The organism is Chryseobacterium carnipullorum (genome assembly GCF_900142785.1).
In the GTDB taxonomy this organism is placed as follows: domain Bacteria; phylum Bacteroidota; class Bacteroidia; order Flavobacteriales; family Weeksellaceae; genus Chryseobacterium; species Chryseobacterium carnipullorum.
In genome coordinates, this window is record NZ_FRCD01000005.1 from 1 (window position 1) to 115,343 (window position 115,343).

95 protein-coding genes, 5 tRNA genes and 2 pseudogenes (1 of these 102 running past the window's edge) are annotated in these 115,343 nt (G+C 37.2%); 33 read left to right on the top strand and 69 right to left on the bottom strand.

The annotated features are described in order from the left end of the window. Positions 1-177 precede the first annotated feature (177 nt). The 14 genes and pseudogenes from BUC06_RS06745 to BUC06_RS06810 form a co-directional block, all read right to left on the bottom strand. A complete protein-coding gene (locus tag BUC06_RS06745) occupies positions 178-660 on the bottom strand; it encodes a hypothetical protein (protein ID WP_073331582.1) in 483 nt (160 codons plus the stop codon). A 629-nt stretch (positions 661-1,289) separates the two neighbouring features. After that, a pseudogene (locus BUC06_RS24075) lies at positions 1,290-1,763 on the bottom strand (RHS repeat domain-containing protein); the annotation flags it as partial. Between the two features lie 113 nt (positions 1,764-1,876). Then, positions 1,877-2,320 carry a hypothetical protein gene (locus tag BUC06_RS06755; protein WP_073331588.1) on the bottom strand — a complete coding sequence of 148 codons (444 nt, stop codon included), beginning with the start codon at positions 2,318-2,320 and terminating at the stop codon, positions 1,877-1,879. 2 nt (positions 2,321-2,322) lie between these two features. Next, positions 2,323-2,511, bottom strand: a complete 189-nt coding sequence (locus BUC06_RS24425; RefSeq protein ID WP_083564012.1) for an EndoU domain-containing protein — start codon at positions 2,509-2,511, stop codon at positions 2,323-2,325. A gap of 468 nt (positions 2,512-2,979) precedes the next feature. Continuing rightward, positions 2,980-3,435: pseudogene (locus BUC06_RS24080) on the bottom strand (RHS repeat domain-containing protein); the annotation flags it as partial. A 134-nt stretch (positions 3,436-3,569) separates the two neighbouring features. Further along, positions 3,570-4,031 (bottom strand): hypothetical protein, encoded by a 462-nt coding sequence (locus BUC06_RS06770; protein ID WP_139263326.1) that lies wholly within the window; start codon positions 4,029-4,031, stop codon positions 3,570-3,572. Between the two features lie 34 nt (positions 4,032-4,065). Continuing rightward, positions 4,066-7,641 (bottom strand): DUF6443 domain-containing protein, encoded by a 3,576-nt coding sequence (locus BUC06_RS06775; RefSeq protein ID WP_083564015.1) that lies wholly within the window; start codon positions 7,639-7,641, stop codon positions 4,066-4,068. A 9-nt stretch (positions 7,642-7,650) separates the two neighbouring features. Continuing rightward, positions 7,651-8,772: a hypothetical protein gene (locus BUC06_RS24085; protein WP_228423639.1), complete on the bottom strand. Its 1,122-nt coding sequence runs from the start codon at positions 8,770-8,772 to the stop codon at positions 7,651-7,653. A gap of 10 nt (positions 8,773-8,782) precedes the next feature. After that, positions 8,783-12,184, bottom strand: a complete 3,402-nt coding sequence (locus tag BUC06_RS06785; protein ID WP_073331600.1) for a hypothetical protein — start codon at positions 12,182-12,184, stop codon at positions 8,783-8,785. 3 nt (positions 12,185-12,187) lie between these two features. After that, positions 12,188-13,750, bottom strand: coding sequence for a T9SS type A sorting domain-containing protein (locus BUC06_RS06790; protein WP_073331604.1), 1,563 nt, complete (start codon positions 13,748-13,750; stop codon positions 12,188-12,190). A 260-nt stretch (positions 13,751-14,010) separates the two neighbouring features. Then, positions 14,011-15,453 carry a TolC family protein gene (locus BUC06_RS06795; protein WP_073332110.1) on the bottom strand — a complete coding sequence of 481 codons (1,443 nt, stop codon included), beginning with the start codon at positions 15,451-15,453 and terminating at the stop codon, positions 14,011-14,013. After that, positions 15,440-18,634, bottom strand: coding sequence for an efflux RND transporter permease subunit (locus BUC06_RS06800; RefSeq protein WP_073331608.1), 3,195 nt, complete (start codon positions 18,632-18,634; stop codon positions 15,440-15,442). Before BUC06_RS06800 ends, BUC06_RS06795 begins: the two co-directional genes overlap by 14 nt. A gap of 22 nt (positions 18,635-18,656) precedes the next feature. Then, positions 18,657-19,742: an efflux RND transporter periplasmic adaptor subunit gene (locus tag BUC06_RS06805; protein WP_181876104.1), complete on the bottom strand. Its 1,086-nt coding sequence runs from the start codon at positions 19,740-19,742 to the stop codon at positions 18,657-18,659. 147 nt (positions 19,743-19,889) lie between these two features. Then, on the bottom strand, positions 19,890-20,279 hold the full coding sequence (locus tag BUC06_RS06810; protein ID WP_073331611.1) for a hypothetical protein: 390 nt from the start codon (positions 20,277-20,279) through the stop codon (positions 19,890-19,892). A gap of 716 nt (positions 20,280-20,995) precedes the next feature. On the opposite strand from BUC06_RS06810, the gene BUC06_RS06815 reads away from it, so the two are divergent. Then, entirely contained in the window at positions 20,996-21,388 is a 393-nt protein-coding gene (locus tag BUC06_RS06815; RefSeq protein WP_073331614.1) for a hypothetical protein, read from the top strand. A 43-nt stretch (positions 21,389-21,431) separates the two neighbouring features. Next, positions 21,432-21,863 carry an META domain-containing protein gene (locus BUC06_RS06820; protein WP_073331617.1) on the top strand — a complete coding sequence of 144 codons (432 nt, stop codon included), beginning with the start codon at positions 21,432-21,434 and terminating at the stop codon, positions 21,861-21,863. Positions 21,864-21,944: 81 nt separating this feature from the next. Here BUC06_RS06820 and BUC06_RS06825 read toward each other — a convergent pair whose 3' ends face one another. The 9 genes from BUC06_RS06825 to BUC06_RS06865 form a co-directional block, all read right to left on the bottom strand. Next, positions 21,945-22,199, bottom strand: coding sequence for a SemiSWEET transporter (locus BUC06_RS06825; RefSeq protein ID WP_073331621.1), 255 nt, complete (start codon positions 22,197-22,199; stop codon positions 21,945-21,947). Between the two features lie 43 nt (positions 22,200-22,242). Next, entirely contained in the window at positions 22,243-23,292 is a 1,050-nt protein-coding gene (locus tag BUC06_RS06830; RefSeq protein ID WP_073331624.1) for an NAD(P)/FAD-dependent oxidoreductase, read from the bottom strand. 56 nt (positions 23,293-23,348) lie between these two features. Then, positions 23,349-24,287 carry a type IX secretion system ring subunit PorN/GldN gene (gene porN / locus BUC06_RS06835; RefSeq protein WP_073331627.1) on the bottom strand — a complete coding sequence of 313 codons (939 nt, stop codon included), beginning with the start codon at positions 24,285-24,287 and terminating at the stop codon, positions 23,349-23,351. Between the two features lie 20 nt (positions 24,288-24,307). Further along, positions 24,308-25,900, bottom strand: coding sequence for a type IX secretion system motor protein PorM/GldM (gene porM / locus BUC06_RS06840; RefSeq protein WP_073331632.1), 1,593 nt, complete (start codon positions 25,898-25,900; stop codon positions 24,308-24,310). Positions 25,901-25,954: 54 nt separating this feature from the next. Continuing rightward, on the bottom strand, positions 25,955-26,647 hold the full coding sequence (gene porL, locus BUC06_RS06845; protein ID WP_073331635.1) for a type IX secretion system motor protein PorL/GldL: 693 nt from the start codon (positions 26,645-26,647) through the stop codon (positions 25,955-25,957). Between the two features lie 59 nt (positions 26,648-26,706). Then, entirely contained in the window at positions 26,707-28,128 is a 1,422-nt protein-coding gene (gene porK / locus BUC06_RS06850; protein WP_073331638.1) for a T9SS ring complex lipoprotein PorK/GldK, read from the bottom strand. Between the two features lie 108 nt (positions 28,129-28,236). Further along, positions 28,237-30,090, bottom strand: coding sequence for a glutamine--fructose-6-phosphate transaminase (isomerizing) (glmS, locus tag BUC06_RS06855; protein ID WP_073331641.1), 1,854 nt, complete (start codon positions 30,088-30,090; stop codon positions 28,237-28,239). Positions 30,091-30,111: 21 nt separating this feature from the next. Then, a complete protein-coding gene (locus BUC06_RS06860) occupies positions 30,112-31,722 on the bottom strand; it encodes a DUF4270 family protein (RefSeq protein WP_073331644.1) in 1,611 nt (536 codons plus the stop codon). Positions 31,723-31,733: 11 nt separating this feature from the next. Continuing rightward, the gene (locus BUC06_RS06865; RefSeq protein WP_073331647.1) at positions 31,734-32,504 is read right to left on the bottom strand and encodes a glycogen/starch synthase; all 771 of its coding nucleotides are present in this window, start codon (positions 32,502-32,504) and stop codon (positions 31,734-31,736) included. A 171-nt stretch (positions 32,505-32,675) separates the two neighbouring features. On the opposite strand from BUC06_RS06865, the gene panC reads away from it, so the two are divergent. Next, positions 32,676-33,524 (top strand): pantoate--beta-alanine ligase, encoded by an 849-nt coding sequence (panC, locus tag BUC06_RS06870; protein ID WP_073331650.1) that lies wholly within the window; start codon positions 32,676-32,678, stop codon positions 33,522-33,524. Between the two features lie 194 nt (positions 33,525-33,718). Here the strand turns inward: panC and BUC06_RS06875 are convergent. The 4 genes from BUC06_RS06875 to BUC06_RS06890 form a co-directional block, all read right to left on the bottom strand. After that, a tRNA-Lys gene (locus BUC06_RS06875) sits at positions 33,719-33,791 on the bottom strand. Positions 33,792-33,998: 207 nt separating this feature from the next. Further along, positions 33,999-34,071: transfer RNA gene (locus tag BUC06_RS06880), tRNA-Lys, on the bottom strand. Positions 34,072-34,126: 55 nt separating this feature from the next. After that, a tRNA-Leu gene (locus BUC06_RS06885) sits at positions 34,127-34,209 on the bottom strand. Between the two features lie 37 nt (positions 34,210-34,246). After that, positions 34,247-34,319: transfer RNA gene (locus BUC06_RS06890), tRNA-Lys, on the bottom strand. Positions 34,320-34,433: 114 nt separating this feature from the next. Here BUC06_RS06890 and BUC06_RS06895 point away from each other — a divergent pair. Beyond that, positions 34,434-34,949 (top strand): shikimate kinase, encoded by a 516-nt coding sequence (locus BUC06_RS06895; RefSeq protein ID WP_073331653.1) that lies wholly within the window; start codon positions 34,434-34,436, stop codon positions 34,947-34,949. 14 nt (positions 34,950-34,963) lie between these two features. Here BUC06_RS06895 and BUC06_RS06900 read toward each other — a convergent pair whose 3' ends face one another. Further along, on the bottom strand, positions 34,964-35,401 hold the full coding sequence (locus tag BUC06_RS06900; protein WP_073331656.1) for an RNA-binding S4 domain-containing protein: 438 nt from the start codon (positions 35,399-35,401) through the stop codon (positions 34,964-34,966). Positions 35,402-35,456: 55 nt separating this feature from the next. On the opposite strand from BUC06_RS06900, the gene BUC06_RS06905 reads away from it, so the two are divergent. After that, positions 35,457-36,203 carry a hypothetical protein gene (locus BUC06_RS06905; protein WP_073331660.1) on the top strand — a complete coding sequence of 249 codons (747 nt, stop codon included), beginning with the start codon at positions 35,457-35,459 and terminating at the stop codon, positions 36,201-36,203. A 68-nt stretch (positions 36,204-36,271) separates the two neighbouring features. Here BUC06_RS06905 and BUC06_RS06910 read toward each other — a convergent pair whose 3' ends face one another. The 3 genes from BUC06_RS06910 to BUC06_RS06920 form a co-directional block, all read right to left on the bottom strand. Next, entirely contained in the window at positions 36,272-37,789 is a 1,518-nt protein-coding gene (locus BUC06_RS06910) for an FMN-binding glutamate synthase family protein (RefSeq protein ID WP_073331664.1), read from the bottom strand. Positions 37,790-37,841: 52 nt separating this feature from the next. Further along, positions 37,842-39,188, bottom strand: a complete 1,347-nt coding sequence (gene mtaB, locus BUC06_RS06915) for a tRNA (N(6)-L-threonylcarbamoyladenosine(37)-C(2))-methylthiotransferase MtaB (RefSeq protein WP_073331666.1) — start codon at positions 39,186-39,188, stop codon at positions 37,842-37,844. A gap of 70 nt (positions 39,189-39,258) precedes the next feature. After that, positions 39,259-39,846, bottom strand: a complete 588-nt coding sequence (locus BUC06_RS06920) for a DUF1572 family protein (protein ID WP_073331669.1) — start codon at positions 39,844-39,846, stop codon at positions 39,259-39,261. An 82-nt stretch (positions 39,847-39,928) separates the two neighbouring features. Between BUC06_RS06920 and BUC06_RS06925 the strand changes: the two genes are divergently transcribed. Then, entirely contained in the window at positions 39,929-40,264 is a 336-nt protein-coding gene (locus BUC06_RS06925; RefSeq protein ID WP_164466296.1) for a nuclear transport factor 2 family protein, read from the top strand. Between the two features lie 81 nt (positions 40,265-40,345). On the opposite strand, the gene BUC06_RS06930 is transcribed toward BUC06_RS06925, so the two are convergent. Together BUC06_RS06930 and BUC06_RS06935 are read right to left on the bottom strand one after the other, a co-directional pair. Further along, the gene (locus tag BUC06_RS06930; protein WP_073331676.1) at positions 40,346-42,454 is read right to left on the bottom strand and encodes a T9SS type B sorting domain-containing protein; all 2,109 of its coding nucleotides are present in this window, start codon (positions 42,452-42,454) and stop codon (positions 40,346-40,348) included. Positions 42,455-42,625: 171 nt separating this feature from the next. Then, complete coding sequence (locus BUC06_RS06935) at positions 42,626-43,423, bottom strand: hypothetical protein (RefSeq protein ID WP_073331679.1); 798 nt, start codon at positions 43,421-43,423, stop codon at positions 42,626-42,628. Between the two features lie 202 nt (positions 43,424-43,625). Here BUC06_RS06935 and glgP point away from each other — a divergent pair, with 202 nt between their 5' ends. Further along, positions 43,626-45,281: an alpha-glucan family phosphorylase gene (gene glgP, locus BUC06_RS06940; RefSeq protein ID WP_073331682.1), complete on the top strand. Its 1,656-nt coding sequence runs from the start codon at positions 43,626-43,628 to the stop codon at positions 45,279-45,281. 71 nt (positions 45,282-45,352) lie between these two features. Here glgP and BUC06_RS06945 read toward each other — a convergent pair whose 3' ends face one another. Beyond that, positions 45,353-45,538: a DUF6496 domain-containing protein gene (locus BUC06_RS06945; RefSeq protein WP_073331685.1), complete on the bottom strand. Its 186-nt coding sequence runs from the start codon at positions 45,536-45,538 to the stop codon at positions 45,353-45,355. Positions 45,539-45,549: 11 nt separating this feature from the next. Beyond that, entirely contained in the window at positions 45,550-46,023 is a 474-nt protein-coding gene (locus BUC06_RS06950) for a hypothetical protein (protein ID WP_073331688.1), read from the bottom strand. 120 nt (positions 46,024-46,143) lie between these two features. On the opposite strand from BUC06_RS06950, the gene BUC06_RS06955 reads away from it, so the two are divergent. From BUC06_RS06955 to recG, 8 genes are all read left to right on the top strand, one after another. Beyond that, positions 46,144-48,273 carry a S9 family peptidase gene (locus BUC06_RS06955; RefSeq protein ID WP_073331690.1) on the top strand — a complete coding sequence of 710 codons (2,130 nt, stop codon included), beginning with the start codon at positions 46,144-46,146 and terminating at the stop codon, positions 48,271-48,273. Between the two features lies 1 nt (position 48,274). Further along, positions 48,275-49,060, top strand: a complete 786-nt coding sequence (locus BUC06_RS06960) for a hypothetical protein (RefSeq protein ID WP_139263327.1) — start codon at positions 48,275-48,277, stop codon at positions 49,058-49,060. A gap of 129 nt (positions 49,061-49,189) precedes the next feature. Beyond that, a complete protein-coding gene (locus tag BUC06_RS06965) occupies positions 49,190-50,845 on the top strand; it encodes a peptide MFS transporter (RefSeq protein WP_073331696.1) in 1,656 nt (551 codons plus the stop codon). A gap of 132 nt (positions 50,846-50,977) precedes the next feature. Then, positions 50,978-52,732 carry a peptide MFS transporter gene (locus BUC06_RS06970; RefSeq protein WP_073331698.1) on the top strand — a complete coding sequence of 585 codons (1,755 nt, stop codon included), beginning with the start codon at positions 50,978-50,980 and terminating at the stop codon, positions 52,730-52,732. A 59-nt stretch (positions 52,733-52,791) separates the two neighbouring features. Further along, positions 52,792-53,241 carry a DUF1016 N-terminal domain-containing protein gene (locus BUC06_RS06975; protein WP_228423641.1) on the top strand — a complete coding sequence of 150 codons (450 nt, stop codon included), beginning with the start codon at positions 52,792-52,794 and terminating at the stop codon, positions 53,239-53,241. A gap of 73 nt (positions 53,242-53,314) precedes the next feature. Beyond that, a complete protein-coding gene (locus BUC06_RS06980; RefSeq protein WP_073331703.1) occupies positions 53,315-54,826 on the top strand; it encodes a peptide MFS transporter in 1,512 nt (503 codons plus the stop codon). A 40-nt stretch (positions 54,827-54,866) separates the two neighbouring features. After that, positions 54,867-55,400, top strand: a complete 534-nt coding sequence (locus tag BUC06_RS06985) for a thioredoxin family protein (protein ID WP_073331705.1) — start codon at positions 54,867-54,869, stop codon at positions 55,398-55,400. A 118-nt stretch (positions 55,401-55,518) separates the two neighbouring features. Next, positions 55,519-57,603: an ATP-dependent DNA helicase RecG gene (gene recG / locus BUC06_RS06990; RefSeq protein ID WP_073331708.1), complete on the top strand. Its 2,085-nt coding sequence runs from the start codon at positions 55,519-55,521 to the stop codon at positions 57,601-57,603. Between the two features lie 600 nt (positions 57,604-58,203). Here recG and BUC06_RS06995 read toward each other — a convergent pair. The 4 genes from BUC06_RS06995 to dapA form a co-directional block, all read right to left on the bottom strand. After that, positions 58,204-58,650 carry a response regulator gene (locus BUC06_RS06995; protein WP_073331710.1) on the bottom strand — a complete coding sequence of 149 codons (447 nt, stop codon included), beginning with the start codon at positions 58,648-58,650 and terminating at the stop codon, positions 58,204-58,206. After that, on the bottom strand, positions 58,643-59,224 hold the full coding sequence (locus tag BUC06_RS07000; protein WP_073331713.1) for a helix-turn-helix domain-containing protein: 582 nt from the start codon (positions 59,222-59,224) through the stop codon (positions 58,643-58,645). The genes BUC06_RS06995 and BUC06_RS07000 overlap by 8 nt, the downstream gene beginning before the upstream one ends. 294 nt (positions 59,225-59,518) lie before the next feature. Further along, positions 59,519-60,022, bottom strand: a complete 504-nt coding sequence (locus BUC06_RS07005; protein WP_073331715.1) for a GNAT family N-acetyltransferase — start codon at positions 60,020-60,022, stop codon at positions 59,519-59,521. 136 nt (positions 60,023-60,158) lie between these two features. Continuing rightward, a complete protein-coding gene (gene dapA, locus BUC06_RS07010) occupies positions 60,159-61,031 on the bottom strand; it encodes a 4-hydroxy-tetrahydrodipicolinate synthase (protein WP_073331718.1) in 873 nt (290 codons plus the stop codon). A 107-nt stretch (positions 61,032-61,138) separates the two neighbouring features. Between dapA and BUC06_RS07015 the strand changes: the two genes are divergently transcribed. The 4 genes from BUC06_RS07015 to recO are packed head-to-tail and all read left to right on the top strand — an operon-like array spanning position 61,139 to position 65,796. Continuing rightward, positions 61,139-61,897: a 5'-nucleotidase C-terminal domain-containing protein gene (locus BUC06_RS07015; protein WP_073331721.1), complete on the top strand. Its 759-nt coding sequence runs from the start codon at positions 61,139-61,141 to the stop codon at positions 61,895-61,897. Further along, a complete protein-coding gene (locus BUC06_RS07020) occupies positions 61,897-62,847 on the top strand; it encodes a bifunctional metallophosphatase/5'-nucleotidase (protein WP_073331723.1) in 951 nt (316 codons plus the stop codon). Before BUC06_RS07015 ends, BUC06_RS07020 begins: the two co-directional genes overlap by 1 nt. Position 62,848: 1 nt before the next feature. Next, positions 62,849-65,110: a type IX secretion system anionic LPS delivery protein PorZ gene (gene porZ, locus BUC06_RS07025; RefSeq protein ID WP_073331726.1), complete on the top strand. Its 2,262-nt coding sequence runs from the start codon at positions 62,849-62,851 to the stop codon at positions 65,108-65,110. Next, complete coding sequence (gene recO, locus BUC06_RS07030) at positions 65,110-65,796, top strand: DNA repair protein RecO (protein WP_073331728.1); 687 nt, start codon at positions 65,110-65,112, stop codon at positions 65,794-65,796. The genes porZ and recO overlap by 1 nt, the downstream gene beginning before the upstream one ends. A gap of 81 nt (positions 65,797-65,877) precedes the next feature. On the opposite strand, the gene BUC06_RS07035 is transcribed toward recO, so the two are convergent. Further along, positions 65,878-68,535 (bottom strand): MGH1-like glycoside hydrolase domain-containing protein, encoded by a 2,658-nt coding sequence (locus BUC06_RS07035; RefSeq protein ID WP_073331731.1) that lies wholly within the window; start codon positions 68,533-68,535, stop codon positions 65,878-65,880. Between the two features lie 150 nt (positions 68,536-68,685). Beyond that, positions 68,686-69,495 (bottom strand): glucose 1-dehydrogenase, encoded by an 810-nt coding sequence (locus tag BUC06_RS07040; protein ID WP_073331734.1) that lies wholly within the window; start codon positions 69,493-69,495, stop codon positions 68,686-68,688. 192 nt (positions 69,496-69,687) lie between these two features. On the opposite strand from BUC06_RS07040, the gene BUC06_RS07045 reads away from it, so the two are divergent. From BUC06_RS07045 to BUC06_RS07060, 4 genes are all read left to right on the top strand, one after another. Next, positions 69,688-70,629, top strand: a complete 942-nt coding sequence (locus tag BUC06_RS07045) for a heme-binding domain-containing protein (protein WP_073331737.1) — start codon at positions 69,688-69,690, stop codon at positions 70,627-70,629. A gap of 1 nt (position 70,630) precedes the next feature. Further along, positions 70,631-71,107 carry a hypothetical protein gene (locus tag BUC06_RS07050; RefSeq protein ID WP_073331740.1) on the top strand — a complete coding sequence of 159 codons (477 nt, stop codon included), beginning with the start codon at positions 70,631-70,633 and terminating at the stop codon, positions 71,105-71,107. A gap of 108 nt (positions 71,108-71,215) precedes the next feature. Next, a complete protein-coding gene (locus BUC06_RS07055; RefSeq protein ID WP_073331743.1) occupies positions 71,216-72,241 on the top strand; it encodes a sensor histidine kinase in 1,026 nt (341 codons plus the stop codon). Next, complete coding sequence (locus BUC06_RS07060; protein ID WP_073331747.1) at positions 72,222-72,989, top strand: LytR/AlgR family response regulator transcription factor; 768 nt, start codon at positions 72,222-72,224, stop codon at positions 72,987-72,989. The genes BUC06_RS07055 and BUC06_RS07060 overlap by 20 nt, the downstream gene beginning before the upstream one ends. 30 nt (positions 72,990-73,019) lie before the next feature. Here the strand turns inward: BUC06_RS07060 and BUC06_RS07065 are convergent, their stop codons facing one another. Beyond that, entirely contained in the window at positions 73,020-73,493 is a 474-nt protein-coding gene (locus BUC06_RS07065) for a GNAT family N-acetyltransferase (protein ID WP_083564017.1), read from the bottom strand. Positions 73,494-73,497: 4 nt separating this feature from the next. Further along, positions 73,498-74,115, bottom strand: a complete 618-nt coding sequence (locus BUC06_RS07070) for a DUF1684 domain-containing protein (protein ID WP_073331750.1) — start codon at positions 74,113-74,115, stop codon at positions 73,498-73,500. Positions 74,116-74,249: 134 nt separating this feature from the next. Here BUC06_RS07070 and BUC06_RS07075 point away from each other — a divergent pair, with 134 nt between their 5' ends. Then, positions 74,250-75,833: a GMC family oxidoreductase N-terminal domain-containing protein gene (locus BUC06_RS07075; RefSeq protein WP_073331753.1), complete on the top strand. Its 1,584-nt coding sequence runs from the start codon at positions 74,250-74,252 to the stop codon at positions 75,831-75,833. 13 nt (positions 75,834-75,846) lie between these two features. Here the strand turns inward: BUC06_RS07075 and BUC06_RS07080 are convergent, their stop codons facing one another. The 3 genes from BUC06_RS07080 to mqo form a co-directional block, all read right to left on the bottom strand. Further along, positions 75,847-76,710, bottom strand: a complete 864-nt coding sequence (locus tag BUC06_RS07080) for an AadS family aminoglycoside 6-adenylyltransferase (protein WP_073331757.1) — start codon at positions 76,708-76,710, stop codon at positions 75,847-75,849. Between the two features lie 2 nt (positions 76,711-76,712). Continuing rightward, positions 76,713-77,114, bottom strand: a complete 402-nt coding sequence (locus BUC06_RS07085) for a hypothetical protein (protein ID WP_073331759.1) — start codon at positions 77,112-77,114, stop codon at positions 76,713-76,715. Positions 77,115-77,197: 83 nt separating this feature from the next. Then, positions 77,198-78,703, bottom strand: a complete 1,506-nt coding sequence (gene mqo, locus BUC06_RS07090; protein WP_073331761.1) for a malate dehydrogenase (quinone) — start codon at positions 78,701-78,703, stop codon at positions 77,198-77,200. Between the two features lie 536 nt (positions 78,704-79,239). On the opposite strand from mqo, the gene BUC06_RS07095 reads away from it, so the two are divergent. From BUC06_RS07095 to BUC06_RS07105, 3 genes are read left to right on the top strand one after another with little or no spacing between them, the layout of a single operon-like run. Beyond that, positions 79,240-80,346 carry a hypothetical protein gene (locus tag BUC06_RS07095; protein ID WP_073331763.1) on the top strand — a complete coding sequence of 369 codons (1,107 nt, stop codon included), beginning with the start codon at positions 79,240-79,242 and terminating at the stop codon, positions 80,344-80,346. Between the two features lie 9 nt (positions 80,347-80,355). Further along, a complete protein-coding gene (locus BUC06_RS07100; RefSeq protein ID WP_073331766.1) occupies positions 80,356-81,177 on the top strand; it encodes a hypothetical protein in 822 nt (273 codons plus the stop codon). 10 nt (positions 81,178-81,187) lie between these two features. Beyond that, positions 81,188-81,964, top strand: a complete 777-nt coding sequence (locus BUC06_RS07105) for a hypothetical protein (protein ID WP_073331769.1) — start codon at positions 81,188-81,190, stop codon at positions 81,962-81,964. 79 nt (positions 81,965-82,043) lie between these two features. Here the strand turns inward: BUC06_RS07105 and BUC06_RS07110 are convergent, their stop codons facing one another. Next, complete coding sequence (locus tag BUC06_RS07110; protein ID WP_073331771.1) at positions 82,044-83,084, bottom strand: NAD(P)H-dependent glycerol-3-phosphate dehydrogenase; 1,041 nt, start codon at positions 83,082-83,084, stop codon at positions 82,044-82,046. Positions 83,085-83,311: 227 nt separating this feature from the next. On the opposite strand from BUC06_RS07110, the gene BUC06_RS07115 reads away from it, so the two are divergent. Continuing rightward, positions 83,312-84,343 carry a M23 family metallopeptidase gene (locus BUC06_RS07115; RefSeq protein WP_083564018.1) on the top strand — a complete coding sequence of 344 codons (1,032 nt, stop codon included), beginning with the start codon at positions 83,312-83,314 and terminating at the stop codon, positions 84,341-84,343. A gap of 425 nt (positions 84,344-84,768) precedes the next feature. Here the strand turns inward: BUC06_RS07115 and BUC06_RS07120 are convergent, their stop codons facing one another. The 5 genes from BUC06_RS07120 to BUC06_RS07140 all read right to left on the bottom strand — a co-directional run bounded on the left by BUC06_RS07120 (position 84,769) and on the right by BUC06_RS07140 (position 88,795). Next, positions 84,769-85,944, bottom strand: coding sequence for an MBL fold metallo-hydrolase (locus BUC06_RS07120; protein WP_073331774.1), 1,176 nt, complete (start codon positions 85,942-85,944; stop codon positions 84,769-84,771). A gap of 18 nt (positions 85,945-85,962) precedes the next feature. Beyond that, positions 85,963-86,616: an NAD(P)-dependent oxidoreductase gene (locus BUC06_RS07125; protein ID WP_073331776.1), complete on the bottom strand. Its 654-nt coding sequence runs from the start codon at positions 86,614-86,616 to the stop codon at positions 85,963-85,965. 59 nt (positions 86,617-86,675) lie between these two features. Continuing rightward, on the bottom strand, positions 86,676-87,086 hold the full coding sequence (locus BUC06_RS07130; protein ID WP_073331779.1) for an Rrf2 family transcriptional regulator: 411 nt from the start codon (positions 87,084-87,086) through the stop codon (positions 86,676-86,678). A 65-nt stretch (positions 87,087-87,151) separates the two neighbouring features. After that, positions 87,152-88,102 carry a hypothetical protein gene (locus BUC06_RS07135; protein ID WP_073331781.1) on the bottom strand — a complete coding sequence of 317 codons (951 nt, stop codon included), beginning with the start codon at positions 88,100-88,102 and terminating at the stop codon, positions 87,152-87,154. A gap of 258 nt (positions 88,103-88,360) precedes the next feature. After that, positions 88,361-88,795, bottom strand: a complete 435-nt coding sequence (locus BUC06_RS07140) for an FKBP-type peptidyl-prolyl cis-trans isomerase (RefSeq protein ID WP_073331784.1) — start codon at positions 88,793-88,795, stop codon at positions 88,361-88,363. A 331-nt stretch (positions 88,796-89,126) separates the two neighbouring features. Between BUC06_RS07140 and BUC06_RS07145 the strand changes: the two genes are divergently transcribed. Next, complete coding sequence (locus tag BUC06_RS07145) at positions 89,127-90,131, top strand: catalase family protein (RefSeq protein ID WP_073331787.1); 1,005 nt, start codon at positions 89,127-89,129, stop codon at positions 90,129-90,131. A gap of 120 nt (positions 90,132-90,251) precedes the next feature. Here BUC06_RS07145 and BUC06_RS07150 read toward each other — a convergent pair whose 3' ends face one another. The 7 genes from BUC06_RS07150 to BUC06_RS07180 all read right to left on the bottom strand — a co-directional run bounded on the left by BUC06_RS07150 (position 90,252) and on the right by BUC06_RS07180 (position 96,331). Further along, positions 90,252-91,292, bottom strand: a complete 1,041-nt coding sequence (locus tag BUC06_RS07150; RefSeq protein WP_073331789.1) for a TerC/Alx family metal homeostasis membrane protein — start codon at positions 91,290-91,292, stop codon at positions 90,252-90,254. A 175-nt stretch (positions 91,293-91,467) separates the two neighbouring features. Beyond that, the gene (locus BUC06_RS07155) at positions 91,468-92,076 is read right to left on the bottom strand and encodes a TerD family protein (RefSeq protein ID WP_073331792.1); all 609 of its coding nucleotides are present in this window, start codon (positions 92,074-92,076) and stop codon (positions 91,468-91,470) included. A gap of 73 nt (positions 92,077-92,149) precedes the next feature. After that, positions 92,150-93,097, bottom strand: coding sequence for a hypothetical protein (locus BUC06_RS07160; protein WP_083564019.1), 948 nt, complete (start codon positions 93,095-93,097; stop codon positions 92,150-92,152). Between the two features lie 16 nt (positions 93,098-93,113). Next, complete coding sequence (locus BUC06_RS07165; RefSeq protein ID WP_181876105.1) at positions 93,114-94,283, bottom strand: toxic anion resistance protein; 1,170 nt, start codon at positions 94,281-94,283, stop codon at positions 93,114-93,116. A gap of 2 nt (positions 94,284-94,285) precedes the next feature. Continuing rightward, a complete protein-coding gene (locus BUC06_RS07170) occupies positions 94,286-94,843 on the bottom strand; it encodes a TerD family protein (RefSeq protein ID WP_073331796.1) in 558 nt (185 codons plus the stop codon). Continuing rightward, complete coding sequence (locus BUC06_RS07175; RefSeq protein ID WP_073331799.1) at positions 94,833-95,657, bottom strand: phosphoribosyltransferase family protein; 825 nt, start codon at positions 95,655-95,657, stop codon at positions 94,833-94,835. Before BUC06_RS07175 ends, BUC06_RS07170 begins: the two co-directional genes overlap by 11 nt. A 5-nt stretch (positions 95,658-95,662) precedes the next feature. Further along, on the bottom strand, positions 95,663-96,331 hold the full coding sequence (locus tag BUC06_RS07180) for an HAD family hydrolase (protein ID WP_073331802.1): 669 nt from the start codon (positions 96,329-96,331) through the stop codon (positions 95,663-95,665). A 511-nt stretch (positions 96,332-96,842) separates the two neighbouring features. On the opposite strand from BUC06_RS07180, the gene fusA reads away from it, so the two are divergent. Continuing rightward, the gene (gene fusA / locus BUC06_RS07185; protein ID WP_073332131.1) at positions 96,843-98,909 is read left to right on the top strand and encodes an elongation factor G; all 2,067 of its coding nucleotides are present in this window, start codon (positions 96,843-96,845) and stop codon (positions 98,907-98,909) included. Positions 98,910-99,066: 157 nt separating this feature from the next. Here fusA and BUC06_RS07190 read toward each other — a convergent pair whose 3' ends face one another. Beyond that, complete coding sequence (locus tag BUC06_RS07190) at positions 99,067-100,605, bottom strand: SulP family inorganic anion transporter (RefSeq protein WP_073331806.1); 1,539 nt, start codon at positions 100,603-100,605, stop codon at positions 99,067-99,069. A 627-nt stretch (positions 100,606-101,232) separates the two neighbouring features. On the opposite strand from BUC06_RS07190, the gene BUC06_RS07195 reads away from it, so the two are divergent. Together BUC06_RS07195 and BUC06_RS07200 are read left to right on the top strand one after the other, a co-directional pair. Then, positions 101,233-101,664 carry a transposase gene (locus BUC06_RS07195; RefSeq protein ID WP_073331809.1) on the top strand — a complete coding sequence of 144 codons (432 nt, stop codon included), beginning with the start codon at positions 101,233-101,235 and terminating at the stop codon, positions 101,662-101,664. A gap of 12 nt (positions 101,665-101,676) precedes the next feature. Next, positions 101,677-102,027: a hypothetical protein gene (locus BUC06_RS07200; protein WP_073331812.1), complete on the top strand. Its 351-nt coding sequence runs from the start codon at positions 101,677-101,679 to the stop codon at positions 102,025-102,027. A gap of 737 nt (positions 102,028-102,764) precedes the next feature. On the opposite strand, the gene BUC06_RS23750 is transcribed toward BUC06_RS07200, so the two are convergent. The 4 genes from BUC06_RS23750 to BUC06_RS07220 form a co-directional block, all read right to left on the bottom strand. Next, positions 102,765-102,908: transfer RNA gene (locus BUC06_RS23750), tRNA-OTHER, on the bottom strand. Between the two features lie 236 nt (positions 102,909-103,144). Continuing rightward, entirely contained in the window at positions 103,145-103,594 is a 450-nt protein-coding gene (locus tag BUC06_RS07210; RefSeq protein WP_073331819.1) for a hypothetical protein, read from the bottom strand. A gap of 256 nt (positions 103,595-103,850) precedes the next feature. Further along, entirely contained in the window at positions 103,851-104,513 is a 663-nt protein-coding gene (locus tag BUC06_RS07215; RefSeq protein WP_083564021.1) for a hypothetical protein, read from the bottom strand. 95 nt (positions 104,514-104,608) lie between these two features. Beyond that, the gene (locus tag BUC06_RS07220) at positions 104,609-106,057 is read right to left on the bottom strand and encodes a TROVE domain-containing protein (protein WP_228423643.1); all 1,449 of its coding nucleotides are present in this window, start codon (positions 106,055-106,057) and stop codon (positions 104,609-104,611) included. 477 nt (positions 106,058-106,534) lie between these two features. Here BUC06_RS07220 and BUC06_RS07225 point away from each other — a divergent pair, with 477 nt between their 5' ends. Beyond that, complete coding sequence (locus tag BUC06_RS07225) at positions 106,535-106,981, top strand: VOC family protein (protein ID WP_073331822.1); 447 nt, start codon at positions 106,535-106,537, stop codon at positions 106,979-106,981. Between the two features lie 40 nt (positions 106,982-107,021). On the opposite strand, the gene BUC06_RS07230 is transcribed toward BUC06_RS07225, so the two are convergent. The 5 genes from BUC06_RS07230 to BUC06_RS07250 all read right to left on the bottom strand — a co-directional run. Further along, positions 107,022-108,365, bottom strand: a complete 1,344-nt coding sequence (locus tag BUC06_RS07230; RefSeq protein ID WP_073331825.1) for an SWIM zinc finger family protein — start codon at positions 108,363-108,365, stop codon at positions 107,022-107,024. Positions 108,366-108,367: 2 nt separating this feature from the next. Further along, on the bottom strand, positions 108,368-111,064 hold the full coding sequence (locus BUC06_RS07235; RefSeq protein ID WP_073331828.1) for a DUF6493 family protein: 2,697 nt from the start codon (positions 111,062-111,064) through the stop codon (positions 108,368-108,370). Continuing rightward, positions 111,045-113,594 (bottom strand): DUF6493 family protein, encoded by a 2,550-nt coding sequence (locus tag BUC06_RS07240; RefSeq protein WP_073331831.1) that lies wholly within the window; start codon positions 113,592-113,594, stop codon positions 111,045-111,047. The genes BUC06_RS07235 and BUC06_RS07240 overlap by 20 nt, the downstream gene beginning before the upstream one ends. An 84-nt stretch (positions 113,595-113,678) precedes the next feature. Continuing rightward, positions 113,679-114,122: a hypothetical protein gene (locus BUC06_RS07245; protein ID WP_073331833.1), complete on the bottom strand. Its 444-nt coding sequence runs from the start codon at positions 114,120-114,122 to the stop codon at positions 113,679-113,681. Between the two features lie 305 nt (positions 114,123-114,427). Beyond that, a protein-coding gene (locus BUC06_RS07250; protein WP_228423645.1) for a slipin family protein crosses the window boundary here: on the bottom strand, positions 114,428-115,343 show its 3' portion. The gene runs 596 nt beyond the window's last position; the window shows 916 of its 1,512 coding nt (coding positions 597-1,512); its start codon lies beyond the right edge, outside the window; the stop codon is at positions 114,428-114,430.

Consider the following 115,343-nt stretch of genomic DNA (forward strand, 5'->3'; position numbering starts at 1 on the left):
ATTGTAATCTCGCTGCGTACGCTTGACGTACTGGGTTTCTAAATGTTCTTCCATAACGATGCTTTTTTTGTGTATCGATATTTCAGGACTAGACAGTTATAACAAAAAAAAACCTCGCAATTTTGCGAGGTTTTTTTGTTAAGTCACGGATTATAAATAATATATGACATCAAATATTTAGTATTTGTTAACCAATTGTATACCGTCTCCGTATTCTTGTGGATCAAATTGAAGATATTCTATCTTTTTATAATTAGATTTATCGTACTCCTTTACATCCATCAAACCTAATAATTTATCAAAAGGTTTATTATCAACACCAATTATCCAATTTGTCTTTTGATTTGGATTAAGCATTTTATTGGATAATTTATCAAAAACAATATTGTCTTCTTTACATCGGAATAAAACTTTATAATCTTCCTTTTTAAAAAATTCGGGAATTTCAAGGATATTATTTGTATGTTTTATTTTAATTGTGTCCGAATTTTCAATGATTAAAAAGTCAAAATCATCATCTAATTTCACCATTTTGCCATCTATTACATACTTAATAGGAATAAAAAAGTTATGGTTACTATTTATCTTATTAATTTTTGTTTTGTTACAAGATGTACTGCTAAAAAATATAATCGAAATAAGTGCTAAAAAAAATTTCATTATTTGACATTTATAAATTTATTTAAAGGAAATGTTGCCAAAACAGCACCGTTCTTATAAACAGTAACGGAGTTATTTCCAGCACCAAGTATATAATTATTGCCTTTTATACCATTGTTAAATCTAGTGCCACTATTCCTTAAATCTGCACCAGATGGAGACTGAACAAATTTTACTGTATTATCACCTACAGGATGCACGTGAAAAGTTCCTTCTATTTTATCTTGCTTGCGCCAATCAGATTTACTAGAATAAGAATCCGCTGGTTTTAGTGGGTTAACTCCTGCGCCAGCTTCTCCTTTTTCATACCCTTTACCTGGTGCTGAATCAATAACAACTTCATTTCCGTTAGCATTTTTTCCATAATACCCTCCTTCTTCGTGCAATCCTCCTTTATCATCACCAACAGATTCATTTGGACTATTTGACCTTTCTACAGCATCGCCCATTCTTTCTCTTACGCGTGCAGAAGGTAATTCTACTTCAGATTTAACATCGGACTTACTAAACAAAAGACCATTAGAAGTTGCTTTTTTTGCAGCACTAACTTCACTACTATTAGTCAAAACATATATTTTGCCATCTTTCTTTCCATCGCTTCCAACATTATTACCTTGTTGATCGTAGAAATCTCCTGGAGGTGTTGCGAGCCTTCCATCTGGATCTATAAACATTATTGGGTTGTTATATGCATAGTTGTAAGTAGACCAACGACGCGATTTCTCCGCCAGCGGATCCACCACACCCCATCTTCCAATATCCGGCATATAAATTCTTGCTCCATAATCATACATACCTGTCTCCTGAAGTTCCTTTCCGTTGTACTTATATTTATACGCAGGATTTCCAGACAACACATTATATCCTTCATGCTTCAATCCAAATGGATAATAATTACTCTCTTCGATGATTTCTGCTCCTGAACCATTTTTAAAGTAGCTCAAACGGGTATTTCCAAGATGGTCGGTGTAATTATAGACATACTTCCCGGTTTCAAAATTAAAATAGCCTTCTGCGGTAGGGAAGAATTTCAATGTGCCGTTTTCATACTGGAAACCGTCTAAATAATCTCTGGTGTCTTTACCAAAAATCTTTCTTACTTTAATTGAGGCTAAAATAATAAAACCACTACAAAAAACAGTGGTTTATTTTATTGATTGATACTACCGGAATTCTAAACAACGAGGGAGCTAAATACCAAGTAAATTCAGACTAATTAAAATATAGTAGAAAATTTAGTATTCAAATATTGAAGCTTCCTAATCTCATCGGTTTCCCAATCTTGCTCCGTGCAGTACTTACTCAATAAATTAACATTTCTTAAAATCTCTTCAAAGAAATCTCTTGCACTAATTCTGTAACTCAACAATATATTAGTATGATTTTCAACAAGTTCAATCACACAAACTTCTGAATCAATCTTTCTCACTTTCATAAGGAATGGTCCATCCATAAAGTAAAATTCTTCGTACTTGGTATATCCACTTAGAATATTATAAGAAGAATTTATCCAATTATTTATAATAATAATAATAATAAAGTCATTCCAGTTTCTTTCCGGGAAAAAAGAACCATCAAAATTAATATATATATTTCCGGTAATATTATTTTTATGTTTAAAGATAGAATTTTTATCAATATAGATTATAAATTTATTCATAACTACTCTCTTATTATTGGATATGCCGTTTCAATTGTTTTAGTCTTAGTATTTACCCACATTTCTATATCATTTCCTCTTAACAATACTCTATCTCCCTGTTTTTTAACTTTTTTACTATTCTTATACGCACTTCTAACTAAATTTTCAACTTGTCCTTCTGATAGATTATCTGGAAAAACAGTCTTTATAGAACTAACACGTTAACCTCCTTTCATATATCCAGAGGCAATATGCTCAATATCTACGGCAATAGTCTTCCAAGCCGGAAGATTAGCTGGTTTAATGGTCTTTAGAGTTTTTAATAAACTTTTTGCAGAACCCTTTCTACCCATATCAGGCATTTCAAGCAATATCATGTTATCACTATCGCTCGTAGGCATTCTACGTTTGTCTGGTCCTGAATCTAATAAAGAAGCAAAGCTAAATCCATCACCATATCTTGTACTGTAATAAAAATCTATATAACCCTGATTTACTTCATAATTGATATTCTTATCATTTAAACCAGCAGTATCAGAATTATAATATTTAGCATATGTTTTTGCTTTTACAAAGTCATATCCATTGACCAAAACAGTTTCATTGACTCCGTCGTTAACATTTACCTCTTCTCCTGTTCTTTTATTCTTATAAATTGTTGCAATAGCTTCGGGTTGTTGCGCAATCATACCTGTCGGGTCCTTATAAAAAATAGAATTATTATCTGCATAACTATATGGTTGTAACGTCGTTTCAGACAGAGGATCATGCACCCCCCATCTTCCAATATCCGGCATATAAAATCTTGCTCCGTAATCATACATTCCCGTCTCTTGTAATTCTTTTCCGTTGTACTTGTATTTATACGCAGGATTTCCCGACAAAACATTATACCCTTCATGCTTTAACCCAAGAGGATAATAATTACTCTCTTCTATGATCTCTGCTCCTGAGCCATTTTTAAAGTAGCTCAAACGTGTATTTCCAAGATGATCCGTATAGTTGCATACATACTTCCCGGTTTCAAAATTAAAATAACCTTCTGCCGTAGGGAAGAATTTCAAAGCGCCGTTTTCATACTGAAAACCGTCTAAATAATCTGTGGTGTCTGTACCAAAGAGCTTTCTTATTTTATTTCAAGCTAAAATAAGAAAACCACTGTAAAAAACAATGGCTTATTTTTATTGAGGGAGCACGAGCGATTTTTTTCTGCTCAAAGTCGGGAAACTTTGAGCAGCAGAGAGCAAAAGGTTTAAGAGTTTTTAGTTTATTTGGGTGCCTTTGGCATTGATTCATATAATAAATCCTTAGAAAACCTATAATAAGGAATTTCTATAAATCTTTTATCTTTTAATAAAATCAAGTCTTCAATAATTTCCTCTTGTCTATTTGATAACTCATGTGAATAAAATCTAAATTTAAGATTCTTCCCATTTAAATAATAATTTATTTGTCTTGGCTGAGCATCGGGAGTACTTTTAAATTGAATTGAATCATAAAAAGATGTCAATATTCTTTCTTTATAATAAACGAAATTAATCTTTTGAGTTGATTTAAAATATTTATATTTTACTCCTTTATCAGTTGATGTTAAATTTTCCTTACATACATACAAAGAATCTTTGTCATTTATAAGGACTGCAATCCTTGGTTCATTGGGATTCATGCTAAACCCCAATGATACTTCAATATATTCTTGCTTCTCTTTATGACACGAAAGCAATAACATACTAATCATTATAATCCTAATTAACTTCATACAATTATTGATCTTTATGTTTTAGGTTCCCACTTTTATCTACCTTTATCATAGATCCTCTAAAATTCCACATTTCAGTTTTTATCTGAGTATTACCTAACTTTAATTTTAGAGCTTCATTAGCTTGCTTGAGAATTTGCAATCCTTCCTTAGTGTATGTATTTACTTTACTGTTTGTAGGATCTTTTAAATACTCATTCTGGATATAATAATGTTGTCCATGTTGAGATTCCCTAGTGTCATATTTTCTGTATTCTTTTGAGATACTGCTTGAATTAAGGTAACCATCATCTTGAAGATCATTAGCTTCCAAATCAGCGTGAACAAAAGATTCGTGAACTATTTGTCTCAAGGTATTAAAAAACTGACTACCAGAATCACCATATGCTTTACTCGAAATCAAGATTGAGACATTCTTTTCATCTCCCTTAATTTTACCTGTCGTTGAACCTCCTACAGATGAATCTGTTTTAACTCCATATGATAAATCTACGCCTTTATTGTGATACTCACCATTTGATTTTGCTTCAAAAATAGTTTTCCCACCATAAGTAATGGTCTGTCCTTTCTCCATGTATTTTGATAAGAAAGCTTGACCTTCTTTTGTTTTAGCAAAAAAAACAAATGCTTTGTACTGCTCTTCATTGCCTTTCTTCATAATATCACTTAAATCCAGTTGCATTCCATCAGGATCTATATAAAGAATAGGGTTATTAGCTGTATAATTGAGGGGAGATATATTGAAATATTTCTCTGCCAATGGGTCTACGACACCCCATCTTCCAATCTCAGGCATATAGAACCTCGCTCCATAATCATACATCCCACTCTCCTGAAGCTCCTTTCCATTGTACTTATATTTATACGCAGGATTTCCCGATAAAACATTATATCCTTCATGCTTCAATCCAAACGGATAATAATTACTCTCCTCAATGATCTCTGCTCCTGAGCCATTTTTAAAGTAGCTCAATCTTGTATTTCCAAGATGATCGGTATAGTTATACACATACTTCCCGGTTTCAAAATTAAAATAACCTTCTGCGGTAGGGAAGAATTTCAATGTGCCATTTTCATACTGGAAACCGTCTAGATAATCTGTAGTGTCCGTACCAAAGAGCTTTCTTACTTTTACTCCATCTGCTCTATACGTGTAATCTGTTACTTTGGCATTCTGGGTAACCTTTCCCGGTAAATTTAAATAATTATATTGAATAGAGATCCCTTTATCCTGCTGAACTGTCATATTTCCGTTCAGGTCATAGCTGATCGTACTTCCGGTACTTCCTGATGAAAGCGGATAACCACTTAAGGCATTACCCGTTCCCATCTCTTTAAGGTAGGCTAACTTATTACTCTGTTCACCATTTTCATAGTGGTATACCAGATCATCCATCACTTCAGGAGCGGTATAGCCGGGAAGCTGTCTTCCTCTTCTGAGCAGGGATTTAATATTTCCGTTCAGGTCGTAGGTAAGCTTCTCATGGTATTCTCCTCTGTCTAAATTCATGGCATCCCAGAAACGTCCTTCTTTAAGACGGTTAAGACCATCATATTCATAAGAGTAATTTCTCAGAACCGCATCACTTTGGGTAATCCAAGACATCTGCGAAATGTTTCCGTTGTACCTTGCAGAACCTGAAAACTGGCTGTCCGGTTTGCTGTACCTCAGCTCGTAAGCAAAGAGTTTATTCTGCAGATTGGAAGGTTCATTAAGTTTTGTAAGCCATCCTCTGATATTGTAGGCATATTTGACGCTCTGCAAAGGACTGCCTGTTGTATTTCCTACATTTTTGGTCTGTACCTGTCCCAGATCATTGTACAGATTCTCAGCAAGAAGTTCCTTCACTCCACCATTGACCTCATTCCAATGTCTTACCAGTCTTTCCTGATGATCATACTCAAAAGTTTCTTTGAGGTTGACTTTAGTGGCATCTGCAGCTCTTTTATGCTCAGTAAACGTATATTCCGGAACCCCTGAAAACTTCAGTAAACTTTCAGTTTTGGTGTATCCTCCAAGATGATTTACAGAATGAGTGGATATTGCCCGTCCTTTCTTATCATAGTAAGTATATGCTTTTGTCCAACTGTCATTGTCAATGTTTTTCACATAAGAAGCTGTGGGCAGACTTTTTGTACTGATATTCGAACCCTGGGTTGGCTGAGGCAATACTTCCTGACCTAATATAGAACCGGTCGCCGCCGGAGCTCCCTGAGGATAGGTATCATAATAGCTGACGGTAAGAATCTTTTCGATACTTGTAGGATATGAAACGTTTCCGTATTCTACATTCATTCCATTCAAGGCAAAACTTCCTCCACGGGTTTCGTAAGAAACATTCGAGGCCTGATTATCAATAGAAGTCTGTATACTTTGTCTTGCAGTTCCGTCTCTTGAAATTCCTGTGTACACAACTCTTCCAAACTGGTCATATTTGGTAAAATTCCATGACTGGTCGGCTGTAAAGTTGGTGATTCCGTTTTTCAGAACGGTATCGCGATACAGAATCAACTGATCTTTTTTATTATAAACCATCTGTTCCCAGCCTTTTCCGGGAAGTTTCTTTTCTACCAGTCTGCTTCTGCCATCATATTTATACTGATAACAAAGATGTTCCAAAGCGGCAGCAGATACTGATGCAGAAGCAGAAGCCAATGGCGGAATTACAAATGCCAGCTGGTCATATTCATTATACACATAATAAGTATCTGCATTTTCGGAGGCACTGATGACTTTTCTGACCAATAGCGTTTGTCCCTTACCGTTCTTGAATTCTATGGTCTTATTGTTGTCTTCATCCGTGACGGTATTTTTATACAGTTGAGCTTCTCCGTATGTTCCGGATAGACTTAATACCGAAGAAGTAGCTCCATCAACCCAACTGGTGGCGGTGGTATATTTTGTCACTTCGCCTGTTGTATTGGCTTCATAGCCGAAAACAACGGGTTTGTTCTGCCAGTCCGCTCCAGGATTTTTCTGGCTTAAAATTCTGTCAAGCGGAGAGTTTTCTAAATTTTTATGGCTGAAAGGAAAAGAATCATTAATCCCGTTAGACTGATAATAGGCATTGACAGCCCCTTCCACTCCGGTTTGAATATTTCCACTCTGTGATGCCATAGGAACCGGAAGCCAGCTGTCTACCTGTCGTCCAAATCCATCATAAGGAATATGCGTTACCAGATCTTTTCCTGTAGGAGTAGATTTGATGCTCACCGACTGCTTAGGTCTTCCGAGACCGTCGAAAAACTGAACACTCTGTATCTGCTGCAAAGATGCATCCGAAACTTCAGTCGGTACTAAATACTGTCTGGTATAAATATAATTTTCAGTATTTGAAATATTAGCTGAATAATCAACGGTAATGGGGGTATAGGTATTTCCGGGATTATTGGGATTGGACCCTCCTATATACGCCCGAAATGTTCCATTGACAGAATTAAATTTGAATCCCGGAAGCATCCGTATACTTTGGGGATCTGCCACTTCGGTATTCGGAGCAGGAGGAGAAGTTAACACCACCTGTCCGTAATGATGCATCCCCCATAGCAATCCAATGCTTATATATAATTTTTTATACATAATTTTTAATTAATGGTTGGTGGATTTCATCTTAACAAGCTCTTCTTTCAGCTGCTTAATCTCTAAAACGGCTTTTCCTAAATCCGTATTTTCTGTTTCTAATTTCTGAATTTTTGCCTGCTGATCTTTTAACTGTCTGTTTTGTTCAATCACATACAAAGTAAGTTCTTCGATCTTTTGCAAAAGTTTAATCTGAAATTCACCAACATTGACCCCTTCTTTTTCCATGACTTTAGCTGAAGCTATTTCCGGTAAATGTTTTTTCTCTTTAATATGTTTGGCCACTTCTTCCAGCTTTGGCAGATCGTAGTTTTCTTCAAATACGAAATCGGCTGTCGGAGTCAGGGTCACTTTAATTTCTTTGGTTTCAAGTTTACCATTTAGCAGAGCATTTCCATTGGAGGAAATCTTTAGTATTTCATTCATTGCCACTGGAGAGTTTAAAGCAATAGTTTGTGATGGAGAACTCAAAAGCCTCATCCCGTCATTATCCATTACCATAGCAACCTTAGAGAAATTCAAGGTTTCGTTGGAAGACAACCATCCGTTTGCTGTATTAGAGTCTGCCTTAACACCAAAACTCATATAGGTAGCTGCCGAACTTCTTAAAGAACCCCAGTTGTTTAATGACCCATTCTCATATCTTATTGCAAGCGCATTAATTCCCTCTGTAGCATGAGTAGATCCTGCTAAAATGTTACCGGAAACATCCAGTTTTTCTTTGGGTTGTGTTTTCCCTATTCCTATATTTCCATTCTCGAGGATTGAAAATCTTTCAACCAAGCTTGGAGTATTTGTATTATCTTGAAGTAAAATAGAAAATTTTGACCCACTCGTATTTCCTGATTCTTCAGTAGCCGTTATTCTTGCTTTAGGATTATTTAAGTATCCTGCGAATTCCAAAGTAGGATATTTTGGATTGGCAGACGAAGCGCTCCATCCACCGGTAGAAATTGTTATCTTACCTCCATTCTGGTCACCAACTTCTAAATTGGAATGAGGATCATGAACCCCGATTCCCACATTACTGGATGTAGTAGATGTTGGATTCACACCACCACCGGAAGTATATAACTGTGCTGAAGTAAATTGAGTAGCTAAAATGCCAATAATGAATATTGCTTTTTTCATAATTTGAGTTTTATTGTTTGTAATTGTATTTGAATTCCTTCAGGATCTTACCCGTCGGGCTGTTTTCCCTTACTTCTTTCAGTCGGTTGGCGGTATCATAAATATAAAACTCTCTAATCCCGGATGGCGGGGTGATACTCTTTACTCCGATTAACGGATCATAGCTGTACGTGCTGATTTGATAAGCTGACAATGCAGCGTTGTTTCTAAATACATCTAAAGCAGATATCAATGATTGTTCTGACGCCTCTGTACTGAGCTGACCATCATTAATAGAGGCATTCACAATGGCATCAATGAGTGCCTGAGGAATGTCTGAAAGCTTGGCTCCTTCTATTTTAGCAATAGGCTGGGTCTGATTATATCCCCAGATGATGGTTGTTGAAATGCCATTTTTAGTGGTGTACTGCTGGATATTACCCTTGGAATCATATTTTTGGTATTCAATTTCTTTATTGATTATATTAAGTAAATCTGTAGACTGTATTTCATAAGGTAGGGCTAATCCTGCAGTTTTAGTATCTGCTTCTGATTGAGATGCCGGATATACGGTTTCAGTTTTTGAAACTCTTTTTCCTGTATCCTGAGTATCCTTTTTATTAATAACAACAGTTTCTAGAGGAACCCCAACAATATTTTTATCAATCAGGTATTGATTTCCTTTTTCCTGAGCATATTTATAGGTGGTTTCCATTATTTTTTTATCCGTATCGGTTGTTATTTGTGAAATCGGTTGATAATGATCATTGCTGTTATATAAAAAGGTATTATCGGAAGTTAAGATCTTATCATTCAGATAATCAAAGCTTGTTGTTTTATATTTTTCTATTTTACCGCTGTTAAAATAGTAGGGCTTATAATATATTCTGAAATTATTGGTATAGTCTGCCACTAAAAAATTAGGGTGTGGCAGAGGTTTGTTAACCACATGAGAAAGATTCATATAGATATGAGCCAGCGGGACAACATAATAATCTCTGTTTTTGGTGTAGTTGCTAATCATTCCATCTGCCGATTCAAATCCCATTCCCGGACTGATCTCATAGGGAGTATCAAAACCACCAAACTTATATTTGTGGGACTCTTCTCTTAAAAGTCTGTAAGAATTATTGCTATTCTCAAAATATTTTTTTGAGACTAATAATCCTCTGGTCCACTGGTTGTCTGTTGACAGCGTAAAAGGATATTTTAAAAAGTTGCTTCCATCAGAAAAATTTGTAAATTCATAGTCCGTACGTCCTTTACTTTCAGCAGCATCACCTACATATTCCTTTACATATCTGTATCCCATACTGTTGGATTCCAGAGAAGAATTGATGGAGCCGGCCACAACTCCTTTTGGATCTAAAATTGGAATATTGTTCGCATTCATCCCGACTATACCCACGTATTCTTTCATCCCGAATAAATCTCCGCTGTTTTCACCGGCAGGGCCTTTATACTCAAATGTTTTTTTTATTTTTAACTGGTCTTTATCCCAATATTTAATCTGTTTGATCCTGTTTCCGGGTCCATAGTATAGGGTTTCATTAGTACCCGTATTGGCTACTTTATAATCCAACATCAATGAGACACTTTCAGAAGGGTTAGAAGCAACATCTTCCAAGGAACAACCAAATGCTGTGATGCCTATTCTGTAAGATGAACCTGCTGTCAGTGCTCTTGTTCTGGACGTCCCCCTTACAATGGTCTTACTAGCTCCTATATTAGGGAAAAGAGTAACCCGTACACCGTTTTTCTCAACCCATCCCGTATAATAACTACATGCTGTAGGTATATTAGGATCTGTAAATGAATGATAATCAAAAGTTATTTCTATTTCGGAATCATACATTTGAGGATCTATCGTAATATCTTTGTAATATGAATTGGTCGCTACATTATAGTTGGGAAGTTGGTCTCCCGCCTTTAAAAGAATCTCTGATTGAGTATGATAAGGTGAGTTTACACTTCCAAGTACTTCGCCCATACTAAAAGTAGGCTTCAGAAGATTATTTTCATAAATAAATTCAGTCTTTAAGCCTGTAGAATAGCTTATTGATTCTAAAATCCCTGCTTTTGATCTCTCATCGCTACTCTCCCGGTTGCTTGATAAATGCCCGTTGTAATCAAAAAAATGCAAATAACTGCCATTAGAAGCATTGTTATAATATCCCCAAATATCCTGAGATGTTGAAAACCTGTTGGGAAGCAAAGTGGAATTGTAAGTGTAAGTGTATTTTTCAATAACGGTATTATACTTTGAATAACGGATTGCTTCATTGAGAAACATCCTTTTATTGGAGGAGGCGTCTAATGAAGCCAATAAAGGATTGGTATTAGGGTTCTGGATAGATTCCTGAATATTATAATTGAGCTGAAAATATTCAATCAAATGATCTTTACTGTCATAAATCTGAATTTTATCCAATGATTTTCCACCTAAAACATCTGACCGACTGGAAGAAGAAGGTATAAATTTAACCTTGCCCTCAGGAAAATCAATAGATTCCAGAATATATTTATTTTCATTGATTTTGGAAAAATAAGTATAGACCCCCGGATTGGAAGGCTGGTCACAAGGTGTTGAAATACAAGGATAAACAATCTTATCGTAATCTTTTTTGTAATAAGCGGATTCATCCAATGTATAATTGTATTTTATAAGATCTCCGCTAACCGTCTCAATCTGAATCAGGTACCAGGTATCAATATGTGAACTATCGGGTGCGTTTCCATTTGCATCATATGCCATAGCCGGTGTACCATTCTGAACGTAACTGACTACCTGAAGTGAACTTTTAAAGGATTTTGAACCTAAATTTCCATAGTAAAATTTATTTCCTTTATCATCTGTTACCACCCAGCTATTGAGTAATGAACTTTGCGTTGCGATTGAAGATATTTTATAATCGCTATAAGGCTGCTGAACAATTTTTTTGTCCAACTGGTCAAAAATAAATTTCCCTGAATACCCGGGAGTAGAAAAATAAAACTGGTCAGGAATCAGATCCCTTGCTGGAGAATATATCGTTTGCTCATACACCGCTGCTCTTTTCTGAATATTAGTAAAAAAGTTAGTATAACTATCTGTAATAAGGTACCCATTTGATAACTCATCTGCCCCGTCTCTGGCCTGCCTGCTAATCATTCCTCCGTAACTCAAACTCCACCCCATTCCAACCGTGGAGGCGATATCTTCAACCCTTACTCCTCTTGAATGGTAATCCAGCTGAATAGGAATTGAAAGATCTTTTGTTTTTATGGTATATATCGGTAAATTGATATTTACCAAGCCGTTATTAAGTGAAACCGGCGTTTCTGTAAATTTAAATACAGACGACGCATCCAGGTTGGGCGATTTTACATTGATTTGGGCAGATATAGTCGTTACAAAATGAACGATCATCAATAAAATAATCTTATTCTTCATCACTTATTTTTTTATCAATTTAGCGTTAGCCGTTTTATTTGTATCCGTTTTTATCGTCACCAGATAAGCCCCCTGAATCAAATTCTGAGTATTAATTTTGGTCACCTTGTTTTTGGTTTTCACCGTCTGAAGCTGTCTTCCACCCATATCATACAATACAATATCAGCTTCTTTAAAGTCAAAACCTATTTCTACATAAGCATAATCTGAAACTGGATTCGGATAGATCTTAATGTTTTGTTTCTCGATTAACTGATCGATTTGTTTGTCGCCAAGCTTCACAATTTTCCAGTTTTCTTTTCCCAATTCTTCTGCACTGGTTCCTGCCAGAATGATGGAACCGTCCCGGTTGAGCTTTAAGTCTGAAAGTCTCTCCTCTCTTTGTCTCTTGTCTCCATTTACATATTTCCTCCACTGCTCATTTCCGTCTTGGTTCAAATACAACATCCAGAAAGTCTCGTCATCCGATTCTATTCTTCCTTCTGCCTGTGTATAACCTCCTAAGAGGATTCCTTTTGAAGATTTGTCATCTGCTGAATGTAGTACACTCATTCCCATGAGGATGTCTCTGTTTTTGAAATTGAAAGACTTCTGCCAGATCTCTTCACCTCTTTCGTTTAAAGAAATAAGCCATAGATCAGTTCCTTCTTCAATTCCTACGGTTTTATTCCCTGATCTTTCAGATCTTGATTCACCACCGATCAAAAATCCCGTTGAAGTCAAAGCCAATGTTCTGATATGATCATCACCCTTTCCTCCAAAGTTCTTTTCCCATTCTACTTTTCCATCTTTTGAAAGTTTTATAACCCAATAATCTCCCTCGCCAAAGTTTTCAGTTTTCTTGGAACCTCCAATGTTACTTCTTGAATAGATTCCCAGCAATGCACCTCCATTTTTCGTAGGAATCATTTTTTCTACTTCATCCAATCCTTTTCCCCCTAAAATAGATTGAGATAACTCTTTTCCATTCTTATCAAGTTTTACAATCAAAACATCCTTTGAACCATAATCGATGGTTCCCTGAGGTTCTCGAAGGGAACTCTGTCTATTTCCAGCCACAAAAAATCCTAAATCTGTAGTCTGAATGACTGATCTTGCTTCTTCATCAGATGTTGACCCCAGTGTTTTTTGCCAAAGTTCGTCTCCGAATTCATTTAATCTGATTAACCAAATGTCTGATCCACCTTTTGATTCTTCTTTTTTATCAAGACCTTTTCCGGAATACGAAGTACCTGAAACTAAAAAACCTCCGTCCTGCGTAGCAACCGATGCTGATAAATAATCATGATTAGCTCCGGAGAAATATTTCTCCCAAACCTGTTCGCCTTGCTGATTGAGTTTAATGAAGTGAAAATCATACCCATTATTTTGTTTATTGCCTCCAGCCTGAAGCTTATCGCTTTGAATACTGCTTCCCGAAATAAGATATTGCTGATCAATAGTTGTGGTAATCTGGCTTAGAAAGTCCTGAGTAGAGGATTTGATATCTTTCTGCCATAATATTTCCTGACCAGAAAGCCCCAGGACAGTGCATAGAATACATGCACCAAAGTAGAATTTCTTCATCCGTTTGTGTGTTTTACTTTAAGATTAGCTTTTATAATTTTGCGGCAAATTTAACAATTTCTTAACACATTTCAAGTCCTTCAATTGAGATTTAATGTAAATTTTAATTAAGTAATATATTATTAGCACTTTGCCATTAATTGATAAACAAAATTAACCCCATGATATGACAAAACGCGTCGCATAAAAATAAAAAGAGCCGACCCCCGAAAGGATCAGCCCAAAACATTAACTGTTTATATTGATAGAATTATGATTTCTTATTTCCAGCCACCGCCTAAACTTTTGTAAATATCTACAACCGTGCTCAGCTGTTTCTGTTTGGCTTCAATCAGCTCCATTTTGGCATCCAGAGCATCTCTTTGGTTCAGAAGGACTTCCAGGTAATCAGCTCTTGAATTTCGGAATAGTTGGTTCGCTATATCAATAGACTGATCCAAGGCTTTTGTTTCCTGAGACTTCATCTGATAGTACTGGTCTATATTTTTGACCCTTGACATGAGATTCGCTACATCCAGATAAGCATGTAAAATCGTTTTGTCATATTCGTACAGCGACTGTATCTGTTTCGCATCAGCAGTCTGGAAGTTGGCTTTAATCGCACTTTTATTGATCAGCGGACCAGCCAGTTCTCCTGCTAAATTATAAGCAATAGATTCCGGCAATTTAACCAGATAAGAAGGTTTGAATGCTTCCAATCCTAAAGTAGCCGAAATTTCCAGGGACGGATAAAATTCTTTTCTCGCCGCCTGTACGTCAAGTTTTGCTGCTTTTAATTCCAATTCCGCCTGTTTGATATCAGGACGGTTGGCCAATAACTGAGAGGGTATTCCGGTATAAACCGTTTGTGGCATCGTAGACATAAAACTTTCTTTCGTTCTTACGATCGGTTGCGGATATCTTCCCAGAAGTGCATTGATCTGATTTTCTTTCTCTGTAATGTCCTGACGGATCGTATATTCCGCAGCTTTGGACTTTGCCAGTTCTGCCTCAAATTTCTTCACAGCCAATTCCGTAGCAGCAGCAGCTTCTTTTTGAATTTTAGAAATCTCCAATGCTCTTTGCTGCAACTTTATGTATTGCTGAATGATGTCCAATTGGTTATCAAGCGCCAGCAATTCATAATAATTATCTGCTACTTCTTCAATAAGATTAGAAAGGACGAAGTTTTTCCCTTCCACTGTAGAAAGGTAGTGAGCAACAGCTGCTTCCTTTTCAGTTCTGAGTTTCTTCCAGATATCAATCTCCCAGTTGGCCATCAGTCCGCCTTCAAAATTACCCAGCGGATCCGGCATTTCTCTTCCCGGTTCTATTTCGGTAGTAGCATCACCCGCTCCCTCACTTGTATATCGGCCTGCTTTTTTCAGGCCTGCTCCTATTCCTGCCGAAACAGTAGGCGTCAGTTTTCCTTTTTTAGCTAAGACACCGCTTTTCGCAATTTCAATTTCCTGCAGGGTAATCAGTAATTCCTGATTGTTTTTTAAAGAAGTTTCAATTAAGCTAACCAAATTGGGATCTGTAAAAAACTGTCTCCATGGCGTTGTTCCACTGTTTGCATTAGCGTCCTGCTGCTCTTCCTGATTGAAATTCTGAGGCAGGTTCTCTTTTACTTCATCTTTTATGACCGTAGCCATGGGAGCTCTACAGCCTGTGAGTACAAGCGATAAAGCAATGGCTGCTATATATTTATTATAAATCTTCATGTTTGTCATCGTGTTGATAAGGTTCAGTTTGTTCTGTTAAAGGATTCTCCTCTTCATATCTTGCCAGTCTCGATTTCTCGGCGATCGTTCCGAAAATATAATACAGTCCCGGAATAATCATCAGCCCGAAAATAGTTCCTATCAGCATTCCTCCTGCTGCTGCAGTACCAATGGTTCTGTTTCCTACTGCACCAGGGCCTGTGGCTATCACCAACGGAATAAGACCGGCAATGAATGCAAATGAAGTCATCAGGATCGGACGGAAACGGATCGCCGCTCCTTCAATAGCTGCCTGCGCTACAGGAATTCCTTCTTCTGCTTTCTTCTGAACGGCAAATTCTACAATCAATACTGCATTTTTACCCAACAGACCAATCAACATGACCATGGCTACCTGAGCATAAATGTTATTTTCCAGTCCTAATAATTTCAGGCATAAGAATGCTCCGAAAATACCTGTAGGAAGAGATAAAATCACCGGCAACGGCAAAATAAAACTTTCATACTGTGCTGCAAGGATCAGGTATACAAATCCCAGACAGACCAAGAAAATAAACACGGCTTCGTTACCTCGGCTTACCTCGTCTTTAGAGATACCCGCCCAGTCGATCCCAAAACCTCTCGGAAGGGTTTTATCCGCAACTTCCTGAATTGCTTTAATCGCCTGTCCACTACTGTATCCCGGTGCAGGAGTACCACTTACCTCCGCGGAGTTATACATATTATGTCTTGTAATCTCTGATAATCCATATACTTTCTGCATTTTCATAAAATCAGAATATGGAACCATCTGTTCTTTATCGTTTTTCACATATAGTTTCAGCAGATCAGTGGGCAGTGCACGGTATTGCGGACCAGCCTGTACAATCACTTTATAGGGTCTGTCGAAACGGATGAAACTGGTCTCATAGTTGGAACCGATCAAGGTAGACAGATTATCCATCGCACTTTGTATTGTTACTCCTTTCTGTTCGGCAAGATCATTGTCTACCTTCAGCATGTACTGAGGGAAACTGGCAGAATAGAAGGTAAATGCAGACCCAAGTTCCGGACGCTTCTTTAATTCTTTCACAAAATCGTTACTTACCTGCTCCATTTTATGGTAATCGCCACTTCCTGCTTTATCCAGCAGACGGAGTTCAAAACCTCCGGCAGCACCGTAGCCCGGAATGGAAGGCGGCTGGAAGAATTCTATATTGGCACCGGGAATATTTTTGGCTTTTTCTTCGAGTTTTTCAATGATCTCGGCGGCAGATTCTGTACGTTCTTCCCAGCTTTTAAGGTTGATCAGACAGGTTCCCGAGTTGGATCCCGTACCTTCTGTCAGGATTTCATAACCTGCCAGTGAAGAAACGGACTGTACTCCATCAATATCTTCAGATTCTCTTAATAATTCTTTAGCGATCTGATTTGTTCTTTCCAGAGTAGATCCCGGAGGAGTCTGGATAATGGCATAGATCATTCCCTGGTCTTCCGCCGGAATAAATCCTGAAGGAAGGGAATTACTTAAGAAGAAGGTACAGGCACAGAATGCCAGCAATAATGGAAGAGTAATAGATTTTTTCTTAACTGTTTTGTTAAGCATTTTTTCATATTTCCCAGCTCCTTTCGTGAATAAATTATTGAATTTATCCAGGAAAATAGTAATTGGCGTTCTCTTTTTAGCTTTTCCGTGATGATTTCTTAAGATCAAAGCACATAAAGCTGGCGTCAGTGTCAAAGCTACCACTCCTGAAAGAATGATCGCAGAAGCCATTGTAATGGAGAACTGACGGTAAAATACTCCAACCGGACCGGACATGAATGCAATCGGAATAAATACGGATGCCATTACCAAAGTGATCGCGATAATGGCCCCACTGATTTCGTGCATTGCTTCTTCCGTCGCTTTTAATGGGGAAAGTCCTTTTTCTTCCATCTTGGCATGAACGGCTTCAATCACGACAATCGCATCATCGACGACGACCCCGATGGCCATTACCAATGCAAAAAGCGAGATCATGTTCAGGGTAATTCCAAAGGCAGACATGACTGCAAATGTACCCACCAGCGAAACCGGAACTGCCAAAGCAGGAATTAAGGTTGAACGCCAGTCACCAAGGAACAAGAATACCACGATAGCCACCAAAACAAAGGCCTCAAACAAAGTATGAATCACCTTTTCCATGGATGCATCCAGGAATCTGGAAACGTCATAACTGATGTCATAGTGCATTCCTTTCGGGAAGTTATTTTTCTCAAGATCTTTCATCAACGCTTTAACATTTTTGATAACGTCACTTGCATTGGAACCGTAAGACTGTTTTACGGTAATTGCTGCCGACGGTTTTCCATTCAATGTAGAATAAATGTCATACATTGAGGAACCGAATTCTATATCAGCAACATCTTTTAATCTTACAAATTCACCTCCCGGCTTAGCTTTTAAGATAATGTTTCCGTAATCTTTTTCAGTGTTGAAACGTCCGGAATATTTCAGAATGTATTCAAATGACTGGGAACGTTTTCCTGAACTTTCCCCTGTTTTCCCGGGAGAAGCTTCTAAACTCTGCTGGTTCAGGGATTCCATTACTTCGTCTGCTGAAATATTATAAGCAGTCAACCTGTCCGGTTTAAGCCAGATACGCATGGCATATTCACGGGTTCCCAGGATGTCTGCGAAACCTACTCCACTTACCCTCCTCAATTCAGACATCACATTGATGTCAGCATAGTTGAAAAGGAATTTCTGGTCAGCTTTAGGATCGTCACTGTACAGGTTAATGTACATCAACATATTGGGTTCTTCACGGGTAATTTTTACCCCTTCACGCACTACCAGAGGTGGCAGCTTGTTCACTACGGAAGATACACGGTTTTGAACGTTTACTGCGGCTACATTGGGATCTGTTCCAAGATCAAATACAATCTGAATGGAAGCTTCCCCGTCGTTACCGGCATCGGAGGTCATATATTTCATACCCGGAACTCCATTCAGACCTCTTTCGAGGGGAATCACTACTGATTTGATCAATAGTTCGTTGTTGGCTCCAGGATATTCTGCGGTGATATTTACTTTAGGGGGTGAAATGGAGGGAAACTGGGTCACTGGAAGTTTTACCAGCGACAGAACCCCCATAAATACGATGATCAGTGAGATCACGATAGACAGAACAGGTCTGCGGATGAATTTCTTAAACATACTGCTTCGTTTTACGAGTAAACTACTCTGCTTTTAGTTTCAATGACTGTAGAACTTTCTTGGGATCCTGAAATTTGGTCTTGATTTTCTGGTCATCTTTTACCTTCTGTACCCCTTCTAAAAGAATCTTATCTCCTGCTGCAAGTCCTGAACCTACAACATAGAGATCGGGAAGTTCGTAAGCCACTTTTATATTTCTGGATTTCGCAGTTCCATTTTTATCGATAATAAATACATATTTCTGGTCCTGAATTTCATAAGTGGCTTTCTGTGGAATAATAAGTGCATTGTGAACAGGCAAAGTCATCTGAACTTTTCCTGTTTCGCCATTTCTAAGCAGTTTATCCGGGTTCGGAAATTTTGCTCTGAAGGCAATATTTCCTGTTTCATTGTCAAATTCCCCTTCTATCGTCTGAATCTCACCTTTTTGAGGAAGCATTTCTCCGTTGGCCATAATTAAAGATACCTGATTACTCCCTCTGTCTGCAGCATGAGTCTGATAAGTAAGATATTCAGGTTCTGACACGTTAAAATAACTGTAAACATTGGTATTGTCTGATAAAGAGGTCAACAGATCTCCTTCATCTACAAGACTTCCCAGTTTTAAAGGAATCCTGTTGATTACGCCTGAGAATGGCGCTTTAATATCCGTAAAGGACAAATGAATCTGCGCCAGTTTCATTTCAGCGTTGGCTGCATCGAGTTTAGCTTTAGCCATTGCTCTCTCATTTTTGGAAACAATGTTGTTACTTGCCAAAGTACTTGCATTCTTCAGTTCTATGGTAGCCTGTTCTACTTCTGCCTTTGCTTTAAGCACTTCTGCCTGATACAGCTGCGGCATAATTCTGAACAAAGTCTGACCGGCATGTACATACTGACCTTCGTCTACATAAATTTTTTCAAGAAATCCTTTTTCCTGTGCACGAAGCTCAATGTTTTTTACAGACTGGATCTGGGCTACATATTCTTTGTTGATCACCGTGTCCATTTTCACAGGGCTGGTGACGGGATATACAGTGGCTTCTTCTTTTTCTTCTTTCTTCTGACTGCAGCCAACAGTCAATAAAAGGGTGCTTATCGCAATGCCTGAGGCAACTCTTTTGATCATAATTCTAGAGTTTAATATAAATCGTTAATGTTTTGAATAGAATAAGACGGTAATAGAATCCTGCGCCGTGATGATTACCGACATAGGCAACGCAGTAGATGTCCTGTCCGGACTCTGGACAGAAAACAAATGAGGAAAAAAAGATTTTTAAATTCTGATAGAACGAATCAGAATGAATGTTTTAACATGAGAATACAGCGAAAGAAGACCATGGAAACCAGGTTTTCTGCTTTTAAAAGAACGAAGTCCAAAAATATAAACAAGACTGAATACAGTAGCGAATACCGCAATAATCTGCAGGGTATCAGATAACTGAAAATTATCTTCTGCAAGCTCCAGAGTCGTATTATCAATATTGTCCGCCATTTGCTGTACCGACAGTTTCTCGAAAGTCTGGTTCAGGCGGTTGGCTTTTTTGGGCATATGATGAGAAACATGACCGGAATAGTCATTTCTAAGTGTTTTGACATCAAGTCTGCTTTCTACTACGAATAGCAGAAAAAGACCGGTCAAAAAATATACTAATAGGTTTCTCATTTTGAAGTGGCAAATGTACACTTAGAAAGGTATACTGTCATAATAGATTAACAAAATTTAACTCTCCTTTAAATTAGCTGAATAAGGAAAGTATACATTGATCCTGCGAATAATAAGCGTTTCAGTATCTGCTGATTTGAAAAGAAAAAGAAAATATACACCAATTGTGACTTCATAATGAATTAAAATCACAGGATAAAAGATAAATCGTATTTAAAAAATCAGCAAAACAATTGCATTGAGTTGGCCTTCGCAATCAATTATCGTCAATTATTGTTTTAATAATTGCTGGCTGCTCGTTAAATCTGAAAAAATTACATTCATTTTCTTTTTGATATGGTAAAATAACGTGCTCAAAATAAAATCTCATCCGTATGATTTAAATCATTTTTCACTGGGTATCAACATTATATAATTTTCAATACTTTTGCACCAAAGTAAAACAACAAATGTAACATGAAAAAAAACTGTACTTTTTTATTCTTAGAACCGGCTGTTTGACACAGCATTTCAACGGTTATCAGCTGAGCAAATCTTCATTGAAACGGAATTACAATTAATTCAGAAGAATCCACTCTAAAGGTGGGATAATGCTTAAAAGATAGAAACATCAGATTAATTTATGTAAAATTAACATATATTTATTAAAAATATTTGTAAATTTATATAGTATTAATATCACTATTTCATGACACCTATTCAAATCACTTATCACTATGAAAAAATTATTCACATCGGTTCTTATGGGGCTGGCAGTCCTTTCCTCAACAGCGTGTAAGCATCCTGGTAAAGAATCCGAAACGCTTACTGAAGTAGCACCCGAAAACAAAGATGAAATCTCTAAAGACGTTTTCACAGACAGTTATGGGGAAAAAATTGAAGTCATCATCAACCACACGAAAAACACAGCTACTGTTCATCTGGAAGGTAAAACCTATGACCTTAAGAAAAGCGACGCTCTTCCTGAATATACAGCAAGTAATGCAGAATATCAATATTCTGATATCAAAGGAAATATTACTTTACTGAAGAAAAATGTTGATATGGTTCTGTTCCATGCCAAGCGTGAAACAAAAGGATCAGGATCTGCAAAAATGGCCTCGTACTAATTTAAGAGTCAAAACACCACATCAATCTGAAAAATCAATAATTATGAAAAACTTATACTACTATTTATCCGCTCTTTTTTTTCTGGTATTTCTTACCGCATGTACAACTCCTCCTGTGCAAAAGACAGCTGATATTATGGGCAAAACATGGAAGCTTACGGAACTTAACGGACAGCCTATCCAACTAAAAAACAAAAAAAACAATCCTTATTTCAAGCTTAATACAGAAGGCATGAGATATGAAGGTAATGCAGGCTGCAACGGGGTTGGAGGTACTTTTGAGATCAAGCCTGATATCATGAGAATCAAGTTCAATCAGGGAATGTCTACCATGATGGCCTGTGAAGATCTTGAAACTGAACAGCTATTTACAAAAGCTCTGCTTGCTGCAGATAATTATTCGGTAAACGGTAATACGCTGACATTAAATAAAGCAAGAATGGCTCCTTTGGCTAAATTTGTTCTTCAGCCTTAATTATTCAATGTAAAATTTCACCATATTAAAAGACGCTTCACCAATGGTAAAAGCGTCTTTTTTACTTATTGAAATTCCATCTTATTTCTTATAGATCATATAGCAGATCAAAAGACTTATATTAACTAAAACGGCAAATGCATTGGACAAAATTATGGGCAGTTCATCTTTCATAAAACCATACCAAACCCAAAGTGAAAGTCCTGATATAAGAACAAGCAGCATAACCAGAGAAATATCATCCACATTCTTATCTTTGATTACCTTGATCAATTGAGGGATCATTGAAACAGAGGTTAAAACACCAGCTATTATACCCAAAATATTTTCATTCATAGTTTAAATTCTCGTCTGAAGATATGAATTTCTGCGTTATTCTTTAATGATCCTGACATAATTTAAATCGGTCGGAGGAAACTTCATCATGCAATGGAGTCTCTTCTTCAATGAACTGGTACAGACTTCTTGAAAAGTAGCATCCATTTAAAATTCCTCTTGCTCCAAGACCATTGAAAACATAAAGGTTTTTGAATGATTCATGTCTTCCAATGATAGGTCTACGGTCTTTTACTGTGGGTCTGAAACCAAAATTGACTTCTTTTACTTCAAAATCATGAGGATAAATTTCGGACAATCCATTGACAAGTTGTGCTACTGCTGATTCATCGATTTGATGATGAAGCTGTTCTCTGTCATACGTTCCGCCATAGAAATGGAGTCCGTTATCTGTAGGAAACAGGAAATGTTTCTTTTTAATGGTAATATCCTTCGGAATGGCTTCAGAAAGCTTTACTTTTATATGGTGTCCTTTATTGGGAATAACCGCAATATCTGAAAAGAAAGGATTTTCTTTCACTCCCATCCCTTCACAGAAAATGATATTTTTAAAACCGATATCTTTATAGGAACCTCCGGGAGCGTCTAATTTTTCGTAATTAAATTTTTCTTTTACTAAAAGTTCTTTTTTTCCTAAAAAATCTAATAGATCACTGAAAAACGCGCTTACTTTCAGCCTGGCAGACTGATTGACCTTTCCGGTGTTAAAGTTGTTTTTTACTACCTCTAAATGATCGAAATTTTCATCGAGGAAGCTGGAAAGCTCTTCAGTTTTGGATTTCTTTACCCATAAATTTTGTTCATTCCCGTCATGAAAAATTCTGTGGATCGGTGAATCGATAAGATAATTTTTTCCGGTGTAGGATTCTATTTCAGATAAGGTGTCTTTAAGGAAGTTGATTTGTTCATGTGCTTTCCAGAAAGTGGTAAATTTTTTAAGGACCACAGGATTGATAATTCCCGCTGAAACCTGGGAAGCACTTTTCTTTCCTTCTGAAAACAGGACAAAAGATTTGTTATGTTTAAGGAGCTGATGTGCGAAAAATAGCGCCGCATATCCATCTCCAACGATGATATAGTCTGTATGTTTCATAATAAAAAAAACCTGAGTAAAAGTACTCAGGTTTTGTATAAATATCAAGTGAAATTTTAGTAATTCCACATATCATTTTCCATGTTAAGGATCTGATTTTTGATTCTTTCGCTTTCAGCTAGTTGATCGTCAGCATCTTTAGGGATATAATCTTTGATTGTACCGTCTCCTAAACCGCCTGATGATTTATAAATAACTGAAGAGAATCTTCTTGCATTGATGATATCATCGAAAGACAAGTCTGCAGAAGAATTTTTCCTGTTGTAAACAAAATTGTTTGCCAACACGTCTCTTGCATTCGGATAGAAAATCCAGAACAAGTCGATAAGCTCGTCATTACTGGCAATCGGCTTACCATCTGGTCCAATAACTCCCTGTACAGCAGGATCTGGTCCCATTGCTGCAATACCCAGAGGTCTGTATTTCATCTGTCCGTCTCTCTTATCGATAAACCACATCCCCATAATTTTAAGAACTTTTACTTTATCAGTAGTGGTCTTGAAAACGTCGGTATATTCTTTTTTCTCCTGATCTGTTAATTGTCTACCAGAGTTAAGGATATCAATCGCAGCATCATTGATAATTACTTTTTCCAATCTCTTTTGGATTCCTTCCGGTGTCAATTTTACCGTAAAGTTTTCGTCATCATATACCTGCTCTATTTTTCCGCTTAACGCAGCATCCAATAATAACTGATACAGAGATCTTGTAGGCGTTGCAAGAAGTCCATCCGGATTGTCATAATAGAAAGGCTGGTTGATCTTGTCATTCATATCGATGATCTCCCAAACAAACATACTCTTAAAGATATCTTTATCTTCTACAAAACCATATTCAAGAGGCTTTACTGTTTTATCAATAATAGTATCACCAACTTTTTGTTTGTTTTCCTCTCTCATCTGTCTGAACTCTTCCGGAGAAGTTGCGTTCAGAATAGTTTGGGATAAAGCAAATCCCGAAACTAATACTAAAAGGGTGCTAATATATTTTTTCATAATAAATTACAATTTTAGTCCTATGGAATATTAATGATTATAGGAGTAATGTTTTTAATTACCTGACCGTCAAGACCCTGAGCAGTAACTTTGATATCAAAGATAGAAACTACATCTCCGGATCTAAGATTTTTCACCAATCCAGCGGCATCATTTAATGAACTTCCATGAACTAGTAGTGCTGCTCTTCCTGGTACTCTTACCATAAACTGAGTTACAGTAAACGAAACCGGGAAGTCAAAATCAGGTATCGCAGCCTGTACTGTCTGATTCTGGATAGATGTTGCCGGCATCGACACCATACTTTGTCCTCTGATCTGACCTTGTGGCGGCGGTACATTCTTAATTCTATATTCAAATACCTGAGATACAGATTTTCCGTAAGGATCTATTCCTGATAATGTAAGTTTAACCGTATTTCCTGAAGTAGGTTTCACGCTCCACTTACCACCACCCAGGCTCTTCACAGAAGCTCCAGGAGCAGATAATGAAAGTTTAGAATTATCAGCACCTAAGATTGATCCTGAAACAGGGTTCTCAAGTCCTCTATACATTACATTCATCTTATCCGCAGAAAGTAACAATCCTTTTTCAAGTTTTACTTCTCTTGGTCCTGCAATGACGTTATAGGTATGCGTCCATGGGAAACTTTGAGGTTTTCCTGAAGCGTCCGTTAACGTAATTGTTCCTCCAAGTTTATGTTCTCCGATACCTGAACCTGAAATAGAGATAATCCCTTTTCCATTTTCTACTCTTCCTACACCAGAAATACCAATTTTGTTGCTTGTAGAATAAGTACCTAACATTACTTTTACTTCAGCCTGTTTTCCTGCCTGGATATCTACCGGACCAGAAACGATAGGCTCGTAACTTGAGAATTTGATATTCGCATCCACTTTCTCCTGAAGTAATAATGCCAATGCATCAGATTGTACGTTTCTCGCATCATTTTGAATGATCTCAAGATTTGAGATCGCCGCGATTAACGGCTGATGGTAGAATTTATTCTGGAACCAAGTCTTGTCGTTCGGAGATTTTCCCTTCGGATATTCCGCGATCAAAGACTTATTAGCTCTGTCTACTAAATCTTTTAACTGAGGATTATTACCAAAAGTGGCATTGATATAATTTCTTACATCGTCAATTTTAGCTTTTAAGTCTAATGCTCCTTTAGAAGGTGTATTTTCTTCTCCTTCTTTAAAGAAATACTCAGTAGTCGCTTCATTATTGTTAAGCGCTGCAAAATTCTCGCTTACATCAATATCTTTCCCAGTTTTAGGATCTTTATCATGAAAATCCGACTGTTTTTTAAGGTTATCTTTGATACCCTGAGCAGAAGCTACCAAAACATCAATTTTACCTTTTAAAACTTTATACTGTCCCCAAGGCTGCGCATAGGTATCTGGAACCTGCTGTGCTTTAGCCTCAAGCGTTTTTTCGAAAATTTTCTCGTTTTTATTCTCTGTTAATGTTCTTGTTTCATTCAATGCTCTGGTAGAGTCGTAGTATGATCTGATGATTTCTGCATCAATGTTTAGGGCCATCATAGCGATGAACACCAGATACATTAGGTTGATCATCTTCTGACGAGGTGTCTGTTTTCCTTGTGCCATTCTCTTTTCTTTTAGTTTTTGATTAAGTAGTTAAATTTAGAAATGGTAAGGAAATTAAGACTTCATAGCAGTAAGCATACCACCATAAACTCTATTTAAGCTGTTAAGATTAGTTGTTAAACCTTGTAACTCTTGATTGAATTTTTCAGACTGCTCTGCAGACTTCTGCATATCTGCTACATATTTGTTAGCAAATTCAGATTGTCTTTTACCGCTTTCAAGCTGCATTGCATATAAAGCATTCATACTTTCCATATGCTGAGCTGCTTTGTTAAGCTGGTCATTATATTTGTGAGTAGAAGCTGATACGTCCACTGTTTGGTTGATCTGATCAACAGAGTTAGAGAACTTGTCGATACCAGTTCTTAGTCTGTCAAACAACTGAACATCCAGTTTTGCATCCTGAAGCATTTTGTCTAATTTATTTGAAAGAGAATTTTCTAATTCTGCAAACTGCTGTGCACTGTTTTTAGATGACACATTAGAATGTAAAGGGTTTGGGTGTGCATGTTTATCTAATAATTCAGGATAAACATTCTCCCATGCATAAGATTCTTCTGATTTTGGAGGGTCAAATGCGAAAATGATAAAGATAATAGCCTCCGTAATAAGTCCCACAGTAAGAGCGATATTACCATTAATAGGTCCCAAGGTAATGTGAGTAATTTTAAGCCAAGCTCCAAGAATTACAATTGCAGCACCGAATGAATAAAAGAAATTCATCCAAGCATCTTTAGTCTTAAACATATTAAGTTAGTTTTTTTAATGTTAAATAAAATTGTTATTGAAAATAATTGTCTGGTTAATTATCTGTTAACTCTTCTTGGTTTAACAGCTGCTTCAGGAATATCCTGTACAGTTCTGAATCCGATATAGCTTCTTGCAGAATCTTTTCTTTCCCAATCTCTAGCACCAGTCATAAGTGCATATCCTATATCTTTCCAAGAACCACCTCTTACTGATCTCTTTGTATCCTTTTTATCTTTAGTAGAAGGATTTAACGTAGATGAGAATCCATAAGAAGAGTTGTTATACGCAGATTCTGTCCATTCAGAAACGTTTCCAGCCATATCAAATAACCCAAATCCATTTTTCTTAAATTTCTTTACTGGAGCTGTATATGTATAAGTACCTTTTTTCTCGTCTTCCATGTAATTACCTCTCTTCGGTTTGAAGTTGGCTAAGTAGCAACCTCTGTCATCCATTAAATATGGACCACCCCAAGGGTAAGTAGCATTTTGCATTCCGCCTTTTGCTGCATATTCCCACTCAATTTCTGTAGGTAAACGGAATATTAATGGTCTTTGTTTTTTTCTTTTTAAGCTTTCGTTGTAGTCTGTTTTCAGTTTAGATCTGAAGTTACAGTAAGCTCTTGCCTGATCCCACGTTACCCCTACTACAGGATAATCTTTGTAGGCTTTGTGCCAGAAATACTGTTCAAACAACGGCTCGTTGTAAGTAAAGTGGAAATCATTTACCCATACCGTAGTATCAGGATAGATGGCAATGCTTGAACTCTTAAGGTAATTAGCACCTCTTTCGTTGTCAGCTAATGCGGCATCCATATCTCCCCACTGATAGTTGTATTTTAATTTACTAACGTCTAAAATTCTTTCGTTTCCGATTCTAGAAGAAGCAGGCAGATACATAGATTCCAGAACTTCCGCATATTCTACATCAGGATACTTTCCAGTACTCCAATGTAAAGGGATTTTCCAGTCTAATTTTTTAGTTGCATCATAGGCTCCGTCTTCTCTTCCTCCCTGGCCTTCCAAATATTCCTGATAAGGTGTTAAGTTTTCTTCTTTTTTAGCAAGGTATGCATAATCACCGATGCTTGCTCCTTTACGTCCACCTTCTTCACCGCCTTCCCCAGCGGCTTCAGCTAATAGAGTTCTCGCAATGGAATCTCTTACATAATTGATAAATACCCTGTACTCAGCGTTGGTAGTTTCAGCTTCATCCATGAAGAAAGAAGAGACCGTAACCGTTTTCAATGATGCTTTTTCAGGAGTATTTGTTGGGTCCTGATCTGCCAGACCAGCAACAAATGAACCCGCTGGAATAGCCACCATTCCGAATGGTCTTTCCGCAACAAATGATTTCGTTTTTTCTCTTGGTATCAATTCTCCTTTCGTTCCAGGCTTCCCTACAGAAGAACTGCCACCACCTGAACAAGATACTGATGCTACCGACGCAGACAATAATAAAAGAAATATCCTTTTCATGTTAATTTTTATAATTAAGCCGTAAATATATAATTTTTTTAAGAAACTTTTAAGATTTTTTTTGAAATAACGGAAGAAATCTAAATTTATTTTATTTACAACTACTTTTTACTCTACAGTTACGGATTTTGCCAGGTTTCTTGGCTGATCTACATTCGCTCCTCGGTATACAGCAATGTAGTAGGCCAATAATTGCAAAGGTACAGAGGCAACAATTGGAGAGAAGCATTCTGAAGTCTCAGGAATTTCAATAACATAATCTGCCATTGCACTTACCTGCTTATCTCCTTTATTAACGACTGCAATAACCTTCCCTTTTCTTGCCTTAATTTCCTGAACATTACTCACAATTTTATCATAGTGTCCTTTCTTAGGAGCAATGATAACGATCGGCATATTTTCATCAATAAGGGCAATAGGTCCGTGCTTCATTTCTGCTGCCGGATATCCTTCTGCGTGAATATAAGAGATCTCCTTTAGTTTTAATGCACCTTCCAAGGCTGCAGGATAATTGTATCCTCTTCCTAAATAAAGGAAATTAGTGGTGTTTATAAAGTCTTTTGCAATATTTTGAGTCAACTCGTGAGTCGTACTTAAGACTTCTTCGATCTTTTTAGGAAGTGCATCCAACTCAGCAATTAAGCTCATGAATTCAGCATTCCCTAAGTTACCGTTATGTTTTCCTAATTTAAATGCAATTAAAGTAAGAATGGTAAGTTGAGCAGTAAATGCCTTGGTAGAAGCTACTCCTATCTCTGGACCAGCGTGTGTATATGAACCTGCATCTGTAATTCTTGCAATAGAGGAATCTACTACATTACATATACCATATATAAATGCTCCTCTTTCTTTTGCTAATTTCAACGCAGCCATAGTATCTGCTGTCTCTCCGGATTGGGAGATGGCAATAACAACGTCTTTATCGGTAATAATTGGATTTCTGTATCTGAATTCTGATGCATATTCTACCTCTACAGGTATTCTTGCATATTCTTCAATAAGGTATTCTCCGATAAGGCCTGCATGCCATGAAGTACCACAGGCAATAATAATGATTCTGTTGGCATTCTTGAATCTTTCTAAATGATCCCAGATCCCTGCCATTTTTATAATCCCCTCATCCAGAAGAAGTCTTCCTCTCATAGTGTCATGTATAGACTTAGGCTGTTCAAAGATTTCTTTAAGCATAAAATGCTCATACCCACCTTTTTCAATCTGTTCTAAGCTTAATTTAAGCTCTTGGATCTCAGGCTCAATCTTAGAATTTTCATTAATAGTTCTGATGTCTACTCCATTTTCTAATGATATAGTAGCCATGTGTCCCTCTTCAAGATAGATTGCCTCTTTTGTAAATTCCACAAAAGGAGAGGCATCAGAAGCAATAAAGTACTCTTTATCACCGATTCCTATAGCCAGCGGAGAACCTAATCTTGCAACAACCAATACTCCAGGATAATCTTCGTGAAGTACTGTAATAGCATAAGCTCCATACACTTCATTCAAAGCATATCTTACTGCTGTAGGGAAATCTGTGTCGGATTTTAAATCCATAAAATACTGAATAAGGTTCACCAGTACTTCTGTATCTGTTTCGGACTTAAATGTAAATCCTTTTTCCGTAAGCATTGTTTTAATAGTATCATAGTTCTCTATAATACCATTATGTACCACTGCTATTTTTCCGTTATTTGATAAATGTGGGTGTGAATTTCGGTCACTTGGAACTCCGTGTGTAGCCCATCTGGTATGCCCCATTCCTATTTTGGCTGTTCCTTTCAATTGTTCTGAAATACTAACCAAATCATCTACCTTGCCTTTTGTTTTTTCTACTTCAAATTTCTTATTTGAGCCTTCCAAAACAATTCCTGCACTGTCATACCCTCTATATTCTAATCTTCTAAGACCGTTGATCACAATATCATACGCATCCTGAAATCCTGTATATCCTACAATTCCGCACATATTTTTTCTAGTGTTTTTTTATTATTTTTTTGTACCGTAAGTAACTTTTAACTGAATTCTGTTGGCATTATTTTTATCCGATCCTACAAAAACCGCTCTTTCTGTTGCGAATGATCTTGAGGTGAATTTATATCCACCATAAGCACCTGCTGTAGTGAGCACAAAATCTCCCATATTAATAAGCAAAATATTATTATCTTTCCCCCCTTCCACAATATCTTTTACTGTTTTTGTAACAATGAAATCATAATAGGATGGATTCTTATCCAGGTCATATGATCTCATCAGACCGAAACCAGCGGTAAGATCTGAAGTAAAACCTGTTGGTTCAAGTAATCCCGTTTTTTCATTTTTTGCCAAAGGAACAAGATTGAAATTATTTGCTTTCCTTTTATAATTATTACTCCATGTTGCAGCATCTGTAAAGATTCTGATACTAGCACTCATGATAGCTGCCTTATCATTATTATATAATGTTTTAAGCTTGTTAATCGTTTCGTCAGGAATTTTCACACGTACAGAAGGTCCTCCCATTCCCTGTAAATAAAGTTTATCATCCCCGTCAGTCGTGTTGATAGACTGCCTGGCCGTTGCCCATGCAGAGTTTGTTCTGTCATATTCATACTGTCCTATACGTGCATTACCGATACCTCCTGTAAGAAGTAATTTGAAGGTAGACTGTGGTCTTGTGATTGTACCATTGTCATTTTTCTCATTGGTATAATACATGATCAGCTCCATTGTTTCTGTAGGAATCTGTAAAAGATAACCATCTGTATCAGTTACAGACAACTTTATCCCTTTGAAATATCTTGTAAAGTTTGCCGCATCCATAAGCTCAGGCTTTCCACTTTTATCAAGAATTTTTGTTTGGAAAAAATCTTTATTCAAACGGATTCTAAGTCCCGCATCTGAAGTAAACAAAGCAGAATTATCCGACTTTTTGGTAATTGTTTTAGAAGTTACATTCCCATCAAATACAGCAGATCCTAATGATTCTCCTGTATTCACAACCACGTTGGAATATTTAAAAGCATCCGTATTACTATCTAAGAATGTGGTGATTTCATCTACATTAATATGCATTAAAGTATGTGAGCCACCCGGACCTAGTTTTGTCTTACCATATTTATTAATGAAATTTGTAGGGTACGACTTTATTTCTGTAGAAACAGGTACCGTTTCAGTTCCTACCAATAAACTTTCGTCTTTAAGAGGACGGGTAACTACTGAATCAGCAACAGAATTGGGTCTTAATACTAAAACTACAGAATCCACTTTTGGAGTCGTTCCGAAGTTAAAATTATCAGTGCTCATTCTTAACTGGGTAAGATAAGATGCTTTCTGCATACCGAACTGTCCCTCAGAAAAAGCTCCAAGAACAGCATAGGACGGAGATATGCCTGAGGTATTAATCATATTAACAAGTCTCCCAGCATCACTTCTGATCGAATCATTATTATTAACATTATAAGCAATAAGAGGATAAGAAGTTACATTACCTTCGGCAGCACCATCTACAAAAAGCTGTTCACCCAGCGAATCCGCTTCCGGTTCGCAATTATAAAGAAGGGAACTCCCAAAAACCGCCACAAAAAGTATGGCTAAAGTTCTTTTAACAGTATGAGTCATTAAAAATGTGTTTAATAAAGTTGGTTTATAGAATCTACGTCAACGTATTCTGACTTCGGAGTAGTTGTTTCATTGAACCCTTTGTCAAGATCCTCATCCAGAAACTCATCTCCTTTTACGACCATGTCAACGTAATTCATACTTTCAATAACAAAATTTTTGATTGTCGGATTATCTAACGCTTTTAATCCTGAAATATTATCGAATGTCAATTTTTCAGCAATATTCTTGTCAAGATCAGCATCTTTCTCATTGTACAGGGAAAGAACGATTTTGGCATCTTTGAAATACGTATCAGATTCGTAATATGTTTTAAGGTAAATTGGAACAAAAGAAGACATCCATCCGTTCAAGTGGATTACATCCGGAACCCAGTTTAGTTTTTTGATGGTTTCGATAACCCCTCTTGCAAAGAAAATAGCTCTTTCGTCATTGTCATCAAAAGGATTTCCTTCATCATCTACATAGTACTGCTTTCTTTTGAAGTATTCTTCGTTGTCGATAAAGTAAACCTGAAGTCTTTCCCCAGGAAGAGATGCTACTTTAATGATTAACGGCTGATCCAGGTCGTTGATAATAATGTTCATTCCCGAAAGACGGATCACCTCATGAAGTTGGAATTTTCTTTCACTTATTTGTCCAAATCTTGGCATAAAAACTCTTACATCATTGCCTTCATTGTGCATCTTAAGTGCCATTTTGTTTACCACTGCAGCCATATTAGTGTCTTCCTGATATGGATACATCTCTGTAGTAATGTACAGTATTTTTTGATTCGGCATAAATTTCTATCTATATTTTTGTAAAAATGCTTTAATGTGCAAAATTACAAAAAAACATCCAACATTATTTTAATTAACATTATTTTACGATAATTCCTATTTCCAAATTACTAAAAACACATATAATTATGTGATATTTTTAGTATTTTTGAATTAGTATTAAAATAAACTATGGAAGTTATAAAGAATAAGAAACCCCTTCAGGATTTCATTGAAAGACAGAAAGAAATGGGTAAAAAGATAGGCTTTGCTCCTACTATGGGAGCCCTTCATCAGGGCCATCTTTCCCTGTATGAAGAAGCCAGAAAAGATAATGACCTGGTCATTTCTTCAATTTTTGTAAATCCTACTCAATTCAACAATCCTGAAGACCTTGAAAAGTATCCCAGAGATATCAACAGAGACATTCTTATCCTGAAAAATTCAGGGCTGGTAGATGCTGTTTACATCCCTGAAGTTGCTGATATTTATCCTGAAAAAACAGAAAGTCAGCATTATGATTTCGATGGACTGGAAAATGAAATGGAAGGAAAATCAAGGCCGGGACATTTTGATGGCGTAGGAACTGTAGTAGAAGAGCTTTTCAGACAAATCCAGCCGGATAGCGCTTATTTTGGTGAAAAAGATTTCCAGCAACTGGCCATTATCAAAAAAATGGTTGAAAAAAAGCACCTTCCTGTAAAAATCACCGGTGTTTCCATTTACAGGGCTGAAAACGGCCTGGCCTTAAGCTCCAGAAACCAAAGACTTCATGAAGACCGAAAAGAGGCATCAAAAGTTATTTATCATACTTTAAACAAAGTAAATGACTGGTTCAGGACGGTTACTATTGCTGAAATAAAAGAAAGAGTGACTGATATTTTTGATCATGAGCAAGGAATGAAATTGGAATATTTCCTGATCGCTGATGAAAACACACTGAAAGAAACCGATTTCTTTTACAAAGACAAAAGCTACAGAGCATTCATCGTAGTGATAGTAGACGGGGTAAGGCTTATCGACAACCTTCATCTGGATTAATTATTAAACAGGCGTTCAACAAAAACACCTCTGTAAACTTCATATAAAAACAAAAAAACTCTGATTACACGATCAGAGTTTCTTTATTTTATGCGTCATTTATATAAAAAAAATCAAAGGTCTCTTGAGGAAACCTTTGATACACCAAATCACAAAATATTAATATGAAAAAAATTTACTTTTCAGTAAACTTGTGACCCGGCTGGGATTCGAACCCAGGACCCATACATTAAAAGTGTATTGCTCTACCAGCTGAGCTACCGAGTCGGTCACTTGTTAACGACTTTTCTTTGTATAATAGATGTCGTTTTTAAGAGGTGCAAAGATATGATTTTTTTTTATCCCTGCAATATTTTTTATTAAAAAATTTAAAGTGTTTATTTTTTTAAAAAATCAAAGGTCTCTTGCGGAGACCTTTGAAACACCAAATCACAAAATATTAATATGAAAAAAATTTACTTTTCAGTAAACTTGTGACCCGGCTGGGATTCGAACCCAGGACCCATACATTAAAAGTGTATTGCTCTACCAGCTGAGCTACCGAGTCGGCCACAATTAAAAATGAAATCAATTCATTAATAATTATTCAATTTTCTTTGCAGTGCCTGCGACTGGACTCGAACCAGCACATCCTTAGGAAACCACCCCCTCAAGATGGCGTGTCTACCAATTCCACCACGCAGGCTATAAAATCACAAAAATCTAGTAATTTTTTTCGCTTGTGACCCGGCTGGGATTCGAACCCAGGACCCATACATTAAAAGTGTATTGCTCTACCAGCTGAGCTACCGAGTCGGTCACTTTGTCAACGATTTGCATTTGAATAATGTCCCTCGTTTTCAGTGGTGCAAAGATATAAGTTTTTTCTTTATCTCAAAACTTTTTTGCAAATTTGTTTAAAAAAAATTCATGGTTATTTCACTGATCGGATACATGGGATCTGGCAAATCTCACATTTCCAAAATATTAAGCGACAAAATAAATTTCAGGCTAATTGACCTCGATAAAGAGATTTCTAGACGAAATAAATTAACCATTCCTGAGATTTTCGAAAAAAAGGGAGAAATCCACTTTAGAAAGCTGGAAAGAGAGGCATTGGAAGAAATACTTGCTTCGGAAGAAAATACGGTTTTAAGCCTTGGTGGAGGCACTCCTGTTTATTACAATAATATGGAGATCATCAATCACGGTTCAAAAAGCATATTTTTAAAAGCTTCTGTAGGCACTTTATACGAAAGAATATCAAAACAGAAAGAAAAAAGACCGTTGATTGCCAATATTTCAGATGAAAATCTTCCTGAGTTTATAGCCAAACATTTATTTGAAAGAAATGCATTTTACAGCAAAGCTCAGTTCAGCGTCAATACCGATGCCAGAGATCCTGAAGATATTGTCAAAGAAATAATAGAAAAGCTCTATCTCTAGAGCTTTTTTTAGTTTTAATCTTCATTTTCAGTAATGTCTGCCGTTTCGCCAAAGAAATCATCCCAGTCTGTAAAGTCTGAGGCAATATCATTTCCTACATATTCATCCATATCTCTTCTGTCTCTTTTGGTAGGTCTGCCTTCTCCTTTAATTCTGTAATAATCCTGTGACATTTTGCGGAGTTTTAATAATTCATATTGCTCCTTATCTGTCACATCCTGTATATAGAGGGGAACCAGCTTCGCTCCCAATCTGCTTTTTGGAATCTGGATCACTTTTATTTTATAGTCGATCTGATTTTTGCGAATCTTGATTACATCCCCTTCTTTAACCTCCTTAGACGACTTTACGGCAGAGGTTCCTATTGACACTCTGTTCTTTTTAATTTCCTCTGTTGCAACACTTCTCGTCTTATAAAAACGAATGCACCATAAAAATTTATCTATTCTCATAATTTTTTATACTTTTGCCGTTATATTATTTGTAAAGTAATTAAAGTTTTTTGAAATGAAAAAAATATTTTTATATATCCTTGCGGGGTCTCTATCTTTTACAGCGTGTAAAAAAGATGATGAAGTTGAAACTTATAAAGAACCGGAAGACATTACCGTTCAAAACAACTATGACGATCAGGCCATTAAGAAGTTTATGGACGAAAATTATCTGGATGCCCAAGGGAATATAAAAGCTTTCAGCACAACGGATGCCAGTGATGATAATGAAAAAAAATTATCAAGCCTTCCGTATGAAACGCTTCCTTCCGGAACCATCTATATTATGAGAGACGGAGCACAGCCTCCTGCAATTGATGAGAAAACCATTAATCCAAAAGATATCCTTACGGTGATGATGAGAGCTACGGCTCATTTAGCAGCTAATACTGACGGCAACGTTTCTTTTATTTCAACTTTAGCAATCAACAACACTATTAATGGTAATGGGCTTCCACTAGTGGATCCTATGTATTATTATGTAAAACAATCTGTATTAGCCGCTGCAACTACAGATGCTGCCAAGCAACCAAGCTATTACGAAATTGAAGGCTTCCAGGAAGCTATAAGAAAATTCAAGGCTTTTAATAATCTTCCAAATGGAAACCCCTATAATCTTCAAGGTGTTATTTTAGTACCATCAAGAGCAGCTTTCGCAAGAGATCCTCATTTCCCTTACAATACATCTTATTCTCTTAGAAATTGTTCTTTTGTATTTAATTTTCAGGTATATGGAAGAGCAGACCGACCTGTCGGACAATAGTTTCATACCATTATAAAAAATATACAACCGCCTTCATCTGAAGGCGGTTGTATATTTTTTACCCTTTACTAATACTTTGCTTTCTGCTTTACATTGCCTAAAATATCCGGAAAATAAAGATCTGCCAGATGATCAAACTCGTCACCTCTCATGAACATAGTCGCATCAACTTCTTCATAAGAGCTTCTTCCCGCGGCGGCAATCAGTTCATTGCAGGTATGGAGAGTATTTTTGTGGAAATGGTATACTCTTTCGCTTTTATCAGTAACATCCAGTCCTTTGACCAGCATTTTGTCCTGAGTAGCAACTCCTGTAGGGCAATTGTTATTGTTGCATCTTAAAGCCTGAATACATCCTAGTGAGAACATAAATCCTCTCGCGTTATTACACATATCCGCTCCCATTGCTATGGCTCTAAGAATATCCAAGCTTGTCAGTACTTTTCCGCTGGCAATAACCCTTAATTTGCTTCTTAAATTATAATTATTAAGCGTTCTGTTCACAAAAATAAGAGCAGGTTCCAAAGGCATTCCTACTCCATCCGAAAATTCAGGTGGTGCTGCTCCAGTCCCTCCTTCTGCTCCGTCTATCGTAATGAAATCCGGATAGATTTTCATCACATTCATCTGTACACAAATATCTTCAAATTCTTTGGTATCGCCTATACAAAGCTTAAAACCTACAGGCTTACCACCTGAAAGTTCTCTAAGTTGCTGTACAAATCTAAGCAATCCTGATGCATCAGAAAATGAACTGTGAGATGGTGGTGAGATTACCGTCATACCTGGAGTGACGTGACGGATTTTTGCGATCTCCGGTGTATTTTTCACCCCTGGAAGAACACCTCCATGTCCTGGCTTTGCTCCCTGAGACAGCTTAATTTCGATCATCTTTACATTTGGAAGCGTCGCGTACTTTTCAAAAAGTTCCGGGTTAAATTTCCCTTCTTCATTACGGCACCCGAAATATCCGGTTCCGATCTGCCAGCACAGATCTCCTCCTTCCATATGATAGGGAGAAATACCTCCTTCTCCTGTATTATGATAGAAATTTCCTTTTTTAGCCCCTCTGTTTAATGAAATCTGTGCCCTGTCGCTCAATGCTCCAAAACTCATTGCTGAAATATTGAATAAAGAAGCATGATAAGGCTGCGTACACTGCTCTCCTCCTACCCATACTCTTGGAAGTTCTTCTACAGGTGATTTTGCATAAATGGAATGCTTAATCCCTTCATATTTTCTATGATTAACTTCTAACTGTGTTCCAAAAGCGACTGTATCACTTAAGTTTTTAGCACGTCTGTATACTGCGGAACGCTGGTTTCTGGGAAATGGTTTCCCATCGGTCTCCCTTTCGATGAAATACTGCTGCATTTCGGGTGAAATACTTTCGAAAAAGTACCTGAAGTATCCCAATACAGGGAAGTTCCTCAAAATAGCGTGTTTCGACTGGTAAGCATTGTAAACACCCAATGCATAGATGGCGGATAACAGGATGGGTATCCAATAATGCGCTCTGATCAGTAATGCGACGATCCATGTAGCAGTTACTAATACAATTCCCCAAGATAAAAACTTATCTCTCATGAATGTAGTTATTTAAAGTTAAAATAAATTTAGTAGAAATTTTGCAAAGAGACTATGCTTTTGCTAAAAAAGTTTCGAATGATGACTGCACAGAAACCGTGCCATCTGACAGGATTTTTTCTAAATTTAGAAATTCAATCTGATTAACGAATGCGGGATCAAAATCTTTCTGGACTCTCACATAGTTTTCCGTGAAGCCATACATTTTGCCGTCTTTATTTTCATGTTCCCAAAGTACAGGAAGCGTTTTCCCAAGCTGGGTCTGGTAAAATGCCATTTTCTTCTTTTCAGAAAGTATTCTCAGCATTTTATTTCGTTTTTTTCTTTCCGGGATAGGAACAACACCATCCATATCGGCAGCTTCTGTATTTTCTCTTTCAGAATAGGTAAATACATGAAGGTAGGTGATGGGAAGTGCATTCAGGAAATTATAAGTCTCCATGAATTTTTCTTCTGTTTCACCGGGAAACCCTACGATAACATCTACGCCAATAGCGGCATCAGGCATTACTTCGCGGATTTTATTGACTCTGTCATTATAAAGTTTCGTAAGGTAACGGCGCTTCATTTTTTTCAACAGATCATCGCATCCCGACTGTAGCGGAATGTGAAAATGGGGAACAAAGCTTTTGCTTTTGGAAACGAGATCAATACTTTCGTCTTTCAAAAGATTGGGTTCAATGGAAGAAATACGTATTCTTTCAATGCCATCCACCTGATCAAGCTCTGAAATTAAATCCAGGAAAGTATGTTCGTGTCTTTTATTTCCGAATTCTCCTTTACCATAATCACCGATATTAACGCCTGTAAGAACAATTTCTTTGATGTCTCTCCCGGCAATTTCTCTGGCATTTTTAAGAACGTTTTCAATGGTATCTGAACGGGAAATACCTCTCGCCAATGGAATGGTACAGTAGGTACATTTATAGTCACATCCGTCCTGTACTTTCAGGAACGCTCTTGTTCTGTCTCCTATTGAATAACTTCCGATAAAGAAATCGGTTTCCTCAATTTCACATGAATGAACAATCCCTTCATTTTCACTCTTTTCCAGGTCATCCAGGTAGCTTAAGATATTGAATTTTTCTTTGGCTCCCAGAACAAGGTCTACCCCATCAATCTGTGAAATTTCTTCAGGTTTAAGCTGTGCGTAACATCCTACAATAACCACCAGTCCTTCAGGATTAGCCTTCATTGCTCTCTTCACGTGGAGTTTACACTCACGGTCAGCGTTTTCAGTGACTGAACAGGTATTGATTACATAAACGTCTGCTTTATCATCAAAACTTACTTTATCATAACCTGCATCTGTCAATTGACGGGCAATAGTAGATGTTTCCGCAAAATTTAATTTGCAGCCAAGTGTATGAAATGCGGCAGTTCCGTGAAAAGTAGACATTTTATTACTCCTGAATTTTCTGGGGGCAAAGATAGTAATTTTAATAATAATTCTAAATCGATTCAGTCTATTATTTATATTCATCCCTTATTTCAGGGCTGTTTTGAAAGCATACCGGCGATGAATTGGAATCTACATCTTCATTAGGAAACCTCTGTTTCATTTCATTATTAAATTCCTGAGACTTATTTCTTTCAATGGAAAGTGTTTTCCAGTAATCATTCTTCATCATTTTCGCAATATAAACGATCTGTCCTATATGATAAGGATAATGGGCCAGCTGACGGCAGACTGCATCAATAACTGAATGTGCTTCGCCTCTCAAATAAACCGTATGGTACAGATTCTCATCATTAATCTGATCAAGACCTTCGAAAAGACATTTCCAGCCTGTTTCCCAATACTCGATAACTTCCTGTTTTGTTTTGAAGGTGTTGACAAATTCATCGTCACGATTCCTCCAGGGCTTTTCCCCATCTTCGGTAAGAAAATTAGTCCATCTTGAAAGCATATTTCCGGCGATATGCTTCACAAGAATAGCAATCGAATTACTTTCATCATTATACTGCCAGAAGATTTGTTCATCAGAAAGTTGTCCGAATGATTTATCTCCGAGAGATTTATAGTACTTAAAGCGTTTTATAAAAAGATCTTTCATGATGTTCAAAATAAAAACCAAGTTAAGAATTTTCGCGTATATATACACAAACTCTCCTATGTTGTGTAAGATAAATGCTTTTATGAAAGATCTTAATTCGTTAAATATTGAACATCTTGAAAAATGGTTTACCGATGAAAGTACGATCTGGATTCCACCTTCAAAAGAAATTTCCGGTAAGAACAGAATTTTAGCTTTGTTCAGAGCAATATTCAGACGGTATGATGCTATTGAATGGCGGGTTTTTGAAATTTTCCCTCTAGGTGATCAAAAGTATTTTTATCAGACTACATCTTATGGAACAATGATTAATAAAGGGGTTTATGAAAATAACATCTGTACGGTAGTTCATTTTTCTGAGGAGGGAAAAATTATTTATCTTTCTGATTATTTTAAAGATACAAAAGTTTTTAACTAGCGAATCCGCCTTTGATTACCATTCAAAACAAAACCACTTCTTTCGAAATGGTTTTATCTCAATAGTTTATTATTAAAAAGCTTAATCTCTGTTTTTGACTACAATCCAGCCTGAATATTTGATGGGCGTACTCATTTTGTCATTTTCATTCCAGCCTACAGAATACCAGTAGTTCCCTGTAGGTACTTTTACTCCATTTTTGCTCGTTCCATCCCATTTATAGCCGGTAGATTTATCTACCTGGAAGATCATATTTCCGTAACGGTCGTAAATATTCATCACTAAGTTTTTCTTATTGGCCAGTGCAGAATAATCAATAACGTCATTATAACCATCACCGTTTGGTGTGATAACGTTCACAAGATTAGGAACCACTATGCTAATATCTATAGGATCACAGTCATAAGAATCTTTGACAAATACAGTAGCATCTCCTCTCTTGACATTATTAAATACGTTGGAGTCCTGCCAGTTTACATTATCCATAGAGTATTTGTAAGCTGGAGTACCTCCTGTCACAAATACCGTAACGGTCGTGCTTGAAATTTCTATACTTGAAACGACAGGTTGTTCGGAAGGATAGACTTTTACATTTTGTACGACGGTACAATCGCCAGTTTTAAGTTTTACCCAGTAAGTCCCCACTCCTACATTGGTAATGGTCTGGGTAGTTGCTCCTGTGCTCCATTCGTAGCTATTGAAACCCGGGCCAGCGTCCAGCGTCGTTTTGTCTTCTACGCAAATCGTTTTATCCTTAAGAATGTTTGAATAAACTGGTGGAATAACAACTAAAGTAATTTTAGCGATATTAAAACAGCCTTGCGCATTGGAAACCCTAACATAAACGACTCCGCTAGGTGCAATGTATGCTGCAGTGGTTAAAATTTCATTGGTCTGATTCGCAGCATCCGTTGCTGAAGGATAATATTTTTTCACTGTACCATTCTGTGAGGTTACGATGGCTCCCGCAAGATTGAAAGATGCTGTAGACGGACTACTCTCAATAGAACATGATCTTATTGTAGCATCATTTACGATGACTACAGGATGGAATTTCAACATGATCTGCGCTACGGAAGTACATCCGAATGACGAGGTCACTTTCACATAAATTGTTGCTTCCGCAGAAGTAAACGCTGACGGATTGGTAATTTCATTAATTCCTGCATTGAGATCAGAAAGCGTATTGTAATATTTCTTAGTCGCAGTAGGATCTCCAATGACATCTGCTGTAGTCAGATCATAAATTGCTGTTCCTGCATTATTATTGTTGCACTGTGTAAGTGTTGCATTCTTTGCTGTGATTTTACCATCTTTAAATTTAAAGGTTCCGATCTGCTTGCATTGATTGAGCGGACTGTTTGGATTAGACGGATCTGTATAGCCTATGCTGTAATAATAAATTGAAGTAGTATTGACAGTCGTAGGAACAGTAATGGCATTACTTCCCGTTAATGCATCATTCTGACTGGTATGATAGCTGACATTAAAATTAGGATTTCCGTTTAGAATCCCTGCAGATAAAGTAGAAAAATCGAATACCGCAGGATTAACACAAATGATCACTTCTCTTGGATCCGCCGGATTAGCAGCTGGAACTCCGGGAGGATTAAATGGATGTGGCTGTGTAGCAGGATCCGTAAACGGAGAGGCCAATGTTGCAGTTCCACCCCATGTTAAAGAAAATGGAGCGGTCGTACTGCTAGTGCTGCTGACCCAATTATCAATAAATAAATAATAAGTTTGTCCCGGCAGAACATCCATATACTTGCAATAAGGGGTCAGTGACCCTCCAAGTGCATTGGTAATCGTACTGGTCATATTTAATCCTGTAGATGGCCCTACTCCAATAACTGTTGCAGCATTACAACGTACAGGTGATCCCAAACTTCCACAGGTAACATTGGGACCAAAAATCGCCCAGTCATAGTCGGCATCCGGATTATTCGGAACCAGATCAAAGGTAAGAGTTCCTCCTGTGGCAATAGTAATTTTGTACCAAATTGAATTGTGCTCACCGGTTGCATCGATACAACTTCCGGAATTTACCAATTCACGGATGTCACCGTATCCCGTAGGACTGTAAGTAATATTCGAGTTTCCACAGACGGCAAGAGCGGTCGCACAATCTGCCTGGGCAAAGAAAATCTGGGATATGCCGAAAAAAATAAGTAGTAAAAGTTTTTTCATAGATATCTAGTTTTTGTTGAATATAATGTGAAAAACATATAATTTGTATTGATTTACAACAGATACATCAAATATACCTATATTTTAATCACAAACAATGGATTTTTAAAAATCTTAAATTATTTCAAATAGATAGAGCAAAAAACTACGATATCCACTAAGAAAATACAACTATTTTATACTTGTAATATTTCCGCATAGATTTTCGAGATGAAAGATCTTATGAAACGGACTTTTTACTTCCTGAAGATGTTCTTTGTCCTGTATAAATGTATATCTGGAGGCAATAGAGTTCATATCAGAAACGATGACCAGCCAACATTCATCAACAGAAGTATCGTAATAGGGAAACTTTTCATTTTTCTTATCGATAAGATCCAGAATTTTTTCCGAACACAGCTCATCAAACAGATTCATACTGTATTCATGGGTAATAAAAACATTTCTGCGGTGAAAAGATTTCCTCATTCCTTTGACACAACCTAAAGCCTTATTTTTTTTAATGCTTTTATAAATGCTGATGATATTTTCCTCCTGTTCTTCTATGTTATCAAACCTGATGTTCGGGTAAAATTCCAAAAAATAAACACCACGGTATTTCGCGGTGTCTTCCTGTTCTAATAATATTTCCGCCTGACGAAACATTTTGTTCAAAGTACTTTCTACCTTTTTCATTTCCAGATGATTAATTACTTCGGTGAGCTCTATTCCGATCTTTTTGTCGTTGAGCTTGGCGATAAAGTCTGGACTTTCGCAGGTAAGATCTTCAAATTTGACATCAGGAAAATGATGCATAAAGGAATTAAGCAGCAGAATCTCTGACTTTTTTCTGTATTTTTCGCGGTCATGAAGCGGAGATTCGTCTATTTTACGGTGATACTTTTCCATCGGCTTTTTTTTCAAATGCCGGTTCATATAGTATAGGCTTAGATTCTTTATTAAATCTTCATCAGAAAATGTCTTTTTCATGGGTGATTTTTTTATGTGACCAAAGAACATATGTCGTATTGGTTCTCACCGTTAGAAGTTTTTGATTTTCAAAAATTTACCTATTAAAGGTAGGTAAAAAAACTATTCATCAGATACTTTTAAATTAATTTATCAAATAATTAATACAAAGTTTATTTTCATAATCGATACCTTTAGAGCTTTAACAATAAAACTGTGATTTATGGATTTTAAAAATTTTAAAATACCTTACAGCGTCAATCCACAATATTCTAAAAAAGTCGTGTATTTTTCGATGGAATTTGCGATCGAACAGGTTTTAAAAATATATTCAGGAGGACTGGGATTTCTTGCCGGTTCTCATATGAGAAGTGCGTATAACCTGAAACAGGACCTTATAGGGATCGGAATTCTTTGGAAGTTTGGCTATTATGACCAGGCCAGAAACCATGACCAGACCCTTCAGCCGGTATGGACAAGAAAAATGTATAGTTTTCTTGAAGACACCGGAATAAAATTCCAGATCGAGATCCACAGCGCCCCGGTATGGGTAAAAGTCTGGTACCTTGATCCCGAAATTTTCAATACAGCACCCATGTTTTTCCTTTCTACAGATGTTCCTGAAAATGATCATGTATCCAAAACGATCTGTCATAAACTATATGATGCCAATGAATCTACAAAGCTGGCACAATATATTCTGCTAGGGAAAGGTGGAGCAAAACTACTGGATGAAATGAATACGGAAAGAGATGTTTATCATCTTAATGAGGCCCACGGACTTCCCGCAGCATTCTATCTTTTGAAAAAGTACAACGGAGATCTGAACAGGGTAAAAGAAAAACTGGTTTTCACCACCCATACTCCTGAAGAAGCAGGAAATGAGAAACATAATCTGAAATTGTGTTACGATATGTCTTATTTCTCGGGATTCAGTATGCAGGACGTAAAAAGCATTGAAGGAGCAGATGATGACCGTTTCAACCATTCTTTATGTGCTTTGAAAATGGCAAGAATAGCAAATGGCGTTTCCCAACTTCATGGGGTAGTTTCCAGAGCGATGTGGAGTAAATATCCCGGAATATGTGAAATCACCTCCATTACAAATGCTCAGGAATTTAAATACTGGGCAGACAAGCCTCTTTACAACGCAAAAGATGAAAACGACGAAACTGTTTTTGATTACCGCAAAAAACATTTAAAGAAAAGGCTTTTCACTATTGTTGCAGATCAGACGGGAAATCTGTTTAATCCCAATATTTTCACCATCGTATGGGCGAGAAGGTTTGCCGGTTATAAACGTGCAGACTTATTGCTGCATGACAAAGAAAGGTTCTACAGATTATTAAATAATCCAAGATATCCGGTACAGATCATTTGGTCGGGGAAACCTTATCCGATGGACTATTCTGCAATTTCTACGTTTAACACACTCGTCGAGGAAAGTAAGAATCATAAAAACATGGCTGTTCTTACAGGCTACGAACTTGCTTTAAGTAAGTCTATGAAACAGGGTTCAGACCTATGGCTCAACAATCCAAGGGTGCCAAGAGAAGCTTCGGGAACCTCCGGAATGACGGCGGCGATGAACGGATCTGTAAATCTGTCTACCGATGATGGATGGATTCCGGAATTTGCTAAACCCGGAGAAAACTCTTTTGTAGTTCCACAAGCTGATTATGCGAATATGAGCATTTACGAACAGGATACTTATGATCTTAACACATTGTATGATATTCTTGAAAATGAAATTCTTCCAACCTATTATGATCAGCCAGATCAATGGCGAAAGATTCAATACAATGCGATGAATGACGTTCAGGAGCACTTTAATAGTGACCGTATGGCAGATGAATATTATAAAATATTGTATCAATAGACAAATGTTGGGTATCTGGCAACAATAAAAAATTCCGTGAATCGATTCACGGAATTTTTTATTACTAGAAATTAATCTTTTTTCTTCTTGGGTACTTTTAAGCCTTTTTCTTTGGCTTCTGAAATTCCAATAGCGATAGCCTGTTTTCTGTTGGTGACTTTTTCTCCTGAAGAGGACTTTAGTTTTCCTTCTTTGAATTCGTGCATGACCTCTCCTACCTTGTCCTGAGCTTTGTCTGAATATTTGGTTTTGCTCATGATAAAATTTTTTAAGATTTTGGCAGGGATACCCCAAGTTCATAAACTTCTGCGTGCTTCAAATATTTTGAGCGTTCTCTGGAAGTTACCGATTCAAAATGGTCATTTTTGATCACAATGATCGGGTCTTCTATATTTTCGATTTCAAAGCTGGCAAAATATCGTTCATCCGGACTGGTTTTATCTCTATTGGCTTTTATTTTCTGCAGTTCATCAGCATATTTTCTAAATCCGGGATCTGATGAGTGAATAAATTTATATTCATCGCCGGCATAAACATAGTAATGAAGTTTTTTTTCAATTAATCCGGCTTCACTGGTAATTTGTGGATTATCATTTCCATCTTTAAAACTTACCTCTACTAAAGTTCCTCCTTTTTTTCCTGCACATTCTTCTGCATCCTTAAAACTTGAAAATCCAGTATAAACAATCTGATCGGCTAAAACGTATCGATTCAGTTTCTGGTTATATGCATTCGTTTCCATAATTATTATTTAATTTGATTGTATAATGATACATTCAATTTTATTGCCAAAACCTGTATTAAAAAAGCTTTTTTATGCATTTAATAAAATTATTATCTTTGAGATCCATTAAAATTAGAAATGAAAAAAATACTCTTAACTCTTACTGTGGCTGTAGCATTCTATAATGTGGCTGCACAGGAAATCACATTAGATAAAATATATTCAGGATATTATCGCGGAAAAGGCATTGCCGGTATTGCTTCCATGAAGAATGGAGAGAATTATCTGGTCATTGAACCAACAGGAATTGCAAAGTATTCTTACAAAACTTCACAAAAAGAAGGAAATATTGTTGACGGTAATTTTGAAAGCTATGAGTTCTCTGATGATGAGTCAAAAATTCTTCTTTTAAAAGAAAGCCAGCCGATTTACAGACATTCTTTCCTGGGAAAATTTGAGGTAAAAGATTTGAAATCAGGAAAAACGATCAGCTTAAATGATGGCAAAACAGTTCAGGAGCCAAGATTTTCTCCAGATGCCACTAAAGTAGCATTTATCGCAGACAACAATTTATTCTATCAGGATCTGAGCTCAGGAAAAATTACTCAGATTACGAATGATGGTAAGAAAAATTCAATTATCAACGGACTTGCAGACTGGGTATATGAAGAGGAATTCGGACATGCCAGACAATTTGAGTGGACTAAAAACTCGGATGCAGTGGTATTTGTAAAATCTAATGAAAGCCAGGTTCCGGAGATCTACATTCCCATCTATGGAAAAAATCTGTATCCTGCTGAAATGCGTTACAAATATCCCAAAGCGGGAGAAAAAAACTCTATCGTTTCTGCACAGTTATACCGTCTTGATTCCGGAAAAACGATACCGCTCAACTTGAGCTCTTTTAAAAACTATTATATTCCCAATGTTATTCAAACCGCAAAGCCGGACGAGATGGTTTTGGTTACTTCTGAAAGAATTCAGAATGCTTCTGATATTTTAAAGGTCAATACTAAAACCGGTACAGTTCAGAAACTGTTTACTGAAACGGATGATAAATGGATTGACACCGACAGCCCTACTCTGGAATTCCTTGAGGATGATTCTTTCCTTTGGGCTTCGGAGAGAGATGGAAACCGTCATTTATATTGGTATGACAAAGATGGAAAGCTTAAAAAACAGATTACAAAAGGAAACTGGGAAGTAACCGATTTTTATGGATTTAATCCAAAATCTAAGGAAATTTACGTTCAGACCACTGAAAAAGGCAGCATTAATAAAGTCGTTTCCAAAGTGAATATTGAAAGCGGAAAATCTCAGCTGATCTCTAATACAGAAGGAAACAATTCTGCCAACTTCAGCAAAAATTACAATTATTTCATCGAAACATCCTCCACGGCTTCAAAACCATACACGTACGTATTAAAAGACGGAAATGGGAAAACGGTAAAAGAACTTCAGAACAATAACGATCAGCTTCAGAAATTAAAGGCTGATAACTTTTCAGAGAAAGAATTCATCACCATTCCAAATGGCGCAGGTGATCAGATGAATGCATGGATCATAAAGCCTAAGAACTTTGATCCCAAAAAGAAATATCCCTTATTTATGTTCCAATACTCCGGACCGGGATCACAGCAGGTGGCGAACTCTTGGGACAATGGAAATACTTTATGGTTTAATCATTTGGCACAGAAAGGCTATATTGTTGCCTGTGTAGATGGTCGTGGAACGGGTTACAAAGGAACTAAATTCAAAAAAGTGACTTATATGAATTTAGGGAAATACGAGATTGAAGATCAGATCACTGCCGCAAAATGGTTCGGAAGTCAGTCTTATATCGATAAAACAAGAATCGGAATGTTCGGATGGAGTTTCGGTGGGTATATGACCAGTCTGGCAATGACCAAAGGAGCCGATGTTTTCAAGGCAGGAATTGCTGTAGCACCGGTGACCAACTGGAGATATTATGATTCCGTATACACAGAAAGATTCATGAGAACACCACAGGAAAACCCTGATGGATATGATAAAAACTCTCCAACGGAATATGCTAATCTACTGAAAGGCAAGTTCCTGTTGATCCACGGAACAGCCGATGACAACGTACATTTCCAAAATTCCATGGAATTCTCTGAAGCATTGATCCAGAACAAAAAACAGTTTGATTTCATGGCGTATCCTGATAAAAACCACGGGATTCACGGTGGCCAGACAAGACCACAACTGTATCAGAAAATGACAGATTTTATTATTGAGAATCTGTAATATGAAATATCTATTTGTTTTGCCAATGCTCATATGTTATTCTTTTGCAGATTCGCAGGCATTGGCAATGACAAAGGAGAAAATGGAGGTTGCTGTTTTTTCAGAAGGAAATTGGGAAATCAGAAAAATCAATGCTGAATTTCACCTTGCTCAAACAACCGCAATAACTGAAAATGGTGCACAACTTATTCTGTATAAAGATAAAACCTGGACCTACGCCAACAGTAAAGATCGTGAAGCATTTAAAAATATTCCTGTCAATAAGCAACTCCTTACAAAATCACCCTCTGCAGATTCATTGGTAAGCAGTGAACGTGCTGACGGTGGTGTTTATTTTGATAAGAAAAAATGGGACGCTTACGAAAGTGACAATATCCGATTTTCTGAATATCATTTTGTGAGCTCAGACGATTCAAAACTGTACGGCTATTTCTATTGTATCAATTCCAAAAAAGAAAATATTGAAGCAATTAAAAATGAGGCGATCGGATCTGTTTTGAATACGCCCAATATTTTAACTTTAAAGAAGACTGAATATAGAACAGTGAATGGTTTACCTATGTTCCACATCAATTATTCAAAAAAACTGGATGATGGACCTTTTGATTTTATGGATAATTATTTTCAGACGACTTACGGCTACTGCCATCTTTCTGCATATACCTACAGTCATCTCTTTGCAAAAAATAAAGAAGATCTTGAAAAACTGATCAACGGCCTTTCAAAAGCCGAGAAGCTGGTAAGAAATGAACAGGCACCCGTGCCCCCGCCTCAGATTTACAAGTAAATGAATAGATCATCCCTTTCAAATTCTGAAAGGGATTTTTATTTATTTCATTAATCATTTCTCAGAGTATTATTTATTTTATCAATTGAAATTAAAAACTTATTTTTGGGAAATTTGAAAATTGAATATATGAAGACTAAACATCCTAAAGGCCTGCCCTTTCTCTTTTTCACAGAAATGTGGGAGCGTTTTGGGTACTATCTGATTCTTGGAATCTTTGTTCTTTATGTCATTGAGCCCACCGGACTAAAAGGAGGACTTGGGCTTCCGGACAAAACAGCCGATGATATTTTCGGAACCTACATCGCTTTGACCTACTTAACGCCATTCCTTGGAGGATTTTTGGCTGACAGGGTTTTAGGATATATCAAATCTATTTATCTGGGTGGAATTTTAATGGCCGCTGGATATATAGGAATGGGCGTCTTCAAAGAACTTCCCCTTTTCTACGGTTCTTTAGCCCTGATCATCATTGGAAACGGATTCTTCAAACCTACTATTTCTACGTTATTAGGAAATCTCTATTCTGAAGAACCTTATAAAGCCAATAAAGATTCCGGATACAACATTTTCTATATGGGAATCAATATCGGAGCCTTTATCTGTAATATTATTGCTGCTTTCATGCGTAATAAATTCGGGTGGGGTGAAGCATTCATTACTGCAGGAGTTGGTATGCTCATCGGAATGGTAATTTTTACCATCGGAAGAAAACACTATATCCACGCTGCACAAATGAAACCTGTAGAAGAAGGAGACACTAAACTTTCTGAAATTTTAATTAAAGTTTTTGTCCCTGCCATTGCAGTGGGAGCTATAGGATGGTTTATTCCAGGCAATATTTTCGGAAGCGACAGTACGGATGCCTTTATTTTTGCCTGTGTTCCTGTTATTTACTTTTATGCTTCGCTTTACTTTAAAGCCAAACCGGAAGAAAAACCTTCTATTGGAGCACTGCTTTCAGTATTCCTGATCAGTATGTTCTTTTGGGCAGTCTTTAAACAAAATGGGACAGCACTTACGAGATGGGCCAATTATTATACGGACAGAAGTGTTCCTGCCTCTTTAGAAAAACCTCTTGAAGACATTTATATGGTAGAAGGAAAGAGCTACGAAGACAAAGAAGTTCCTGTCTACGATAACCAGTTCCAATCTCAAAAAGACAAGGATGGAAAAAGCATTAAGGAAACAGGAAAAGATATCTACTTCAGAAATATTTCTCCTGAGCAGCGTGCAGCCCTGGAAAGAAATCCTGAATCTAAAGTCTATTTATATAACACGGAATTATTCCAGTCTATCAATCCATTCTGGGTAATTGCTTTGACTCCGGTGGTTGTAGGATTCTGGGCTTTATTGAGAAGGAAAGGAAAAGAACCTTTAACTCCTACAAAAATTGTATTGGGACTATTTATCTCCGGATTATCCTGTCTGGTCATGGTTCTTGCTGTGATGGCCGGAGACAACGGCGCCGTAAAAGTATCGCCACTTTGGCTGGTTGCCGGTTACGGAGTCATTACTGTCGGGGAATTATGCCTTTCTCCGATGGGGCTTTCTTTTGTTTCCAAGCTTTCCCCGGCAAGAATTACGGCATTGATGATGGGAGGTTTCTTCCTGGCCAATTCAGTAGGAAATAAACTTTCAGGAATTCTGGCAAGTACCTGGTACAATTACGACAACAAAATGAATTACTTCCTGGTGAACTTCGCTCTGTTAATATTTGCAACACTTTTAGGGTTATCCATGTTAAAAAGATTAAACAAGATCATGAAGGAAAAAGGGCACTAATGCGCCATTATCATAAAGAATATCAAGCTGCAGAATCACTCTGCAGCTTTTTTATTTAAATATAAAATTAAAACCTTGCCAAAAACTCAAAAAAAACTATATTTGTCAGTCTTAACAAAAATTAACAATAGAATGGATAATATTGAAGCATTAAGTCCGAAACCGGATGAATTTGTAGAGAATAAGAATTCAAGGCATCCAAAGGGATTGTGGGTTCTTTTCGGAACAGAAATGTGGGAGCGTTTCAACTTTTATGGGATGAGAGCCCTTTTGACGCTCTTTATGGTAAATTCCTTATTAATAAAAGAGGCTGATGCGGCAATCATTTACGGTGGATTTTTAGCTTTATGTTATTTAACGCCTCTTTTGGGAGGATTCATTGCAGATAAGTATATCGGAAACAGAAATGCCATCTTAATCGGTGGATCTTTAATGGCTATCGGCCAGTTTCTACTATTTATCAGTGCCTCTACTTTCTCTGCCGATCTTGGCAGTTCAAAAATGATTATGTGGCTGGCTTTATTCGTTATCATTTTCGGTAATGGATTTTTCAAGCCTAATATTTCCTCAATGGTAGGAAGTCTTTATCCTAAACAGGAGAAATCCAAATTAGACTCAGCATTCACCATTTTCTATATGGGGATCAACATCGGAGCATTCCTTGGACAGTTTATCTGCCCGTACGTAGGAGACGTGAAAGATGCAACGACAGGAGTAAGAGATATTTTTGCTTTCAAATGGGGATTCTTAGCGGCTTCCATTGCCATGGTCATTGGAACAGTGACATTCTTCATCCTTAAAAATAAGTATGTAGTAACCCCGGAAGGAAGACCTATCGGTGGATTACCAAAGAACAATACAAGTGCAGACTTTGAAGAAGGCGAAACTCAGACAGCCAAATTCTCAGGAACATCATTAGGGATTACCGGATTTTTATTTGTTGTTTTATTCTTTGCCTTCAGATATCTTTTGGTAGGAGAATTCGGGTTTAACGCGGTTGAAATGGGTCAAATGATCAAAGGAATTATTTATCCTTTCATTTATGCAGCTGGTATTTCCTTAGCCTTCCTTATCATGAGTTCTGCAGAAAACAAGATTGAAAGACAAAGAATCTGGGTAATTTATATCGTATCCTTCTTTATCATATTCTTCTGGGCAGCTTTCGAGCAGGCAGGATCTTCATTAACCTTTATTGCAGATAACCAAACAGACAGAAACATTTTCGGATGGAATATGCCTCCTTCAATGGTTCAGATCTTCAACGGTATTTTCGTTGTTTTATTAGCAGTTCCATTCAGTTTAACATGGGATAAATTAAGAACAAAAGGAAGAGAACCCGTGTCTCCTTTCAAGCAGGCAATGGGATTAGCATTGATCGCTCTTTCTTATTTCATCATTGCACACAATGTAAAAGATCTTGGAAATTCAGGATTATTGGCCATCAAATGGTTGATGCTTCTTTATTTCATCCAGACTTGTGGTGAGCTTTGTTTATCTCCAATTGGTCTATCACTGGTAGGTAAACTTGCTCCTAAACGATTTGCCTCTTTATTATATGGTGTATTCTTTATTTCCAATGCTGCAGGGTATGCTTTGGCAGGTTCATTGGGCGCTCTTATCCCGGCTACAGGTGACAAATTCACTAAAGCAAAGGAAATAGGCGTTGATCTTCAGGATGTTTTAGATAAAAAAGTGACATTAACGGCTGATCAGGCGGTAGCATTTGAAAAAGCTCAGTTGCCACTACACAATCCTACATTTGCAGGATTTGAGATCCACAATCTATTTGAATTCTTTATGGTATTCGTAGTACTTTGTGGTATCGCAGCTGTAATTTTGGCGTTACTATCTCCAGTCTTAAAGAAAATGATGCACGGTGTAAAATAACCGCATCAACAAAATACAATAAAAACCTCTGCTAAGTCGGAGGTTTTTTTTATTTTCGTATGATGGAAATTTCCGAAGATTCTTTATTTCAATCCGTAAAGGAAATTATTAGGCAGTCGCGAGAAAAAGTGTTTCGGATCGCGAATTCTACTTTACTGCTTACTTACTGGCAGATCGGAAATCTGATTGTAGAAGATGAACAACAGGGAAAAGAACGCGCTGAATACGGAAAGCAAACCTTAAAAAATCTTTCTAAGAAACTTTCTCTGGAGTTTGGAAAAGGTTTTGACGAAAGTAAATTAAGGAATATGCGCTCCTTTTACCAGGCATTTCCAAAATGTGACGCACTGCGTCACGAATTGAGCTGGACTCATTACAGATTACTGATAAGGCTTGGCCCTATTGACAAAAGGAATTATTATATCAATGAGTCTATTCAAAATAAATGGAATTGTCAACAAATACCTTCTCTACCTTCCCAAAGAAGAGGAATTAAAAGAAATCATTAACCAGGACAAAATTCGCTTTGAACTGAACCAAAACAACAATAAACAACCCTAATAAAATCAATCATATACAATTATGAGCTTAACTCTAGATGAAATACAAAATTTCAAAGGAAAATATCCCAGACAGATTTGGAGCCTGTTTTTCTCTGAAATGTGGGAGCGTTTCTGTTTCTACGGAATGCGTGGAATGCTGGTTTTCTTTATGATCTCACAGCTGAATTTCCATGAAAAAGAAGCTAACCTTCAATATGGCGCTACCCAGGCATTCGTGTATGCCTTCACATTTGTTGGCGGTCTTTTCGCTGATAAAATCCTTGGATTCAGAAAATCACTCTTTTGGGGCGGACTTCTGATGATTGTAGGAAGTTTGATTCTGGCAGCCGACCCCCATCAATTCTTTTTCCTGGGAATAGCATTTACCGTAGTGGGAACAGGTTTCTTCAAACCTAATATCTCATCCATGGTAGGACAGCTTTATAAGCCAAACGATTCAAGAGCAGATGCCGGTTTCTCTCTTTTTTATGCAGGTATCAACCTGGGCGCTCTACTGGGTGGTTATCTTTGTATTGCCATCGGTAAAGGTGAAATTTTAGGCGGTATGATCTCGGAAGCTATGAGATGGAATGTAGCCTTCGGACTTGCTTCAGTGGTCATGGTCATCAGTCTTATCAATTTTATTTTTACTCAAAGAAGAATGGGTACCATAGGACTTCAGCCGGGACATCCTTTAGCTGAAATTAAATCTGCCCCGATTCCCAAATGGAAAGAATACGGAGTGTACGTATTGTCTCTTATCTTCGTTCCAATTATCATGAAAATGGTAGCCAAAACGGAATATACTGATTATTTTATGTGGACTATCGGGCCATTGACCCTGATCTATCTTTTTTATGAAATGTCAAAAGTAACCGCATCAGAGCGTAAAAAACTTTGGGCAGCCTTAGTTTTCATTATCTTCTCTATTATATTCTGGGGAATCTATGAACAAAGTGGTGGTTCTCTAAGTATTTTCGCCGCTAAAAACCTTAATAAAGATCTTTTAGGATTAGATCCGAATGGAGTGAATAATTCAGGAGGCGCATTCTTCATTATTTTCCTTGCTCCGCTTATCGGACTTTTATGGATATGGCTGAACAAGAGAAAGATTGAACCTAACACCATCGTTAAATTCGGTCTAGGATTTATCTTCCTGGGTATTGGGTACTATGTTTTATTTGCAACCCGACTTTTCGCAGATCTTCAGGGGATCACTTCACTGAACTTTTTCACGCTGGCATTATTGATCATCACGCTTGGAGAACTTTGTCTGTCACCAATCGGATTATCCATTATGACGAAACTTTCTACGAAGAATCTTCAGGGAATGATGATGGGAATGTGGTTCCTGGCTTCGGCTTACGGACAGTATGTAGCCGGAATTATTGGTGCCGGACTTGCCACCGCCAAAGAAGGTTCTACCAACTATGATGTTTTAATCACTTATACTGATGGATATAAACAATTGGGATTATACGCGGTAATTGCCGGGGTGGTATTAATTTTGATATCTCCGTTCGTGAAAAAATTAATGCAGGAGGTAAAATAAAGTAAGCAGATTATGCTTATTTTTACTTAAATATCAAATTATGAAAAAAATTATAAGCATAATCCTTCTTCTTTTAGTCAATTTTAGTTTCGCTCAGGTACAATGGATGACCATCGAAGAAGCTTTAAAAGCTCAAAAAGAAAATCCAAAAAAAATTCTGATCGATTTTTATGCAGACTGGTGTGGACCATGCAAGATAATGGACAAAAAAACATACGGTCACGATGTAATTGCCCGGATTTTAAATGAAAACTACTATCCGGTTAAGTTCAATGCAGAAGAGAAAAAATCTATTGAGGTCTTCGAAAGAACATTTTCCAATAATAATACAGAACATAAGAAAGGAAAAAACTCCCTCCACGAGTTCACTCAATACATGAATGTAGGTGCTGTTCCCAGCACGGTGTTTCTGGACGAAAAAGGAGGACCTATCACCATTCTTCAGGGAGAATTGTCTGCCAAAGAACTGGAACCTTATTTAGAATTTATCTCAAAAGATCTTTTTAAAAAGATCCGTACCAGGGATCAGTGGGAAGATTATCAGAAAAAATTCAAATCCGGCATCAAGGATTAAAATCATACAGCGGCTTTCATACATTGGAAGCCGCTTTTTTGATATTGATGAGCAATATTTCCAGTAAAAAATTTTAATCTTCAGGCTATTTTCCCGAAATTAGGCCTCATTTTTAAAAATGACCCCAGAAACTTCCATAGAATACGTAAAAGGAATCGGTCCAGACAGAGCCAAACTCATCAAAAGTGTGTTGGGTCTTTCAACCGTTGATGATCTTCTGAACTTCTACCCTATCCGCTATCTGGATAAAAGTAAAGTATTTAAAATTTCCCAGCTTGAGGAAAGCAGTATTGAAATACAGCTTAAGGGGAGAATCACACAGGTACAGGAGGTTCAAACCGGAAAAACGAAAAGGCTTTCGGCAAAATTCAATGATGATACGGGAACAATGGATCTGGTATGGTTTCAATATTCGAAATGGCTGAAGGAACAGCTTCCGATTAACCGTGAAGTTTATATTTTCGGAAAGATCAATGTTTTCAACCGCCAGTTTTCCATGCCACATCCTGAAATAGAAGTGGAAGAAAAAAAAGAAGGTGAAAACCGTTTGAAGCCGATCTATCCCAGCTCCGAAAAGTTGACTAAAAGAGGATTGAATCAAAGATTTTTTCAGGTTATATTAAGAAATATCTGCAAAGAAATTCCGAATCTGGTTGAAGAAAATTTTCCGGACTATCTTACAAAAGCCTTTAAGTTTTTATCAAGACAACATACCTATTTAAATATCCATTTCCCAAAGGACATGGAGCATTACGAAAAAGCCGATAACAGACTGAAGTTTGAAGAATCCTTCTTTTTCCAGCTGGGTTATGCCCTTAAAAAACTACATCACAAAAGCCATTCACCCGGAAATCCATTTCCTATTGTTGGTGATCATTTTAATGATTTTTATAATCATCATATCCCTTTTGACCTTACGGGGGCACAGAAACGGGTTTTAAAAGAAATTCGCCTGGATATGAAAAGACCTGTTCAGATGAACAGGCTTTTACAAGGTGATGTAGGATCAGGAAAAACAATGGTTGCTTTACTCACCATGCTGATTGCAATGGACAATGGCTTTCAGAGCTGTCTGATGGCGCCTACTGAAATTTTGGCACAACAGCATTATAATGGCATCAAAGAGTTTTTGGAGGCGACGGACATCAATGTGCGTCTACTGACCGGCTCTTCCAAAACCTCAGAAAGAAAGATCATCCACGAAGAACTTGAAAATGGAACGTTGTCTATATTGGTAGGAACACACGCCGTTCTTGAAGATAAGGTGAAGTTTAAAAATCTTGGTCTGGCTATTATCGATGAACAGCACAGATTTGGTGTGGCACAGAGAGCTAAATTATGGGCTAAAAATAAAATTCCTCCACATATTTTAGTCATGACAGCAACGCCTATCCCAAGAACGCTGGCCATGAGTTTTTATTCTGATCTTGACGTTTCCGTGATTGATGAGATGCCGGTAGGAAGAAAACCTATTATCACTGCGCACAGAAGAGAAAAAGACAGAACGTATGTGTATAATTTCTGCAGGGATGAGATTAAAAAAGGAAGACAGGTTTATTTTGTATATCCACTGATCGAAGAATCAGAAACTCTGGATTATAAAAATCTGATGGAAGGCCTTGACCATGTAATGACCGCATTTTCGGACTATAATACTACAATGCTTCACGGAAAAATGAAACCTGCTGAAAAGGATGCCGCTATGAATTATTTCGCTTCAGGTAAAGCAGAAATCATGGTCGCAACTACTGTGATTGAGGTAGGTGTGAATGTGCCTAATGCATCTGTAATGGTTATAGAAAGTTCAGAAAGATTTGGACTTTCACAGCTTCACCAGCTGAGAGGCCGTGTAGGAAGAGGGGCAGAACAGAGTTACTGCATCCTTATGACTTCCGATAAATTATCTAAGGAGAGCAGAACCCGTATCAAAACGATGACAGAGACCAATGACGGGTTTAAAATTTCAGAGGTGGATATGCAGCTCAGAGGCCCCGGAGATATTTTGGGAACGCAACAAAGCGGAGTGGTAGATTTTAAAAGACTGGATCTTGTGAATGATTCTGCCATTATCAAAACCACAAAAAATACAGTTGATAAGATTCTGGAAGCAGATCCCCATCTGGCTAATCCGGACAACCTGATCATCAAAAACTACTACCTGAGGTACTACAAAGGAAAGAATAAGTGGAGTAAAATTTCATAAAAAAACCGCGAAAAGAAAATCTTTCCGCGGCCCCCTTATAAAACTGTTATTTAGAAGAAATTACTTTTGGTCTGTGTAAAGAATTTATTCTAGTAGTCAGAACTTAATATCTTGTGATTTGGTGTGAAAATATTTATATATTATTTGAATTTTCAGTCCTGACTATTAAAATAAATTAAAAAAACAAAATGAATTATTTTTCCAGCTTGCTTATTATAAAAACTAACTGTTTCAAGTTGAAGGAAGTGGGAATGAAACGAATAAATACCCTTCAACTTTTTTAAGTTTTCATGATTGTACCGTTTTGTTTAAAGATCTTCTATGCTTTATAGCTGGAAATGAACATAATTCATTTTGTTAAAACTAACATTGTGACTTATATCTTGATTTCTAAATGAAATAATCTATTCTCTATCATCCATTGCTTTTTATATGTTAATTTGTGTTGCAATGTTTACATTTACAAAATTGGTGATATTACGCCGATTTTGTCTTATATCATTTTCATTATTAGTTATACAATTCTCACCTTTATGTGAATAGTATGTATTAAATACCAATTACACCTTCATAAATAAAAACTAAAAATTACTTTATCCATCATACTTTCATGATGAAATTATCTTTATTAAGTCCGGAAGTATGGTACTGCCAGTTTATTGTAATTATTTCTGTGAGTGATTTTTTAAGACCGTCATAGGTGTCTGGCTTTCTCATAACAATATTGCCTCCATTAACAAATATTTCTTCTATTTCACTTTCAGAAATTTGATCACTGTATATTACAATGATGATATTGCTTAATCTGGAATCTGTTTTTATTTCATCCAGACATTCCATAGAATTTTTTCCGGGAATGTCATATTTAATGAAAACAACTTCAGGAATAATGGTTCCTTCACTTGTAAGATACTCCATAAGATCCTCTCCGCTCGAGAAACATTGGGACTTTACTCCGATCCTTAAATCCTTGAAAATATTTTTAAAAAATATTATATTACCCTCGTCATTATCTGCTGCTATTACATTTAAATATTCTTTATTCATACATCATTTTAGAATTTGTGGCCATGCTTTGGATCTTTCTTCTCTTGGTAATGATCTTATGAAACTGAGAAGGCGTAATGCCCGTTGTATTTTTGAACTGGGTACTCAGGTGGGCTACGCTGGAATAGTTCAGTTTATGGGCAATTTCTGTCAGACTCAGTTTATTATTTAAAATCAGCTCTTTTGCATACTCAATTTTCTGATGGATAATAAAATTCTCTATTGAAGTATAGGCTACTTCAGAAAAAAGATTGGAAAGATAACCATAGCTATGGTTCAGTTTTTCAGCAATATAAATAGATGCTTTTACGGGAATAGCGTTTTCGGCAAAAACGAGCTCTACGATGACATCTTTTATCTTCTGTATTAAAGCCGTTTTCTGGCTTTCAATAATCTCTATACCGTAATCTCCAAGATTCTTCTTAAATAGATTATGCTGCTCTTTGGTAATCGGTTCATAGAACTCCACTTCACCAAAGTTCAGCAGGCGGTATTTCAGCCCATGCTCTTTTAGCTTTTCATCCAACACTTTCTTACAGAGAGCATTGAAATCAAATTTTACATACATTTTCATCCTAATATAAGTGTGTCAAATTTCGAAGTAAATATAATAATTTATTTCATTTAAAAGTGAAATAGCAGTGAATTTTTTTAACATAATGTATAAAAACAAAAAACTCCTGCATATAGAATACAGGAATTTAAACACTAAGGATGAAAAAAATATACTGATAAAAAGCTGCAAAAGCTCAAAACCAAGCATATGAATGTATTATTGAAAGTGATTTGGTTCTGATACAAAGATGGACCAAAAAGAAACATCACATGTTATAGAATTAAAATTAAATGTTACACAATTTTAAGTCATTCATTCGTGAATTAAGAATTCCATCAGATAATCATCCATCACAAAACCATTTCCTATATCAAAAACTCCCTCTCCGTACACCTTGTATCCCTGGGATTCGTAGAAATTTCTGGCAGCATTGTATTTGTTGACATTCAATATAATCCTTTTATCTCTGTTCTCAGCTACTTTACCGTTAAGAAACTGCAGGGCAGCTTTTCCGAAACCTTTCCCTTTGCTTTCCGGAACTAAATAGATCCGGTGAAGTTTTGTGGTTCCCTCTTCATAATGATGCTGGTATCCTATAAAGCCCTCATACGAACCATTATTATCATCCTGAATCATATAATAATGATAATCTGCATTGTTGAGATGACTACTGATTTCTGCTTCGGAATACATTTCCGAAAGCATATAGTCCATCTGCTCACCGGAGAGAATATCCGCATAAGCATTTTCCCATGATCTTTTCGCCAGATCCTGAATAAGGGGAATATCTTTTTCTGTCGCCTTTATTAATTTCATACTTTTTATGATTAAAAAAAGTGAAAAGCCGGAACTTTTCACCTTTGGTATTTTTGATGTCAATGGTGAGGTGTCAACACTTAACTTTAAATATTGACAATTCACTTGCGAAGCAAAATTCACCATTGACGGCTTATTAAATTTTCTCCATTTCAGCTTTGATCTTCGCATAAAGACCTTCTGAAGCAGGAACTAAAGGAAGTCTCAGATAATTTTTGATGATTCCTTTTTCCGTTAAAATCACTTTAATTCCACATGGATTTCCTTCTGCAAAGATCAATCTTGTCATTTCAACCAACTTATTGTGAATCTCGTATGCTTCTTTTACTTTTCCTTCAAAAGCCAACTGAACCATTGTAGAGAATTCTTTTGGATACCCCTGCCCGATCACGGAAATCACTCCGTTTCCACCGGCTAAAGTTACAGGCAATGTATATTCATCATCTCCTGATACCAATAAAAAACCTTCCGGCTTCTTTCTTAAAATATCGAAGTACTGAAGAATATTCGGTGCCGCTTCTTTGATCATCAACAGATTAGGGAATTCTTTTGCCAGACGGATCGTCGTGTCAGCTTCAAGATTCTGTCCTGTTCTCGATGGAACATTATAAATAATGATATTTTTACCGGTAGAAGCCAACATTTTATAATGTTGGTAAAGTCCTTCCTGATTCGGTTTGTTATAGTATGGAGATACAGAAAGTACTGCATCAAATGCTGAAAGATCTGTTTCTTCTATCTGTTTCTTTACTTCAAGAGTATTGTTCCCGCCAATTCCTAAAACCAAAGGAAGACGTTTGTTATTAACCTTAATGATATGCTCAATCACCTGTTTCTTCTCCTCATCAGAAAGCGTTGCAGCTTCTGCTGTAGTTCCCAAAACAACTAAATAATTGGTTCCGTTTTCGATATTATACTCAACAAGTTTTGTTAAACTGTCGAAATCAACGGATAAATCTTCATTAAAGGGCGTTACCAATGCAACACCTACTCCTTTTAAAATGCTCATCTGTTAGAATTATTTTCGTCAAATTTAATAATTTACCAGAAGAATTTGTAATAAATAATAATGTTTTATTCTACATATAATTATATTTGCATATACTAAAAGATATTATGAAAAATAAATTCTTGTTACTAGGAATTGCTCTGGCTTCGCTTACTGCCTGCAAAACAGCTTCTACGCTGCAGATGGCGGATGTAAAGATCCAGAAAAACATTTCTATTAATAATGAGCTAAAGAATGATGGGGAGTTTGTAAAAGTTATCGAACCTTATAAGCAAAAACTGGACAAAGAGATGAATCAGAAAATCTCTCATACCAGTGTAGATCTTACCAAACAAGGGGATAACAGCAATCTGGGTAATCTTTTGGCCGATTACACGTTCGAAGGCGCTGATGCCTGGACGAAAACCAATCTTAAAAAAAATGTAGACGCTGCCCTGATCAATATCGGTGGTATCCGTACTACGATTGGAAAAGGAGATATTCTTCTGAAAAGCGTTTTTGAAGTCATGCCTTTCGAAAATGAAGTGATCATTGTAAAAATGAAAGGGACAGATCTGCAGGGACTTTTTGATTATTATGCAAAAACTCAGGTAAACAATCCTGTTTCTCATTTGTACATAGAAACCAAAAATGGGCAGCTTACCCAATCGTTGATCAATGGAAAACCTATAGTTCCTACGCAGGATTATCATATCGCAACTTCAGATTATCTGGCTTTAGGGGGTGACAATATGAAATTCTTTTCCAAAGGAGAAGCTATTTCTACCGGAATCAAATTGAGGGATCTTTTCATTGAATATTTCAAGAAAACGTCTGAAGTAGTTCCCAATACAGATATTCGTTTAAATTTTATCGGTAAGAAATAATGGATAGAAAAAGTTTTTTAAAAGTACTAGGTGGTGGAACTTTAGCAATGTCTTTAGCTCCCCAAATGATGATGGCGGAAGAATTAAAAATTCTTAATTTAAATTCCACAAATAAACTGACCATTCTTCATACCAATGACCAGCACAGCAGAATAGAACCTTTTGATGCAAGCTATACCAAAAATCCCAATCAGGGTGGTTTTGCAAGAAGGGCTAGTTTAATACAGCAAATAAGAAATCAGGAAAGCAATGTTTTGCTTCTGGATTCAGGTGATATTTTTCAGGGAACTCCTTATTTCAATTTCTTCGGAGGTGAGCTGGAGTTTAAGCTGATGTCTATGATGAAGTATGATGCTTCAACAATGGGAAACCATGATTTTGACAATAGTTTAGATGGATTTTTAAAAGTTCTTCCTAATGCAAAATTCCCTTTTATCTGTTCAAACTATGATTTTAAGAATACCGTTCTGGATGGAAAGACTTCACCGTATAAGATCTTTAATAAAAACGGAATAAAAGTAGGTATTTTCGGAGTAGGTATTCAACTGGACGGACTTGTGGGTAAAAAACAGTATGGTGAAACCGTATATTCGGATCCTGTAGATGTAGCCCAGCACTATTCCAACTTTCTTAAAAATGAACAAAAATGTGATCTTGTGATCTGCCTTTCGCACATAGGTTATGATTATGAAGATGAACCTAATAAAATAAGTGACAAAATTCTTGCTGCCAAAACAGAGAATATTGATATTATTCTGGGCGGACATACCCATACTTTTTTATCTGAACCACAAACCTTTACCAACCGACAAGGGAAAAACGTTCTGGTCAATCAGGTAGGATGGGCAGGTCTTCTTCTTGGCAGAATAGATTTTTACTTTGATGCAAATAAAAACGTAAAGCATATTTCCTGGAACAACCAGACAATAGACAGCAGTATAACCGTATAATATGAAAAAACTCTCATTACTCTCTCTCGCTACTTTAGCCTCCCTGCAATTCATCAATGCGCAGGTCATTTCATCAAAAAAATGGACGGATCATTTTTCCTACAACAATGTCTTGGCTATGAAGGAAGACAATGGAAAAATAGTAGCCGCGACAGAAAATGGGATATTTTATTATACCATAGCAACAGGAGAAATTACTAAGCTGTCAAAAGCCACAGGTCTCCATGATGTTAATATATCTGCTTTTGACTATAATCCGCAGACTAAGATCGCTGTGGTGGGATATGCCAACGGCTCAATGGACGTTATCACTCCTCAGGAAATCAAATATATTGTTGATATACCCATTGCAACCGGTTATAATGGAAGCAAAAGAATCAATCATATTTCGATTACAGGAGATCAGGCGGTAATTTCTGTGGGTTATGGAGTTTCTATATTTAATATTAATAAGAAGGAATTCGGAGATTCTGCATTTTTTGTAAGCGGCGGTGTCTATGAAGCCAGTAATGAAGCCACTATTTTTGGAAACAAATTATATTCTGTTACCAATACAGGTTTGAAAAGTCACGAACTGAATACAACATTTCCCGTATTTTCTACATGGACTACGGAAATACCCGGATCCTTTAAGCATATTGACGGAGAGTCTTCCTCACTTATTTTTTCATCAGCAACTGCTGCATTTATCTACAATAGCGGAACCGGAACTCCTCTTCCCGGAACTTTTGGAGGTATCAAAGACATTACATTAAGTTCAAATAATATTGTAGTAACGGACAGTAGAATTTATACATTTGGATTAAACGGAGTCTTATTAAACGCTGTAAGTATGGGAGAAGACTGTAATACAGCTTTAACTGTCAACGGAAAAGTATATGGAGGAACGATACTTTCAGGAATAAAAGACGAAGGCGGTATCACTTATAAACCATCAGGTCCTTATTCCAACTCTTCATATAAAATTAATCTGTATGATAACAACCAGATGCTGGTGTCGTCAGGTTCAAGACTGAACAGGTATAATCAGCCTGGAGAAAATCCTAAAAAACCTGGATTTTACTACTTTAATGGATCGGAATGGATCTACCCGTCTTATTTCATAGGCAAGACTTTTCCCATCAATGTTCTTGATGCTGTAATGAACCCCGCTGACAACAGTGAAGTTTTTTTTACGAACTATACGGTAGGTGCGCAGGGTGTTTATAAAATGAAGTATAATCCCGGTAATAAAGATTTTGATCTATCAAAATATTATGACATGGGTGCACCCAGTATCTATTACCGTCGTCCCGTAGGTTTCGCATTTGACAATCAGAACAATATTTTCGTTTCTGTAGGTTTCCATGACGGCTCACCTTCGATAGGAATCTATGACAAGGCAGCGGATGATTTTATCATAAAAAAATTCGGAATATCAAGTGAAGGAATGCAAAAACCGATATTCCATGAAAATCAACTGTGGATTCCTATTCCCAGAAGTAATAATTTTATCGTATACGATTATAAAAATCCAACGAATCTTTCTGATGATGTAGATTATATCTTAAAAGATTCTAATGGGTTCGCCGGAAATTCAAAGGGAACATTATCTGTTGCATTCAGTAAGTCCGGAGATGCCTGGATAGGCACTGACAGTGGTTTAAGAATAATGTCCAATGCAGTAACAGAAATAAAAAATCCGGATCCTAAAGTAGAACCTATTATCATAGAGCAAGGCGGGCTTGGAGAAGAACTTTTCAGAGATGGTCAGATACTGCAGATAGAAGTAGATGCAGGAGATTATAAATGGATCTCTGTAGACGGAGGTGGGGTATATTATCTTTCTTCCGACGGACAGCAAACCATTAAGCATTTTACAAAAGAAAATTCGCCTCTTCCTACCAATTCAGTTACCGATATTAAGGTCGACAAAAAAACAGGAAAAGTATATTTTGTAACTTTTAACGGTATTGTTGCCTACCAGGGAGATGTAGCTGATTTGACGGCCAATTTTGGAAATGTGGTAGTCTATCCTAACCCTGTAGTGTATTCAAATTTTAAAGGAAAGGTTACCATTAAAGGTCTTGCTGAAAAAACCAATATCAGAATCACAGATGCCGCTGGAAATGTAATACATTCTGCAGTGGCCAGAGGAGGTTATTATGAATGGGATCTTAATAATATGAAGGGGAACAGAGTAGCTTCCGGAATATATTTTGTACTGATGACCAACGAAGACGCATCAGATAAAGCTACCGCAAAAATAGCTGTGGTCAATTAATGAATTCACAAAACGGATTTTTATTATCATTCATAAAATATGGCGAAAATGATGCTGTTCTGCATTGTTTTACAGAAGAGGATGGCTTTCAGACCTATTTCGTAAAAGGGATCTATGCTAAACGAAATAAAAAGAAAGCCTTGCTTCAGCCTCTGAGTATGCTCAGTTTTACCATTCATCCCACGAGAGGTAATGGAATACCATCAGTGTCTAGATTTGAACTGGTGAAGAATCCAGATATGTATATGGATATCAAAGCCAATACGGTCATATTTTTCATTTCGGACTTCCTTAATCAGATTTTAAGACACGAAAACAAAAACCCGGGCTTATTCTTTGGTATTGATGAATTTGTCACTGAACTGACCAGCAAAAACTATCAGTGTCATCTGTTATTTTTAATTAGGATATTAAAAATTCAGGGAGTTGCCCCTTTGATTAATAGCGGAACTTATTTGGATCCGGAAACCGGAACATTCTCTGCAGCCCCTGCTCACCAACTCTTCAATGAAGAAATATCAAATATCTGGAAAACAGCACTCTGCTCAGAAAACCTTTATACAACAAAAATACATTCGTCTTTAAGAAAAGATTTCCTGGACAGTCTTCTGGTCTACTATCATTATCATATGACAGATTTTAAGGTCCCGGCATCACTGGAGGTGATCCAGCAGATATTTGAATGATATAAGATTTTTTGTTTTTAATAAAGCTTGAGGATGGAAGATGGAAATTATAAAAAATCACCTTGTATCGTCCCTCAACTCTTAACGCTTCGTTTCTCCCGGCATTTCCGTTTCAGATTCAGCTATTTCTTTTTTAGAGAATCTTGGTTGTAGGATTTTTGCAATAAGTCCTGTCCATCCTGTCTGGTGGGAAGCTCCCACTCCCCTTCCATTATCACCATGAAAATATTCGTAGAATAAGATATAATCTTTAAAATCCGGATCCGTCTGAAACCTTTCATACTGCCCATTCACCGGACGTTTTCCGTTTTCATCTTTTAAAAATATCTTAGAAAGCCTTTTGCTTAGAGAATCTGCAATCTCATCCAGATTGGAGTAATTTCCGCTTCCCGTAGGATATTCTACTATAAAATCCGGACTGTAATAAAAGAAAAACCGCTGAAGGCTCTCAATAATGAGAAAATTGATTGGAAACCATACCGGCCCACGCCAATTGCTGTTTCCTCCGAAAAGTCCGCTATCACTTTCTGCAGGCATATATTTCACACAGTAATCGGTTCCGTTTAAATTTAAGGTATAGGGATTTTTTTCATATTCTTTAGACAATGCACGCACTCCATAATCGCTCAGAAACTCTTCCGGATTCAGCATTCTGCTTAAAAGTCTCTTTAAACGATGACCACGGAGCAGTGAGAGAAGGTGTTTGGAATCCTGTCCTTTCACTTCCCATCTGGATACGAGGGAGGCCAGTTCGGGTTTATTTTCAAGTACCCATTTCATTCTTTTTTTGAAATTGGGCAGTTTTTCAATCATTTCATCATCGATCACCTCAACGGCAAACATGGGAATCAGCCCTACAATCGTGCGCAACTTTAAGTACATATGATTACCATCACTGGAAGCAATGGCATCATAGAAAAATTCATCTTCCTGATCCCAGAGGCTGAACTCTTCTTCGCCCATATTATCGAGTGAATTGGCAATGGCAAGGAAGTGTTCAAAAAACTTCATCGCCATTTCTTCATAAACAATGTTGTATAAAGCCAGTTCGAGTGCAATTCTCATCATATTCAACGCAAACATGGCCATCCAGCTTGTTCCGTCCGACTGTTCCAGCTGTTCTCCATTGGGAAGGGTTGTATTGCGGTCAAAAACCCCAATATTATCCAGTCCTAAAAAGCCTCCTTCAAAAATATTATTTCCGTTGTTGTCTTTCTTATTCACCCACCATGTAAAATTCATGAGGAGTTTCTGAAAAGCACTCTCCAAAAATTCAATATCCGGTTTTCCTTTGATGTATTCATCTATTTTAAACACTCTGAAAACAGCCCATGCATGAACCGGCGGATTCACATCGCTTAAATTCCATTCATAAGCAGGAAGCTGGCCATTGGGATGCATATACCATTCAAACAGAAAAAGTTTCAGCTGATATTTTGCAAAATCCGGATCTATCAATGAAAAACTAATGGTATGAAACGCAAGATCCCAGGTCGCATACCACGGATATTCCCATTTATCCGGCATGGAAATAATATGTTCGTTATTCAGATGCTTCCATTGGTAATTCCGGATCTTCTCACGGGATTTGGGAGGTGGTATTTCTGCCGGATCTCCTTTCAGCCACTTTTCCACATTATAATGATAGTACATTTTGTTCCAGAGCATTCCTGCAAAAGCCTGTCTCTGAACCAATTTTTCGTCGTCCGACTCTATTCCCCTCTGAATTTCAGCATAAAACTCATCTGCTTCTTTTTTCCTTAACTCAAAGACTTCTTCAAAATCGGCAAAAGGTTCTTTTAGTTCTTTATCTGTTATTCTGAATTCAAAAATTTTAGACGTTCCTGCTTTCAGTACGTCATCAATAAAAAAAGCAGCTTTAGTTCCGTTACTTTGAGGATTAACGGCCTGAGAATTTCCATTAATGACAAAATCATTAATTCCGTCTTTGCAGTATTTTACTTCACTGGGAGATTGATACAGTCTTTCAGTATTGGTTTCATTATTACAGAACAGTGTTTTTAATGACTCTTTTGCATAGATATTTTTAATCTCAAGATCCTTATGATCAATCGCAATATGTTGCGGATCTTCGCTATTCAGCTTCGGTCTGTAATCATCGTATCCCCAGTTCCATGTATTTCTGAACCATATTGTAGGTAGTATGACAAGCGGTGCCTCTTTTTCAGACTTATTGACGACTGTAAGCTTAACTAAGATATCGTGCTCACTTTCTTTAGCATATTCAATAAACAGGTCAAAATACTCATTTTGATCAAAGACTCCGGTATCGATCAACTCATATTCAGGCTCATTTTTACCTTTTTTGGCATTCGTTTCTAAAAGATCTTCATAAGGAAAAGCATTCTGAGGATATTTGTACAACATCTTCATATAGGAATGCGTTGGGGTAGAATCCAGATAATAAAAATATTCCTTGACATCTTCCCCGTGATTTCCCTGCCCGTTGGTAAGACCGAAAAAACGTTCTTTGACCATTTTATCCTTTTTATTCCAGAATCCGATGGAAAAGACCAGCTTCTGAAGATCATCACAGATTCCACAAATCCCCTCTTCACCCCAGCGGTAGGTTTTGGCTTCTGCGGTATCATAGCTGGTATAGTTCCATGCATCTCCGTTTCCGCTATAATCTTCGCGGACAAGCCCCCATTCGCGATTGCTGACATAGGGTCCCCATTTTTTCCATGAGATTTCTGAAAGTCTTTGTTTTTCGGACATGTGTTGATTTTTTTTTAAAATATATCGATCAGTGGAGAAAAGAATAAAGAAAAAAGACTTAAGACGTGGGATTTCAGACGATTAAATAAGAGGCTTCTGCAGGCACTAGAACACTCTCAAACATTAATACTATTGAAAACTTAAAACGACCTATCCTCCTGTAGAAAAGCTTTCAAATGTGGTCATACCTCCGTCTACGAAAATGCTTGTTCCTGTGATATAATCTGCCAGATCACTTGCCAGAAAAGCGGCTAAATTCCCGATATCCTCTGGCTGCCCTATTCTATCATACGGAATAAGATGAAGCAGGGAATTCAAAGCCTCAGGTGTACCCCATGCCTCTTTATTGATTGGGGTTTGAATGGCACCGGGACAGATAGAATTCACACGGATTTTATTGGCACCATATTCCTGTGCAAGAGTTTGCATAAGCATTCTGATGGCCCCTTTGCTGGAAGCATAATTGGCATGTCCTGCCCATGGAATAATTTCGTGAACAGAACTGATATGAATGATTTTCCCACAGGCAACGGAACGGGACCGATCTATCCCTCTACGAAGAAATTCCTTAATAGCTTCGCGGGCGCAGAGAAATTGTCCGGTAAGATTTACACCAATCACGGCATTCCACTGATCAAGGGTCATTTCAGTAAACTTTGAGTCTTTTTGAATTCCGGCATTATTAATAAGGATATCTACGGTTCCGAATTGTGAAACGGTATCTTCAAACATCTTAACCACCTGGTCTTCTTTAGAAACATCACACTGATAGGTCATTCCTTTTCCTCCGGCATCTGTAATTTCTTTTAAGACAGCCTGCGCATCATCGGTTGATCTTTCCGAAGAGTGATTCACAATAACAGTTGCCCCCGCAGATGCAAGTGATTTTGCAATTCCTGAACCTATTCCGCTTGAGCCTCCAGTAACGACAGCTACCTGATTACGAAGTGATATTTCCATATTTTATTATTTGATCTTACTCAAAGTTATGGAAAGAAATCAGCCGGATGGAATTTTTAAATTTAAAATTTTATTAAAGTTTTTCAGACGAAGCCTTATGAACGTTTAAAGAATAAAAATGAACGTTTCAACTCATTTTATAATTTTGAAAGGAAAAACATCTTTTACTTTGTATTCAATTCAAGCCTATTTATGAAAAACAAGATGATTACAACCGGACTTGTCATCACAGGTATTTTTGCACTCATGCAACTGTACCGTCCAAAAATAGATAAAGGACATCATGAAAGTCAAAAAAAAGTATTTCCTCACGATGTGCAGGTGATTCTTAAAAACTCATGTTACGACTGTCATTCCAACCAGCAAAATTTAAAATGGTTTGATCAGATCGCACCTGCCAACTGGATCGTTGCAGACCATGTTAACAGGGCAAAAAGTGTTTTAAATTTTTCAGAATTTGATCAGCTTCAAAAATCCGATCAAAATACCAAAATATGGGGAGCTGTTAATAAAATCATGCTGGGTGCAATGCCGTTAAAGAGTTATTTAACATTACACCCTGAAGCCAAAGTGTCAAACGCTGACCTGGAAAAACTTAAAAAGTACGCCCTTACGCTGGCTCCTGAACAAAAAAAGGACACAGCAAAAGATCATAAGCTCAATTTACAATATGCTGCATGGCGTGACAAAGAGATGAAAACGCCCCAAAAGTCACCTGTTGCCGTAAATGGAATCGCTTATATCCCGGAATATAAAAACTGGACTCCAATAAGCACGACCCAAAGAATTGATAATGGAACATTGCGTATTATTTTCGGAAATAACATTGCCATACAGGCCATCAAAGAACATCATACAAACCCCTGGCCAGATGGAAGCATTATTGCCAAAGTCAACTGGGAATCTTTGACGACTCCCGATGGAAATATTTCTCCCGGTGCTTTCAGGGCTGTGGAATATATGATTAAAGACCGTAAAAAATATGCTTCTACCAAGGGATGGGGATGGGCAAGATTTTTGACTACTGACCTGAAGCCCTACGGAAATGATGAAAGTTTTACGAAAGAGTGTGTCAATTGTCATACTCCTGTAGCCAATACCGATTATGTTTTCACCTTACCAATGCAACACTAATATGAAATACCTTATCCTTACCATTACCTTTTCTTTTTTGCTCTGTTCATGTAATAAAGCATTCCCGGAAAACAGAAATCAGCAAGCATCTCTTCCTGAAAAATTCAATTTTAAAGAGATGAAGCTTAAAACCATTACCACTTTTATCCATCCGAAAAACCATACAACAAGTACATTATATGGTAATGAGAACGCCTATAATGCACTGCTACAGTCAGATTCCACCCCTAGTAACAGCAGTAAAAATTTAGTGCTGATCACATGGAAACAACAAGATGATCCTAACTGGTTTGGTGCAAAAATCCCTGGCTCGCTGGTGAGTATTGAGACTTTAAAAACAAATACCAACTTTAAAGATCTACAAAATATCACCTATGAATTTTTGCCTGGTGCTCACTCAGAAAAAGATATCCCAGCATCGGATAAGGGCAAGCGGATCAAAGCTATTCTGGCATTGCAGCCAGCCGTCATGCCTTAAAAAAAGAAAAATATAGTTGAAGGTTTTAAAAAGCGATCTATCGTTTCAGTAATTAACATTGAATTTTTGTACCTTGTTGAAGCCAGTTTTAATTTTGTAACTCATCACATGCAGCCGAATAGAAATACTTTTAACGTTTCTCCGAAAATAATATGGCTGAGCTCTGTGTTTATGGCTATTCTGGCCTCTATTCCAAAGGTTCTTCAGATTAATATTACAACATCAGAATTGGCTGTGGATGCAGGAATGGCTTTCATCTACACTTTATTTATATGGTACTATAATCTCTACAGCCTACCAAGATTTTCAGTACCCGGAAACAGCCGGAATCAACTGACTAAGAAACTTGTGATCAGTTTGATTTCAGGAACGGTATTCATGGCTATTTTAGTCGCTTTGTACCATCTGATTTTTTCTCATTATCAGTTTCTGCCGATGTTTCTTATGTACCAGTTTAGAGGAATTTTAATTAATCTTACGGTCTTTTTACTGATTCACTTCATTTACCAAAGCTATGACACCCAACAGGTAAAATTACAGCTTGAGAAAATAAAGACCGATAATCTGAATGCTCAATACGAACTATTAAAACAACAGGTCAATCCTCATTTTTTATTCAATAGCCTCAATACGCTGAAATCAATGATTGATGTACAGGATAGTCAGGCGTCGGATTTTGTTGTGAAATTATCCAATTTTTATCGTTTTTCGCTTGAAAGCAGAAGGGAGAATGTTGTCCCGCTTGATAAAGAAATTGCTATTTTGGAAGCTTATACATTTCTGCTGAAATCAAGGTTTGAAGAGGGTTTCCAAATTGAAATTTCAATTTCAGACAAGACCAGACCATCTTTAATTCCTCCTTTTACGCTGCAACTTCTTATTGAAAACAGTATTAAGCATAATATTGTATCATTGGAGAAACCCATCCGTATAACCATCTTTGAAGAGGATCGTCAACTGGTGATTCAAAATAATATACAGCCCAAAAGAAATGTAGAGCAATCGTCCGGAATAGGACTGGATAATATAAAAGGCAGATATGCACACTTAACAGATCAACCTGTAAAAGTGATCCATAATAAAGATTTTTTCATTGTTAAATTACCGCTTGTCTATGAATATTCTCATTATTGAAGATGAAATAAAAGCTGCCAAGGCACTGGCAGATAATCTTAAGAAAGTAAGGCCGGAAAGTCAGATTCTGAGTATTTTACAAAGCGTGGAATCTGCAATAGACTGGTTACAGAACGAAACACTGCCGGATCTGATATTCATGGATATCCAATTGGCAGACGGTCAATGTTTTGAAATTTTCGAATCGGTTGATATCCATATCCCCGTTATATTCTGTACTGCTTACAGTGACCATACGTTCGAGGCTTTCCGAAATAACGGGATCGATTATATCCTGAAACCTTTTACAACAAACGAAATTGAGTTATCCCTTCAAAAACTGGAACAGTTCCGCAATTTCTTTCAAAAACAAAACTCACCAGCTGAACTTTTACAGATCATAAAATCGGTGATTCCCTCTGAAAAAACAAAAACTAATTTTCTGATCTTTTCACAAAACAGATATATCAATGTTCCTACCGGTGAAATTTCCTATTTCTGTAAAAGAACTGAAGGCACCTTTTTATCCACAACTGACCATAAGGTATATCCAATGAAAGAAACATTAGAGGAACTCCAGCGGCAGGTAAGTCCGGAAGATTTTTTTAGGGTCAACCGACAATATCTTGTAGCTTTCAAAAGCATCAGAGAAGTACAGCATTATTTCCATAGAAAACTTTTGATACAACTGGATGTGGAAACCTCTGAGAAAGTTTTTGTGCCCAGAGAAAAGGCCACCCTATTTCTGGAATGGCTATCGAATCGCTGATCAATGACGGAACTGCATTAACTGAATTTATTAAAGTTTTTTATACATCAGATATTGTGGACCACTCCTCCCTATTCTGCTTTTACCATCGTACAGATATCCTGTTTTCAGATAAATATGATAGGCTGAAAGATTTTTCTGATTAACTGCCAGAACAATTTCCTCGCAATCGGGAAAATTCCCCCTCACAAATTCATCAGCAATCTGCATGGCAGCTTTTCCGATTCCTTTTCCCTGTAAGTCAGGATTGATAGATAAAGATCTCAGCAAAACAGATTGTTCATTATCGGTCAAGTCAAATTTATCTTCTCCAAAATCCAGCACGAAAAATCCGGACGGCTGCCTGTTTTCAAAGACTGTTATAGCATACGCTTTAGGATCATTGATCTCGCTGAGTCTTTTCAAGGCCTGCTCTACAGTTGAAGTATACCTTTGCTGATGTTCATCCAGGGCATAATTAAGCCCTGCGAAATCTTCCTGTTTATAAAAATCTAAGCTGACCATATTCTTAATGATGATAAATATCCTGATACATGACACCTGCCCTGATTTCTACCGGAAGCTTGTTTTCTTCAGGAACTACGGGACAATTGTAATCGTAAGCATTATAGGCACAGTAAGGCTGATACGATTGATTAAAATCCAGAACAATCGTATTTCCTTTCGGAATTTTCAGGTCCATATATTTTCCGCCTCCATAGGTTTCTTTTTCATTGGTAGCATCGCGAAAAGGAAGAAAAAGATGGTCTTTATATTTGTCCTGCTTAATAAGATCAAGACTCTGATACAAAGTCACGGTATAAGGTTTTCCATCGAGTTCAAAGGTTGCTTTTCCATATTCACGATACGGCTTTGTCTTACCGGAAGACGTAGGCAGCTCAAAAGGTTGGGGATTTTCAGTTTTACTGAGTTTTGCAGTAACCCTGTATTTTAAATTAACCGGAAAGAAAGGATGCTTTTTAAAATTCGTAAAATTGTCTCCACGTAAGGGCGTTTCCTTTGGATTAAGATATTCTGCATCGAGTTCTTTCTGAAATTTTCTGATCTCCTTGCTTTCTTTTGAAGCTCCTTTTTGAGCTAAAATGAAGAGTGGAGATAACAGAAGAATGATTAATATTTTTTTCATGAACGCTTCAAATTATAAGTAAAACTATGAATTTTTCATGGCATGAAAAGTTAAAATTGTAATAAAAAGGTACAATCTGTTTTAAATAATCCGTATTCCATTTTCTTTAGCATATTTTTTGACCTGTAAAGCTTATGGACAGAAAGAAATTCATCAAGACGGGCCTTCTCGCAGTATCAGGTTTTTATTTCCTTAATGCTGATCTGTTTCAGGCCATGCAGCCGAAAACGGACAGCTTAGAAGGAAATGTCATAGACGCTCCTATACTTATTGTAGGCAGCGGATATGGAGGAGCTGTGTCGGCTTTACGTCTTTGTGAAGCCGGAAAAAAAGTGGTCATGCTTGAAATGGGTCTGAATTGGGAAAAATCAGGAATTCCATTTTCCAGTATGTTGAAACCAGGCAAAAGTGCAGCGTGGCTGAAAAAGAAGACCATTGCACCGTTTATGAATATTTTTTCGTTAACTCCTTTCACGGGAACGCTGGACAGAATGGATTTTGAGCATATCAATATCTGGGTCGGACGGGGTGTAGGCGGCGGTTCTCTGGTAAATGGCGGAATGGCCGTTACCCCTAAGGAAAGCTACTTTAAAGAAGTTTTTCCTGATCTGGATGCTGAAAAGTTTTACAGCACCTATTTCCCAATGGTTCATAAAGAACTGAAAGTGAATGTTATTGATGAGCAATTTTTAAAAGACTGCCCTTATTATCAGTTTACACGGGTAGGTGAAGAGGAGGCTCATAAAGCAGGTTTCAAAACCATACGGGTTCCGAATGTTTATGATTTCCAATACATGGAAAAAGAATATAAGAATGAAGTTCCCCGTTCTGCTTTGAATACAGAAGTGATTTACGGAAATAACCACGGCAAGAACAGTCTGGATAAAACCTACCTCAAAAAGGCACTCGAAACCGGAAATCTCGAAATTCTGGATCTTCATTGTGTCGAAAACATTAAGCTTAATGACGATAAAACCTATACTTTAAATGTGCAGCAAATTGATACTTCAGGGGCTGTTGTTTCTGATAAGGTATTCAACTGTAAAAAACTGATTCTCGCTGCGGGAACGATGGGAACTTTGAAAATTCTTTTACAGTCCAATGCCGTTAATAAATTTCCGATTCACGAAGAGATCGGGAAAAACTGGGGGAACAACGGCAATTTCATGACGGGCAGAAACTGGGTAAAACCATTGTCCGGCGGAACAGGGGCCAAACAATCTACGATTCCTGTGGGAGGTATTGATAACTGGGAAGACAAAGAACATCCTTTTTTCACGGAAATCGCTCCGCTTCCGATGGGAATGGATGTAGCTACAGCGTTATATCTTTTAATTAATAGAGTTGATAAAAAAGGGGAAGTTTCCTATGATGTTAACACCAAAAAACTGAGTTTAAACTGGGATCCGAGCCATACGGTTAAAATGAAGGAGAATGCAAATTATTTTATCAAAAAGATGAACCGGGCGAATGGCGGAACGAGAAGCCATTTCTTATTTAATAACGGTTTCGGAGCAGATGTCTGCTATCATCCGCTGGGAGGCTGTGTATTGGGTAAGGCAACCAATGACTATGGAAAACTAAAAGATCACGACAATCTTTATGTGTTAGATGGATCTTTGATTCCGGGAACAATCGGGGTTAATCCTTTTGTGACCATTACTGCTATTGCAGAATATTGCATTGAAAATCTAATCAGGCAGAATGAATTTGCATAGGATTAAGATCTCACTACATGGATTGTACTTCATCTAAATATTTTCTGATATCCTCTTCCTGTTGATGAGGGTACTCAAAATTAAGATTCTCAGCCAAAGCTGTCCCAAGGTCATGCACCAAATCTGCTGAAGCGTATAAAGCACGCCAGTTATCGTCAATACTGCTTCCTGAGAAGGTGGCTTCTGCTCTTTCCCAGAGTTCTGCAGACAGGTGTTTTTTGAAAAGACGGCCATGTTTATTGGTGGTGATATTTTTCCAGTCGTGAAAACTGGCAATAGACCATTCAATCAGAGGCACGAGATAATCTGTCCGGATCACATCTTCTGACATGAATTTAGCATAAAACAGATCTTCACGTTTCAGGCATTTGGCCACATAGGTCGTATCCCACCAGAAGTCGTTCATCAATTGCTGAAACTTTTGTTCTGTAGGTTTCCGGATCATGACAGACTGATAGGTTGGCGGCTTTAAATCTTTGGTCAGCTGATCTTTATCAATCAAAACCTTGTAACCAACATCCCAATCATCTGGAAGCTTTTCTTCCTGAACCTCTTTTAAAAATTCTGATTTTTGATAAAGTTTAAAATCAACCTTCACATGATCAGCGTACAGTACCATTTTCATGGCGTGTTTCCCATCAAAATAAGAATCATCTTCTTCTACCATGGAAACAGGATCACCAAAAATATAAATCCATTTCTTATCGGTCTCATACTCTTTTAAATTTTCAAAGACCAGTTCTATATCAAGGTCGCTGAAATCATCTACAGGTGCATAAGGATTCACCAACGAACTGGTCAGCAGTACAGCGTGAATGTCAGGATTGTTGTCTGCCCAGCTGATAATATGCTTCAGTTTTTCCTCCCGCGCTTTCATTATTAATAAGATTCTGAAATTTTCACCCGGTAGACATCCAGAGAGTTTCTTTTGATAGATTCCACAAAAAACCCTCCTTCTTCTGGTATAACTTCTTTAAGGTTAAAACTTTTACAGTCTTTTGGCAAACCAGAAAATACTAACGTAAACCAGAAATCCTGCATGAACGGAACGGCTGTCCAATTGGGGTAGATTGTAATATTCTCAGCATGAATAAGCTTACTTTTATGATCAGACTGATTGTCAATTAGGTAGGTAGAATTCCATATCCTGATCAGATTTCCCAAAAATGGTGACGCGGGAAAACAGCAATGGACAATAACCTGCTTCTCCTCTTCAATTTTGGTCTGAAGAGATTCCAGGAGTTCTTTGGCGATAATGGGCTTTACGAGTATTTCTTCCAACTTTTATTGTATGTCAATGTCAATTGTGAATGGGTGAATCATCAATGTGAATGCTATAAATTGACTGTTCACCCATTACTTTTTTAATATTCTAATTCTAATTTATCTTTGGTATAATTTCTTACTTTCTCTGTAAGCTCTGGATTGTGAGCTAATTTCTGACCGTAAGAAGGAACTATTTCCAATAATTTGTCTTTCCATTCACCCTGCAATTTTTCAGGGAAACATTTTTCAAGAACATTCAGCATAGCATATACCGCTGTGGAAGCACCCGGAGAAGCGCCAAGCAAGGACGCAATGGTTCCGCTTTTATTCACGACCACTTCAGTTCCGAACTCCAGTTTTCCACCGTCTTTTTCATCTTTTTTAATGATCTGTACTCTCTGTCCGGCTACTTTCAGTTCCCAGTCTTCTTCATTGGCATCTTTGATGAATTCTCTCAGATGCTGCATTCTTTGTGATTTCGTCATCGCTACCTGCTGAATAAGGTATTTAGTCAGCGGAAGATTGTGCCACCACGCACCAAATAGTGATCTTAAATTTTTAGTATTAACGCTTTCAGGTAAGTCCAGATAACTTCCTTCTTTCAGAAATTTTGTAGAGAACCCGGCAAAAGGTCCGAAAAGAAGCGCTTTTTTACCATCAATAATTCTAAGATCCAAGTGAGGAACAGACATAGGCGGAGCATCTACTGTTGCCTGGGTATATACTTTGGCGTGATGTTTTTCAACCAATTCCTGGTTATGACTTACCAGCCATTGTCCGGAAACAGGGAAACCACCGTACCCTTCACTTTCTTTGATATCTGAACTGTCCAATAGAGGAAGCGCATAGCCACCAGCACCAATGAATACAAAATCAGCAACAACTTCCTGTTTGTGATTGTGGATTCTGTCTTTGACTTTCATTTCCCACTTTCCGTCTTCTCTGGGATCCACATCTTTCACTTCATGGTAAAGAAATACCTCAACATTAGAATCCTCCAGCAGATGTCTTCCCATCTTTCTGGTTAAAGTTCCGAAGTTGACATCCGTCCCCATATCCATCTTGGTAGCCGCCATCACTTCAGAATCATTTCTTTTGCTCATCACCAGGGGAATCCATTCTCTAAGCTTATCATGATCGGTAGAATATTCCATCCCTGAAAAAAGAACCGATTCCGACATCGTCTGATGACGTTTTCTAAGGTATTCAGCTTCTTTTTCGCCGAATACAAGGCTCATATGCGGACATGAATTGATAAAATCCTTTGGATTCTCCACATATCCTTTAGTCACCAGATAAGCCCAGAACTGTTTTGACATTTCAAACTGCTCTGCAATACTCTCGGCTTTAGTAATATCAACGGTTCCATCCGGTCTTTCATGCGTATAATTAAGTTCACAAAAAGCTGAATGCCCCGTACCAGCATTATTCCATGCTGCGGTACTTTCTTTCGCAAACCTGCCAAGCATTTCGAAGATGGCAATTTCAAGATTGGGATCAAATTCGTGAAGCAATGTTGCTAAAGTGGCGCTCATGATTCCGCCGCCTATCAGTACAACGTCATATTTTGGTTTCGGTGTTCTGCTTATAAGCGATTGTGGCATATTTCTAAATTTTACATCAAATTTCGGGAAAAGTTTGATAAGTAAGGATGGGTTTAACGATTTTAACACGTTAATTTTTACAGCCAAAAAAGTTTTTTAACGGCCAAAAATATTTCATGGATACTGTCAATAGCCTTGCATTGAAATTCGTAATGAAATTACAATTTGTATTTTTTAAAAATGCTGGTGAATAGTCGTAATAGAATCTATTTTATTGAGAATTTTTTTAATAAATATCAAATGAAATGGTTTAAAATTTTCTAAAAAATAATTTAAGTTCACTTAAGTTCACTTAAGTCTGTCATGTAGAACGATTCAATAATAGACATCTTAGAGGTAAATAATTACCAATACATTATGAAAAATAATAGATAAAATATAATATTATTCACTTTTAATTGAATAAAATACACAAATGAGTAAAGTAAATTTATAATAAGAATTCAATTAAGTTATTTATTTTATGTAATTTGCACCCTTAATATTGTTTATTTTATTAGTATTTAATTAAAAATATTCATTAAAACATAAAACAGATGAAAATCATCCATTTCATGAGTACATTTTTTGCAACAGCGGCACTAGCCCAAAGCGGAAATGTAGGGATTGACACGTCCACACCTGATCCCAGTGCAATTTTACACATCGAAAACTTTAAAGGAACTCCAGCTATTGCTACGGCAACAATTTCAGGAGGTGCTGTCACAGGGATTACCTTAACCAACGGCGGAAGCGGATACACTACCGCTCCTACAGTTAACTTCTATGCAGGAGGATCTATCGTCAACGGAGGAACAAAAGCCAGGGCAACAGCTTCTATTTCAGGAGGTACAGTGACAGGAATTACGATTAATAATGGTGGAACGGGTTATACCAGTCCTCCTACTGTTACGATCTCCGGAGGTAACAAGGGTCTTCTTTTCCCCAACCTTAATATCGCTAACCTGAGCAGTACAACTTCTCCCGTAGCATCGCCAGCCAATGGGCTTATTGGTTTTAATGGAGGAACGAACAGTAACAATAAGGCACTTCATTTTTTCAATGGTACTTCAAACCAGTGGCAAAGTGCGATAGATGCTGAAGAAACCCCTAAAGTAGCTTATCTGGATTTCACAGGTTCTCTGTCTTTACTGGACAATGCTGTTGCAGGAGCTAGTGCGCTATTAGTCGTAAATCCGCCGGCAATTTCCGGTGTTTCCAATATTAATGGTTTTAAAGTAGTGCTGAATACAGTATCCGGAGGCTATTCTTTAGTCCTTCCACAGGGAAATTACCTCGTTGAAGTAAACCTTAACCTCAACTCACCACAGGAAAGCCCTGCAGGACAGGGAGGCACTGCTCCTCTTACAGGTAGTACTTATTATCTGATGGGATATTTCATCGATTTCTTTAGCGAAACCTTTAATAACTCTACCAACACCTTTACAGCGGGAGCCAATTCCAGAAAGGAAGTCCCGATTGTTTCGAAAGTGAACACCAATCACCTTGCAACCTGGTCGTATTATTATAGTGTACCTAATAATGCCAATGCCAACATCATCGGGGGACTAAGGCTTAGCCTTGGAAGAATGCAGAACAGTACATTCTATGATCTGGTGAATGTGATCCCAACAGGATCTTATATTAAAATCTCTAAGCTTTAAATACAAAATATGAAAAAAAGTTATATTCTACTATTTTTATCAATAGTCCACCTGATATATGCACAAGTTGCTATAGGGAAAAACACCGTTAACAGCTCTGCAGTGCTGGAAATTTCAGAATCTTCCAATAAAGGAGTTCTTCTTCCCAGAGTAGATATTGTAGATATATTAAGCAATACAAGTCCTGTAAACAATCCTGCAAATGGGCTTTTAGTATATAATAAAGGGAATTCTATGAGCCCAGGTCTCTACTTATGGAAAAACAACCGCTGGAACCAGATTTCAGACACTTACAATCTCGTGAGCTATATGATCCTTCAGAGAACTACTGATTATACTATACTGGGAGCTTCTGCAAACGGCACTTTTAAAAACTTCAATGATGCCGCCCTTACAGTCATCTCGAACGATATCGGAGCGTCTTACAATACTGGCTCCGGGCTTATCACACTCCCTGGCAACAGTGGATATCTGGTGAATGTATGTCTGAACATCCGTACAGCTCTTGAAAGCACGACATTGGGTATTGGAGGCACCGCAGTTCACTTACATCAGTATCTTGTAAAGCTTATCGACCCTGTAAGCGGGACACAGTATGGAAAAACTATCAGCTTAAACGCCCAGTCGATCGCCACCAACAAAACGCATACTCTTAATTTGAGTTTCTCTTTTGTAACAACTTCTACAACGCCTATTACACTTCTTCCTTCTATTGCTCATGACGCTGGAGGAACCTATCAGGCGGGCGCTGGAGGTACCACTCCAAATAACGGAGAAATCATCATTACCAATGCAAAAATTGACATCCAGCGTTCTGCTCTTAATCAATAACAGTAAAAAAATGAAAAAACTTATTTATATATTCTGTATGGCAGCTTTCCTGTCAAGCATGTTCATAAAAGCACAGGTGGGTATTAATACCAATACACCCAACGCAAGTAGTGTTCTGGATATCAATTCAGCAAATAAAGGTGTTCTTTTTCCACAATATGATCTCACGGTACTGAACAGTACTTCTACTCCGGTTTCAAACCCTGCAGACGGACTAATGATATTTAACAAAGGAGGCAGTTCTGTCTATCCAAAAGGGTACTATATATGGATAAGAGACCAGTGGCAACGTGCTATTCTTGCAGGATCTGAACCCCAGATTATGTCTCTTCTTATTAACCCTTCTGCTCTAATCCCTGCTAACAGTACGAATAATACACTTACAGGATTTACCGTTGCTGCCAATAAGATCACAGGTGCATCACTTGGTGCTGATACTTCTACCATTACATTGCCAGCCGGAACTTACATCGTCCGTTATTCTGTAGATACGAGTAATGCCAATAATAATTCGGGTCCGGCGAATACACAGTATCTTTCACAAAACTTTACCTGCACGCGTTCTTATTTAATTAATGGGGCCACAAGTGCTACGATTACTGAAATGAACAAAATGTGCCAGCTATCCAGTTCATTTACTTTTTTTCAGGGAACTTATTTTTTAACGCTGGCTGCTCCAACAACGATCAGACAGAAGTTTGAATTTGATACAGGCAATGGATTTACGGCAAGTAATCTTAATGTAAGAGCTTCCTTTACACTTTTGATCACCAAAATGAGCTTATAAAAAAAACTAAAGCCTTGAAAAAAGGCTTTAGTTTAATAGTATATCTGAACAAGGTTTTAATCTTTCAAGCCTTGTTTTTTCAATTTAATTTAGCGGTCAGTTTTTTAAATTGCTTTTCAGCATTCTTTCCTTCGTAAAGGATGGCATACACGGTATCAATAATCGGAAGCTTAAGATTTTTCTGCTTTGCAGTCTTATAAATAGAGTCAGCAGCATAATATCCTTCTGCCACCATATTCATCGATTGGATTGCAGATTTTACAGTGTATCCTTTTCCGATGAGATTTCCTAAACTTCGGTTTCTTGAGAAAAGAGAGTATGCCGTTACCAAAAGATCACCCAGATACGCACTTTCATTAACGTCTCTTGGAGCTTCATATACTGCTTCCAGGAAAATTTCCATTTCACGGATCGCATTGGAAACAAAAACGGCCGTGAAGTTATCTCCATAGCCCAATCCGCTTGCTATTCCGGCTCCGATGGCGAAAATATTTTTAAGAATGGCACTGTATTCGTTTCCTAAAATATCTTTACTGGAATGTACTTTGATAAAATCTGAACTGAAAATTCCGGTCAGTTTATTTGCTGTTTCATCTTCTACTGCGGCAACGGTGAGGTAAGAAAGCCTTTCCATAGCTACTTCTTCCGCGTGACATGGCCCTGCAATAACCGCCTGATTTCTGAAACCTATTTTAAATTCATCCCTTAAATAATGCGCTACCACATCATTGACTTTGGGAATAATTCCTTTAATCGCTGAAACAAAGATCTTGTCACCATATTCACAGGTCATTTTATCCATCGTATCAGAAAGGTAAATGGAAGGTGTTGCCAATACGATGACATCACAGGCACTTACCAATTCATTAATATCGGTTGTCAGTTTTAGACTTTTAAGATTAAAATTAACTGCTGTCAGGTAAGATGGGTTGTGTCCGCGAAGCTCTATAGCCCCTTTTACGAATTCGCTTCTTACACACCAGTGGACCACTTTACAGTTTTCAACAAGCATTTTTACGATAGCAGTTGCAAAACTTCCACTGCCTACTACCCCTACAGAAACTTCGTTTTTATTCTTTTTTGGATTCGAAGATTCGGAAATTATTTTCTTTTTAGCCATAATTGAAATATGAACTACAAATATATTAAAACAAAGGCGGAAGAAGGACTTTAGGCTTATGATAAAAGCCATTTTCTGAAAAAATTAACACTTAAACACAATTAAATATCTAATTAGACGTTAAATACAGAAAAAACTAAGTTTTCTTTAAAAATATACATCAAAGAGTATTTTTAATTAAATTTGCACGCTTAAAACCGTTTTGTAATATACTTAAGAAAAGAAATATGAAGAAATTTCTAAACAGCAAGAAGAATGTGAATATTCTCCTGGGAGGACTTTTGCTGGTAGTTTTTGCACAGGCCATCTTTATCGCCAGGTTATTTTCTGAAAAGGATGACAAGATGTATGAAGTGAACCTTGTCAAGATCAACACTGAAAAAGACAGTGTAGATTATTTAAAAATGAAAACAGATCTTACTTTGGTAGATCAAACGGTATCTGAACTTAATTCTTTCCTGAAATCCAAAGACATCTCCAATGAAAAAGTGATGATCCTCAGTAAAGACAGTATTTCAAATTCCGTATATCTGGCCAAGCAAGCCAACCGCTACAGTCAGTATCTCATGAATCTTCAAAAAAAGCTGATGGAAGTTCCTCTGGGAATGCCTACGGACGGATATATCTCCTCTAATTTTGGTATCAGAAAAAATCCAATTCCTTTTAAAACCGTATTTGCTTCTGTAAAATCAAGTGCCGCAGAGTCTAAGCCAATAGCCGCTGCCGCTCCTAAACCGGAAGTAAAAGTAGAACCCGTTGAGAAAATCATTGAATTAACGGACAGCTATGGTAACAAAAGAGAAGTAAAAGTTATGGTAACGCCTAAAGCAGCACCTACTGCTCCGGCCCCATCGTCTGCAACTGCCACTTCAACAAAAGCTGTGGCCAGCAATTCTCCAGCTAAAGCGTCTATAGAAAAGAATAATCCACCTGCTGAAGCTGACCAGATGCAGTTCCATAAGGGGCTTGACATTGCGGTGGCGTTCGGTTCAGATGTGAGAGCTGCTGCTGCCGGAACTGTTATTTTCTCCGGTCAGAAGGGTGGTTATGGAAACTGTGTTATCGTTTCTCACGGAAACGGACTGGCTACATTATATGGCCACTTGTCTCAATTGGTCTCTAAAGTGAACGAGAAAGTAAAAGTAGGACAGGTTATCGCGAAGTCTGGAAATTCCGGACGTTCTACAGGGCCTCACCTGCATTACGAAGTACATAAAAACAACACGCCGGTAAATCCGAAACTGTTTATGAATTTATAAAAAAATGGCTGTCCAACGGACAGCCATTTTTTATGTAATATTATCAAAAGAAAATCTGTGTATTCTGAGAAATCCTTGGGAAACGAAAAACATCAACCACAAAAGTCACAAAAGCTTTTAAAACACAACTTATTTTTAAGTTAAATACATTAAACCGATAAAGTGCACTAAAGTTTTATGAAAATCTTTGATTTTCTGCTTATGTGGTCTTATTATGTATCAGGATGATAAACTTTTGAAACTAAAGTGATCTAAAGTGTTTAAAACTATAAATTTTGTGACTTTTGTGGTTTAAATAATTTAAGCGCGTGAGGGCTTTGAGAAACTCAGTCTCCCAGAAATATTTGTCATCAATGATCTTGTTCTCGGAAAATATACTGTATTATCAATAAAAAACTGCCATCTAATGACAGCAGTTTTACATATTATTTCAGAATTTTAAGAGTTCCTTTCAGATGAGTGAATGATCCGTTAGGTTCTGCTATATTGGTATATATTATATTTTGATTATAATCCTGAATATGGGTCACATTAGAGCCTAATTTAGGTTCATGCCAGTAGACCATAAAGATATTCTTTGCTACTTCTACAGCAGTGTACCGGACCGTATCGGTATTTCCCTTTACGTTTCCGGAAACTCCGGTGAAGGACATTTCTTTATTGTTTTTGAAATCAAGAATGAATTTAAAAGTTCCGAAATCAGCTTCTACTTTGTTTCCTATGGCCGGATAAGGTGATCTCAAATCCCAGTTGATCTCTCCGAAGAAAACTTTCGCTCCCATTTCCAGTTCATCTTTTCCGTGAAGATCAGGGTATTTTTTTACCATAAAATCTACAACATCTGAGGATGTTTTGTTTTCAGTGACGGCCCTTTTATAGTTTTCAAGATAGTTTTTAACAAAATCAAGTGACTGAGTAGACACCGAAAGCTTTGCAAAATGGGAAGGAACGACCTGTTCAGGTTGTAGTGCTTTCATGGCATCAATCTGTGCGATCCACTGATCAATTGCTTTGATATTCTGAGTATCCGCCATCCAGATATGGGAATCTACTGATACAGAAATACCACCGACTACAGTTTTTAGAGATGGAATCCAGACAAAACTGTGAGCAGAATCTTCAGCATTCATTTTGATTTCAATCTTATTTCCCTCCAGATCAGGAATGGTGTTTACTGCTTCAGGAATAATGATCTCTGAGGGAGCATCTTCTTTAAGCTGCGGTTTCCACACGGCCATTTTATCATCTTTTGAGGCAGATATCAAGTAAGCAGTCTGCGCTGTAGAAATAATCTTTGCATTTGGAAATGCTTTTTTGATCACCTCTAAACCAAAGTAAAAATCGGGATCGCTGTGGGAAATAAAAACCGTTTTCAGATTTTTTCCCGTGGCCTTAATCTCTTTTACCAATTGTTCTGCATACTGCTTCTGAAACTGAGCATCGATAAGCACCGCATCTTTATCGCCATAAATAATGGTGGATGTAATAGGAAAAATAGCCTTGGGGCCGGGATTGTACACTTTAATCTTTAAATTCCCTGCAAACATAATGCTTACAAAACCCAGCAGTGTCAATAGTGATAATAATTTCTTTTTTAACATTGTCTTTTTTTTAAGGAATTAGTAAGCTGCTGTAAAACGTTCACGGATATGGTTATTTTGCTCCAGTTCGTCGACCAAAACGGCTGCTACATCTTCTACAGAAAGACGGCTTCTTCCGTTCTCATCAAAAACCGGAGTTTCTAAAGAGGTTCTGTATTTCCCTGTTCTTTCCCCTACATTCGCCTGGTTCATTTCAATGGCAGGGCTGAAGAAAGTCCAGTCCAGTGTAGTGTTTTCTTTAATTTTGTTTAAATAATCTCTTGCTGCCGTTGCACCTGGTTTGTAAGCCTCAGGGAAATCTGGTGTATCTACGATCTGTACATGATCCGGAGTATAAAGACTTCCTGCTCCTCCTACCACGATCAGCCTTTTTACGCCTGATTTTTCTACTGCTTTTTCAATATTAACAGAACCATTCAGAAAATCATTGTAAAGATTTGGATTTGTCCAGCCAGCGTTGAATGCACTGATGACCGCATCACTTCCTTTTAAAGCTTCTGCCAGTTCTTCTGTATTGTTTACATCAACACTTTTTGCCGTCACGTTTTCTTTAGATTCTACCTTAGAAGCATCTCTTACCAAAGCTTCCACAGCATATCCTCTTTCTGCCAATTCGTTCACCACATTTTTTCCCACAAAACCGGTTGCACCGATTACTGATACTTTTTTCATAATATTTTATTTTAAAATTAAATTGTAATAACTTTTGTTACATTTATAGATAAAAAATTTTAATCAAACTGATCGCTGAATTCCTGCAATGATTTATTACCTAAAAATTGAGTAACCAACTGATCTGTTTCTTCAAACAAGGTCATTAAATGGTTATTGATCTCCTTCCCTACACTGCATTCCGGATTAGGATTCTGATTTTTTTTTCCTAAAACTTCGGTATTCTTTACCGCTCTGTAGATTTCAGAAATACTGATCTGATCTGCGCCCTTCGCAAGCTGGCTTCCGCCATCTTTTCCCTGTCTGCTGGCAATCAGGCCTGCTTCTCTCAATACACTTAATTCTTTCCTTACGATCACTGCATTGACATTCACGCTGCCTGCAATCCATTCAGAAGTGAGCCACTCCTGAGGACTTTTCGCCAACAAGGTCATCATGTGTATCGCCGTAGCAAATCTTGTATTGTTCATTATAATTACAGGGCAAAGATAAACATTTTTTAAATGTAACAAAATTTATTACAGTTAAATTTTTCTTAAAGAATTAATTTGTCCAGATCCAGCAGCAGATAATTAATATTCTGGTTAATCGTTCTCGTTGCGGACTGCATCTGATTGAGCATCGCAGCACGGTTATGAAGATCATCAGCTCTGTAAAAACCTCCGTCGCTGAAGATCACCGACTGATCAGCCTCTTCTTTACTGTCATCAAACTGGTAATGAAGCCATCTTTCCTTCATACTGCTGATGATAGAATGTTTTTCTTTATTGGAGAATTTTTTCTCGGTATACATGTACCAGATGAATGGTGGAAAATTCGGAGACTCCAGCTTTTCTTTCCATATATCTCTCAATAGATTTCTCTGATGGATAAATTCTACTTTTTTTCCTTTTGGATTCAGGGTTGCCAAACCGAAACCTGCTCCCACGACTCCCCCACTGATATCAATCGCATTGCTCCATCCACCGTCTGAAACGATACCTCCTGCTATAGAGGCAGCCGCTCCCGTCACAATGGAGTAGAGAATCATTTTGTTATTTCTGGAATCATTAAGGTTATCCACATAATTTCCGATCTGTGCTACCCTCTCCCCTTCACAATCAAATTCTGCGGCAACCGCATCCAATTCGGTAAGGGCAATGGTAATTTTACTGTTGATTTTACTTTTAAGCTGTAATACTTTTACCTGGGCTGTAATGGATGAATCCTTTTTCAGATCAACAATTTTATGAACTTCGTCCAGATTATCCAAAGCATTCAAAATCAAAATACTCTGATCGGAGAACATTCCCTGCAATTCTTTATTGGCCGCTAAAATAGAATCAGAATTGTATGATGGTACTCTGGTGCTGTAGTTATATTTAAAAGGTGCTTTACAGTAGCTGTCTTTTAAAGTAAGAATATTCTGTCTGATCACCTGATTCTTTTTGGAAATACAGGAAGTCAGCAAGCTGAATACTGCCAAAAGGTAAAAGAGTTTTTTCATTCAGTCTATATTTTTCTTTGTGTCATGTAGTTCGTTAATTGCAAAGGCTCGAAGAGATTCAGCTGTTTGTCTTTTTAAGGTGTAATGATTTTATCTTTTATACAATTTAAATACACCTATTTTATGGAAAAGTTGTAACGATAATTCTAAAAATTATTCCAATCCGTTCTATCCTTTGAAATTGATTGATACGAATATAATACAAATAAAAAAAATTACCCGAATTCGGGTAATTTTTTAATCTATTTTTAAGCAGGATTATTTTATATCCAGCAGCTCTACTTCAAAAACCAGTGTAGAATTGGGTCCGATTTCTTTGCTGATCTGCTGATCTCCATACGCTAAATGCGGAGGAAGAATCAGTCTCCATTTGCTTCCAACAGGCATTAACTGGAGTGCTTCTGTCCATCCCTTAATCACTTTGTTTAAAGGGAAAGAAGCGGGTGTTCCTCTTTTTACAGAGCTGTCGAATACTTTGCCGGAAATGGTCGTTCCGTGGTAGTGGCATTTTACCGTGGATTTAGGACCTGGTTTTGGGCCGTCGCCTTCAGTAATGATTTCGTATTGTAAACCGCTTGGTAATTGCACAACGCTTTCTCTCTTACCATATTCCATCATATATTCCTTACCATCGTTAAGGTTCTTTTCTGCCAGTTCTTTTTTCTTTTTAAATAACATATCTGCTACTCCCATTGTTGATATTTTTTACAAAGATAGGAGTTTTGGAGAGAATGGAAGAAGGAAGCCGGAGGATGGAAGTTATGGAGGTAGATGGAAGGAATAATAGTTAAGATGTTGCTGGTTGTCGGTTTAGAATATAATGACGAAATAAATTTGCATCACAGCTAGCTGATGGGTGCATCGGAAGTTTTTCCTCCTTTTCCTCTTCCATCACTTCTGCTAAACCACAGATTAGCAAAACGTTCCCTTCCAACCCTATTGCCTGCTACAAAATTCAAGTAATTTTAATATTATGTTAACGCAGATTCCAAAACTTGGCGTTATAATTGAATTTAAAAACTAAATGCCAACACCACTAAAATATAACAGGAAATTTGATGAGCTTACTGAAGAGGAAAGAGAACTTCTGGAAATCAATAAAAAAACGATTGCAGATTTCGTTGAACAGTCTTCTTCCATAAGTGATGTCAACTACGCTACCAGAAATGCTCATGCCAAAACTTATGCTACAGCAGAGGGGACATTCTTCATCGATAAAAATATTCCGGAAGAACTTCTCCCGTTTTTTGATAGCGAAAAATTTGACCTTACTATAAGGCTTTCCAATGCGAATCTGAAAATTAAAAACAAAGGAAACGATATTCCAGCCTATGGATTTGCTGTAAAAGTAAAGGATGAAAAAGGGGGCTTAATCGCTAATTTCCCTCTCGTTAATTTCCCTCTCTTCCCAACGAATTCGGTTTCTCATTTCCTGAAACTGTTTACTGCGGTGAACAGATTTTATATTAAAAAATGGAGCAGTTTTTTTTCACTGGCAGCTCAGTCTTTAAAAGTTGTACCTTCTGTTTTCACGCTATCATTCGCCAGGAATGTTTTTAAATTGTTGAGCAAAAGGAATGATTTTATTCTGTCTTTTGATTATCATTCTGTAGGAGCTTACCGTCTTGGTGAATATATGATTAAAATAAAACTGGTTCCCCAATCTGTAGATAAACATTTTGGTAAAAAATCAAAGATGAAAGAAGCTGTGAAAAACTTTTTCCAAGATCATGACTATACGGCAGATGTTCTGATCCAGTTTTGTTACGATCTGAAAGACCAGCCTGTCAATAGACTGAATGTGGAATGGAAAAATTCGTCTTATCTAAAGATTGGAGAAGTAAGAATAAATAAAGGCGATCTTTTGGATCCGCGCAATTGCAGCAATGAACTGTTATCATTCAATCCATTTGAAAGCAAGATTTTTTTCCAGCCTGTGGGAAAGATACAGAAACTTCGTGATGAAGCCTATAAGGTTTCTATGCAGACCAGGAAAAAGATTAATAAGCTGTTACACGGAGTGAAGTGAGTGGTCAGTTCTGAATAGTGAATTACAAAATGTGAATATTTGTTAATTCAATTAATTTTTTAAAATAAAAAAGGCTTTACAGATGGTAAAGCCTTTTTATATGATCAGGTTTTGCGATTCTTATTTGTCTGATTTTTCTTTTGCATCATCTTCTTTTTCAGGGAAAATAATAGATACCAGAACAGAAAGTACCAATACTCCTCCTACAATTCCCAATGAAACCGGAGACGGAATATGAATCCAAGGCGCGATCAACATTTTTACCCCGATAAATGACAGGATAATCGCCAGTCCGTAAGGAAGCTTGCTGAACATGTGGATAAAGTTCGCCAATAGGAAATATAAAGATCTTAATCCTAAGATCGCGAAAATATTGGATGTATACAGGATGAACGGGTCATTAGAGATCGCAAAGATCGCCGGAATAGAATCTACTGCAAAAAGAACGTCGGTAAATTCAATAACCCCAACCACTACTAAAAGCGGTGTTGCCATCTTGATTCCGTTTTGAACGGTGAAGAACTTATCACCATCATAATTATCGGAAACTTTCCAGAAACTTTTAATCAGTCTTGCCCCAGCTGTATTGCTGTAATCTTCGTCATCATCATCACCTCCGTCGCCCCAGGATTTTATCCCGGCATAAACAAGGAAGAGACCGAACAGAGCCATTACCACGTTGATCTGTACTGCTTTTCCAAAAATAGTCATTTCAGGAAGATACGTCAGGTTGATCAATCCTACTCCTGCGAAAATAAATATCGCTCTGAAGATCAGTGCTCCAATAATTCCCCAGAAAAGAACTTTGTGATGAAGGTATTTCGGAACTTTAAAGAACCCGAAAACAAGAATAAATACGAATAAGTTATCCACAGAGAGGGCTTTTTCGATCCAGTAGGCGGCCTGATACTGCGTAAATTTCTCTACGGCCACCGCGTGGCTCTCAGGACTTCCGTCTGTATTGAAAACCCAATAGACTACTCCTGAGAATACCATGGATAGTGAAATCCATACGATAGACCAGATGGTTGCTTCTTTGGATGATACTTCATGGCTTTTTTTGTTGAATACTCCTAAATCCAGGAGCAGCATGATAACGACTGTTACCGCAAATCCCCACACCAAGCCCGGGTGCAATTCTAAAATACTTTGATGTTCCACTTCAGTTTATGTTATTATATGATAAAAGCAATAGATGTACAGTATGCACAAATATTGCTAATTTTTAATGTTTTTTATTTGATATCAACAGATCAATAATTTCTGGCCTCAAGCCTGTAAAACTATTCATTTTTTCCGAATGAGACAAGGTTCATTCTTACTGATTATCTATTGGTTATAAATAATTGGCCTGAACCGTCTGAATCGTCTGTTCCAGTTTTCTGTCTGAAGTAGGATCTCCGATCGCATTGAACTTCCATTCTCCGTTTTTTTTGTAGAACACTCCCATTACCATGGCAACGTGTCCTTTGAAAGAAGCATCATTGGCGATATCATATTTAGCGAAAACCTCTCTTACATTGGTAGGCGTTCCTTCGTAGATACGGATAGAAGCAAAAGGAATCGTTCCGAAATCCTGTCCCTGGTAGCTGTTCAGTACCAATGCAACGTGCTCCACGTTGGGTTCCAGCTGGCTGAAATCTATTGTAATGACTTCATTGTCCAGTCCGTCATCTCCGTTTACGTCTCCGGTAAGGTCATCACCGCTATGTTTTACAGAACCGTTTCTTGATTTCAGATTTCCGAAATAAATAACTTCTGTCAGCGTTTTATTTGAATCAAATAAAATACAGCTTCCATCTAAGTCTACTGCTTCTTTTTTAGTTCCGAAAAGTCCTTTTTTCTCGATTGCCCCCCAGTTGATCCCTACACAAGCTTGGGTAAGTTCGGCACCGTTTTCCTTTTTCAGGTTGATTCTTTGACCTTTTTGTAAGTTAATAGCCATCTTTTTATATTTATTGTTGTTATTTATTTTTGGCAAATGGGCTTATGAACCTATTTGCAAATCAAATTTCGTATTAATTATTATTCAAATTTAAATTAAGCATTGCGCGCAGAATATTGGTTTCTTCGTCGAAGTCAAATATTTTGCTCATAATATCTATGTTCTCAAGGTTTTTCAGATAGTCTTTCAGTACATTTTCCACTTCTGCAGGAATCGTTCTTTTCCTTTCGTTGATGGAATTTTCCAGCAGCTCATTTTTTCTTTTCAGCTGATTGATGATTGAACTCTGGTTGGATTGGTTCTCGGAAATATCTAATTTTTCAAGATCACCGTCAAACAAATAAAGTTTTTTATCATCGATGCCAAAAACGAAATGATCATCTGACTGAAATATCTTAAAGAGTTCGTACTCATTGGTCCCGATCAGATAACCACAGACAAAGCGTACTTTAAAACTCTGGATATTCAATCTTCCCAAAAGCTTCCTTTCTATCGCATAATCTCTGTACTGATAGGCAGGAAAAGGCTTTGATTTCAGCTGTTCTTCATCTGCGCTGGTTCTGTAGAATTCCTGTCCGTATTTTTTATGAAAATACAGGACGTTGTTCCAGTCTGCCGTAAAAATATCCTGGGTAAGATCTTTATAGAGCATTTTCAGATGCTGGGAAAATATACCGCTGTACATCTTCCGGTCGGTCTGAAAGCTGTCTATCCGCCTTTCTTCAAAACCTTCAATATATTTAGTGTTAACGTCAATTTCATTAATGACAGTGAGCATATCATTTTCCTTCTGCCGCTTTATTTTGGTAAGAAGTTCTATGAGACTGTCGGTATACTGCAGATGAAAAAGCTCCAGCTTATTATAGTCCAGAGCAGTGTTTTCCTGAAACAAATTATGAATGATATCCGTTTTGATGTAAATAGATATGATGTCAATATGTTCAAAAAAATTAGCCAGAAGTTTAAGCTTTGTTAATCTTCTTCTGCTCTGAGACATTATGGCTGCCGCATCATCTCCCACCTTGATATTCTGTTAATTAACCTCTGACGTTAGCTTTTAATTCATGCTCCAGTGTCTGAAGATCCTGATCCAGTTTTCTTCTTCCTTCAGCACCCTGTTTCTGGATCTGCTTCACTTCATTCAATGTATTGATCAACATTGAAGTTGTTTCTCTCAATGTTTCTACCGATACGATCGTTTGCTCGTTCGCTCTGGCAACATTCACAGAGTTCTGACCCAGACGTTCTGCATTTTTCTTCAGAATGGCTTCTGTCGTAGAAGATACCTTTTGCTGAATTTCTATATTTTGCTGCTGTCTGTACATGGCAACCGCCAGTGAAAGCTGATTTTTCCAAACCGGTAATGTGGTGGTAAGGATCGTCTGTGCTTTTTCAGCAATAGAAACATTGTTATTCTGTACGAGTCTGATCTGTGGAAGGGACTGCATCATGATGATACGGACCACTTTAAGGTCAGCCATTCTTCTATCTAATCTTGCGATGAAATCCCTTTTGTCAGCAATCTGATAATCCTGATAGGTCTGCGGATCAGCTTCCATTTGCGCTAATTCTCCCGCCGCTCTTTCCATTCTTACATTTCCCGCGATGACCAATTCTTCAATAGCCTTAATGGAATTCACATTGCTTTCAAAAATAGTCTGAAGAACTGCATTATCTTTGGTAGAAGTGATGATCCCTGCATTTACCTTATGAGCGATCTGTTCGATATTATTGATGATCTTATCATATTTCGTGAACAGATTTTCCACCTGGGTCATGACCTTTTTCATGAACGGAATCTTGCTCAGAAAGCTTTTCACTTTATTTTGCTGAAGTTCTTCAACGTCTACGTAGTTAAGTTCCACCAATAGATCATTGATAAGCACTCCTACTTCTCCTGAGTTGGATCTTCTTACATTTCCCAAAAAGCTGTCACTCTGGTTGGATAACGTTTTCTGAAGTTCTGCTCCATAATTAACGATGGAACCCGGATTGGTCTCATCGATCGAGTTGGCAAGAACTTCATATTTCTTACGCTCTTCTACCTGCAGCTGAGTCAGATTAACATTCCCCTCTCTGTCCACAAGAACCGCCGGTGTCGTATTTTGTACGGGCTGACTTTGAGGAGTCATCGGAGCGGGCTCAAATGTTTTAAGAGGTTCAATTGACCCCATTGGATCTATTGGTTGATTGTCTTGGTTGTCCATAATTATTTTTGATAAATTGATACGAATTTGTCAAGGCCGTCTCTCTGTCCTGCCCCAACAGCTTCAAATTTCCATTCTCCGTTTCTGTTGTAGATTCTTCCGAATTCTACAGCAGTTTCAATAGAGAAATCTTCGTCTAATTCATATTTCAGAATTTCTTCGTTCGTATCTGTATTGAAAATTCTGATGAAAGAATTTCTCACCTGTCCGAAGTTCTGCTTTCTTGCATCAGCATCGTGGATGGTTACCACTACTGTAATTTCCTGAATCGCTGAATCTATTTTTGTAAGATCGATCTTGATCTGCTCATCATCTCCCGAACCTTCTCCTGTAAGGTTGTCTCCTGTGTGGATCACAGATTTGTCCGGAGATTCCAGATTATTATAGAAAATAAAATGATTGTCTGACACTAATTTTTTGTCTTCCCCTAAAAGGAATAAAGAAGCATCAAGGTCAAAACCTGTTCCTGTAGAAGTATTATTGATATCCCATCCTAAACCTACAGTGAATTTAGGTGCGTTAATGTTTTCTCTTTGTCCTTTTTGTAAGTTAATAGCCATAATAGAGTTCCGTTTGTGTTAAAGTATTGATGTTATTTTCGTATTCTTTTATTAAATGATAATTGTTGCTGATGGCCAGCTCCAGAAGCAGGTCCATCTGCTCCTTTTTTACTTTAGACGTAAGATAGTCAAAATTACTTGAATCCAGGCCTAAAATATATTTCACGATCCTTGTATTGAATTCAAAACTTGGCTTCGCCATTACTTCTGCGACATGTTTGATATTTTTTACCGCGTAATAGTTAAAGAAGTTTTCAATTTTCGGATCAAGGTCAAAATTCATCAGTTCCGCATAATAGAGGAACATAAAATCTGCCTCTACTTCGTATTCGTTCAAAATTCTGTTCACCGTAAATTCGTGACTTCCCGTGATTTTTATATCGTCTATAAAAATACAAAGTTTTCCTCTTAAAAAATCCTTATCAATATAATAAGTATCATTAGCGATCAGATTTTTACGGTCTTCAAAATTAAGATTCCCATAATCTGTGATATAGGTGTGATTACGGTTGATTTTCGATATTATACTGGATCTTCTCCCTTTCTGAAACAGGTACAGATCCAGATGCTTTTTAAAGAAAAAACATAAAAAATTAGAAGCCGTAGGAATGGCCATATACGGACTTGGAAGAACGACGATCTCTTTTTCTGTATTTAAAAGTTCGGCGTGTTCTGCGATAAATCCGTTGAATAATTCTTTAGCAAACTTTTCAGCATACGACTTATCGCCATATTTGAAATAGCTGTATTCTGCGGGTGAAAAAGTGAATTCATCTGCGGAATGAATGGGGTGTAAGCTGTATCTTTTATTCATACAATTTAGTGTTTAAGTAAGTGGGCACTGAAACCAAAATCTTTTGCGCCTTTATAATCTGCCACCGGATTATCTCCGATATGTAGGATACGATGCATCGGAAGATCCTGATCTTTAAGGTTATTTTTTACCTCCTGAAAAATAAGAGGATTCGGTTTGGAAATATTAATCTCATCAGAATAAATATGGAAATCTATATACTGATCCAGTTCCTCCTGAATCAGAAATTTTCTCATGGTTCTTCCCTTGATAAATCCTGTATTGCTTAAAATATTAACTGTTTTTCCTTCATTTTTGATCTGATCAAAGAATTCCTTTATGTTTTCGAAAATAACAACAGGTTTATATTCTAAAAACAGTTCTTCGCTTTTCAGGTAAAATTCTTCTAATTTTTCTTTATCTAATTGTTTTATATCTACATCCAGTGAGCCCAGAATCAGTAAATACATTTCAAAAGTATCAATATTCCCACCTGTGACCTCATTGATTGTATTGCAGAGATCGTCGTAATATTTTACCGTTTTCGCAACGTCAGCAACAGGTTTATCAATAGTAAAAAACGAGGTGAACAGCTCAACTCTTTTTGTTTTAAATTCAGGGTGAGATTTGATTAGGGTGAGCCACAGGTCAAAAGAAAAATGACAGTGGTTGTGAATGTCGATATCCGTTTTCAATAGTTTTAAGTTAAAAGTTTTATTTAGCTTTCTTGAAAAAGATTTAAAATTGTTTAATCATCAACAAGTGTTTCTTTGGGTATTCTTTCCAAAGATAAAATTTTTCTTAGAAAAGCATTACGTACTTCTCTGTTTTAAGAAATTTTTATGAATTTTCACTTCCTTTTCTGGGGTTAGCAGTTGGAGTTAACCCTTTGTTTAAATTCGATGATCAAAAAATTTATCTAAAAAATTTTGGGCAATTAAAAAATTTATCTAATTTCGCAACCGATTAACAATCAACAATGTCAACAACAATGATAAATATAATCACTTTAAGTAATCCTGTGAGAGCTGTGTACTCTGGCAGCAATCGATATTTATCTGAATAGTTCCTTAGATCTTTTATTACTAAAAATATATTGAAGACCTATCTATTCAGATGGGTCTTTTTTGCTGCCTTATTTTCAGACCTCAAAACGAGGAGAATACCTACCTGTATTCTCAAAATCAACAATTTAAATTCAGCAAAATGAAATATAACACAAGAAATATAGGAATTATAGCGCATGTAGACGCAGGAAAAACCACTTTATCCGAAAGGCTTCTCTATTACACGGGCCTCATTCATAAAATTGGAAACGTAGACGATGGAAATACGACGATGGACAAAGATATCCAGGAGAAAAACAGAGGAATCACCATTTCATCCGCGGCCGTTTCTACCCAATGGAAAAAAGGAGAAACAGTATATAATATCAACATCATTGATACTCCCGGACACATCGATTTCGCAGTAGAAGTTGAACGTTCCTTAAGAGTTCTGGATAGCGTCGTTGCCGTTTTCTGTGCTTCCTCAGGGGTTCAGCCTCAAACCGAAAATGTATGGTTCCAGGCTGAAAAGCATGGAATTTCAAAGATTTGTTTCATCAATAAAATGGACAGGATCGGAGCAGATTTCTTTGCGGTTCTTAAGGAAATAGAAACCAAACTTAATGCTGTTCCTATGGCACTTCAAATCCCGATCGGAGCTGAGGACCAATTTGAGGGAGTGATTGATTTAATCAGACAGAAGGCTTTGTACTGGACGGATGAAAACGGAGAAACCATTATTGAGAAGGAAATTCCTGAGGATCACAAAGCAGATGCCGATGAATACAGAATGAAATTGATGGAAACGCTCGCCGGATATGATGAAACGTTCTTTGAGATTTTCATGGATCCTGAAGAAAAGCTAACGGAAGAAATGATTACTGAAGCCTTACAAAAAGTCTGCAGATCAGGAGCTGCGGTTCCGGTTCTCTGCGGTTCTGCCTTTAAAAATAAAGGAGTACAACCTCTTTTGGACGCGGTAGTCACTTATTTTCCGGCGCCGGATCAGCTTCCAGCCGTTCAGGGGAAAGATCCTGATACGGAAGAAGCTGTAGAACTCGTAAGAAATGAAACGGAAACTTTTTCAGGACTTGTATTTAAGGTGGTAATTGATAAACATATGGGAAGACTTGCTATGCTCCGCCTGTATTCCGGTACCATACAATCAGGAGATACGGTTCTGAATGTGAGAACAGGGGAAAGTTTCAGGATATCGAGAATTCTGAAGATGCAGTCAGACAAAACCTTATCAATTGAAGAAGGAAAAGCGGGTGATATTGTAGCCTTAACAGGCATAAAGGATGCGAAAACCGGAGATTCTTTATCTGCGGTAGAGAAGCCTGTCCTTCTGGAAGCGATTACCATTCCTGCTCCTGTGATCAGGGTTTCGATAGAGCCTAAAACGAACAGTGATGAGAAAACTTTCGGTTTGGTTCTGGCCAAGATCCAGGAAGAAGATCCTTCTTTAGTGGTTGAAAGAGACCGTCAGACTGGTGAAACTTTGTTGAGCGGTTTGGGCGAGCTTCATCTTGAGGTGACTTTGGAAAAAATCCGTCTGAATCATGGGATAGAAGTCAATCAGGGGAAGCCTAAAGTGTCTTACCGTGAGATTTTAACGGAAACCAGAACTCACAGGGAAAAGCTTTCGAAGCAGAATGGCGGAAGCGGACAGTTTGCCGATATCACCTTTGAAATCGGGCCAAGAGAAAATAATGAACCCGGATTGGAATTCATTAACCTGATCAAAGGAGGTGTGATTCCCGGTGAATTTATTCCTTCCGTAGAAAAAGGTTTCAGGGAAGCCATGGAAAACGGACCTCTGAAAGGCTATCCTTTGGAAAGCATGAAGATCAGACTTCTGGATGGTTCTTTCCATGATCAGGATTCTGGTGCATTTGATTTTGAAAATGCCGCGAGAGACGGATTCAGATCTGCTGCTTCATCATGCAGTCCTAAACTTCTGGAACCGATCATGCAGGTGGAAATTCAGAGTATTGAAGAGTACACAGGTGCTGTAACTGCTGACATCAACCGGAGAAGGGGAATTATTTCATCCATCGATGAACGGTCAGGAAGAAAGATTTTCACGGCAGAAGTTCCGTTGGCTTCTACGTTCGGATATATTTCCGACCTGAGGACTTTGACGAGCGGAAGAGCTTCAATCAGCATGAAATTATCGCACTATGCTTTGGTGCCTGATTTCATTGCGAATACATTAGTAACCTAAAAAACAAGGGCTGTAAAGTAATTTTACAGTCCTTGTTTGGTTATTAGAGTCGTGAAATGTGAATAGTGAATGTTTACATCCCGCAGATTTCTCAGATAGCACAGATCTTTAAATCTTTTAATGATTAAATTTTTAAATCTTTCAATTTTCAAATCCCCTATTTCTCCGGCATCACCTTATACGTAGGATCTTCCTGAATATTTACTTCAATGACTGCTTCTGCATTTTTCAGCATTGTACGGCAGTCTTCACTGAGATGGCGCAGGTAGAGTTTTTTATTCTGCTGGTTGTAGCGTTTAGAGAGTTTATCCAAAGCGTCAATGGCACTCATATCTACGATCCGACTTTCTTTGAAATCCACGACTACTTCTTCCGGATCATCCATGAGATCAAATTTATCCATGAATGCGGTAACAGATCCAAAAAACAAGGGACCGTATATTTCATAATGTTTAACCCCATTTTTATCAATGGATTTTTTTGCACGGATCCTTTTTGCATTATCCCAGGCGAACACCAGAGCAGCAATCACAACCCCGACCAAAACGGCCAATGCAAGATTATGAAGGATCACAGTGATGAGGGCTACGGTAACCCCAACAAATATATCAGATTTCGGCATTTTATTGGCAATCCGGATAGATACCCACTGAAAAGTACTTATCGCAACCATCATCATCACTCCCACCAGCGCTGCCATCGGTATTCTTTCAATAAAAGGAGCTCCAAACAGAATGATCATAAGAATCATGACTGAACCGATAATTCCTGACAGCCTGGCTCTTGAACCCGCATTGAGATTGACCAGTGTCTGGGCTACCATCGCGCAGCCTCCCATTCCGCCAAAAAATCCGTTGGTGATATTAGCGATTCCCTGAGCCACTGATTCCCTGTTGGCATTTCCTTTTGAATTGGTAATTTCATCCACCATTGATAAGGTCAAAAGAGATTCAATAAGACCGACTCCGGCCATCACCAAAGCATAGGGAAAAATGATCTGCAGCGTTTCCAAAGTAAAAGGAATCTGAGGAATATGGAAACTGGGAAGATTTCCGCTGATATGGGCAATATCTGCGACTGTTTTTGTAGGTATGTTAAAACCCACAACCACCGCAAAAACGATCATGATCGCTACTAACGATGCAGGGACTGCTTTTGTGATCTTTGGGAAAAAGTAAACAATGGCAATTGTGAGAGCAGTTAATCCGGCCATACTATATAAAGGAGTTCCCTGGAGCCAAGCGGACACTCCGGTACTGTCTGTGATTTTAAACTGCTCCACCTGAGCCATAAAAATAATAATGGCCAGGCCGTTCAGAAAACCATACATCACAGGCTGCGGAATAAGCCTGACAAATTTACCCAACTTAAAAACGCCTACCAGTATCTGGAACATTCCGGCAAGGGCTACGGCGGCAAAAAGATATTCGATGCCATGAGATTTTATCAAAGCAATCAATACAACAATAGTAGCTCCTGCTCCACCGGAGACCATTCCGGGACGACCTCCCAAAACAGCTGTCACAATTCCCATCATAAAGGCTGCATAAAGCCCTGTAAGCGGAGAAAGTCCGGCCAGTATTGCAAAAGAAAGTGATTCAGGGATCATAGTCATCGCTACTGTAAAGCCGGCCAAAAGTTCGTTCTTATAATTTATTTTTTTCGAAAAATCGAATAAGCTTATGGTATTTTTCATTGAACTGCAAAGGTATATACTTGCAAGATGGAATACAATTAGTATTTTTTATCTTTTTTCAAATATGATTCTGACTGACTTAAAATAATTCACATATAGATTTATTTAATTTGTTAATTTTAATTAAATTTCGTTTTAAAGGATATTTTTTATGCATTTTTGAGAATTAGATTCTATTTTTTATTTAAATTTGGAAACGGACAAACAGATTAATTAGTATTAATAAAACCATGATCTGTTTATACTAAGGACAATAGTTAAAAATATTACGAATAAAACTGCATGAAAGAGCGTTAATAGGTTATATATTATTCTTACAGAAAAGAAGTCTGATGTATGAAAGAGGTCTTACCTAAGTCTATTGAATAAAATATACCAGAAGGAAATGGGAAGTCTAGAATATTCTTAAGATATTATAACCTGAAAACTAAATTACAAGCAGATGATCCCATACTCTGCCACTGCACCCTAACCAAGTATAGGACTGAGCTTATTATTCCTTTTTGCTGCCGCTTAGATTTTCTTGGCGTAATTTTATTTTTCAGACCGTCTAATGTATTCGGTATAAAATGTAATATATTATCTATTTTTTTTAATTCATAAATTTAATAAGAAATTTACTTATACATGTTATATAAAGAAATTCATATAGGAAAGTTTATCAAGGAGATGGTTGATGAAAATGAGATACCCATGGAGAGGATCTGTAATTTTCTCAATAAGGATGAGCAATTTATTGAAAATGTATACAACAGCAAATCCATCGATGTGGAATTACTGCTGAGATGGAGCAAGCTTCTGGAATATGATTTTTTCAGACTTTACAGTTCGCATCTTATTTTATATGCACCTCCCTCTGCCGTTAATAAAAATCAAAAGAAATCTGATAAAATTCCTTATTTCAGAAAGAATATTTACACCCAGGAAATCAAAGATTTTATCATGAAGAGAATCTTATCGGGTGAAATGACCTATGGCGAAGTGATCAAAGAATATTCTATTCCAAAAAGTACACTTCACCGATGGCTTCAGAAAAACAATGATAATACTAACGGATAAACAGAACTGAGTATGCGTCCCAACTACAAGAAGATATATTATGATATGCTGAGGCTGGAACATCCGGAAAAGCTAAAGGATCCAAAGATCAAAGAACTTCTGGATAAATTGAATACCACTGAGGATGTCTTAAATTTTAACGAAAAGATTTTTGCCCAGTCTAAAGAAAGCCAGATCAACAACCAGAAGCTTAAAACGTATGATAAAAAAACGATGTTCAAGCTTTTGCAGTATCAAAGCAAGCATGGTTTTTCTACCAGCTATATGTCCAGGAAATATAAGATCAGCAGAACGACCATCATCAACTGGAAAAAAACGTTCGAAGAAGAGATAGAAAAAGTAATTAATGCCGGCGAAAATTAATTCACCGGCATTTTTTGTAAAAGGTAATGGTCAGGAAAAATGGGGTGTCGCTTTGCCGGATTCGAACCGGATAGCCTTGCCGGAATGACCGACTTGGCTATTCCTCCCCAAAAGGTGTGACGATGGATTTTTTCCTTTACGACACTTTTATATTGTAAAACAAGGCAACAACCGAAAGTGTAGTCGTGCTCTAACCAACTGAGCTACTCTTCCTATTGATAGATTGTGTTTTTTTGTGGAAGAGACGGGACTCGAACCCGTGACCCCGTCGTAATGAGCGAAGTAACACTGTTCTACGGCACTTGTTTATTTTTGTAACAGATAAGGAAACAGGCGAAAAAAGTTTGCTCTTTTCAGAGCGTCGTTCTTACCCTATCGGGCAGTGAACCGGCAATTCTACATCTGCTTGAGACTTACATTTTCGCGGGAGAAAACTTTTGCCAGGCTGGGTTTCAATCCAGCGTCGCTAGTTCGGTCGCCCGAATGACGCTACCTTAGGACCGTTAATTCGAAGGAACTCTTCTCTACGACACTTATCTGCTAAGTTTTTTTTAAATTAAAAAGAGGCTAAAGGCGAAAAAACTTTTATACATAAACCATCAGGCTTATTCTGGAATCGAACCAATAGTAACCGAAGTAAGTTTTCTCTAACGGCACTCTTTTAGTGAAATCAAGGTAATGATGTAAGGATCTTCCGTGCATTTGCTCTACCCTGCTGAGCTACCTCTCCTTTTCGAGGGAAAGAGCAGGAATTGAACCTGCGACCCAATGTTTCTAAATCCCGAAGTATGATCCTAAAACGACACTTGATTTTTTTTAAGCAGGGCATTCTATCAAACAGAAACTCACGACAGAGCGATACCATTACGCCATCTGTTTCCAGAACAGGATTCGAACCTGTATTGCTGCCACCCAACGAAGCAATTCTGTTTTACGGCACCTGCTTTATATTTTTCCAACGGGGTTTCCTGTATTTTACCGGGCATTTGGTGGAAAGACTTTGTTTCAAGTCGAAGTCGAAGAAGTTCTTTCCTTACGTCACCGGATGAGTAACACTGCAAAGTTATTTCAGAAGTGCGCATTCTTTTTACGCAGCTTATTTTATTTTTATTGTTTTTTAAATACTGATATAGAGCTTCTGCCCTTTTCTTATAACCTCCTGTGTAAAACTCTTAAAAACGGGATAATAATAGTTTTCAAAATCTTTGTCCTGATATTCCGAACGGCTGTTATTTTTTATGGATTCCAAAGTGAAAAGAAAATCATCTGTATTGATTTCTGTACGCTCAACACTGATATCCTGCCAACCTATACATTCATTATTTTGTCTCACAAATTCCGGTAACCTGTTGTATTCTTCCGGAGTAATACCTTCATAAAACCAGTAGTTTAAATACATTCTGAAACTTGCCCCACCAAAAAGTACAGCTTCAAGTCTGCCCTCTGATTTCGTAACAAGCATATATTCTTCACCGCAATCAGGTGCTCCGCAACAAGGGCACAAACAAAGATGCGTGAGATCTTCTCTGATAATAGGAGCTTCCTGGTGTTGATAATTTTCGGACATGGTATTATTTTTTTTTCATTGCGAGGAACGAAGTGACGAAACAATCTCATTAATCCTATTTGTTCGTTTTGCCTTGAAGCAAAAAAACCAAAAATTAAAGATTTGAAAACTCCGGTTAAATATAATCTAGGCTCTCTAAAAATTCCAAAACTCGCGAGAATTATATCTTGTTGTTTTTATTCAAAATTGATCTCACAATCAGACAGTAGATGTTTTTTAATGTTAAAATGGTTTATTTTTTTAAAGCCTCCGTTTCCTAAGTTGCTTTGTTCATACCGATCAATATTTCTGAGATCCTATCAAAATTTTTGATCTCCAGGTTTTCCAGAATTTTTGAAATTCTGTTTTTGAAATTAATTTGTTGTTTTTCTGCTTTCTCCAATTCAGTTTTCAATTTCAATTCATCAACTTCAATAAGGGTTTGTATATTTTTTGAATCTTTAATACTTATATCAGAATAACCGGACAACTGAATTTTTCCTTTTACCTTTTTATAAAAAATCCATGGGTGACCGATCCACAGCTCGTTCCATTCTTCAGTTTTATCTTCAAGAATTTTTTTCCACTCTTTGATATTACCAATATCTCCACAACATGTAGGTAAAACCCATGTTTTATCCTCTTCTATCAAAACTATTCCTCCATCAAAAGCCGTCATCATATCTTCAGTTTCTTCCGGATTTATCTCTTTAAGATTCACTTCTAAAATAATTTCTAAATTTTCATCATCAATCATTTCAATATCAACAAAATAGGTATCTTTATCTATTGGACTAAAATTAAAATTTAGCCTAGAGACGGCTTTTTCCCATTCCGTATACCAGATGTCAGAATCTGGAAAATCAGAACTATCTGGTAATTCAGATTCTTCTCTTGAATATTTTAATGGGTAGATTTCAATTACATTAATTAGTTTCATACTCTGAAGAATTCAAGTTGTGTTTATTGAAATTTATTCGATCAATTTGTCATGAAGATTCGATCATCATTTATAATTTATAAAAGCAATGCCTTTTACAGCACCACTTTTTTAATGATCTGAATTGCAGATTTTCTGTCTTCCAAAGCATTCAGTACATCGAAAATCTTATCTGACCAGCCAGCAATAAGGTAGACATCATTTTTTTTGACATCTAATGGTGGTTTTCCATAACCTGCCAGATCAAAGATATATAATTTCGCATCCGGAGCTATTTTTTTATAACGATTCCAGGAATCTTCAAAAGAATTTTTAGTCCAGTTGCTGTTCCACAATTGGATGTCTGTAAACAACATTACTTTATCTGCTTTTTCTTTTCTGGAAATCAGATCTTCAATCACCAGATAGCCGTTGGTAGAATAACCTACCTCCCCTTCTCTTTTGTACCATTCATTAACATTTCTCAAAATACCACTTTTAGGCATCGGAACTCTTTTCCAGCGGTCACCGAACATACCGGTGATCACATTTTTACACTGTGACTGCAAAATCATAGACATCAATAATCCGATATCGTAAAGCAATACCTTACTTTTAGGAGAAACAGGCTGTTGCATAGAACCTGAAACATCTGCCGCAATGATCACCGAAGTATCAAAGCCAAAACCTTTTATATTTTTTGCACTTACCATCACCGCATCTTCCAATGCTTCCAAAATGGATGACAAATAAGGTGAATCAATAGTCTTCAATTCTCTATAGGCGGCTAAAAATCTAAACGGAAGCTGCTTCGAGTTGATGACTGCTTTTTCATTGGATAAATAGGTACAGATCTTATAGATGGCATCAGAGGAAACCCCTGATTCCAAAATATTTCTCAGGTTTCTCAACGTTGCCATATATCCAAGCTTGTTGCTGAAAATCAATTCTTCCCATTTTGTTTTAAAAGCCATCTTTTTTTCTGCTTCATCTGCAAATTTAGTCTGACCTAAAACTGAAAGTTCAACCTCCCAGGTGTACGGAGTTTCCAAAGTATCTCTCACAATTTTGTTGAAAATTGCCTGTTGATTTTCATCCTTTGCTTTCGGGTGAACCAAAAATAAGGCATCTTTAAGGGTGACTTCTGCTTTTCTGTTGTATTTTGCGAACTGGTATTCATCAAATTTATTGAAAGATTTGGCAAGACCTTTCTGGATCTGCTTTGAAAGTTTGTTCAGCTTTTTGGTTTCTGTTCTTTCATTAGCAGTCTGATAGTAGGCTAAAAGTTCGGTGATTTCATCTGCTCTCTGAACAATACCGTCAACAGTTCTGCTGACAAGGTCTGTCCCGGAGATCTGCTTTGCAAGTTCCGCAGTCAAAACCATCGGAATCGAACGGAGATACATATCCTTTCTGGCATAGACTGCCAGTTGAGCTACAAATTCCGGATCATTTTTTTTGATCAGAGACTGAATTCTTTTCCATCGGTCATTCCCTTTTTCATATGAGGTGTTGGATAATCCTGTTGTAACAACAGCACTATACAATTCTTCGGCAGGTGTCATAGAAAAAGCCTTTGCACCTTCGTAATTGAATACGGTATTTTTCTTTTTTTTTTAAAAATTAAATTTCATGAGTTACTGTTTTTTGTTAAACATTGTTGTGAGGATCACCTCATCCTCTCTGATATCTGTTGCAAAGTAAAAACAGTATTACGCAGTCTTTTTGCGTAGTAAATATTTATATTATTTTTTAACTTAATTAAATTGGTGAATTTTGAAACGGTATGTATGTTTTATCTCCCGCAGATTTCTCAGATCCATGCATATCATTGTTTTATTTGTGTAAAGGATTGGTGATATCCGTGTTTTGAATTCAGATGCTTACTGAAAATATCTTTTATCTTTTATCTTTTATCTTTTATCTTTTATCTAATTTTTCCCACATACAAAATGTCTATCATTCATTTCCAATAAAGGAATCGCCATTCTCTGCTTTTCCAAATAGCATTGTCTAGATTTGTATACATTAACATTGAAGCTATGATTAAAGGATTATATGAGACCCATGTGCAGGTAAGCAGTTTAGAAGATTCTATCCGATTTTACACTGAGGTACTGGGTCTGAAGCTGGCCCATAGGGATGAGACGCGTCCTATTGCATTTTTGTGGATTGGAGAAGGCAAAGAATTTATGCTGGGATTGTGGGAGCAGAAAGAAAATCTGCAGCCAAGACATTTTGCTTTTTCGAGCAGTCAAGAAGATATTTTAAATTATTCCGTAGATTTTCTGAAAAATAAACATCTGAAACCATATAACTTCCTGAAAGATGGCATTGATGAACCTATGGTTTTTGCCTGGATGCCTGCATTAGCCATTTATTTCAATGATCCGGATGGTAACCAGCTTGAATTTATCTCCATTCTTGAAGGGGAAGGAAAACCTGAATTGGGAGTGATTTCTTATGAAGAATGGATGAACCATCAATAATAAAAAAGGACAGACTTATGTGATAAGCTGTCCTTTGTATTTACATTTGTACTAATTTTTTTACCGCAAGTACATGTTTGCATGCCCCTCTTTCGCCTTGGTATTTACTAAACCATTCACAGGTACAACGTTCTTTGCCATTATCTATAATAACGGTATGATGAACACCTGTACCTTCTACCCTAGCTTCAGTTCTGGCCAGATTTTTATTTAAAATCTGTACTTTTCCTTCAGCAATTAATTTTTCTGCATTTTTCACCCTTGGATTTAACCCGATAATTCTATTGAGCTTAAACGGCAATCTCCGATAGAAAAATTCATTGTCATCAAGGTCATAGCCCAATAGTCCCATGGCAGCCAGTCTTCCGGTGAGGTTATCTGTTTTCTTCAGACCTATATTTTCATTTAAAGCAAAAGAAGTGGGATTAAAAGACTGGTTGGCGTAAGCATACTTATCCAGTGCATCAATCCACTCATCAGATATATCATCAATCAGACTGTCTAAAACAGCGCCTTCACCAGAAAACCCTCTCCAGCTTTCTCTTGACAATGAAAAACTGAATCTGATATTCCCCATATACAATTGCCATGTGGTAGACTGCATATCTGCATGCGGAAATACCTGCATCTGATCGATGTAAGGAAGAAGTGGTTCCAGCAGACGAAGCCTGTTGAGTCCTCCGATACATACAGCATCTGCTGATTTCACAGGAGAGAACATCGGTTTATTCCCTCTGATGATCAAATAGTAATCTGATTTCACAGGACCTTTTGGTATTCCTCTGAACAGCTGTTGGGTCTGGATTTTATTGAAAGTATAAAGCTTTTCTGACTCAGACAGATAGATCTGAACCGTGCTGAGTCCTTTGATCCATTTTACAGGCAGCGGAACTTTTCTTTCCACTACTTTTTTTTCTTCTTTGTAAAGCCCTACTTCTTTTTCACCTACAGAGAGGACGATCTTCTCATTGGGACGAATGCTTCCCAAAGCGGTAATCATCGGCTGGTTGAAATCCACATTGGTGGTTCCGTTCTCAAGAAATTCGCCATCAAGGCCGTCAGGCAGCACATCTACCCTGGCATAAACACCTGCACAGTGTGAAAACCCTTCAAATCGCAACCGGCTGTTTCCGGCTGTAACGATTGGATCTTTAAGCAAGGCCATCTGAAACGGCGACAGATTAAAGCTGGATTTCACAATATTCGAAAGTGTAATAAGGCATCTTGCCAATATAAACGGCTGACTGACATTTCCCCAGAAAAAGCAGGGAGCATCTGTATTCTTCTGAATCTCGCTGTACTTGGACAGAAATAATTCTTCAGATGCATCTTTTTTTATCAGAGACGATGGTCTCTGATAATTGTAAACAAGCGTATCTTCCATATCTATTTTTTTAGAAGAAGATTGCAGATTTTTTTCAGACTGGAATTGTCTTTCCAGCTATTCAGTTTTTCTTTTAAGTTTTTATCGGCCTGTGATTGATTTAAGGCCAGAACTTCATGATAAATATCCAATATTTTTTTAAGGTTGGTAACAGGTGTTTCCATCTGCATCAAAATATGGGTAAAAAGCTCTTCCAGTGCGAGATTATGGTCTTTGCTGACATTGAGCATCTGGTGCTGAACAAGATCGGTGAATCTCTTTACCGGTGCCCATTCCAGCTTTTCATGTAGTCCTATTATACGTCCTAATTGCACATTATCCATTACTTTATGGGAAACATGTTCCAGCCAGATCTCAGCAGCGGTTCCGCGGATGACTTTGTCTCCGTCGAGGAATATAGTTCCCAGAAACAGGTATCCCATTTCATCCAGAGGCTTTTTCATTTGATGAAGGGCCTGTGCTGTATTCAGAACCAGTCCTCTTTCATAAACCTCTGCGATTCCTGAATAAAACAGGCAGTCTTTAATGATCTTAGCGAAAACATTTCCAGGGGTATTCGGGAAACTCCACATAAAGGAAGGGGTTTCAGAAAAATGCTTCTGTTCTGCAATAAAGTATTCTAAAAAGAGAGGGTGGTCTCTTTTGTTCAGGTGGTATTTCGGAACACTGATGTTCAATTCTACAGGATAATAGGAATTCTTTTTGCTGTCAATTGTTTTCCAGTTATAAGAACCTGTAATAAATTCTTTAGGAATATCATCATATCCGAAGTTGTTGAATTCTTCAAAAATTCTTCCCGGAGATCTTGTAATTCCTGCGGTCATCCACCATGAAGGATGCTCAAATTTACCTTTTGGAGTCCTGTTTTTATCAAAAAAGAACAGAAGAAGTTCTTTGTATTCTCCTTTTAACTTTTGTTCAACAAGTTTAATCCGGTCTGACGTTTTTTCCATTGAACATCGTTGTAACGCAAGCTGTACATCAAGATCATCAGGTTGAATATTTTCATTCTGATAGGTTTCAAATCTTTCGATCAATGCTTCAGGACTTACCCAGCACGGCTCATGCGTAACCGTAGACAGCAACGGTATTTTATCTCCTGTTGTTATCTTATTATAAACATGTACTGCTATATTTTTGAAAGGCTTCATCGCCAGTCCACCCACTTTGATATCTTTGATAGGTCCAAGTTTTTTATGATAACTGGAATAGGCTTCTCTTGTGGCTTCATCCTCGCAGGTTCTTTTATATATTTTGTCCAGATTCTTAAGCTGAACAGGATATTTTTCTAATAATGAAAGTCCGTAATTGATGATCAGATTTCCCAGCAACACATTAAAATGATGTACTTCCCATTTGGCAATGGTTTTACAGGCTTTCTGAAATACGGGTTCAAAAAGCTTTACAGATTCTTCATTTTCTTTATCGGCAAAACGAATAAGTCCTGCCAATGCAAGATCATAGTAGCATGTTCCGGGATTTTCTATGGCCTGTGGCAGAAAAAACATGAGATCTTCAAAGCTTTCCGGTTCCTGAATCTTACTGTCTTCACTGATCAGTTCTAGTTTTTCAGGAATAGCAATATCGAGCTCTAGTTGTGTATTTTCGATATATTGAACCAAACCAGGCCGTACATTAGCTAAAATATTATCGGCATAATGAGACAGGGCTTCTTTCATGTTATCTGAAACGGGAATGTACCTCCGAATAATCTTTGCGGCCTTGCTCTGAATGCTTTCGTCTTTGCTTACAAAAGCTGCACTTAAAGCCATTTCCAGATTTTCGGTGTCCAGTTTCTTTTTTTGAAATATCTTTTCTGTTACGGTCAGACTGGCGGCCACGACGGTTTTTACCTCTGAACTCAACAGATTCGGAAGAAAATGGGAAAACTCGCTGGTCTTAAACTCAACGGTTGGCACTATTTTTTTCAGATGGACCAGCATGGTATTGACGGCCTTCGACTGTACAGAAGCCAGACCAGCCATCAGTTCGTCCTGCAGCAAGATCAGTTCCTCATCAGAAGGTTTTAGTGCATTGAATGCCTCCATGAACCATCCAGTGACATTTTTATTAAAATTTCTGTTGGCTGCCAGAAGGCATTCTTTGAGAAATCTTTTTCTGTCAATTTTATTTTCGGCGATGAGTTTTTGAACTAGTGGAAGCCACTCTCTTTTAAAAGGAAGTGATTTTGAAGGAAATTCGCACAGATACCAAAAGTGGGTTTCCAGTGTTTCGGGAGATTTATCCAGATCATAGGGCTGAAGGCTTAAATGGTAGCCCAGCAGCTCTGGTCTTGGCTGTACATATCCTTTCTCTGCCCAACCCAGAATATCCTGGTAATCAAATGCCGTAAATTCCGCCTCAATAGAATCATTGATAAAATCTGAAAACCAGTGTGGGCAACCCCATTCCAATATGGTGCTGGTCTGTTCTTTGTTTCTGAAAAGACTCCAATAGTTTTTTCCATAATGCTTTTGATCCATGCAGACAAACGAAGCGATGTCTATAATAGAATGCTGGTCTGCAGAACCGGCAGTATGGTAGGAGTTTTTCGTCATTACAATCTTACTGATCTCCCTGTCCAGTTTTTTTATGGTAGGTACCAGGGATTTTCTTTCTTCTGCGGTAAGCTGCTTCAGAAACGGAATAATCTCATGTGCTTTTTCCTCATTAAGGATCTCATACAATCTTTCTTTCATTTGTTTTTAATTTGATAATCATTTTTTTCAGGTTATTTTCGTTTTCCCATTCTTTTAACCTCACAGCCACATCAGCATCAGTTTTCGACTGATTGAGATGTAACAGCTCGTCATAAATCTCCAAAATCTTTTTAAGATTAAAAACTGGGTGATCTATTGTTTTAAGAATGGATATCAATAGTTTTTCGAAAGCCCGGTTAAGACTGGAATTCAATCCAATAAAGCGATCAATTCCATCTCTCAGTCTTTTAACCGGAACTAGTCCGAAGTTGATTTTTTCGCCGATCATTATTCCTAATGTCCCAATGTCAAAATCATCTGAAGCTATCTTGTGAATAATCGCTTCAAAAGCCGTACCAGAGAAGGTTTTATCCTTGCTGAACATGGCAGCGGACAGGAATAAATAATGCATGGATTGGAATGGAAGATCCAGCTTCATCCACGCGTCTAATAATTCGGTATTGGTCTTGCTGTCATACTGATAAACAGCATTGGACAGGGTTTCATTACATTTTTTCGCAAAAACCGATGCCGAAAAATAGGGAGCGGTATATAAAATGCGAATCAGATCATGATCATAAACTCCATGATATGAGTTAAATAAGTGATCCAAAAGCGGTGCTTCTGCCGGGATTTCTTTATTTTCAATCGTTACCGTAATCTCCGGAACTTCTTCTGCAACGTATGCTTTGTATATTTTTCTAATCCCCAATTTTCTATTGAAGCTGCCTTCCAGATAGGCGCTTTCATACCTGGCTTTGAAATATTCGGGATCAAAAACAGGTTCTAAATATTTAAAATACTCTTTGCCAAGTTGTATCTGTGCATACTTTTTTGATTCTGCAAAATGCTCTTTTTTCACCCTGAGGATGGCCCGCTGAAGATCGAAAGGAATGGGAATTATTTTCAGGTCCTGATATATTTTTATTTTATCCACAAGCTTACGAATGTCTATCCAGCATGGAGTATGGTCCGGAACTGAAAGCAACGGAATATTTTTCCCTTGTTTTAAAAGCTCAAATATGCCGGAAAGAAACTGATGATAGGCTTTAAAAATCAAAGGTGTCCGTTTTCCTACCCAGTTTTCAAGCTCCGGAAATTCTTTTCTGGCCTCATTAAGTATTGGAGATCCGTTCTTATGTTTTAAAAGACCGTATTGAATAAAAAATGTCGCATGTAAATGATGCAATCCAACACTTCCTTTTACTTTCAAAGCTGCTTTAAACGCTGGTTCCAATTGGTTAAGTTCTTCTTCATTGATCTCAGTATTGAATCTCATTAACGCATCTAAAAAGAGATCAAAATCACCAGGATTGTTGTTGCTGAACACTTGTGGGGCAAAGAATATAAAATCGCTGGCTGACTGAATCGGAGAAACCGTTTGACTGATATGCCAGACAGCCAATTCTTCATTTTCAACCAATGTATGAAATTCATTATTTTCTTTAATGGAAAGAAATTTCTCTAGTAATACTTTAGTGTCTGAAAGAAGAGATTCTCCATACGAAAGGATTTCGTTTTTTATATTTTCTGAATCCGGATCCCCATATTTCGCTATAATCTTTGCTGCTTTGATCTGTATCGCAGCATCTTTATTCATGAAGACAGGAAGTAAAAAAAGACAGATTTCTTCTCTGTACCTTTTATCCTTCTTCGCTATTTTCTCAAGGATCTGCAGGAGTGTATTCAAAATATTTTTACCCTGAAGAGCCGGTAAAACCAGTGCAGCCTTAAGAAATTCCTCAGTTTTGAATTCATCTTCCGTGGTTACCTGATTTATAATTTTCAGTACCGGAACAAAAAGTGATTGCTGTGAGGAATGAAGGACTGAAAAGAGATTGTCCTGTAGAGCTAAAATTTCTTTGTCGGAAGGTTCAAGATGAGAAAACAATTCGAGAAACCAGCTATTATGATCTTTTGATACATTAAGATTGATGGCATCCCAACATCTCTGTAAAACTTTTGAACGGTCCAGTTTATTGTCACTGAGAAGTTCACGCAAAAGGACTTTCCAGTTTCTTCCGTTTTGATAATGACAGTTGATGCTTGTCTCATATTGAAAAAGCAGCCAGATATGGGAATTTATTGTGATCGGATAAGTAAAAAGAATTTCTTCTGAAGTATGATTGGAAGCGAGTGATTCTGAAAGGAGATTGGCAGAAACTTCATCAGTCAGCTGAAGATATCCTTTCTTTTGCCATTCAAGAACTTTGAGATAATCAATATTTCTTAGAAACGGGTAACAGTTTCCCACCCATTCCGGAACATAAGATTCAAATAATTCATCAATGAGATCGACCGGTAATGCATAATAGGCAGAAGCCAATTTTTCGTATTCTTCCTGAGTACTGCTGCAAGCCAATGTGGCCAGCATGGAAATGTGATTATGACCCCAGTCTTTATTTAAAAATTTCTTTAAAATGACTGCAGTTTCTTTCTTTTCTTTTGGGGTCAGCTTGATAAGAAAAGGAATAATTTCCTTGATTCTAAAATTTAAATAAATCGTCTTCAATTCATCTCCAATAAGCATAATTCCAATCTAGGGGACTAAAATAATAAAAAATGACTGACAGACATTGAAATATCCCTTTAAAGTGATTTTTTTAACAAAAAATTATGCTTTCAACAGGAGTTCTGCAAGCATTTCCGAATAAAAGTTAAAAGGAATTCTTCTTTCATCTTTGAAAAAACGGTAGATATCTGTCTTTTCTTTGGAAGTTGTTTTTCTGAAGCTCAAATGATCTCCGTGATAGTCGTGAATTTGACAATTGATTTCTTTATCTCTGAGGTCAATTGAAAAATGGGTATTGATTCCAAATACAAAAAAGTCTGATTCCAGTGCATGTTCTTCTTTCTCTATATTATGACAATATATGTTAAAAAATCCATCAGGAAAAAATTTGAGATAATCATTTAAGCATTGATGATTACCTAAGAAATAGTACGTGTCAAATTTATTAACAGCGATATTAATTCCTGAACCACCTTTCAAAACCGCCATTTCGCTTTCTGATGCTATTTCATCTCCAAATTTTAATTTTCTAACTGTAAAATTCATCAATGGGAACGCAGGATTTTCGGGAACCAGGCTCTCCAGATTCTTGTATTAATCTAGGAAAAAAAGAATTTGTTTCTGAATTTTTAGTCATCAATTTTTCTTTGGAATCCGTATGCGGGATATCGTAACGGTTGTTTATGATCTTTTCAAAATGATAAAATCCATCTCTTCAGCCCGTGCTAAAAATATGGATTTATCTCTTTTCTTTAGGTGTATTTCGATCTTTTCTCCTCTTTTCACCATTAGGATTTAAAAAGGGCAGACCGTTTTACACAAGCCTACCCTATAGTAACAGTTATTAGTTTTTATTTTGTAAAAATTTCTTTCAGCTGAGAAACGATGTTACTGTTTCCTGAAACGGTAATATCACCAATCTTTTCTGCGATTTTTTCCATATACTCCATTTCTTTCAGCTTCCATAAAACTTCATTTTCTTCCATTAGCTTCGCAGTGTTCAGCAAGCTTCTTGTGGAAGCCGTTTCTTCACGGCGCATGATGCTGTTGGCCTGAGCTTTTTTCTCAGCGATCAAAACCTGGTTCATAATTTCCTTCATTTCACCGGTTAAGATCACGTCACGGATACCCGCATCAAAAGCTCTGATTCCTAAATCACCGGCTTTTTCACCCAGATTTTCAAGAATTTCTTTTCCTACGGAATCTTTTTTCAGCAACAGTTCATCCAGTGTCAAAGCTCCTACAAACTCACGCAATGCCAGCTGCATCAGAATATACAATTGCTTATCATATTCTTTATTTTCCATCAGTGCTTTTTCGATACTCTGTACCTGAAAACTCACGTAAAAATTGATTCTTAGCATCGCTTTATCCTTAGTCAAAAGCTCCTGACCTGCAATTTCCATCTGCTGTATTCGCATATCAATCGTATTGACATCGATGGAAATTTCATTATTCCAAAAACTGTAAGTTCCCGCTTCCAGAGTGTTTACCAATTTACCGCCAATGATCAGCAATCCTTTATACTGATTCGGTACAATAAATTTTCTTACGTAATGTCTAAGCCTTGAATTTTCCAGAATGGTATTCGGGATATCCTCTGTGATTTCAACTTTCGTTAAATCCACTTTTTGAAAAGTTCTTTCAGTAATATCCATCCAGAATGCATATTGTCCAACGTTAAGAACATCTTTTAAAGTCCCGTTTTCATATAGCAAAATGATCTCACCATCTTTTACCTCTACAATTTTTAAAAGGCTTTTCAGG

What these genes read in the sequence shown, in the direction of transcription:
- BUC06_RS06745 (WP_073331582.1), bottom strand. Translation starts at nt 660, where the DNA reads ATGAAATTTTTTTTAGCACTTATTTCGATTATATTTTTTAGCAGTACA.
- BUC06_RS06755 (WP_073331588.1), bottom strand. Translation starts at nt 2,320, where the DNA reads ATGAATAAATTTATAATCTATATTGATAAAAATTCTATCTTTAAACAT.
- BUC06_RS06770 (WP_139263326.1), bottom strand. Translation starts at nt 4,031, where the DNA reads ATGTTATTGCTTTCGTGTCATAAAGAGAAGCAAGAATATATTGAAGTA.
- BUC06_RS06775 (WP_083564015.1), bottom strand. Translation starts at nt 7,641, where the DNA reads ATGTATAAAAAATTATATATAAGCATTGGATTGCTATGGGGGATGCAT.
- BUC06_RS24085 (WP_228423639.1), bottom strand. Translation starts at nt 8,772, where the DNA reads ATGAAAAAAGCAATATTCATTATTGGCATTTTAGCTACTCAATTTACT.
- BUC06_RS06785 (WP_073331600.1), bottom strand. Translation starts at nt 12,184, where the DNA reads ATGAAGAATAAGATTATTTTATTGATGATCGTTCATTTTGTAACGACT.
- BUC06_RS06790 (WP_073331604.1), bottom strand. Translation starts at nt 13,750, where the DNA reads ATGAAGAAATTCTACTTTGGTGCATGTATTCTATGCACTGTCCTGGGG.
- BUC06_RS06795 (WP_073332110.1), bottom strand. Translation starts at nt 15,453, where the DNA reads ATGAAGATTTATAATAAATATATAGCAGCCATTGCTTTATCGCTTGTA.
- BUC06_RS06800 (WP_073331608.1), bottom strand. Translation starts at nt 18,634, where the DNA reads ATGTTTAAGAAATTCATCCGCAGACCTGTTCTGTCTATCGTGATCTCA.
- BUC06_RS06805 (WP_181876104.1), bottom strand. Translation starts at nt 19,742, where the DNA reads ATGATCAAAAGAGTTGCCTCAGGCATTGCGATAAGCACCCTTTTATTG.
- BUC06_RS06810 (WP_073331611.1), bottom strand. Translation starts at nt 20,279, where the DNA reads ATGAGAAACCTATTAGTATATTTTTTGACCGGTCTTTTTCTGCTATTC.
- BUC06_RS06815 (WP_073331614.1), top strand. Translation starts at nt 20,996, where the DNA reads ATGAAAAAATTATTCACATCGGTTCTTATGGGGCTGGCAGTCCTTTCC.
- BUC06_RS06820 (WP_073331617.1), top strand. Translation starts at nt 21,432, where the DNA reads ATGAAAAACTTATACTACTATTTATCCGCTCTTTTTTTTCTGGTATTT.
- BUC06_RS06825 (WP_073331621.1), bottom strand. Translation starts at nt 22,199, where the DNA reads ATGAATGAAAATATTTTGGGTATAATAGCTGGTGTTTTAACCTCTGTT.
- BUC06_RS06830 (WP_073331624.1), bottom strand. Translation starts at nt 23,292, where the DNA reads ATGAAACATACAGACTATATCATCGTTGGAGATGGATATGCGGCGCTA.
- porN (WP_073331627.1), bottom strand. Translation starts at nt 24,287, where the DNA reads ATGAAAAAATATATTAGCACCCTTTTAGTATTAGTTTCGGGATTTGCT.
- porM (WP_073331632.1), bottom strand. Translation starts at nt 25,900, where the DNA reads ATGGCACAAGGAAAACAGACACCTCGTCAGAAGATGATCAACCTAATG.
- porL (WP_073331635.1), bottom strand. Translation starts at nt 26,647, where the DNA reads ATGTTTAAGACTAAAGATGCTTGGATGAATTTCTTTTATTCATTCGGT.
- porK (WP_073331638.1), bottom strand. Translation starts at nt 28,128, where the DNA reads ATGAAAAGGATATTTCTTTTATTATTGTCTGCGTCGGTAGCATCAGTA.
- glmS (WP_073331641.1), bottom strand. Translation starts at nt 30,090, where the DNA reads ATGTGCGGAATTGTAGGATATACAGGATTTCAGGATGCGTATGATATT.
- BUC06_RS06860 (WP_073331644.1), bottom strand. Translation starts at nt 31,722, where the DNA reads ATGACTCATACTGTTAAAAGAACTTTAGCCATACTTTTTGTGGCGGTT.
- BUC06_RS06865 (WP_073331647.1), bottom strand. Translation starts at nt 32,504, where the DNA reads ATGCCGAATCAAAAAATACTGTACATTACTACAGAGATGTATCCATAT.
- panC (WP_073331650.1), top strand. Translation starts at nt 32,676, where the DNA reads ATGGAAGTTATAAAGAATAAGAAACCCCTTCAGGATTTCATTGAAAGA.
- BUC06_RS06895 (WP_073331653.1), top strand. Translation starts at nt 34,434, where the DNA reads ATGGTTATTTCACTGATCGGATACATGGGATCTGGCAAATCTCACATT.
- BUC06_RS06900 (WP_073331656.1), bottom strand. Translation starts at nt 35,401, where the DNA reads ATGAGAATAGATAAATTTTTATGGTGCATTCGTTTTTATAAGACGAGA.
- BUC06_RS06905 (WP_073331660.1), top strand. Translation starts at nt 35,457, where the DNA reads ATGAAAAAAATATTTTTATATATCCTTGCGGGGTCTCTATCTTTTACA.
- BUC06_RS06910 (WP_073331664.1), bottom strand. Translation starts at nt 37,789, where the DNA reads ATGAGAGATAAGTTTTTATCTTGGGGAATTGTATTAGTAACTGCTACA.
- mtaB (WP_073331666.1), bottom strand. Translation starts at nt 39,188, where the DNA reads ATGTCTACTTTTCACGGAACTGCCGCATTTCATACACTTGGCTGCAAA.
- BUC06_RS06920 (WP_073331669.1), bottom strand. Translation starts at nt 39,846, where the DNA reads ATGAAAGATCTTTTTATAAAACGCTTTAAGTACTATAAATCTCTCGGA.
- BUC06_RS06925 (WP_164466296.1), top strand. Translation starts at nt 39,929, where the DNA reads ATGAAAGATCTTAATTCGTTAAATATTGAACATCTTGAAAAATGGTTT.
- BUC06_RS06930 (WP_073331676.1), bottom strand. Translation starts at nt 42,454, where the DNA reads ATGAAAAAACTTTTACTACTTATTTTTTTCGGCATATCCCAGATTTTC.
- BUC06_RS06935 (WP_073331679.1), bottom strand. Translation starts at nt 43,423, where the DNA reads ATGAAAAAGACATTTTCTGATGAAGATTTAATAAAGAATCTAAGCCTA.
- glgP (WP_073331682.1), top strand. Translation starts at nt 43,626, where the DNA reads ATGGATTTTAAAAATTTTAAAATACCTTACAGCGTCAATCCACAATAT.
- BUC06_RS06945 (WP_073331685.1), bottom strand. Translation starts at nt 45,538, where the DNA reads ATGAGCAAAACCAAATATTCAGACAAAGCTCAGGACAAGGTAGGAGAG.
- BUC06_RS06950 (WP_073331688.1), bottom strand. Translation starts at nt 46,023, where the DNA reads ATGGAAACGAATGCATATAACCAGAAACTGAATCGATACGTTTTAGCC.
- BUC06_RS06955 (WP_073331690.1), top strand. Translation starts at nt 46,144, where the DNA reads ATGAAAAAAATACTCTTAACTCTTACTGTGGCTGTAGCATTCTATAAT.
- BUC06_RS06960 (WP_139263327.1), top strand. Translation starts at nt 48,275, where the DNA reads ATGAAATATCTATTTGTTTTGCCAATGCTCATATGTTATTCTTTTGCA.
- BUC06_RS06965 (WP_073331696.1), top strand. Translation starts at nt 49,190, where the DNA reads ATGAAGACTAAACATCCTAAAGGCCTGCCCTTTCTCTTTTTCACAGAA.
- BUC06_RS06970 (WP_073331698.1), top strand. Translation starts at nt 50,978, where the DNA reads ATGGATAATATTGAAGCATTAAGTCCGAAACCGGATGAATTTGTAGAG.
- BUC06_RS06975 (WP_228423641.1), top strand. Translation starts at nt 52,792, where the DNA reads ATGATGGAAATTTCCGAAGATTCTTTATTTCAATCCGTAAAGGAAATT.
- BUC06_RS06980 (WP_073331703.1), top strand. Translation starts at nt 53,315, where the DNA reads ATGAGCTTAACTCTAGATGAAATACAAAATTTCAAAGGAAAATATCCC.
- BUC06_RS06985 (WP_073331705.1), top strand. Translation starts at nt 54,867, where the DNA reads ATGAAAAAAATTATAAGCATAATCCTTCTTCTTTTAGTCAATTTTAGT.
- recG (WP_073331708.1), top strand. Translation starts at nt 55,519, where the DNA reads ATGACCCCAGAAACTTCCATAGAATACGTAAAAGGAATCGGTCCAGAC.
- BUC06_RS06995 (WP_073331710.1), bottom strand. Translation starts at nt 58,650, where the DNA reads ATGAATAAAGAATATTTAAATGTAATAGCAGCAGATAATGACGAGGGT.
- BUC06_RS07000 (WP_073331713.1), bottom strand. Translation starts at nt 59,224, where the DNA reads ATGAAAATGTATGTAAAATTTGATTTCAATGCTCTCTGTAAGAAAGTG.
- BUC06_RS07005 (WP_073331715.1), bottom strand. Translation starts at nt 60,022, where the DNA reads ATGAAATTAATAAAGGCGACAGAAAAAGATATTCCCCTTATTCAGGAT.
- dapA (WP_073331718.1), bottom strand. Translation starts at nt 61,031, where the DNA reads ATGAGCATTTTAAAAGGAGTAGGTGTTGCATTGGTAACGCCCTTTAAT.
- BUC06_RS07015 (WP_073331721.1), top strand. Translation starts at nt 61,139, where the DNA reads ATGAAAAATAAATTCTTGTTACTAGGAATTGCTCTGGCTTCGCTTACT.
- BUC06_RS07020 (WP_073331723.1), top strand. Translation starts at nt 61,897, where the DNA reads ATGGATAGAAAAAGTTTTTTAAAAGTACTAGGTGGTGGAACTTTAGCA.
- porZ (WP_073331726.1), top strand. Translation starts at nt 62,849, where the DNA reads ATGAAAAAACTCTCATTACTCTCTCTCGCTACTTTAGCCTCCCTGCAA.
- recO (WP_073331728.1), top strand. Translation starts at nt 65,110, where the DNA reads ATGAATTCACAAAACGGATTTTTATTATCATTCATAAAATATGGCGAA.
- BUC06_RS07035 (WP_073331731.1), bottom strand. Translation starts at nt 68,535, where the DNA reads ATGTCCGAAAAACAAAGACTTTCAGAAATCTCATGGAAAAAATGGGGA.
- BUC06_RS07040 (WP_073331734.1), bottom strand. Translation starts at nt 69,495, where the DNA reads ATGGAAATATCACTTCGTAATCAGGTAGCTGTCGTTACTGGAGGCTCA.
- BUC06_RS07045 (WP_073331737.1), top strand. Translation starts at nt 69,688, where the DNA reads ATGAAAAACAAGATGATTACAACCGGACTTGTCATCACAGGTATTTTT.
- BUC06_RS07050 (WP_073331740.1), top strand. Translation starts at nt 70,631, where the DNA reads ATGAAATACCTTATCCTTACCATTACCTTTTCTTTTTTGCTCTGTTCA.
- BUC06_RS07055 (WP_073331743.1), top strand. Translation starts at nt 71,216, where the DNA reads ATGCAGCCGAATAGAAATACTTTTAACGTTTCTCCGAAAATAATATGG.
- BUC06_RS07060 (WP_073331747.1), top strand. Translation starts at nt 72,222, where the DNA reads ATGAATATTCTCATTATTGAAGATGAAATAAAAGCTGCCAAGGCACTG.
- BUC06_RS07065 (WP_083564017.1), bottom strand. Translation starts at nt 73,493, where the DNA reads ATGGTCAGCTTAGATTTTTATAAACAGGAAGATTTCGCAGGGCTTAAT.
- BUC06_RS07070 (WP_073331750.1), bottom strand. Translation starts at nt 74,115, where the DNA reads ATGAAAAAAATATTAATCATTCTTCTGTTATCTCCACTCTTCATTTTA.
- BUC06_RS07075 (WP_073331753.1), top strand. Translation starts at nt 74,250, where the DNA reads ATGGACAGAAAGAAATTCATCAAGACGGGCCTTCTCGCAGTATCAGGT.
- BUC06_RS07080 (WP_073331757.1), bottom strand. Translation starts at nt 76,710, where the DNA reads ATGAAAGCGCGGGAGGAAAAACTGAAGCATATTATCAGCTGGGCAGAC.
- mqo (WP_073331761.1), bottom strand. Translation starts at nt 78,703, where the DNA reads ATGCCACAATCGCTTATAAGCAGAACACCGAAACCAAAATATGACGTT.
- BUC06_RS07095 (WP_073331763.1), top strand. Translation starts at nt 79,240, where the DNA reads ATGAAAATCATCCATTTCATGAGTACATTTTTTGCAACAGCGGCACTA.
- BUC06_RS07100 (WP_073331766.1), top strand. Translation starts at nt 80,356, where the DNA reads ATGAAAAAAAGTTATATTCTACTATTTTTATCAATAGTCCACCTGATA.
- BUC06_RS07105 (WP_073331769.1), top strand. Translation starts at nt 81,188, where the DNA reads ATGAAAAAACTTATTTATATATTCTGTATGGCAGCTTTCCTGTCAAGC.
- BUC06_RS07110 (WP_073331771.1), bottom strand. Translation starts at nt 83,084, where the DNA reads ATGGCTAAAAAGAAAATAATTTCCGAATCTTCGAATCCAAAAAAGAAT.
- BUC06_RS07115 (WP_083564018.1), top strand. Translation starts at nt 83,312, where the DNA reads ATGAAGAAATTTCTAAACAGCAAGAAGAATGTGAATATTCTCCTGGGA.
- BUC06_RS07120 (WP_073331774.1), bottom strand. Translation starts at nt 85,944, where the DNA reads ATGTTAAAAAAGAAATTATTATCACTATTGACACTGCTGGGTTTTGTA.
- BUC06_RS07125 (WP_073331776.1), bottom strand. Translation starts at nt 86,616, where the DNA reads ATGAAAAAAGTATCAGTAATCGGTGCAACCGGTTTTGTGGGAAAAAAT.
- BUC06_RS07130 (WP_073331779.1), bottom strand. Translation starts at nt 87,086, where the DNA reads ATGAACAATACAAGATTTGCTACGGCGATACACATGATGACCTTGTTG.
- BUC06_RS07135 (WP_073331781.1), bottom strand. Translation starts at nt 88,102, where the DNA reads ATGAAAAAACTCTTTTACCTTTTGGCAGTATTCAGCTTGCTGACTTCC.
- BUC06_RS07140 (WP_073331784.1), bottom strand. Translation starts at nt 88,795, where the DNA reads ATGGGAGTAGCAGATATGTTATTTAAAAAGAAAAAAGAACTGGCAGAA.
- BUC06_RS07145 (WP_073331787.1), top strand. Translation starts at nt 89,127, where the DNA reads ATGCCAACACCACTAAAATATAACAGGAAATTTGATGAGCTTACTGAA.
- BUC06_RS07155 (WP_073331792.1), bottom strand. Translation starts at nt 92,076, where the DNA reads ATGGCTATTAACTTACAAAAAGGTCAAAGAATCAACCTGAAAAAGGAA.
- BUC06_RS07165 (WP_181876105.1), bottom strand. Translation starts at nt 94,283, where the DNA reads ATGGACAACCAAGACAATCAACCAATAGATCCAATGGGGTCAATTGAA.
- BUC06_RS07170 (WP_073331796.1), bottom strand. Translation starts at nt 94,843, where the DNA reads ATGGCTATTAACTTACAAAAAGGACAAAGAGAAAACATTAACGCACCT.
- BUC06_RS07175 (WP_073331799.1), bottom strand. Translation starts at nt 95,657, where the DNA reads ATGAATAAAAGATACAGCTTACACCCCATTCATTCCGCAGATGAATTC.
- fusA (WP_073332131.1), top strand. Translation starts at nt 96,843, where the DNA reads ATGAAATATAACACAAGAAATATAGGAATTATAGCGCATGTAGACGCA.
- BUC06_RS07190 (WP_073331806.1), bottom strand. Translation starts at nt 100,605, where the DNA reads ATGAAAAATACCATAAGCTTATTCGATTTTTCGAAAAAAATAAATTAT.
- BUC06_RS07195 (WP_073331809.1), top strand. Translation starts at nt 101,233, where the DNA reads ATGTTATATAAAGAAATTCATATAGGAAAGTTTATCAAGGAGATGGTT.
- BUC06_RS07200 (WP_073331812.1), top strand. Translation starts at nt 101,677, where the DNA reads ATGCGTCCCAACTACAAGAAGATATATTATGATATGCTGAGGCTGGAA.
- BUC06_RS07210 (WP_073331819.1), bottom strand. Translation starts at nt 103,594, where the DNA reads ATGTCCGAAAATTATCAACACCAGGAAGCTCCTATTATCAGAGAAGAT.
- BUC06_RS07215 (WP_083564021.1), bottom strand. Translation starts at nt 104,513, where the DNA reads ATGAAACTAATTAATGTAATTGAAATCTACCCATTAAAATATTCAAGA.
- BUC06_RS07220 (WP_228423643.1), bottom strand. Translation starts at nt 106,057, where the DNA reads ATGACACCTGCCGAAGAATTGTATAGTGCTGTTGTTACAACAGGATTA.
- BUC06_RS07225 (WP_073331822.1), top strand. Translation starts at nt 106,535, where the DNA reads ATGATTAAAGGATTATATGAGACCCATGTGCAGGTAAGCAGTTTAGAA.
- BUC06_RS07230 (WP_073331825.1), bottom strand. Translation starts at nt 108,365, where the DNA reads ATGGAAGATACGCTTGTTTACAATTATCAGAGACCATCGTCTCTGATA.
- BUC06_RS07235 (WP_073331828.1), bottom strand. Translation starts at nt 111,064, where the DNA reads ATGAAAGAAAGATTGTATGAGATCCTTAATGAGGAAAAAGCACATGAG.
- BUC06_RS07240 (WP_073331831.1), bottom strand. Translation starts at nt 113,594, where the DNA reads ATGCTTATTGGAGATGAATTGAAGACGATTTATTTAAATTTTAGAATC.
- BUC06_RS07245 (WP_073331833.1), bottom strand. Translation starts at nt 114,122, where the DNA reads ATGAATTTTACAGTTAGAAAATTAAAATTTGGAGATGAAATAGCATCA.